The sequence below is a fragment of the Paenibacillus tianmuensis genome (assembly GCF_900100345.1).
Taxonomy (GTDB): domain Bacteria; phylum Bacillota; class Bacilli; order Paenibacillales; family NBRC-103111; genus Paenibacillus_G; species Paenibacillus_G tianmuensis.
This window is the reverse complement of the sequence record NZ_FMTT01000014.1, coordinates 1-113,937: the sequence shown is the minus strand read 5'-3', so window position 1 is coordinate 113,937 and position 113,937 is coordinate 1. Positions and strand designations below refer to the sequence as shown.

The 113,937-nt window shown below is 54.5% G+C and carries 111 protein-coding genes and 4 pseudogenes (1 of these 115 only partly in view); 35 read left to right on the top strand and 80 right to left on the bottom strand.

The annotated features are described in order from the left end of the window. From BLO51_RS11765 to pnpS, 4 genes are all read right to left on the bottom strand, one after another. Positions 1–464, bottom strand: the 5' portion of a protein-coding gene (locus BLO51_RS11765; protein WP_090671496.1) for a Gfo/Idh/MocA family protein. 619 nt of this gene lie to the left of the window's left edge; 464 of the gene's 1,083 nt are visible here — the first part of the coding sequence; it begins with the start codon at positions 462–464; the stop codon falls past the left edge of the window. A gap of 145 nt (positions 465–609) precedes the next feature. Continuing rightward, positions 610–1,602 (bottom strand): Gfo/Idh/MocA family protein, encoded by a 993-nt coding sequence (locus BLO51_RS11760; RefSeq protein ID WP_090671493.1) that lies wholly within the window; start codon positions 1,600–1,602, stop codon positions 610–612. A 238-nt stretch (positions 1,603–1,840) separates the two neighbouring features. Further along, positions 1,841–2,560, bottom strand: a complete 720-nt coding sequence (locus tag BLO51_RS11755) for a response regulator transcription factor (protein ID WP_090671489.1) — start codon at positions 2,558–2,560, stop codon at positions 1,841–1,843. 96 nt (positions 2,561–2,656) lie between these two features. Then, positions 2,657–4,456, bottom strand: coding sequence for a two-component system histidine kinase PnpS (pnpS, locus tag BLO51_RS11750; RefSeq protein WP_090671486.1), 1,800 nt, complete (start codon positions 4,454–4,456; stop codon positions 2,657–2,659). A 262-nt stretch (positions 4,457–4,718) separates the two neighbouring features. Between pnpS and BLO51_RS11745 the strand changes: the two are divergent. After that, positions 4,719–4,877 (top strand): annotated as a pseudogene (locus BLO51_RS11745) (IS200/IS605 family transposase); the annotation flags it as partial. Between the two features lie 4 nt (positions 4,878–4,881). Continuing rightward, positions 4,882–5,937, top strand: coding sequence for an RNA-guided endonuclease TnpB family protein (locus BLO51_RS11740; protein ID WP_090671484.1), 1,056 nt, complete (start codon positions 4,882–4,884; stop codon positions 5,935–5,937). A gap of 389 nt (positions 5,938–6,326) precedes the next feature. On the opposite strand, the gene BLO51_RS11730 is transcribed toward BLO51_RS11740, so the two are convergent. Next, a complete protein-coding gene (locus BLO51_RS11730; protein WP_090671477.1) occupies positions 6,327–7,862 on the bottom strand; it encodes a fumarate hydratase in 1,536 nt (511 codons plus the stop codon). Between the two features lie 48 nt (positions 7,863–7,910). Between BLO51_RS11730 and BLO51_RS11725 the strand changes: the two genes are divergently transcribed. After that, positions 7,911–8,159 (top strand): hypothetical protein, encoded by a 249-nt coding sequence (locus BLO51_RS11725; RefSeq protein WP_090671474.1) that lies wholly within the window; start codon positions 7,911–7,913, stop codon positions 8,157–8,159. 52 nt (positions 8,160–8,211) lie between these two features. After that, positions 8,212–8,793, top strand: a complete 582-nt coding sequence (yfbR, locus tag BLO51_RS11720) for a 5'-deoxynucleotidase (protein ID WP_090671471.1) — start codon at positions 8,212–8,214, stop codon at positions 8,791–8,793. A 136-nt stretch (positions 8,794–8,929) separates the two neighbouring features. Here the strand turns inward: yfbR and BLO51_RS11715 are convergent, their stop codons facing one another. Beyond that, the gene (locus BLO51_RS11715; protein ID WP_090671468.1) at positions 8,930–9,424 is read right to left on the bottom strand and encodes a manganese efflux pump; all 495 of its coding nucleotides are present in this window, start codon (positions 9,422–9,424) and stop codon (positions 8,930–8,932) included. 132 nt (positions 9,425–9,556) lie between these two features. Here BLO51_RS11715 and BLO51_RS11710 point away from each other — a divergent pair, with 132 nt between their 5' ends. Beyond that, positions 9,557–10,219: a DUF1232 domain-containing protein gene (locus BLO51_RS11710; protein ID WP_090671466.1), complete on the top strand. Its 663-nt coding sequence runs from the start codon at positions 9,557–9,559 to the stop codon at positions 10,217–10,219. A 150-nt stretch (positions 10,220–10,369) separates the two neighbouring features. Here BLO51_RS11710 and pepF read toward each other — a convergent pair whose 3' ends face one another. Beyond that, entirely contained in the window at positions 10,370–12,169 is a 1,800-nt protein-coding gene (gene pepF, locus BLO51_RS11705) for an oligoendopeptidase F (protein WP_090671465.1), read from the bottom strand. A gap of 87 nt (positions 12,170–12,256) precedes the next feature. Between pepF and BLO51_RS11700 the strand changes: the two genes are divergently transcribed. Further along, positions 12,257–12,559: a hypothetical protein gene (locus BLO51_RS11700; protein WP_090671462.1), complete on the top strand. Its 303-nt coding sequence runs from the start codon at positions 12,257–12,259 to the stop codon at positions 12,557–12,559. Here the strand turns inward: BLO51_RS11700 and BLO51_RS11695 are convergent. Together BLO51_RS11695 and BLO51_RS11690 are read right to left on the bottom strand one after the other, a co-directional pair. Then, positions 12,546–13,487, bottom strand: a complete 942-nt coding sequence (locus BLO51_RS11695) for an MsnO8 family LLM class oxidoreductase (RefSeq protein ID WP_090671459.1) — start codon at positions 13,485–13,487, stop codon at positions 12,546–12,548. The genes BLO51_RS11700 and BLO51_RS11695 overlap by 14 nt on opposite strands. Positions 13,488–13,578: 91 nt before the next feature. Beyond that, positions 13,579–14,358 carry an SDR family oxidoreductase gene (locus BLO51_RS11690; RefSeq protein ID WP_090671456.1) on the bottom strand — a complete coding sequence of 260 codons (780 nt, stop codon included), beginning with the start codon at positions 14,356–14,358 and terminating at the stop codon, positions 13,579–13,581. Positions 14,359–14,963: 605 nt separating this feature from the next. On the opposite strand from BLO51_RS11690, the gene serS reads away from it, so the two are divergent. Next, a complete protein-coding gene (serS, locus tag BLO51_RS11685) occupies positions 14,964–16,262 on the top strand; it encodes a serine--tRNA ligase (protein WP_090671453.1) in 1,299 nt (432 codons plus the stop codon). A gap of 56 nt (positions 16,263–16,318) precedes the next feature. Here the strand turns inward: serS and BLO51_RS11680 are convergent, their stop codons facing one another. The 6 genes from BLO51_RS11680 to citZ form a co-directional block, all read right to left on the bottom strand. Continuing rightward, complete coding sequence (locus tag BLO51_RS11680; RefSeq protein ID WP_090671452.1) at positions 16,319–16,738, bottom strand: hypothetical protein; 420 nt, start codon at positions 16,736–16,738, stop codon at positions 16,319–16,321. Between the two features lie 87 nt (positions 16,739–16,825). Further along, entirely contained in the window at positions 16,826–19,951 is a 3,126-nt protein-coding gene (locus BLO51_RS11675; RefSeq protein ID WP_090671449.1) for an efflux RND transporter permease subunit, read from the bottom strand. Further along, positions 19,948–20,559, bottom strand: coding sequence for a TetR/AcrR family transcriptional regulator (locus tag BLO51_RS11670; protein WP_245719634.1), 612 nt, complete (start codon positions 20,557–20,559; stop codon positions 19,948–19,950). Before BLO51_RS11670 ends, BLO51_RS11675 begins: the two co-directional genes overlap by 4 nt. A gap of 210 nt (positions 20,560–20,769) precedes the next feature. Next, positions 20,770–21,711, bottom strand: coding sequence for a malate dehydrogenase (gene mdh / locus BLO51_RS11665; RefSeq protein WP_090671442.1), 942 nt, complete (start codon positions 21,709–21,711; stop codon positions 20,770–20,772). A 385-nt stretch (positions 21,712–22,096) separates the two neighbouring features. Then, positions 22,097–23,392 (bottom strand): NADP-dependent isocitrate dehydrogenase, encoded by a 1,296-nt coding sequence (gene icd, locus BLO51_RS11660; RefSeq protein ID WP_090671438.1) that lies wholly within the window; start codon positions 23,390–23,392, stop codon positions 22,097–22,099. Positions 23,393–23,583: 191 nt separating this feature from the next. Then, positions 23,584–24,696 carry a citrate synthase gene (citZ, locus tag BLO51_RS11655; RefSeq protein WP_090671435.1) on the bottom strand — a complete coding sequence of 371 codons (1,113 nt, stop codon included), beginning with the start codon at positions 24,694–24,696 and terminating at the stop codon, positions 23,584–23,586. Positions 24,697–25,082: 386 nt separating this feature from the next. Here citZ and BLO51_RS11650 point away from each other — a divergent pair, with 386 nt between their 5' ends. Further along, the gene (locus tag BLO51_RS11650) at positions 25,083–26,624 is read left to right on the top strand and encodes a Ppx/GppA phosphatase family protein (RefSeq protein WP_090671431.1); all 1,542 of its coding nucleotides are present in this window, start codon (positions 25,083–25,085) and stop codon (positions 26,622–26,624) included. Here the strand turns inward: BLO51_RS11650 and ppk1 are convergent. From ppk1 to BLO51_RS11590, 12 genes are all read right to left on the bottom strand, one after another. After that, entirely contained in the window at positions 26,590–28,683 is a 2,094-nt protein-coding gene (gene ppk1, locus BLO51_RS11645) for a polyphosphate kinase 1 (RefSeq protein WP_090671427.1), read from the bottom strand. The genes BLO51_RS11650 and ppk1 overlap by 35 nt on opposite strands. Before the next feature lie 248 nt (positions 28,684–28,931). Further along, on the bottom strand, positions 28,932–29,840 hold the full coding sequence (gene prpB, locus BLO51_RS11640; protein WP_090671424.1) for a methylisocitrate lyase: 909 nt from the start codon (positions 29,838–29,840) through the stop codon (positions 28,932–28,934). A 45-nt stretch (positions 29,841–29,885) separates the two neighbouring features. Then, positions 29,886–31,346: a bifunctional 2-methylcitrate dehydratase/aconitate hydratase gene (locus BLO51_RS11635; protein WP_281180350.1), complete on the bottom strand. Its 1,461-nt coding sequence runs from the start codon at positions 31,344–31,346 to the stop codon at positions 29,886–29,888. A 24-nt stretch (positions 31,347–31,370) separates the two neighbouring features. Next, positions 31,371–32,501: a citrate synthase gene (gene mmgD / locus BLO51_RS11630; RefSeq protein WP_090671421.1), complete on the bottom strand. Its 1,131-nt coding sequence runs from the start codon at positions 32,499–32,501 to the stop codon at positions 31,371–31,373. Between the two features lie 129 nt (positions 32,502–32,630). Next, on the bottom strand, positions 32,631–33,506 hold the full coding sequence (locus BLO51_RS11625; protein ID WP_090671418.1) for a LysR substrate-binding domain-containing protein: 876 nt from the start codon (positions 33,504–33,506) through the stop codon (positions 32,631–32,633). Positions 33,507–33,665: 159 nt separating this feature from the next. Beyond that, the gene (locus tag BLO51_RS11620) at positions 33,666–34,067 is read right to left on the bottom strand and encodes an acyl-CoA thioesterase (RefSeq protein WP_090671415.1); all 402 of its coding nucleotides are present in this window, start codon (positions 34,065–34,067) and stop codon (positions 33,666–33,668) included. Positions 34,068–34,167: 100 nt separating this feature from the next. Continuing rightward, complete coding sequence (gene pyk / locus BLO51_RS11615; RefSeq protein ID WP_090671413.1) at positions 34,168–35,925, bottom strand: pyruvate kinase; 1,758 nt, start codon at positions 35,923–35,925, stop codon at positions 34,168–34,170. Further along, positions 35,918–36,892 carry an acetyl-CoA carboxylase carboxyltransferase subunit alpha gene (locus BLO51_RS11610; protein ID WP_090671410.1) on the bottom strand — a complete coding sequence of 325 codons (975 nt, stop codon included), beginning with the start codon at positions 36,890–36,892 and terminating at the stop codon, positions 35,918–35,920. Before BLO51_RS11610 ends, pyk begins: the two co-directional genes overlap by 8 nt. Then, entirely contained in the window at positions 36,885–37,805 is a 921-nt protein-coding gene (gene accD / locus BLO51_RS11605; RefSeq protein WP_090671408.1) for an acetyl-CoA carboxylase, carboxyltransferase subunit beta, read from the bottom strand. The genes BLO51_RS11610 and accD overlap by 8 nt, the downstream gene beginning before the upstream one ends. A 34-nt stretch (positions 37,806–37,839) precedes the next feature. Beyond that, complete coding sequence (locus tag BLO51_RS11600; RefSeq protein ID WP_010496159.1) at positions 37,840–38,031, bottom strand: hypothetical protein; 192 nt, start codon at positions 38,029–38,031, stop codon at positions 37,840–37,842. A gap of 130 nt (positions 38,032–38,161) precedes the next feature. Further along, positions 38,162–38,656 (bottom strand): phosphatidylglycerophosphatase A family protein, encoded by a 495-nt coding sequence (locus BLO51_RS11595; RefSeq protein WP_090671405.1) that lies wholly within the window; start codon positions 38,654–38,656, stop codon positions 38,162–38,164. A 110-nt stretch (positions 38,657–38,766) separates the two neighbouring features. After that, positions 38,767–42,417: a DNA polymerase III subunit alpha gene (locus BLO51_RS11590; protein ID WP_090671402.1), complete on the bottom strand. Its 3,651-nt coding sequence runs from the start codon at positions 42,415–42,417 to the stop codon at positions 38,767–38,769. A 145-nt stretch (positions 42,418–42,562) separates the two neighbouring features. On the opposite strand from BLO51_RS11590, the gene BLO51_RS11585 reads away from it, so the two are divergent. The 3 genes from BLO51_RS11585 to BLO51_RS11575 all read left to right on the top strand — a co-directional run bounded on the left by BLO51_RS11585 (position 42,563) and on the right by BLO51_RS11575 (position 43,769). Further along, positions 42,563–42,895 carry a YtrH family sporulation protein gene (locus tag BLO51_RS11585; RefSeq protein WP_090671399.1) on the top strand — a complete coding sequence of 111 codons (333 nt, stop codon included), beginning with the start codon at positions 42,563–42,565 and terminating at the stop codon, positions 42,893–42,895. Beyond that, positions 42,892–43,401: a sporulation membrane protein YtrI gene (locus BLO51_RS11580; RefSeq protein ID WP_090671397.1), complete on the top strand. Its 510-nt coding sequence runs from the start codon at positions 42,892–42,894 to the stop codon at positions 43,399–43,401. Before BLO51_RS11585 ends, BLO51_RS11580 begins: the two co-directional genes overlap by 4 nt. Positions 43,402–43,481: 80 nt before the next feature. After that, positions 43,482–43,769 (top strand): YtpI family protein, encoded by a 288-nt coding sequence (locus tag BLO51_RS11575; RefSeq protein WP_090671565.1) that lies wholly within the window; start codon positions 43,482–43,484, stop codon positions 43,767–43,769. A 120-nt stretch (positions 43,770–43,889) separates the two neighbouring features. Here BLO51_RS11575 and BLO51_RS11570 read toward each other — a convergent pair whose 3' ends face one another. Then, positions 43,890–45,236, bottom strand: a complete 1,347-nt coding sequence (locus tag BLO51_RS11570; protein ID WP_090671394.1) for a DRTGG domain-containing protein — start codon at positions 45,234–45,236, stop codon at positions 43,890–43,892. Between the two features lie 149 nt (positions 45,237–45,385). Here BLO51_RS11570 and BLO51_RS11565 point away from each other — a divergent pair, with 149 nt between their 5' ends. Then, positions 45,386–45,718 (top strand): hypothetical protein, encoded by a 333-nt coding sequence (locus tag BLO51_RS11565; protein WP_090671391.1) that lies wholly within the window; start codon positions 45,386–45,388, stop codon positions 45,716–45,718. A gap of 61 nt (positions 45,719–45,779) precedes the next feature. Here BLO51_RS11565 and BLO51_RS11560 read toward each other — a convergent pair whose 3' ends face one another. After that, entirely contained in the window at positions 45,780–46,058 is a 279-nt protein-coding gene (locus tag BLO51_RS11560; RefSeq protein ID WP_342672350.1) for a hypothetical protein, read from the bottom strand. Positions 46,059–46,133: 75 nt separating this feature from the next. Beyond that, the gene (locus tag BLO51_RS11555; RefSeq protein WP_245719633.1) at positions 46,134–47,240 is read right to left on the bottom strand and encodes an acyltransferase; all 1,107 of its coding nucleotides are present in this window, start codon (positions 47,238–47,240) and stop codon (positions 46,134–46,136) included. A gap of 460 nt (positions 47,241–47,700) precedes the next feature. On the opposite strand from BLO51_RS11555, the gene BLO51_RS11550 reads away from it, so the two are divergent. The 5 genes from BLO51_RS11550 to BLO51_RS11530 all read left to right on the top strand — a co-directional run bounded on the left by BLO51_RS11550 (position 47,701) and on the right by BLO51_RS11530 (position 54,177). Then, positions 47,701–49,071, top strand: coding sequence for a YheC/YheD family endospore coat-associated protein (locus BLO51_RS11550; protein WP_090671388.1), 1,371 nt, complete (start codon positions 47,701–47,703; stop codon positions 49,069–49,071). A gap of 124 nt (positions 49,072–49,195) precedes the next feature. Further along, positions 49,196–50,347 (top strand): YheC/YheD family endospore coat-associated protein, encoded by a 1,152-nt coding sequence (locus tag BLO51_RS11545; protein ID WP_090671554.1) that lies wholly within the window; start codon positions 49,196–49,198, stop codon positions 50,345–50,347. A gap of 74 nt (positions 50,348–50,421) precedes the next feature. Then, positions 50,422–51,789, top strand: a complete 1,368-nt coding sequence (locus BLO51_RS11540) for a YheC/YheD family endospore coat-associated protein (RefSeq protein WP_090671385.1) — start codon at positions 50,422–50,424, stop codon at positions 51,787–51,789. After that, positions 51,790–52,992, top strand: coding sequence for a YheC/YheD family endospore coat-associated protein (locus tag BLO51_RS11535; RefSeq protein WP_090671382.1), 1,203 nt, complete (start codon positions 51,790–51,792; stop codon positions 52,990–52,992). It begins immediately after the preceding gene. Positions 52,993–53,007: 15 nt separating this feature from the next. Continuing rightward, positions 53,008–54,177 (top strand): YheC/YheD family endospore coat-associated protein, encoded by a 1,170-nt coding sequence (locus BLO51_RS11530; RefSeq protein ID WP_090671380.1) that lies wholly within the window; start codon positions 53,008–53,010, stop codon positions 54,175–54,177. A 48-nt stretch (positions 54,178–54,225) separates the two neighbouring features. Here the strand turns inward: BLO51_RS11530 and BLO51_RS11525 are convergent, their stop codons facing one another. From BLO51_RS11525 to BLO51_RS11510, 4 genes are all read right to left on the bottom strand, one after another. Continuing rightward, positions 54,226–54,906, bottom strand: a complete 681-nt coding sequence (locus BLO51_RS11525; protein WP_245719632.1) for an HAD family hydrolase — start codon at positions 54,904–54,906, stop codon at positions 54,226–54,228. Positions 54,907–55,049: 143 nt separating this feature from the next. After that, positions 55,050–55,619: a manganese catalase family protein gene (locus BLO51_RS11520; RefSeq protein ID WP_090671377.1), complete on the bottom strand. Its 570-nt coding sequence runs from the start codon at positions 55,617–55,619 to the stop codon at positions 55,050–55,052. 33 nt (positions 55,620–55,652) lie between these two features. Beyond that, positions 55,653–55,916, bottom strand: a complete 264-nt coding sequence (locus tag BLO51_RS11515) for a spore coat protein CotJB (protein ID WP_090671374.1) — start codon at positions 55,914–55,916, stop codon at positions 55,653–55,655. Between the two features lie 20 nt (positions 55,917–55,936). Then, entirely contained in the window at positions 55,937–56,140 is a 204-nt protein-coding gene (locus BLO51_RS11510; protein ID WP_090671372.1) for a spore coat associated protein CotJA, read from the bottom strand. Positions 56,141–56,289: 149 nt separating this feature from the next. Here BLO51_RS11510 and BLO51_RS11505 point away from each other — a divergent pair, with 149 nt between their 5' ends. Continuing rightward, positions 56,290–56,598 (top strand): hypothetical protein, encoded by a 309-nt coding sequence (locus tag BLO51_RS11505; protein WP_217266729.1) that lies wholly within the window; start codon positions 56,290–56,292, stop codon positions 56,596–56,598. Between the two features lie 12 nt (positions 56,599–56,610). Here BLO51_RS11505 and BLO51_RS11500 read toward each other — a convergent pair whose 3' ends face one another. From BLO51_RS11500 to BLO51_RS11465, 8 genes are all read right to left on the bottom strand, one after another. After that, a complete protein-coding gene (locus tag BLO51_RS11500; RefSeq protein WP_090671366.1) occupies positions 56,611–57,495 on the bottom strand; it encodes a YitT family protein in 885 nt (294 codons plus the stop codon). A gap of 57 nt (positions 57,496–57,552) precedes the next feature. Next, positions 57,553–58,602, bottom strand: a complete 1,050-nt coding sequence (ytvI, locus tag BLO51_RS11495) for a sporulation integral membrane protein YtvI (RefSeq protein ID WP_090671363.1) — start codon at positions 58,600–58,602, stop codon at positions 57,553–57,555. A gap of 15 nt (positions 58,603–58,617) precedes the next feature. Beyond that, positions 58,618–59,985 (bottom strand): hemolysin family protein, encoded by a 1,368-nt coding sequence (locus tag BLO51_RS11490; RefSeq protein WP_090671358.1) that lies wholly within the window; start codon positions 59,983–59,985, stop codon positions 58,618–58,620. A gap of 46 nt (positions 59,986–60,031) precedes the next feature. Next, entirely contained in the window at positions 60,032–61,168 is a 1,137-nt protein-coding gene (gene yfkAB / locus BLO51_RS11485) for a radical SAM/CxCxxxxC motif protein YfkAB (RefSeq protein WP_090671355.1), read from the bottom strand. Positions 61,169–61,278: 110 nt separating this feature from the next. Continuing rightward, positions 61,279–61,635 (bottom strand): winged helix-turn-helix transcriptional regulator, encoded by a 357-nt coding sequence (locus BLO51_RS11480; protein WP_174551234.1) that lies wholly within the window; start codon positions 61,633–61,635, stop codon positions 61,279–61,281. 147 nt (positions 61,636–61,782) lie between these two features. Continuing rightward, positions 61,783–62,877 carry an HD-GYP domain-containing protein gene (locus BLO51_RS11475; RefSeq protein WP_090671352.1) on the bottom strand — a complete coding sequence of 365 codons (1,095 nt, stop codon included), beginning with the start codon at positions 62,875–62,877 and terminating at the stop codon, positions 61,783–61,785. 195 nt (positions 62,878–63,072) lie between these two features. Beyond that, positions 63,073–63,879 carry an undecaprenyl-diphosphate phosphatase gene (locus BLO51_RS11470; protein ID WP_090671350.1) on the bottom strand — a complete coding sequence of 269 codons (807 nt, stop codon included), beginning with the start codon at positions 63,877–63,879 and terminating at the stop codon, positions 63,073–63,075. A gap of 97 nt (positions 63,880–63,976) precedes the next feature. Next, positions 63,977–65,431 (bottom strand): bifunctional metallophosphatase/5'-nucleotidase, encoded by a 1,455-nt coding sequence (locus tag BLO51_RS11465; protein ID WP_090671348.1) that lies wholly within the window; start codon positions 65,429–65,431, stop codon positions 63,977–63,979. A gap of 338 nt (positions 65,432–65,769) precedes the next feature. On the opposite strand from BLO51_RS11465, the gene moaD reads away from it, so the two are divergent. From moaD to BLO51_RS11450, 3 genes are all read left to right on the top strand, one after another. Next, positions 65,770–66,486: a molybdopterin converting factor subunit 1 gene (gene moaD / locus BLO51_RS11460; protein ID WP_090671346.1), complete on the top strand. Its 717-nt coding sequence runs from the start codon at positions 65,770–65,772 to the stop codon at positions 66,484–66,486. Continuing rightward, complete coding sequence (locus BLO51_RS11455) at positions 66,483–67,559, top strand: ThiF family adenylyltransferase (RefSeq protein WP_174551233.1); 1,077 nt, start codon at positions 66,483–66,485, stop codon at positions 67,557–67,559. Before moaD ends, BLO51_RS11455 begins: the two co-directional genes overlap by 4 nt. 156 nt (positions 67,560–67,715) lie before the next feature. Further along, positions 67,716–68,783: an HD-GYP domain-containing protein gene (locus tag BLO51_RS11450; RefSeq protein ID WP_090671343.1), complete on the top strand. Its 1,068-nt coding sequence runs from the start codon at positions 67,716–67,718 to the stop codon at positions 68,781–68,783. Positions 68,784–68,844: 61 nt separating this feature from the next. On the opposite strand, the gene BLO51_RS11445 is transcribed toward BLO51_RS11450, so the two are convergent. Next, complete coding sequence (locus BLO51_RS11445) at positions 68,845–70,008, bottom strand: C40 family peptidase (protein WP_090671341.1); 1,164 nt, start codon at positions 70,006–70,008, stop codon at positions 68,845–68,847. Between the two features lie 368 nt (positions 70,009–70,376). On the opposite strand from BLO51_RS11445, the gene BLO51_RS11440 reads away from it, so the two are divergent. After that, the gene (locus BLO51_RS11440) at positions 70,377–70,751 is read left to right on the top strand and encodes a hypothetical protein (RefSeq protein ID WP_090671338.1); all 375 of its coding nucleotides are present in this window, start codon (positions 70,377–70,379) and stop codon (positions 70,749–70,751) included. A 176-nt stretch (positions 70,752–70,927) separates the two neighbouring features. On the opposite strand, the gene sufB is transcribed toward BLO51_RS11440, so the two are convergent. The 6 genes from sufB to BLO51_RS11410 all read right to left on the bottom strand — a co-directional run bounded on the left by sufB (position 70,928) and on the right by BLO51_RS11410 (position 76,859). After that, entirely contained in the window at positions 70,928–72,325 is a 1,398-nt protein-coding gene (gene sufB, locus BLO51_RS11435) for a Fe-S cluster assembly protein SufB (protein ID WP_090671333.1), read from the bottom strand. A gap of 15 nt (positions 72,326–72,340) precedes the next feature. Continuing rightward, on the bottom strand, positions 72,341–72,769 hold the full coding sequence (sufU, locus tag BLO51_RS11430) for a Fe-S cluster assembly sulfur transfer protein SufU (protein ID WP_090671329.1): 429 nt from the start codon (positions 72,767–72,769) through the stop codon (positions 72,341–72,343). Next, the gene (locus BLO51_RS11425; RefSeq protein ID WP_090671326.1) at positions 72,756–73,982 is read right to left on the bottom strand and encodes a cysteine desulfurase; all 1,227 of its coding nucleotides are present in this window, start codon (positions 73,980–73,982) and stop codon (positions 72,756–72,758) included. The genes sufU and BLO51_RS11425 overlap by 14 nt, the downstream gene beginning before the upstream one ends. Beyond that, positions 73,979–75,292, bottom strand: a complete 1,314-nt coding sequence (sufD, locus tag BLO51_RS11420) for a Fe-S cluster assembly protein SufD (RefSeq protein WP_090671323.1) — start codon at positions 75,290–75,292, stop codon at positions 73,979–73,981. The genes BLO51_RS11425 and sufD overlap by 4 nt, the downstream gene beginning before the upstream one ends. Before the next feature lie 29 nt (positions 75,293–75,321). Further along, positions 75,322–76,152 carry a Fe-S cluster assembly ATPase SufC gene (gene sufC / locus BLO51_RS11415; RefSeq protein WP_090671320.1) on the bottom strand — a complete coding sequence of 277 codons (831 nt, stop codon included), beginning with the start codon at positions 76,150–76,152 and terminating at the stop codon, positions 75,322–75,324. A gap of 131 nt (positions 76,153–76,283) precedes the next feature. After that, positions 76,284–76,859 (bottom strand): DUF1802 family protein, encoded by a 576-nt coding sequence (locus BLO51_RS11410; RefSeq protein ID WP_090671317.1) that lies wholly within the window; start codon positions 76,857–76,859, stop codon positions 76,284–76,286. Positions 76,860–77,019: 160 nt separating this feature from the next. Between BLO51_RS11410 and BLO51_RS11405 the strand changes: the two genes are divergently transcribed. Continuing rightward, positions 77,020–77,187: an asparagine synthase gene (locus BLO51_RS11405; RefSeq protein ID WP_090671314.1), complete on the top strand. Its 168-nt coding sequence runs from the start codon at positions 77,020–77,022 to the stop codon at positions 77,185–77,187. A 75-nt stretch (positions 77,188–77,262) separates the two neighbouring features. Here BLO51_RS11405 and BLO51_RS11400 read toward each other — a convergent pair whose 3' ends face one another. Further along, positions 77,263–77,442 (bottom strand): hypothetical protein, encoded by a 180-nt coding sequence (locus BLO51_RS11400; RefSeq protein WP_090671310.1) that lies wholly within the window; start codon positions 77,440–77,442, stop codon positions 77,263–77,265. 211 nt (positions 77,443–77,653) lie between these two features. Between BLO51_RS11400 and mtnK the strand changes: the two genes are divergently transcribed. The 5 genes from mtnK to nagA all read left to right on the top strand — a co-directional run bounded on the left by mtnK (position 77,654) and on the right by nagA (position 82,992). Next, the gene (mtnK, locus tag BLO51_RS11395; protein WP_090671307.1) at positions 77,654–78,859 is read left to right on the top strand and encodes an S-methyl-5-thioribose kinase; all 1,206 of its coding nucleotides are present in this window, start codon (positions 77,654–77,656) and stop codon (positions 78,857–78,859) included. A gap of 21 nt (positions 78,860–78,880) precedes the next feature. Then, positions 78,881–79,969 (top strand): S-methyl-5-thioribose-1-phosphate isomerase, encoded by a 1,089-nt coding sequence (gene mtnA / locus BLO51_RS11390; RefSeq protein ID WP_090671305.1) that lies wholly within the window; start codon positions 78,881–78,883, stop codon positions 79,967–79,969. Positions 79,970–80,218: 249 nt separating this feature from the next. Then, the gene (locus BLO51_RS11385) at positions 80,219–81,079 is read left to right on the top strand and encodes a MurR/RpiR family transcriptional regulator (protein WP_090671302.1); all 861 of its coding nucleotides are present in this window, start codon (positions 80,219–80,221) and stop codon (positions 81,077–81,079) included. 3 nt (positions 81,080–81,082) lie between these two features. Further along, a complete protein-coding gene (gene nagB / locus BLO51_RS11380; protein WP_090671299.1) occupies positions 81,083–81,811 on the top strand; it encodes a glucosamine-6-phosphate deaminase in 729 nt (242 codons plus the stop codon). After that, on the top strand, positions 81,808–82,992 hold the full coding sequence (gene nagA, locus BLO51_RS11375; RefSeq protein WP_090671296.1) for an N-acetylglucosamine-6-phosphate deacetylase: 1,185 nt from the start codon (positions 81,808–81,810) through the stop codon (positions 82,990–82,992). The genes nagB and nagA overlap by 4 nt, the downstream gene beginning before the upstream one ends. 73 nt (positions 82,993–83,065) lie before the next feature. Here nagA and BLO51_RS11370 read toward each other — a convergent pair whose 3' ends face one another. The 8 genes and pseudogenes from BLO51_RS11370 to BLO51_RS11335 form a co-directional block, all read right to left on the bottom strand. Beyond that, entirely contained in the window at positions 83,066–83,650 is a 585-nt protein-coding gene (locus BLO51_RS11370) for a hypothetical protein (protein ID WP_090671293.1), read from the bottom strand. Positions 83,651–83,894: 244 nt separating this feature from the next. Further along, positions 83,895–84,689 carry an SDR family NAD(P)-dependent oxidoreductase gene (locus tag BLO51_RS11365; protein ID WP_090671290.1) on the bottom strand — a complete coding sequence of 265 codons (795 nt, stop codon included), beginning with the start codon at positions 84,687–84,689 and terminating at the stop codon, positions 83,895–83,897. A 31-nt stretch (positions 84,690–84,720) separates the two neighbouring features. Further along, positions 84,721–85,881 carry a UxaA family hydrolase gene (locus BLO51_RS11360; protein ID WP_090671287.1) on the bottom strand — a complete coding sequence of 387 codons (1,161 nt, stop codon included), beginning with the start codon at positions 85,879–85,881 and terminating at the stop codon, positions 84,721–84,723. Between the two features lie 24 nt (positions 85,882–85,905). After that, positions 85,906–86,220 (bottom strand): UxaA family hydrolase, encoded by a 315-nt coding sequence (locus BLO51_RS11355; protein ID WP_090671284.1) that lies wholly within the window; start codon positions 86,218–86,220, stop codon positions 85,906–85,908. 28 nt (positions 86,221–86,248) lie between these two features. Next, positions 86,249–87,160, bottom strand: a complete 912-nt coding sequence (locus BLO51_RS11350) for a fumarylacetoacetate hydrolase family protein (RefSeq protein ID WP_090671282.1) — start codon at positions 87,158–87,160, stop codon at positions 86,249–86,251. Between the two features lie 53 nt (positions 87,161–87,213). Then, on the bottom strand, positions 87,214–87,987 hold the full coding sequence (locus BLO51_RS11345) for an SDR family NAD(P)-dependent oxidoreductase (RefSeq protein WP_090671278.1): 774 nt from the start codon (positions 87,985–87,987) through the stop codon (positions 87,214–87,216). An 18-nt stretch (positions 87,988–88,005) separates the two neighbouring features. Further along, positions 88,006–88,759: pseudogene (locus tag BLO51_RS11340) on the bottom strand (IclR family transcriptional regulator). Between the two features lie 251 nt (positions 88,760–89,010). Then, a complete protein-coding gene (locus BLO51_RS11335; RefSeq protein WP_217266728.1) occupies positions 89,011–90,564 on the bottom strand; it encodes a hypothetical protein in 1,554 nt (517 codons plus the stop codon). Positions 90,565–90,759: 195 nt separating this feature from the next. Between BLO51_RS11335 and BLO51_RS11330 the strand changes: the two genes are divergently transcribed. Together BLO51_RS11330 and BLO51_RS11325 are read left to right on the top strand one after the other, a co-directional pair. Continuing rightward, entirely contained in the window at positions 90,760–92,238 is a 1,479-nt protein-coding gene (locus tag BLO51_RS11330; protein WP_090671271.1) for an ABC transporter substrate-binding protein, read from the top strand. Positions 92,239–92,558: 320 nt separating this feature from the next. Beyond that, positions 92,559–94,028, top strand: a complete 1,470-nt coding sequence (locus BLO51_RS11325) for an ABC transporter substrate-binding protein (RefSeq protein ID WP_090671268.1) — start codon at positions 92,559–92,561, stop codon at positions 94,026–94,028. Here the strand turns inward: BLO51_RS11325 and BLO51_RS29595 are convergent. After that, positions 94,025–94,174: a hypothetical protein gene (locus BLO51_RS29595; protein WP_174551232.1), complete on the bottom strand. Its 150-nt coding sequence runs from the start codon at positions 94,172–94,174 to the stop codon at positions 94,025–94,027. The two genes, BLO51_RS11325 and BLO51_RS29595, sit on opposite strands and share 4 nt — an antisense overlap. Before the next feature lie 160 nt (positions 94,175–94,334). Here BLO51_RS29595 and BLO51_RS11320 point away from each other — a divergent pair, with 160 nt between their 5' ends. Further along, positions 94,335–95,825: an ABC transporter substrate-binding protein gene (locus BLO51_RS11320; RefSeq protein ID WP_090671266.1), complete on the top strand. Its 1,491-nt coding sequence runs from the start codon at positions 94,335–94,337 to the stop codon at positions 95,823–95,825. Positions 95,826–95,979: 154 nt separating this feature from the next. Here the strand turns inward: BLO51_RS11320 and pcp are convergent, their stop codons facing one another. From pcp to BLO51_RS11285, 7 genes and pseudogenes are all read right to left on the bottom strand, one after another. Then, entirely contained in the window at positions 95,980–96,630 is a 651-nt protein-coding gene (gene pcp / locus BLO51_RS11315; RefSeq protein WP_090671263.1) for a pyroglutamyl-peptidase I, read from the bottom strand. Positions 96,631–96,678: 48 nt separating this feature from the next. Next, complete coding sequence (locus tag BLO51_RS11310) at positions 96,679–97,452, bottom strand: LamB/YcsF family protein (RefSeq protein WP_090671261.1); 774 nt, start codon at positions 97,450–97,452, stop codon at positions 96,679–96,681. 54 nt (positions 97,453–97,506) lie between these two features. Further along, the gene (locus BLO51_RS11305; RefSeq protein ID WP_090671259.1) at positions 97,507–98,517 is read right to left on the bottom strand and encodes a 5-oxoprolinase subunit C family protein; all 1,011 of its coding nucleotides are present in this window, start codon (positions 98,515–98,517) and stop codon (positions 97,507–97,509) included. Beyond that, a pseudogene (gene pxpB / locus BLO51_RS11300) lies at positions 98,514–99,285 on the bottom strand (5-oxoprolinase subunit PxpB). The gene BLO51_RS11305 and the pseudogene pxpB overlap by 4 nt, the downstream one beginning before the upstream one ends. Positions 99,286–99,300: 15 nt before the next feature. Beyond that, positions 99,301–99,876: a GNAT family N-acetyltransferase gene (locus BLO51_RS11295; RefSeq protein ID WP_090671257.1), complete on the bottom strand. Its 576-nt coding sequence runs from the start codon at positions 99,874–99,876 to the stop codon at positions 99,301–99,303. A 37-nt stretch (positions 99,877–99,913) separates the two neighbouring features. Then, the gene (locus tag BLO51_RS30795; protein ID WP_281180347.1) at positions 99,914–100,048 is read right to left on the bottom strand and encodes a hypothetical protein; all 135 of its coding nucleotides are present in this window, start codon (positions 100,046–100,048) and stop codon (positions 99,914–99,916) included. A 455-nt stretch (positions 100,049–100,503) separates the two neighbouring features. Next, positions 100,504–101,082, bottom strand: a complete 579-nt coding sequence (locus BLO51_RS11285) for a hypothetical protein (RefSeq protein WP_090671253.1) — start codon at positions 101,080–101,082, stop codon at positions 100,504–100,506. A gap of 162 nt (positions 101,083–101,244) precedes the next feature. Between BLO51_RS11285 and BLO51_RS11280 the strand changes: the two genes are divergently transcribed. After that, on the top strand, positions 101,245–101,571 hold the full coding sequence (locus BLO51_RS11280; RefSeq protein WP_010492260.1) for an ArsR/SmtB family transcription factor: 327 nt from the start codon (positions 101,245–101,247) through the stop codon (positions 101,569–101,571). Between the two features lie 191 nt (positions 101,572–101,762). Beyond that, positions 101,763–103,490: a SulP family inorganic anion transporter gene (locus tag BLO51_RS11275; RefSeq protein ID WP_090671251.1), complete on the top strand. Its 1,728-nt coding sequence runs from the start codon at positions 101,763–101,765 to the stop codon at positions 103,488–103,490. Between the two features lie 53 nt (positions 103,491–103,543). Here the strand turns inward: BLO51_RS11275 and BLO51_RS11270 are convergent, their stop codons facing one another. The 8 genes from BLO51_RS11270 to BLO51_RS11235 all read right to left on the bottom strand — a co-directional run bounded on the left by BLO51_RS11270 (position 103,544) and on the right by BLO51_RS11235 (position 110,089). Next, positions 103,544–103,723 carry a small acid-soluble spore protein H gene (locus tag BLO51_RS11270; RefSeq protein WP_090671248.1) on the bottom strand — a complete coding sequence of 60 codons (180 nt, stop codon included), beginning with the start codon at positions 103,721–103,723 and terminating at the stop codon, positions 103,544–103,546. 97 nt (positions 103,724–103,820) lie between these two features. Then, on the bottom strand, positions 103,821–104,603 hold the full coding sequence (locus BLO51_RS11265; protein ID WP_090671244.1) for a LutC/YkgG family protein: 783 nt from the start codon (positions 104,601–104,603) through the stop codon (positions 103,821–103,823). Further along, positions 104,596–106,125 (bottom strand): LutB/LldF family L-lactate oxidation iron-sulfur protein, encoded by a 1,530-nt coding sequence (locus tag BLO51_RS11260; protein ID WP_167670182.1) that lies wholly within the window; start codon positions 106,123–106,125, stop codon positions 104,596–104,598. The genes BLO51_RS11265 and BLO51_RS11260 overlap by 8 nt, the downstream gene beginning before the upstream one ends. Next, positions 106,115–106,861, bottom strand: coding sequence for a (Fe-S)-binding protein (locus BLO51_RS11255; protein WP_090671238.1), 747 nt, complete (start codon positions 106,859–106,861; stop codon positions 106,115–106,117). Before BLO51_RS11255 ends, BLO51_RS11260 begins: the two co-directional genes overlap by 11 nt. Positions 106,862–107,018: 157 nt before the next feature. Next, positions 107,019–107,732: a FadR/GntR family transcriptional regulator gene (locus tag BLO51_RS11250; protein ID WP_090671542.1), complete on the bottom strand. Its 714-nt coding sequence runs from the start codon at positions 107,730–107,732 to the stop codon at positions 107,019–107,021. 135 nt (positions 107,733–107,867) lie between these two features. Then, on the bottom strand, positions 107,868–108,812 hold the full coding sequence (locus BLO51_RS11245; protein WP_090671235.1) for an alpha/beta hydrolase: 945 nt from the start codon (positions 108,810–108,812) through the stop codon (positions 107,868–107,870). 128 nt (positions 108,813–108,940) lie between these two features. Further along, on the bottom strand, positions 108,941–109,243 hold the full coding sequence (locus BLO51_RS11240; RefSeq protein ID WP_090671231.1) for a YunC family protein: 303 nt from the start codon (positions 109,241–109,243) through the stop codon (positions 108,941–108,943). A 135-nt stretch (positions 109,244–109,378) separates the two neighbouring features. After that, positions 109,379–110,089 (bottom strand): pentapeptide repeat-containing protein, encoded by a 711-nt coding sequence (locus tag BLO51_RS11235; protein WP_090671228.1) that lies wholly within the window; start codon positions 110,087–110,089, stop codon positions 109,379–109,381. Positions 110,090–110,419: 330 nt separating this feature from the next. Between BLO51_RS11235 and BLO51_RS11230 the strand changes: the two genes are divergently transcribed. Then, a complete protein-coding gene (locus BLO51_RS11230) occupies positions 110,420–110,767 on the top strand; it encodes a hypothetical protein (protein ID WP_090671223.1) in 348 nt (115 codons plus the stop codon). Between the two features lie 10 nt (positions 110,768–110,777). Further along, positions 110,778–111,155: a hypothetical protein gene (locus tag BLO51_RS11225; RefSeq protein WP_090671220.1), complete on the top strand. Its 378-nt coding sequence runs from the start codon at positions 110,778–110,780 to the stop codon at positions 111,153–111,155. A 30-nt stretch (positions 111,156–111,185) separates the two neighbouring features. Here the strand turns inward: BLO51_RS11225 and BLO51_RS30270 are convergent, their stop codons facing one another. The 6 genes and pseudogenes from BLO51_RS30270 to BLO51_RS11200 form a co-directional block, all read right to left on the bottom strand. Beyond that, positions 111,186–111,275, bottom strand: a complete 90-nt coding sequence (locus BLO51_RS30270; protein WP_245719631.1) for a putative holin-like toxin — start codon at positions 111,273–111,275, stop codon at positions 111,186–111,188. A 180-nt stretch (positions 111,276–111,455) separates the two neighbouring features. After that, entirely contained in the window at positions 111,456–111,866 is a 411-nt protein-coding gene (locus tag BLO51_RS11220; protein ID WP_090671217.1) for a DUF6678 family protein, read from the bottom strand. A gap of 375 nt (positions 111,867–112,241) precedes the next feature. Then, positions 112,242–112,619, bottom strand: a complete 378-nt coding sequence (locus BLO51_RS11215) for a LexA family transcriptional regulator (protein WP_342672349.1) — start codon at positions 112,617–112,619, stop codon at positions 112,242–112,244. 110 nt (positions 112,620–112,729) lie between these two features. Then, positions 112,730–112,870: a Spo0E family sporulation regulatory protein-aspartic acid phosphatase gene (locus BLO51_RS30265; RefSeq protein WP_281180351.1), complete on the bottom strand. Its 141-nt coding sequence runs from the start codon at positions 112,868–112,870 to the stop codon at positions 112,730–112,732. A gap of 270 nt (positions 112,871–113,140) precedes the next feature. Beyond that, on the bottom strand, positions 113,141–113,269 hold the full coding sequence (locus BLO51_RS30790) for a hypothetical protein (RefSeq protein ID WP_281180346.1): 129 nt from the start codon (positions 113,267–113,269) through the stop codon (positions 113,141–113,143). Positions 113,270–113,600: 331 nt separating this feature from the next. Then, positions 113,601–113,937 (bottom strand): annotated as a pseudogene (locus tag BLO51_RS11200) (IS4 family transposase); the annotation flags it as partial.

The window sequence follows — 113,937 nt, the reverse complement described above, 5'->3', positions numbered from 1 at the left end:
GCTTTAGCGTAATAAATGTCGCCGAGCTCGCCTTCCTGGCATACCTTTTTCAAATATTGGCTGTCTGCACGGAAACGGTTTTGATAGCCGATCGTCAGCTTTTTGCCGGTCCGCTTCGCCGCTTCCATCATACGTCTGGCGTCGGTTACGGTTTTAGCCATCGGCTTCTCGCACATCACGTGCTTGCCAGATTCCAGAGCGTCGACCGTAATGTCGGCGTGGGAATCGTTCGGCGTACAAATATGGACGATATCGAGCGTCGTATCGGCCAGCAGCTGCTTATAATCCGAGTACACTTTCGCTCCCGGCGCTCCGAATTTGCTTGCGGCCTCTTGCGCCCGCTCTTCGACAATATCGCAAAATGCGACCATTTCAGCGTTAGGTTGATTTTTCAGCGCAGGCATGTGCTTGCCATTGGCAATTCCCCCGCAGCCGATAATTCCAATCCGGTATACTTTAGACATGAAGACGGCGCCTCCTTCGTCAATCGCGGTTTGATTCGTAATCTCAAGCCTTAGTATAGACAAATTTCGGCCAAAAAGATATTTCGGAATTGGCGTTCGTTATATGCGATTGTGTCATCGCTGCATTCGTTAGGTATCGCGCTTCTCATTCGGTCGACGCCTGTACGCGCACTCTGCGCTCGGTACGGGCTGCCCCCAGCAGCGCATCCATGACCCGCGCTTGTCGGAGCGCTTCTTCGGCTCCGTCGCTGTCTTCTGAACGCCCCCGCTTCCGAAGCAGCACCGCATCCGCGAAGCTCTCCGCCTGCAAGCGAAACGGCGTGAGCCGGTCGGTGACCCATTCCTTCCGCCGATTGTCGAGCCAACAGCAAATCCGCAGCTCCTCCGCGGTCACGCCTAGCTCAACCTGCAGCTTCCCCTTTGTCCCCCATAGCTCGAAGCTGGCTCCATGAGGCAGATCCAGCGCCGCATCCAGTTGGGCCGTACGCCCCTCGGCAAAATAAAGCGTACCCGCGAACCGCCGATCTACGCCATGCAGGGGATGCAGCTCCAGAGCGGCATCCGCAGCTACCGGCTCCTCCCCGGTAAAGTACCGCGCCCAAGCGACCGGATAACAGCCGATATCGTACAGCGTGCCACCGCCCCAGTCTTTACGCCAGCGGCTGCTGGCTTCGTCGGCCACAGACGAAAAGCGCCCGTAAAAACGGGCCCATTGCCCAATCGCGCCTTCCCCGATCCAATCGCGCATCTGCTCGAAACCGGGGTAATACTTCCACACAAAAGCTTCCCGAACCAGCACATTATGCTTTTGGGCCGCATCGGCAATCGCTTTAGCCTCGCTCCCGTTCAAAGCAAACGGCTTTTCCAGCAGCACGTGCTTTCCAGCTTCGCATGCTTTCACCGCCCATTCTTTATGCAGATGATTGAGCAACGCGATGTACACCGCATCGATCTCGGGATCGCGCAATAAGGCCTCGTAGTTCTCATAAGAATGAGGCACACCGAAACGCTCAGCGGCAGAACGCCCGTTCTCTCCCGTCCTCCCGGCTACTCCGTGCCACATTCCGTTTGCCGCTTCTCCGGCTTTGCCTATAATCCATCCCGTCCCCAGAACTCCCCATTTGATTTGATCTGACATCGATTGCCCATCCTCTCGACCTATTTCCCGGGAAATGGATATCGATCGCCATTATTCGATCCAAGCGACCACTTGATTCCATTTCTCCACGTCCGCAGGGCTGATCTTCAGTGTCGAAGTTGTTTAGCGCCTTCTTTGGCCGAGCGAATTTCCTCCTGCTCTGGCAGCATCACAAACTCCGCTTATGCCAAAAGAAAAGGAGGCCGCAATGTCTGCTGCCTCCTCCTTGCTGCGTAAGCTATCCTTTTTTTCCTGTCGAAGCGACCAGCTTGTAGCCGACGCCGCGAATCGATTCAATCTGCACCGACTGCTGGTTCATTTCCAGCTTTTTGCGGAGGGAACTGACGTGCACATCCACCGTCCGCTGACCGCCGATATAGTCGAAGCCCCAGACGATGTTCATCAGATCGTCCCGCGTAACGACGACGCCCGGCCGCTGGACGAGATACAGCAGCACTTCGAACTCCTTCGGACGAAGCGGAATCGATTCGCCGCCGAGCAGTACCTCGTATTTTTCCGGATAAATATGCAGGTCGCCCGCGGTGATGACCTTTTCCCCGCTTCCGGGCTTATCCTGCAGGCCGTCATCAGCCGTCGTCCGCCGCAGCACGGCGGATACCCGGGCCAACAGCTCCGCCACGCCGAACGGCTTCGTAATATAGTCGTCGGCTCCGTACTTAAGCCCCTGCACCACTTCTTCCTCAGCATTGCGGGCGGTCAGAATGATCACCGGTGTTTTGTTTCCTTTTTGCCGGAGCTTGGATAAAATCTCAAAGCCGTTCATCCCGGGAAGCATAATATCCAGGACGATGAGATCGAACTGATGCTGCAGCGCTGCCTGCAATCCGTCGCTTCCGTGATCGACCACTTTGGTTTCGTAGCCTTCTTGCGTAAGATTATAAGACAACAGCCTCGCCAGCGTAGGCTCGTCCTCAATAACCAAAATTTTTTGTGGCATGTTACTCCCCCGGGCACTTATTCTATATCTAAAGCTTAACATAGCCTATATTTATTGACAAACGGCAAATGGGTTTTGGGCCCAATCGGCCTGCGGTTAATGAATCATCGGCATATCGATCTCAAACTTCGTCCCCACGCCGACTTCGCTTTCGACCCGGATCGTCCCCTTGTGAAGCTCCACCAGATGCTTGACGATCGATAGCCCGAGTCCCGTACCCCCGGAGATGCGTGAACGCGCCTTGTCCACCCGGTAAAACCGTTCGAAGATGCGCGGCAGGTCCTTCTTCGGAATGCCGATGCCGGTATCGACAATCGTGAACCGGACCTTGTCGTCCGCCGCCTCCGACGTTCCGCCGAGCAGTTGTTCGACCTTCACTTTCACTTTGCCGCCCTCCGGCGTATAGTTGATGCCGTTGGACAGCAGGTTGATCAAAATCTGCCGCAGCCGGTCCTCGTCCGCTTCCATATAAATGTCTTCGGGCACTTGCATATCCAACTCGATCGATTTCTTCGCCGCCTCCGTCCGCATCACATTGACGCAATGACCGACGAACGTTTCCAGATGCACCGGCGAGAACTGCAGCGGAATGCGCTTCGATTCGATTTTGGACAGCTCCAGAATGTCCCCGATCAGCCGGTTAAGCCGCTCGCTCTCGTCGAAAATGATCTGGAGAAACGACCGCGCCGTCTCTTTATCGTTCAGCGCCCCCGCCAGCAGCGTTTCGGCGAAGCCCTTAACCGCGGCAATCGGCGTTTTCAGCTCGTGGGACACGTTGGCGACGAACTCGCTGCGCATCCGCTCCAGCCGCCGGACGGCGGTGATATCGTGCAGTACGATGAGAAGCCCCGTCCATTCCTGGCTCGAATCCGAGACCGGACTCAGGTTAATCTCCAGAATCCGCTCGCTTGGATAGTAGAAAATCATTTCGTCCCGGATATGCTCGCGGACCTCGATACATTCCTGGATCAGTTGGGTGAACTCGAACTGCTGCTTGGCCTGATCGAATTTTTTCCCTAAGAGCTCTTGGGCGGAAAAGCCCAAGATGTCTTCAGCCGAACGGTTCAGAAGCACGATCTTGCCTTCCCGGTCGATCATCATAACTCCGCTGATCATGTTCTCCAGCACGCTCTTGAGCCGGTTCTCGTCCTCCAGAATGCGGTTCATCTGCAGCTGCAAACTGTCCGCCATCAGGTTAATGGCATGGCCGAGCTGCCCGATCTCGTCTTTTTTGTTGAGCCGGACGCGGTACTTGTAATTCATGTCCGTAATCTGCTGCGCGACGCTCGTGATCAGCTCGATCGGCCGCGTAATACCGTAGGCGACGCGGTAGCTGATCAGACCGGCCAGCAGGAACACGGCCAGCAGCCCGCCGAGCAAAACGTACCACACTTTGCGGATCGACTGCTCAACCTCCGCTAGGCTCATCGCGAGCCGCAGATAGCCTTCGGTCTTGTCCCCCATCTGTACAGGAATCGCAACGTAGAGCATGTTTTGACCGATCGTGCTGCTGTGGCGCTGCGCATAGCCGACTTTCCCCGAGCTTGCCGCAGCTTCGATTTCTTCGCGGCGCAGGTGATTCTCCATCTCTGCCGGATTGGAATCCGAATCCGCCATCACCTTGCCGTCTCCGCGGATATACGTGACCCGCGCGTCGGCAAACTGCTTCAGCCGGACGGCCCGCTCCGAGAACTCCTTCATCAGCTCCGGCTCCGATCCCCGGTGGCTCCAATCCATCGTCGCGAGGATGATTCGCAGCTCCCGCTCCATATTCGTTTTGAGCGAGTCGATATACGATTGCTGCAGCATTCGGGCCATAAACAAACCAGCCATCAGCACGGAAGCGCCGATCAAAGCGATAAAAATCAAGGTCAACCGGGCGCGGAACATCTTCATACGGTGCGTTTCCCTCCAAGCGAGCTTCGCGGGCGTCAAGGTCCCGACAAACGTTTTTACATATCTTAGCCGAGAAAGCCCTTGCCTTTAGGCATGGGATGAATCGGCTTAGGACAAGGGCTGTCTTTAGATAGCTTCATTGTCCTACATTGTTTCATGTTGTTGCGGTTTTTATGTTTAAACTGACGCAATCGGTGTATGGGATAACAATATAGAAGAACGACAACAACCGTACACTCATCAACTATCATTTTGTGTGGTAAAATTGAAAGGTACGACCTCGCGATGTTTGCGTCAAGAATTTAAGCACTTGAAGCAACTGCCAAGCCTTTGAACACGTTCCTATTTTGTCAGCACGGCAGGGAATGTTTCGAGCGAAACCATCCGGCGTTATGTTGAAGAACAAAAGACAAGGGGGTGAAGCCATGCAAACCATAACCGTTCAAATTCGAATTTTCCCAAACGATGTTTCCCTGCTGAAGGAGATGGGGGACGAATACATCAAAACGGTCAATCTCCTCACCGAACAAGCGGAAGCATCGGGCACCTTTCCGAAGCTCACCTCCAAGGATGTCGATGCCAAACTTCCATCCGCAGTAAAGAACCAAGCCATTCGAGATGCGCGAAGCATTCATAACAAGACGAAAAAGCAAGGAAAACGTCCGATTCTAAAGCGTAGAGCCTACTACGTCAATAACCAGAACTATTCACTTGGGGACCATAGCGTTGCATCTCCTGTGATATTGGATGGGAACGTACAGCGGCTCAAGATTTCGGCTCATGTAATGGAACGCGAACAACGGTTGCTCTCCAGCGGCAAGCTTGGCCTCTTAAAAATAGTTGAGAAGTCGGGCAAGTGGTACGTACAAATTTCTATTGAACGAAAGACAGAACAAGCAACCGGCGATGTCATAATGGGCATTGATTTGGGCATAAAAATCCCTGCCGTTGTCGTCACCTCAACAGGGAAGACGAAATTTGTTGGCAACGGCAGACAGAACAAGTACATACGCCGCAAATACAAAGAGCGCAGAAGAAAGATGGGCAAGTTAAAGAAGCTGTCTGCGATCCGTAAGCAAGAAAATAAAGAACATCGCTACATGAAAGACCAAAACCACAAAATCAGCCGTAAGATCGTGAACATGGCGATTGAAGAACAAGTATCGGTCATCAAGCTGGAGAAGCTGACGAACCTTCGCCAAACGACAAGAACAAGTCGTAAAAACGCAAAAAACTTGCATAACTGGACGTTCTATCAATTGCAAACGTTTATCGCATACAAAGCGGCATTGGCGGGGATTAGCATCATCGAAGTCAATCCAGCGTACACCTCCCAAACGTGCCCAAGCTGCGAGAAACGGAACAAGGCAAAGGGCCGAACGTATGAGTGTTCATGTGGGTATCGCGCGCACCGCGACAGAGTTGGAGCCATCAACATCATGCGCCAACCTGTGATAGATGGTAACAGTCTATCAGCCTAGATAGCTATACGCTCTGATCTAGGATGAGCTAATGAGCTAGCTCTTAACTTAGCAGTCGGCACAAAACAGAAATGGCCTGCGTGCGTTAACTAGCTAAGAATCCCTCGGCTTTAGCCGTGTTGGAGGCTCAATCCATATCGTACTTGTTCAGCCTATGGAGCGCCAGTTAATTTTGTGTAAAGGGACGAGCGCCAGCACAAACCCGAGTGAAATGATGCCATGACGAAGATCAAGTATGCGAACAGCAGCGGCACCGCCGCTGTCCAGCTATTCATATCATGAGACAAAAGAAACCCCAGTATCAACGATACCGGGACAATGACGGACAAATATTTTTGTATCCAGGCGTTCAGCCTGACACCGAATGAACCCATGCCCATGGCCGGGCCTTACACGAAGACCGGTTCTTTGAACTGGGCCAGCTTCTCGCGTGATTCTTGCTCGACGTCCGCATGCAGGCTGTTGCCGTGGGAATCCATAGTGACGATGGCCGCAAAGCCTTCGGTTTGGAGATGCCACATCGCTTCCGGAATGCCGAATTCCATGAAGTCGACGCCTTCCACTTTCTTAAAGCATTCCGCATAATATTGCGCCGCGCCGCCAATGGCGTTCATGTATACAGCGCCATGCTCCTGCAGCGCTTTGAGCGTTTTGGCGCCCATGCCGCCTTTGCCGATGACCGCGCGAATGCCGAACTTCTTAATAATGTCGCCTTGGTAAGGCTCCTCGCGGATGCTGGTCGTCGGGCCTGCCGCTTTCACGACCCAATTCCCTTCCGCATCCTTAGCCATAACCGGTCCACAGTGATAAATCACCGCGCCGTTCAGATCCACCGGAGAATCGTGATCCATCAAATATTTGTGCAGCGCGTCGCGGCCCGTATGCATCGGTCCGTTGATAATCACGACGTCGCCGACGCGGAGCTGGCGGATCTGCTCCTCGGAGATCGGCGTCTGCAGCACGACTTCGCGGCGCTCGTCCGACTCGGACGCGGCGGCCGGCTCGTCTTTCTGCATCGGCAGCTCTTCGCCCTTGCGGTATGCCCACTTCGTGATCGCGCCCGTTGCCGGATCAATCAGTACACCTTGTCTGCGGAACGCCCAGCAGTTGTACGCGACGGAGACGAAGAAGCTTGCCGGCAGCCGGTTCATGACGCCGACCTTGCAGCCGAGCAGCGTTACTTGACCGCCGAAGCCCATCGTTCCGATGCCGAGCCTGTTGGCGTTATCCAGAATATAGTCTTCCAGCTTGCGGAGCTCATCATTCGGATTGACGTCGTCGGCTGACCGGAACAGTTGGTGCTTCGCCAGCTCGTAGCCGGTCGTCCGGTCGCCGCCGATGCCTACGCCGATGAACCCGGCGCTACAGCCTTGGCCTTGCGCTTGATATACCGCATGCAGGATGCATTTGCGGATGCCGTCGAGGTCGCGGCCCGCTTTGCCAAGGCCTTCGAGTTCGGTCGGCAGGCTGTATTGAATGTTCTTATTTTCACAGCCGCCGCCCTTGAGGATCAGCTTCGCTTCGATTTCATTCCGTTCCCACTGCTCGAAGTGGATGACCGGGGTGCCCGGACCGATGTTGTCCCCGCTGTTCGCGCCGGTCAGCGAATCGACGGAGTTCGTCCGCAGCTTGCTGTCCTTCGTCGCTTGGGCAACAGCGGCGATAATCTGCTTCTTCATCTCGATCTGGTTCGCGCCGACCGGACAATGAACGATAAACGTCGGCATTCCCGTATCCTGACAGATTGGCGACACGTTGCACTCCGCCATCTGAATGTTGTTTGCAATCGTGGACAGCGAAAGCGCGGAGCGCGTACCCGCATCCTCCCGGGCACGGGCGGACTGAATCGCTTCCCGGACGTCGGCCGGAAGGTTCGTGGACGTTTCAACGATCAATTGATAAATGCTCTCTTGAAAATGCTGCATGATGGCACAAGACTCCTTTCGTTTTTCGCAAAAACGATACTTGATAACATGGAAACGCATAAATCTATAATAGCATATTCAGACGGGGACCAACACCGCGTTTTTGCGGCGGCAGGCAGCACGAAGCTAACCGCGCCGGACGGCCGGACGCTGACGCTTCACAAACCGCCGACATCGAAAAACAATAAAATCTTTATCACTCTGAAAGATTTAGAACAGGCAGTCGGGGGACAAATCGTGTATAATCCAAATGTACAAAGCTTCGCTTTGCGCCGAACGATCGATACGAAGGCGTGACCGGATGCACGCAGGAAACCGAAGCTGAATTCATAATCTAGGATGATGATGGATGGAAAGTAATTTTTTAGCTTATTTATACCGACTGCGGTATATCGAGCGCTGGAGCCTGATGCGAAACGTGCTGAAGGAAAACGTCGCCGAGCACTCTTTTCACGTCTCGATTCTGACTCATGTGCTTTGCACGATCGCCAACGAGGTGTACGGCAAGCAGGTGCCGACGGAGCGCGCCGTCAGCATGGCGTTGTTCCACGACGCGACGGAGGTTTTCACGGGAGACATTCCAACGCCGGTGAAGCACCATAATCCGAAGATACTTTCCAACTTCCGCGAGATCGAGCAGCTTGCCGCCGAGCGTCTGCTGGACATGGTTCCGGAGCCGCTGCGACACGTGTACGACCCGCTGATCGTTGCGAAGAAGGATGCCGATCCCGAGCTGAAACAATACGTCAAGGGCGCCGATCTTCTGGACGCCTATCTCAAATGCGTGTCCGAACTGTCCGCCGGCAACCGTGAATTCACCATGGCGAAGAAGCAGATCGAACAATCGATTGAAGCGATGAACATGCCCGAGCTGGACTATTTCCTGCAGCATTTGGCTCCGAGTCTGGAGAAGACGCTCGACGAACTATAGCCCTAAAGAAAAAGCAGTCCGACGCGAACCCGCGCCAGACTGCTTTTCTCCTATCTTTCGTTCCATTCCTGTCATAACAAGTACCCACTGCCCGTAGTATAGTAAAGACAAGTTGCTTGGGAAGGGGCAGCTTCCGTTAGCCAAACAGCGAGTTGCCTGCAATCACCAGAAGGATAACCCCGCTGATCAACGTGCCGAATTGTCCCAAGGTGAAGGCCCCGATGCGAACTCCCGCAACCTTCCTTCCTATAATAACGCCGAACCATACGGAAATGAAGCTTCCTTGCGCGGCTGTCAGCGAGATGGCCAGTGGCGACAAACCGAGCAGCCCTGCGCTCAGGCCGTTCGTGACGGCATTCGCCGAAAGCGCGATGCCCAGAACAACCGATTCGCCCAACCCGATGACCATCAGAATAAAAGCACTGACCAGAACCGGAAACATTCCCGGAAGAATGTTCGAAAGCCACTGTCCGAATAAAATCCCCGTCTCACTGAACAGAAAACAAATGATGGCGATGAGCAGATTCGACAACACGCCGACGCGGATTTTCCGGATCCCATAGGATATCCCCACACCCAAATTATCCAAACTCGACGAGACGGCAAAACCTACGATAAGCAACCATGTCATGATGTTTCACTCCTTTTCGCTTTATATTGGCATCATATTGAGGATTCGGTAAAAATGTGCCTATCCGTCTCAACACTTATTGAGAATTTTTCAATATGCGTACTCAACACAAGCAATCGGGAGGAATAACCGATGTCCGACAAGAAAAAAGAACCGGAGCTGGGCTCAACCTTAAAATCGCTGTTAAAAGGCCGTTCCTTATCCATGCGCAAGCTAAGCCTGCTTACCGGAATCGATACGGCGACAATTTCGCGTATCGCCAACGGCAAGCAGCAGGCAAAGCCCGACCACTTGCAGCAGTTCGCCGTCCATCTCGGCGTTCCGACGGAGCAGCTGTTTCAAGCGGCCGGATTCGACGTTGGTTCCCGCCAGTCGGAACAAAGCTCGGATATTTACGCCTCCGTCGAAAGCATCAAAGATGTTCTTCTCTCGTCCAACTTGTTCGATCAGCAGTTTACAACCGAGCTTGTAAGCAAGGAATTGAGCAAATACGAGCAATATGCCATGACCGAGGAAGGACAGCGAATCATCGTCGACGATTTCCGAACGAAGGTGGAAAGCGTCAACGGCGCCGGGCCTTTTATCGACGAGCTGAGGCAATTGCATGAGCTGTACTGCCGGGAGGATACGACGCCGGAGCGGCGCGCGATCGCCGGCAGCGCTCTGCTTTACTTTATTTTGTCGGCGGACATTATCCCCGACTACGTCTTTCCCTTAGGGTATCTAGACGACGCCATCGCCGTCCAGATTGTAACCGGCCGGCTTTCCCAAACGGCGGATAAAATCGAACCCTAAGAGGCATGGAAACCATGGGAGGGCCATAGCTGCGCGGCTCTTCCTCGTTGCGACATATGGACTTGTAGAAAATAACCGTCGAAATCGACTACTCCTGCTTATCCACGCCCAAGCCTCGTTCATGTTCCATTTTTTATCAGGCATCACTCGTCAAAACAGCTGCTCCAGCTCGTCGATCAAAGAACCGACATAGGCGACCGCGCTGCGAATCGGCTGCGGCTCGGATAAATCGACGCCGGCGAGCTTCATCAGCTCAAGCGGCCGCATCGTGCCTCCGGCCTTGAGCACGTCGAGCCAGCGATCCACGGCCGGCTGCCCTTCCTCGCGGATGAGCCCGGCTACGGCCGTCGAGGCCGTTAAGCCCGCGGCGTACGTATACGGATATAGCCCCAAATAATAATGCGGCTGGCGCATCCAGGTTAATTCCGCTCCCGCGTCGATGTCGACCACATCTCCCCAGAACTCCGACAGCACGCTCCCCTTCAGCTCGCGGAGCTTTTTCGCCGTCAGCGCCTTATCCGCTTCCGCCGCCTCATACACCCTGCTCTGCATGTCGCCTTCCAGCAGGTGCGTGACGAAATTATGATAGTAGGTATTCAGAAGTTGAAGAATCACCCAACGTTTCAGACGCGGATCGTCGGACTGCTCCATCAGATGCCGGGCGAGAAGCAGCTCGTTCATCGTCGACGGCGCTTCGATAAAATAGGTAGATGGCCTGAAGTTCGTATACCGCTGATTGCGCGCGGCCAGCATCAGATGGCCCGCATGCCCCAGCTCGTGCGCCAGCGTAAAGGCGCTGCGCATGTTGCCCGCCCACGTGATCAGAATGTAGGAATGCGTGCTGTACGGACTTGAGCAGAAGGCACCAGTCGACTTGCCGATATTGTCAGCGTAATCGATCCAGCGCCCGGTCAGCGCCTGCTCCATAAGCTCCGTATATTCGGGCCCCAGCACCCGCAGAGCGTCCAGAATCGTCCGCCCCGCCTCTTCGAACGTGACCGAAGGACTGAATTCCGGATCGAGCGGAGCTTTCAAGTCGCAGAACCGGATGTGGTCCAATCCGAGCACCCTCTGCTTCAGCCGGGCCAACCGCCGCATGTGCGGTGCCAACTCCGTGCGGATCATATCCAGGATGTTATGATACATCGGAATCGTGACCTGCTGCGGCTGGAGCAGCATATGCGTCACGGATTCGTAGCCGCGCAGCCGGGAAATGACCGTCTGCTTCTTCACTTCGGCGGCATAGACCGCGGCAAACGTATTCTGGTAAGACTCCAGCGTCCCGGTAAACGACTGGTAAGCATTCCGGCGCAACACGGTATCTGGCGACAACTCGTAGTCGGTTTCGTACAGCGCGAACGAAACTGGCCGCGTTACGCCCTCGCCGTCCTCTACGGAAGAGAAAGACATATCCGACAGCTTGCTTCGCTGATAGATCGTATAGGGGGCGCCCATCACTTCCCCGAGCGACGCCAGGGCCGCTTCCGTCTCCGCCTGCAGCCGGCGCGGCTTCGTTTCCAGTAATTCCGTCAAGCTTTTGCGGAACGGCTCCAATTTCGGTTCTTCGCCGATGTACCGCTCCAGCCATCCGTCCGCCAGCTCCAGCAGCTCCGAGCGAATGAACGAAAGCGCGGCCTCCGCTTGCGCAGCGACATCTCCGACCCGGGTGGAATTCGCTTGGTACGCCGGGTTCGTTCCGTCGCCGGATAGCTGCAAGCGGGCATACGTCGCGGCGCGCAAAAGCCGGATGTGCAGCGCCTCCTGCGCTTCCAGACACTCCAGAAGCCGACTACCCCCTTCGTGCAGCTTCCCTTGAAAGCGCCCCATGGACGGGAGAGATTCGACGATGCTGGTCATTTCGGCTTCCCAAGCTTCGTCTCCTGCATACAAATCGGCCAAATTCCAAGTGGATTGCGGCTCGACTTGGTCTCTTCTTTTTCTCTCTTTCATTTCCGCTTTCTCCTTTACATTTGAAGTAGACCGTTCCATCCGTCATAATAAAACAATAATGAACCCATCGATAAGGATGACCGGCTTATGGCATTCGGTATTAAAAGAAAAGAGCTCGTTCAGTGGAAAGAAGCGGTCACACGCGGGGAGATCGCTTTTTTAACCCATTTTTGGTTCGACCCGCGCTTCCCGCAGTTTCATTCGGTCACCAAGGTCGGATGCTCGGATATGAAGCGGCTCATCGCATGGTGCGAAGCCAACGGACTGAATCCCCGGTATATCCACGACCGCGAAAGCTTCCCGCACTACGACCTGATCGGACCGAAGCAGATCGAAATTTTGCAGAAGGAAGGGCTTGGGGAACACATCGAACGGTTCAAGCTGTATTGATGCCTCCCGCAGCTCCCCATACGGCATCCGCCAGCAGCTCGTACGAACGAAGGCGGCTTTCATAGTCGGGCCCCAACGTCACGATCATCAATTCGTCGAAGCCGCAATCCCTATGCAGCTGCTCCAATGCCGCCTTCACTTGTCCAGGCGTTCCGATCATCGGCTTGGGCCGGTCATCTCCGCTGCCGCCCTCCGGCTGCAGCAGCTTCTTCGCTTCGGACGCGAGCCTGTGCGCCTCCTCTTCCGTATCCGCGCAGAGGACGCTCACAGCCATTATCGCACGCGGGGCGGCTCCCAAGGACGTTGGCCGGAACTCCCGAACGTAGGCGGAAAGCACTTCCGCCCCGTCCCGGTCGCTCATGAATTGGCCGAAGACGAATCCGGCCCCGAACTCCGCGGCATACGAGGCACTCTTCTGATTCGTCCCGAGCAGCCACACCTCCGGATCGGCAGGAGGAACGGGCATCGCCCGGACCGGCACATCCTCCACGCGAAATTCGTCAACAAGCAAGGCGGACAAAGAACGAAGCGATTCGGGCAGCTGCCGGACGTTTTCCAAAAAGTTGCCGCTCAGCGCCATACTCATATGCGCCGAGCCTCCCGGGGCCCGACCGATTCCAAGATCGATCCGCCCGGGATACAACGCCGCGAGCAGCCGAAACGTTTCGGCCACCTTAATCGGTTTGTAATGCGGCAGCAGCAGCGCCCCGGAGCCGAGCCGTATCCGCTCCGTGTGCGCACCGATATGCGACAGCAGCACTTCCGGCGCAGGACAGGCCAGCCCCGGCAAATCGTGATGCTCCGCGGCCCAGTAGCGTGAATACCCCAGCTTCTCCGCCGTCTGGGCAAGTCTGCGCGCTTGCGCCAAAGCGGTCACGGCATCCGCCCCTTCAAGCAAAGGAACAAGATCCAACAGGCTTAGTTTCATGTGTGTTTATTGCTCCTCTCTCAGGGCTAATTCGATTCTCTTCTAAGTTTATCCAACCTCCGCAGCGGCGGCAACTTTGCGAACGAAAGCCTTAGCCCCAAAATCCGCCGTCCGAATGAATGATTTGTCCCGTCACCCACCGGGCGTCGTCGCCGGCCAGAAAACGGATCAGCCTTGCAGCATCTTCCGGTTGTCCGATGCGTCCCATCGGAAATTTGGGAAGCAGGGTCCGCTTCAGCGCTTCGTCCATCCATCCCGAATCGGTCGGTCCGGGATCGACCGCATTGACCGTGATCCGGTGCGGGGCCAGCTCCGCGGCGAGCGAGACAGTAAACGCCGAGATGGCCCCTTTGGTCGCGACATAGGCCAGATTTCCCGGCATCGGACCTTTGTCTTGTCCCGATACCAGATTAATGATCCGTCCGCCGCTCCCGCCTTTTAACCTGCGGGCAAATTCCACTGAAAGCATGCATGTGCCACGAACATTGACGGCGTGATGCGCATCGAGAATATCTGCATTCAGCGCCTCGAAGCCGACTTCCTCGCAATGCGTAGCGTTATTGATCAATATAAACGGGGTGCCAAGCCGGTGCTGCACTTCATCCAGCAGCCGAATCGCCGAGTCATTGTAAGATAAATCCAGCTCCATCGACGCGGTCTTTACCCCTAGCGCGATAAGCTCCTCGGCTATCTGCCTCGGCCAGTCCCGGTCGCTTCCGTAAGGCTGAGCTTCATCGTATTTGTGCCAATGGGTAAAAAACAAATCGGCGCCTTCTTCCGCCAGCGCGCGGGCAATGGCGCTACCGATACCGTTTCGGCGGCTCACTCCAGTCACAATAGCGACTTTGCCTTGCAATCTTTTCTCGTTCATCCAATCCCCTCCGTGTAGATGGAACGCAATAGTGTGAGCTACCGGAGATGCAACAATTCCCGGATTAACTAAAAAAAGCGAATACCACAAGGTATCCGCGTGCCGGGTGTCGAACTCGTTCCCAAAGCGTCCCTGTAATGGCGACAGACAGGCACACCTCTCCCGTAAAACTAATCGGGATCGTGCGCTATCCGGTTCGTCAACCATTACAAAGTGCCTGCCATTGGGTAAATTCCCCTCTCCTGCATCTCTAGCCTAATTGTACAAAAACAGCAGTGACCGGTCAATCCAAAGCGGGCCTGAACCCAGTCTGACGGTTTCTTTGCTGCTCTGCACTTGAATCCTTTACCCGAATAAGCTATACTACAACAAATTGAATGACTGACCATTTGCCTATGAAGAGTATCCAACTCGGAGGCGTTCTCGTTAAAGGGACCGATACCGTCCCTCAAGTGAACCGGGCCCGCCCGTTAACGCGGAACCAAAGCGGATCGGACCACCATGCTGTCCGGTCAAGTTGGGTGGCACCGCGAGACAAGCGCTCCTCGTCCCAAAAGGATAGAGGGCGCTTTTTGTCATTTTCCACAAAAAGGAGCGGTACCACAATGTTAGACATTCACTGGATTCGCCAAAATCACGAGAGGGTACAAACGGTCGCCGATCAAAAAGGAATCGCCGTTTCCGTCGCCGAGCTGCTCGCCTGGGACGAGAAGAAACGCAATCTGCTTCAAGAGACCGAGAAGCTGCGCCATGCCCGAAACAAGCTGTCGGAGGAGATCGGCACACTCGTCCGTTCGGGAGGCCATGAAGAAGCCGAGCCGTTGAAACGCAACGTGAAGGATCTGGGCAGCCGCTTGGCGGAGACGGAACCGGAGTTGGCCGAGGTGCAACGGCAGTTCGATCAGTTGATGCTGCGCATCCCGAACTTCGTTTCTCCCGACACGCCTGTCGGACGTTCGGATGCCGACAATATTGAAATTCGGCGTAACGGATCGCCGCCCGCGTTCGCTTTCGAGCCCAAAGACCACGTAGCCCTTGGCGAGCTTCACCGGATGATCGACATCCCGCGCGGCGTCAAGACGGCCGGAACCCGCAACTATTACCTGCGGGGCCCCGGAGCCCTGCTGCACCGCGCCGTACAGCAGCTTGCGGTGGATATGCTGCTAAGCCGGGGCTTTACGCTATTGGAAGTTCCACTGCTCGTACGCGCCGATGCCTTGACCCATACGGGCTACTTCCCCTTCGGCCAAGAGCAGGTGTACCGGATCGCGGACGAAGACAAGTGGCTGGTCGGCACCTCGGAAGTGCCGCTTGTTTCGTATTACAGCCATGAGGTAGTCGATGTGCGCGAGCCGCTCATGCTTGCCGCCGTCTCATCGTGTTTTCGAAGCGAAGTCGGCTCGGCAGGCAAAGACGTGTACGGCTTATACCGCGTGCATCAATTTTCCAAGGTGGAGCAGGTTATCGTGTGCGAAGCCGAGCTTGATCGTTCCGAACCGCTGCTGGAAGCCATCACGAGCAACGCGGAAGAGCTTTTGCAGCTTCTGGAGCTGCCCTACCGGGTCATGGCCGTCTGCACCGGCGATATGTCGCAAAAAACGTATAAGCAGTACGACATCGAAACTTGGATGCCGAGCCGCCAAGCCTACGGCGAAACCCATTCGTCGTCCCACCTGCTCGACTTCCAAGCGCGCCGTTCGAACATTCGGTATCGCGATTCGGGCGGCAAGCTGCGCTACTGCCATACGCTCAACAATACGGCCGTCGCTTCGCCGAGAATCCTAATCCCGCTGCTGGAAAATCATCAGGCCGAGGACGGCTCGATCCGGATTCCGTCGGCGCTGCGCCCGTACATGAATGGCATGGAGCGGCTGCACCCTCCGTCCGTCACTTCCAGCGAATAAAGATACGCAAAAAAGGCCGGGGTTGTTATCCCGGCCTTTTTATACTCTAACCTGAACTAAAAGGGGAACATCATCAGCGTAACGACAAGAAAGAAGATGATGCCGTTGATCACGCTAAGCGACTTGATAGAACCCATGTGAGCCTTGATATTGCCGCCCGCCGGATCTTGCAGCGCCTTGCGTATTTTGCTGCCGAGAATGCCTGTCAGCGCCCCGATCGCGAGGAACAGAACGACGGCCAGCACCATCCACAGCACCGAATATGGCGCCTTGCTGACCATATAACCGCCGGACAATAATGCGATCACGAGCGCCAACTGCCCCGCTCGGTTAGCGGCAAACAACACATTCAAAAAACCGAACTGCGCCGTTCCCGATTGCAGCGCCTCCACCCGCATTGCCAAAAACGGCAACAGGAGATAAAAGCCCATCATTATGGCGCCGAGCACATGTAAATACAAAAACACTTGATACATAATCCCGGAACCCTCCCTATTCAACCACGTTTTCTCTCTCCCCTAGTATACAAGAATACGAGCTTCCTAAGCAAATGCAAACCGGGCTTACGGATGAACCGCTTTACCCGCTTTCGCCGCGCGTTTGTCGCGCCACTTCTGCAAAATCACGAACAGCGACGGCACGACGATCAGCGTCAGTATGGTCGAATACAGCAGACCGGAAATAATCGTAATTCCCATCGGGCGCCATAAATTTCCGCCCATAATCGTCATCGGCAGCAAGCCGCCGATCGCCGTGGCCGTCGTCAGCAGAATCGGCCGGAGCCGCGCTTTCCCCGCTTCCGCTACCGCTTCGTACAGCGGCAGTCCGCGTTCGCGCGCCTGCTCGATAAATTCGATCAGAATGATCCCGTTCCGCACCACGATGCCCGCCAAGCTGACGAGCCCCATGAGCGCCATGAAGCCGATCGGCGAACCGGAAAGAAACAGACCGATGATCGCGCCGCCTGCCGCCAAATAGACGGTCGAAAGAATAAGCAACGGAATCGACAGTGAGTAAAACTGCATGACCATAATGATGTAAATCAGCAAAATAACGATAACCGATAGCTTTCCAATCGAGGCGAACGCTTCATTACGCTCCTCGTTTTCGCCACCGAACTGAATCGCATAGCCTGCAGGAACATTATAGCTTCCCAGCTTCGCTTGCAGATCCTTCACAATATCGTCCGCCAGCCGGTCCTGCGTATAGCTGCGCACGGTAATCGTCCGGGTCTGGTCGCGGTGATGAATCGACTTGATCATTTGGCTGGTGCGGATATCTCCCAGCTCGCGCATTTGAACCGTACCGCCTTTTTGCGTCGAAACGTACATTTTCTTCATCGTCTCCACCGGGTCGGCGGAACGCATCTTGGCGTACAGAGTCACGTCGATCAGGTCCTCACCTTTCTGCATCTCCGACACTTCCAGCCCTTCGGTTGCAATTCTGAGCGTCGTGGAAAGATCCTTTTCGTTCACGCCGAATAAACTCAGCTTCGCCGGGTCCGGCTCCACCTCGTAGGTGTTCATGGCCTCTCCGACATCGTCGGTTACGCTGATCGTACCCGGGATTTCTTTCAGCATCCCTTGAATGTCCGCCGCAATCTGGCGAAGCTCCGACAGCTCGCTGCCGCTAATGCGTAAGGCGATCGGCGCGCCGACAGGCGGTCCTTGCTCCAGCTTCCGCGGCGTAATTTCCACATCGGAGGGGAACATCGCCTTCAGTTGCTCCCGCCACTGCACGACGACCGCTTTCGTGTTCAACTGCTTCGTATCGACCTTAACGAACAGCTGTCCGATCAAAATGCCCGTCTGATCCGCTTCCGAGTAGTAAAAATGCGGGGCCGTTCTCCCGGCATAAGCCGAGACAAAACGCACGCCCGGCTGCCTTTCCATCCATGCCGCGGCTTTGCGGATCGTAAACTCCGTTTCCGCAAACTGACGGCCGGACGGAAGCTTGAAATCAATGAGCATCTCTTCCTTCTCCGCAGGCGGGAAATACTCTGCCCCAAGCAGCGGCAGCAATCCGAAGGCGGAGGTGCCCAGCAGCAGCGCAGCGAGCCCGGTCAGCAGCGGACGACGCAAGAAGCGGTGAATCTGCTTTCCGTAAAAGGCACTCAGCCTTGCGATCGGCTTGCCGAGCAGACCCGGAGTGTCCGTCCCTTCGCTTCCGGACGCCGCCACAGCACCTTTGGTTGGCTCGGTCTTGGAGCCTTTGCGGCGAAGCCGCCGTTCACCCACCCATTGGCGGAAAATCGGAACAATCGTCAGCGACATCGCCATGGAAGCCGCAAGCGATAGCGAAATGACGACAGGAAGCGGGCGAATGAAGCTGCCGATGTTGCCCTGCAGGAAAAACAGCGGCAAAAACGCAGCAGCCGTCGCAATCGTCGCCGTCAGGATTGAAATAGCAACATCGCGGCTTCCCTCCAGCGAGGCCGTAGCCGGATCATCGCCCAGCTGCAGGCGGCGCTGGATATTATCGTTCACGACGATGGCGTCGTCGACCAGAATGCCGAGCACGATAACAATCGCAACGATCGTAATCTGATTCAGATCGATTCCCATGGCCTCGACGGGAATAAAACCGACCGTAATTGACACCGGAATGGCCAAAGCCACGATCAGCGAAGTGCCGAACGTCAGCCCGAGGGAGCAGACGACGATAACCGAAAGAATCCCCATCAGCAGTTCTTTGCCCAGCTTGTTAAACAGATGGTCGAGACTTTCCTTTTGCGTAAACAGCGATTCGATCTTCACGTTGGCCGGCAGCTTCGGCTTCAGCTCCGCGACCTTCTTATCGATGCGATTCTGCAGCGACGGAACATCCGTGCCTTTCTCCGTATTGATGACCAGATCGACGGCAGGCTTTCCGTTATGTAAGATGGATACTTCTTTTTTCTTCGAGCTCAGCTTGACTTCGGCGACGTCTTTAATTTTCAGCGCTTTACCGGGAGGCAGTCCCAGAAGCTCCGTATTCGCGATATCCTCGGCGGATTTCCATTCTCCGCCCATATTGACGTAATACTGCTTTGCGTCCTTGTTCACCGTTCCGAGCGGCACCCGGTCATGCTTATTTTTCAGTGATTGCGCTACGATGCCCCATGGCAGCCTGAGCGTATCCAGCTTATCGGTATCGAGCGTAATCGCCACTTCCTGCTTTGGCAGTCCGACGACCTCGACGTTGCTCACGCCGGGGACGGTCGCAAGCTGCTTTTTCCAGTGGTCCATCGTCGTCCGCAGCGGCTCCAGCTCCTCCGGCGTCTCCACGACAAAATGCAAAATTTGCGCCGCAATTTTGCTTAAGTCGTCGTTCACTTCCGGCTGGCGCGCGCCTTCCGGCAAGTCTCCTTGTGCGGACTGCACCTTTTGACGCAGCGAGTCCCACGCCCTGCGGATATCCGTATCCGACTTCAGCTCGACTTGAATGACCGACAAGTTGGCGGCTGAAGTGGAGCTGATAACCTTGATTCCGCTGATTTCCTTAATTTTATTTTCCAGCGGACGGGTGACGAACTGCTCCACCTTTTCCGGCGAAGCCCCCGGATAGACGGTTTTCACTAACGCATACGTGATCTCGATCTCGGGATTCTCCCTCTGCTTCAAGGTGAAAATATTGAACACCCCGAGCACGACCGCTATCACGAAAAACAGCAGCGTCACCTTGCGGTACTTCAGCAGCTTCGCGATCATCCTCCGCTCACATCCATTTTCGGCAGGGCATTGACGTTGATCCCGACGAGCACCTCGGCAAGCGGGTCAATCTTTTCCAGACCGTATCCTTTTTCGATGAACCACTGGTAAGCGACCAGCTCCACCATCCCGATTTCCGCATACGCGGTCATATCCAACTGCTCCTCCGTATACCCGGGATAGACATTGAAATGCTTGAATATGCCCTTGACAACCTCGCAAACATTGCCGTAAAACTGCTTCGAGATGTCCGCTATTTCCGGAGAGGCGGCGCCATGCCGCTTCAAAATGTTAAGTATGGTCCGATTATGGTAATAAATCGTGAGTGTTTCCCGGATCAAACGATCGTGCATCTTGTCGTTGTGCAATTCGCAAGGATCCAACGATTTCGGTTCAAGCGCGACGACGATTTCTTTCAAGCACTCCTCCGCCACGCAGCGGAACAAATCTTCCTTGCCTTTAAAATAAAGATAAAACGTGCCCTGCGCCATGCCTGCATCCTTCACAATGTCTGACACTTTAGTGCTGTGATACCCTTTTTGCTCAAAAAGCTTCAGCGCCGACTCGACGATTTTATCTCTCTTCTCTACAGCCAATGGCGAATTCACCTCTCCTGGGACTCTCCTCACGGCAGATCCCGGCATTATGACTGATTCGTCAGTCATTTTGTATCGTACCATGGATTGCCAAGGCTTTCAATCCCTTTCGTCTGCCGCTCTGGCCGAGCGTAGTCCGATCTCGTTCCTTCTGAAAATAAAAAAAGACCAGCTTCGGCCTTTCGGCGAAAACAGGTCTTTCTTTGAACAGATACTATGCGATTAGCCCGTAACGACTTTGATGACGTTGCGTACGGATTCTGCGGATTTGTCGAGTGCCGCTTTCTCTTCCGGAAGCAGCTCCAGCTCGAACACTTTCTCGATGCCGTCGCCGCCAAGCAGCGTCGGTACGCCCATGAACAGGTTGTCATAGCCGTATTCGCCTTGGAGCAAAGCGATGGAAGGCAGAACGCGCTTCTTGTCTTTCAAGATCGCTTCCGTCATTTGCACGATGGAAGCAGCCGGTGCGTAGTAAGCGGAACCGTTGCCAAGCAGGTTCACGATCTCGCCGCCACCGGTACGCGTACGCTTCACAATTGCTTCGATGCGGTCAGCCGGAATGAGCTTCTCGATCGGAATCCCGCCAACATTGGAGTAACGAACGAGCGGAACCATGTCATCCCCATGGCCGCCGAGTACAAAGCCGCGCACGTCTTCTACGGAAACGTTCAGCTCTTGCGCGATGAACGTGCAGTAACGGGCCGTGTCCAGCACGCCGGATTGGCCGATAACGCGGTTTTTCGGGAAGCCGAGCGTTTGGTAAGCGACATACGTCATGGCGTCTACCGGGTTGCTCAGGATGATCACGATCGATTGCGGGCTCGTTCTCTTGATATTTTCACAAACGGATTTCACGATACCTGCGTTCGTGTTCACGAGGTCGTCGCGGCTCATGCCCGGTTTGCGGGCAATCCCTGCCGTGATAATCACGATGTCGGAACCGCTGGTCTCGTCATAGTTGGACGTGCCGACAATGTTCGCGTCGAACCCTTGCACCGGGGAAGCTTCGAGCATATCCAGCGCTTTCCCTTTGGTCGGGTTCTCCAGTTGAGGGATGTCCAGCAATACGACGTCACCGAGTTCTTTTTGCGCCAGCATCAGCGCTGTTGTCGCACCCGTGAAACCTGCGCCGACAACCGTAATTTTATTACGTTGGATTGCCATAATCAATTCCTCCCATTGGTTTGTGCTTTATCGCACATTAATTTTATGATTCAATTTTAGGAATTAGCATATGACTTTGGCTTAGTCTTTATCATTGACGTATGATCAGTGACGCATGGAAGCGCATGGAAGCGTGTCCTTGTGCAGCACGGCGCCAGCTCGTGCGCACGAGGACAAACGCGTTCCTACACCAACCTAACGCATAAACGCCCGTGCACGCATGAAAGCGTGTCTGCGGGCGCCTGGCTTCAGCCGGGCCGCCCGCAGACAAACGCGTTCCATTCTCAAACGCCCCATGGGTGCGCCTCTACCCTGCATGCCGACAACTTTCGTCGTCCAGGGGCCGAAACCCCTGGGGCCTCCCTTGTAAGGGAGGTTTGGAGGGTTAGAAACTCTTGATGATCTCGTCAGCAAACGCGGAGCATTTCACTTCGGTTGCGCCTTCCATCAGACGGGCGAAGTCGTAAGTTACCGTTTTGTTGTTGATTGCCGTTTCCATTCCTTTGTAGATCAGGTCAGCTGCTTCCAGCCAGCCCAGGTGCTCCAGCATCATAACGCCGGACAAAATAACGGAGCCCGGATTTACAACGTCGAGACCTGCGTATTTCGGAGCCGTACCGTGCGTTGCTTCGAAGATCGCATGACCGGTTACGTAGTTAATATTTGCACCCGGAGCGATACCAATACCGCCAACTTGAGCAGCCAGAGCGTCGGACAGGTAGTCGCCGTTCAGGTTGAGCGTAGCGATGACGTCGAAGTCCGTCGGACGAGTAAGCACTTGCTGCAGGGCGATGTCGGCAATCGCGTCTTTTACGATGATTTTGCCGGCGGCTTCCGCGTCTTTTTGCGCTTTGTTCGCCGCGTCAACGCCTTGCTCTTCTTTAATTTTGTCGTATTGAGCCCAAGTAAACGTTTTGTCGCCAAACTCTTGCTCGGCGAGCTCGTAGCCCCAGTTTTTGAACGCGCCCTCGGTAAACTTCATGATGTTCCCTTTATGTACCAGAGTCACGCTCTTGCGGTTATGCTCGATCGCATATTCGATCGCGGCGCGGATCAGACGCTTCGAGCCTTCGGAAGATACCGGCTTGATTCCGATACCGGACGTTTCCGGGAAGCGGATCTTCTTTACGCCCATTTCGTTTTGCATGAAAGCAAGCACTTTTTTCACTTCGTCGGAACCTGCAGCCCACTCGATGCCGGCATAGATGTCCTCGGTATTTTCACGGAAAATAACCATGTCCACCAGCTCCGGACGTTTTACCGGGGAAGGCACGCCTTTGAAGTAGCGAACCGGACGGGAGCACACATACAGATCCAGCTCTTGACGAAGCGCAACGTTCAGGGAACGGATACCGCCGCCGATTGGCGTCGTCAGAGGTCCTTTGATCGCTACGATATATTCGCGGATCGCCGTCAGCGTATCGCTCGGCAGCCAGTTATTGTATTTGTTGAAGGCTTTCTCGCCTGCAAATACTTCGTACCATGCGATTTTCTTCTCGCCTTTGTATGCTTTCTCTACCGCTGCATCCAATACGCGCTTGGAAGCCGCCCAAATGTCCGGACCTGTGCCGTCGCCTTCGATGAAAGGAATGATCGGATTGTTCGGAACGTTCAGTTTGCCGTTTGTGATGGTGATGCGTTCGCCTTCAGTCGGAAGTGCGTATTGTTCGAATTGTGCCATGAATAGGTAAGCCTCCTTGGAGTGGTTTGGAGCCGCTGCAACACGAGCTCCATGGAATAGGGATGATGATGTCAAAAAGATACGGGAGCAGCGGCGCCCGTCCCCTTCTTAGAAGACCGATAACGCCGCAGCCACCCGTAGGATAGCTGCTTTTTTATTTCTTCCCGCAGGTGCGGGCATCCCGTGCCGGATTAGCGCTGCTCAATCGGAACGAAGGCCTGATGTGAAGGTCCCGTATATTCGGCGCGTGGACGAATGAGGCGGTTATTGTCAAATTGCTCGAGAATGTGCGCCGTCCATCCGGACGTACGGCTGATCGCGAAGATCGGCGTAAACAAGTCGCGCGGAATCTCGAGCGTCGTGTAGACGGAAGCGGAATAGAAGTCTACGTTCGGCTTCAGCCCTTTTTGGCCCGTCACGATTTCTTCGATTTGAATGGACATGTCGTACCAGTTCATGTTGCCGGTAATTTTACCGAGCTCCTGGGACATTTTCTGGAGATGCTTCGCGCGCGGGTCGCCGTTTTTGTAGACGCGATGGCCGAAGCCCATAATTTTCTCCTTGTTGGCCAGCTTATCGTTGATATAGCTGGTCACATTGTCCGCCGTGCCGATTTCTTCGAGCATCGCCATAACCGCTTCGTTGGCGCCGCCGTGCAGCGGGCCTTTGAGCGCGCCGATCGCGGACGTCATGCCCGAATAAATATCGGACAGCGTCGCAACGGTTACGCGCGCGGCGAACGTCGAAGCGTTCAGCTCGTGGTCGGCATGAAGCACCAAAGCTTTGTCCAAAGCCTGGATGGCGATGGCTTCCGGTTGTTTGCCCGTGAGCATATACAAGAAGTTCTCGGCAACGGAAGTACAGGATTTCGGCGCGATCGGCTCTTGGCCTTGGCGGATGCGAGAGAATGCCGCTACGATCGTCGGCAGCTGCGCCTGCAGCTTGATCGCTTTGCGGAGGTTGGATTCCGGAGTCATATCGTTTGCCTCGGCATCGTACAACGCCAAGCTGGAAACGGCGGTACGAAGCGCGGCCATGGAATTGACGTCTTTCGGGTACAATTTGATTTGTTCGATCACTTCGGCAGGAACTGAAGCGTTGTCGCTCAGTTCTTTCGTTAATTGATCCAGCTCGGAGCGATTAGGAAGCTTGCCGTACCATAGCAAGTATACGACCTCTTCGAACGTGGCGTTCTCTGCAAGGTCGTCGATATTGATGCCGCGATAGGTGAGCACACCGTCGATAATGGAGCTGATGGAGGACGTTGTGGCTACAATTCCTTCCAAACCTTTGGTAGCAGTCAAGATAATCTCTCCTTTAGCGTTCGAATTCACATAAGTCTAATATAAAGTATTTAGATACTAAAGTGAACAAATTCAGACATAAAAGTTCATTATCAGCACCATAAACATATGCTATCTGTCGGCTGAATCCTATGTACTCAACCTGAATAAAGACCCGTCTGTAAAGGCTTCGCCCAGTTTCATTATACTCATATTAACTCATAATAAATCATAAGGAATCAATGTCTTTATGGGTAAGGAGCGGGAAAACGCGGCGAAGACCAATGGAGTAAGCAGTTCGTTCCTTTGCCCCTTAGGGGAGTTTATCGGGGGCGGCTCAGTGGACATTCCCTCCGCCGTAACGGTAAAATAAAACTAACTTTCACCCGTTAGCAGGAGGACCAGCCATGAACAACAGCCGGCGAATCGGCATCATTGATATCGGCTCCAACTCGATCCGGTTAGCCGTAAACGAACAGACGACAGGCGGAGCGTACCGCGTGATCGGCGAATTCAAGGAGTCCGCTCGCTTAAGCCAGCGGATCGGCGCCGACGGGACATTGGCTCAAGAGGATGTTCAAGTGATCGTACAGGTTTTGTCGCATTTTAAACGGATATGTCACGCTCACGAAGTGACCGAATACCGGGTAGCCGCCACGGCGGCCATTCGCAATGCGGCGAATTCGCAAGAGATTCTGAACACGCTGCGGCGCGAAAGCGGATTTCACGTCGAGCTGCTGTCCGGGGAGGACGAAGCCAGACTCGGCTTCTTGGGCATGATCCAAACGATGGATATAGCGGACGGCTTTCTTGTCGACATCGGCGGGGGAAGCACTGAAATTTCGCTCTTTCGCGACCGCACCTTGATCCGCAGCGTATCGTTTCCTTTCGGGGCGGTCAATACGACGCGCAAGTTTGCGCCAAACGGCGAATTCCACGAAGAACAGCTGCAGGGCATCTGCCAGATGGTCGAGGACGCGATTGCCTGCGAGCCCTGGATTCGACAGGCTCCCGGCCTGCCGCTCGTCGGGCTCGGAGGCGGCGTACGGACGCTATGCAAAATCAATCAGCGCAAGCGCAAATATTCCTTGCCGCTTACGCATAATTATACGATCTCCGCCGCCGAAGTGGACGAGCTCGCCGCCTGGCTCCCGCTCATGCCCGGAGAAAAACGCAAAAAAATCGACGGTCTGTCCAAAGACCGCTACGATATTATCATCCCGGGGCTGCTGATTCTTCAGACGATCTTCCAGGCAGCCGGCGCTTCGCACTATGTCGTCAGCGGCGCGGGCCTGCGGGATGGCCTGTTCTTTGAAAGCTTTTATCCTGTCGACACGGAGCTAAAGCATATGGCCGAGCGAAGTGCAGACAACCTGCTCGCCCTTCATTCGACGGCCCCTCGGGCGCATCTCTCGCAGGTGAGCTGGACGGCCTTGAAGCTGTTCGACGCCTTGACGGAGGCGGGAAAGCAGCGCTTCGATCCGCGCGCGCGTCTGTGTCTGATCGTAGCGGCCAAGCTGTACCGGATCGGGGCGTCGCTTAGCTATTACCAGTATCCGAAGCATTCCTTCCATATGATTGCGCACACGCGCATCGACGGTCTGACCCACCGAGAGATTCTGATCTGCGCCTTGACCGCTTCATACAAAACAAAAGCACGGACCCAACAGGCCGTGCAGCATCACAAAGATATTTTGAAAAAAACCGATACCGATCTGATCGCAAAGCTCGGCACTCTGCTCAAGCTCGCCGTCGCTCTCGATATTAGCGAGACGCAAGCGCTGGAAGTGACGACCGCGTTCTCGGAGAGCAAGGCGCTGCATTTGCGGTTGAAAGCAAAGCACGACCCCTCCGCCGAATACAGAGAGGTCCTCGGACTGCAAAAAGAATTTAAAAATACGTGGGGACAGCAGCTCAAAGTTCACGAGTCGTCGTTTTCCACGAACTGATGCGCATGGCAACAAATTGACTGCGAAGCTGCGGCCTGCCTCCTTCCGCGCGGACATGTTTATACATGCCGTTCGGTTGGAGCTGTCGCGCCTTCACGTTATCCTTCAAGTTGAGCCGCAATATATGGATCAGCGACTTCTGGATGCTTTTGTCAAATACGGGACACATCAGCTCGACGCGTCGCGTCAGGTTCCGGGTCATCCAATCCGCGCTGGCGATGTACACTTCCGGCTCCCCGCCGTTCTCGAAATAAAAAATGCGCGAGTGCTCCAAGAACCGGTCGACGATGCTGAGCACCGTTATCCGCTCGCTCAGTCCCGGAACACCGGGCCGCAGGCAGCATACGCCGCGCACGATCAGATCGATCTCGACCCCCGCCTGCGAAGCCGCATACAGCTCGTCGACCATCTGCTGGTTCGAGAGCGAGTTGAACTTGGCGATGATTCGCGCGGGCTTGCCTTCGGCAGCGTGCTTCGCTTCGCGGCGAATTTTCTCGAACAACTTATCCATCATGTCCGTAGGCGCCACGCCGAACGCCTTCCAATTGTGCGGCGCCGAATATCCGGTCACCTCGTTGAATAACGCAGAAGCGTCCTCTCCGATTTCCTTATGTGAAGTAAACAAGCCGACATCGGTGTACAATCTGGCCGTATTGTCATTGTAATTCCCTGTGCCCACGTGCACGTACCGCCTCAGCCCATCGGCTTCCTGCCGGACGACCAGCGTAATTTTGGCATGCGTCTTCAGCCCCACGAGCCCATAAACGACATGGCAGCCCGCCTGCTCCAGCTTGCGCGCCCAAGCGATGTTGCGCTCTTCTTCAAACCGCGCCTTCAGCTCCACCACAACCGTCACCTGCTTGCCGGACTCCGCTGCACGGGCAAGCCCTTGGATGAGCGGGGAATTGCCGCTGACCCGGTACAGCGTCATTTTGATGGCGAGCACTTGCGGATCGTAAGCCGCTTGAAGTACAAAATCGGTGACGGCATCGAACGACTCGTAAGGGTGATACACGAGCACATCCTGCTGCCGCAGCTTGGCGAACAGATCCTCGACATCGTCGAGCTCGGAAGGGTATACCGGTTGGATCGGGCTGTAGCGCAAATGATCGAAGCCTTGAAGCGCCGACGCCATTTTCATAAAATACGTCAGGTCGAGCGGGCCGTCGATTTCAAAAATGTTCTCAACAATCTCGAACTCCTCCGTCAGTTGCTCCAGCGCATACGGGTGAATGCCCCTCTGCACCTCCAGCCGGACCGGCGTCCCCCAGCGCCGCTTGCGGAGCTGGATTTCGATCTCCTCCAGCAAATCCTCGGCGCCTTCCTCGTTCAGCGTCAAGTCCGCGTTGCGTGTCAGCCGGAACGCATGGACCGAGATCGGAATATAGCCACTGAACAGCGTATATATGTGCTTTTCGATGAGCTCTTCCATGAGAATGAATTCGCGCTTCTTACTGTTGGTTCGTCCGGGCACCGCAAGGTAACGGCTTAAATTGGACGGTACCTGCAGGATAGCAAAATACGGTTCGTCCTCCGGGTCGTCCCCTTCCTTCATCAGCACGACCGCCAAATATAAAGCCTGAGTCCGCACCAGCGGAAACGGCCGCGCTTGGTCGACCGCCATCGGCGTCAGCACAGGGAAGACGATGGCGTGGTAATATTCGTCCATCGCTTTGCGTTGGGTCGCATTCAAATCGTCGTATTCGGTAAAAATAATGCCTTCTTTGCCGAGCTGCCGGATCACGTCCCGGTACGTCTTATACTGCTCCGTTACCATTTTGGACGAGCGCTTCATGACGCGTTTGAACAGTCCGGCAGGCGTGTAGCCGGTGAAATCTTTTTTCGTATGGCCCGCTTTGATCTGATCCTTGATCCCGGCTACGCGGACGCTCATAAACTCGTCTAAATTGGAAGAAACGATCGATAAAAATTTGACGCGTTCGAGCAGCGGCGTGTCGGGGTCCTGCGCCTCCTCCAGCACGCGCCAGTTAAACTCGATCCAGCTTAAATCGCGGTTCAGATAATGGTTGGCCATCTCACGCGCAGCAGTGTCCTTCATAAGGCAGTAAACCCTCCATAGTCATTCACCGTTTAGCTTCGTTTTGTTTACTTTCTATATCGTAATTCGACAATGTTAAGCGAGCGCGCTCTTTTTGTTAATTTTATGTAAACACAAGGGAAAATACACCTAATTTTTATCCAAGGCCGATTCAAAAAGAGCTTTATCATTATACAACGAAAAGAGCTCCCGAAAGAACTGGCCTCTTCAGGAACTCTTTACGTGATAATCGTTGGAAATCAAGGGATCTACTCGGTTGGCGGCAGAACGGTTTTAGCGATTTTTCCGTCCAAGGCTTCGTAATCGTAATAGCGGATCGTATCGTACAGCTCCTTGCGGGTTTGCATGTCTTGGAGCGATCCCGCTTGCGTCCCGGTTCGGCTAATTTCCGAAAATACGCGTTCATAGGCTTTGGCCGCTACCCGCAGCGAGGTTACCGGATAAATGACCATATTGAAGCCCCAAGCCTCAAACTGCTCTGCGGTAAAATACGGCGTTTTTCCGAACTCCGTCATGTTCGCCAGCAGTGGTGCATCGATAGCGGCGCGGAACCGCTTGAACTCTTCCTCGCTCTCCAGCGCCTCCGGAAAAATCCCGTCCGCTCCCGCCGCCAAATAATGCTTGGCCCGATCAACCGCCGCTTCGAAGCCTTCTACGCTTTTGGCATCCGTGCGGGCAATGACGACAAGCGTTGGGCTGATTTCCTTGATCGTCTTGATTTTTTGCATCATGTCTTCGGTGGAAACAAGCTTTTTGCCGTTCAAGTGGCCGCATTTCTTCGGCATTTCCTGATCCTCGATCTGGACGGCGGCCGCCTTGGCTTCGACCATTTCCTTGGCTGTCCGGGCCGCGTTCAAGATGCCGCCGAAGCCGGTATCGATATCCACCAGGAGCGGAAGCATGGAGGCGCGGACGAGCTCGCGGGCCCGGTCCGCGACTTCATTCGAATAAATCAGCCCGAGATCCGGCAGGCCCCGGCTGGCCGTATAGGCGGCACCGGACAAATAAAGCGCCTCGAAGCCGAACTGCCTCGCTATTCTGGCCGCCATTCCGTCGTGCGTACCCGGAATTTTGAGAATCGGGCCGGCTTCCATCCGTTTTCGAAAATCGGCCGCCAGCTCCCGTTGGTCCTTTTCCTGCTCCATCAACCAAGCCATCGTTACTCCTCCCGGGAAGTCTTATTCCGCAGCCGTACCGTTAAACTAAATGACGTACAGATTCATGTATTCGTTTACCGGCATCTGCTCCAACCGCTCCAAGTCAAGCGACAGTTCGAGGATTTGCGCCGCTTTTTGCTTAGGAAACCTGGTCAGCAGATTGGCTTCGAATTTGTCGATCACCTTCGGCAGCCCTTCAGCACGCCGTCTGCGGTGACCGATCGGGTATTCGCACTCCACGTTCGGTGTCTCCGTCCCGTCCGTGAAGCGGATTTGGATGGCATTGGCAATCGAGCGTTTGTCCGGATCGAGGTAATCCCGACTGTACTGCGGATTTTCCGTGACGACCATCTTCTCCCGAAGCGCATCGATTCGCGGATCGCTGGCCGCCTCATCCTCATAATGCTCTGCCGTCAACTCGCCATGCAGCAAGCCTACCGCTACCATGTATTGAAGGCAGTGGTCCCGGTCCGCCGGGTTATGCAGCGGGCCTTTCTTATCGATGATGCGGATGGCCGACTCGTGCGTCGTCATCGTAATCCGATCGATCTCGTCCAGCCGGTCCTTGATTTGCGGGTGCAGTGCAAAGGCGCATTCGACGGCGGTCTGGGCGTGGAATTCGGCCGGAAAGGAAATTTTAAACAGTACATTCTCCATCACGTAAGAGCCGAGCGGGCGTGCAAGCTTCAGCGGCTTACCTTGGAACAATACGTCCTGGAAGCCCCACGTTTTGGCCGAAAGCGCGGTGGCGTACCCCATTTCGCCGTTGACGGCCATGAGAGCGAGACGGACCGCGCGGCTGGTTGCGTCTCCGGCCGCCCACGATTTGCGCGATCCTGTATTCGGCGCGTGCCGGTACGTGCGCAAGCTGCCGCCGTCCAGCCAAGCGTTGGAAAGCGCGTTGACTACTTCGTCCCGGCTGCCGCCCAGCATCGCCGTAACGACGGCCGTCGAAGCGATCCTCACCAGCAGCACGTGATCCAGCCCCACCCGGTTGAAGCTGTTTTCGAGTGCGAGCACTCCTTGAATTTCATGCGCCTTCACGGCGGCGTCCAGCACGTCCCGCATAAGCAAAGGGGCTTTGCCTTCCGCGATGCGGACGCGGCTGAGATAGTCGGCTACCGCCAAAATGCCGCCCAGATTGTCCGAAGGGTGGCCCCATTCCGCGGCCAGCCACGTATCGTTGTAATCAAGCCAGCGGATCATGCACCCGATATTAAACGCCCCGTGTACGGGGTCCAGTTCATAGCGGGTTCCCGGCACCCGGCAGCCGTGAGGCACGGTGACGCCCGGTACGACAGGTCCAAGATGCTTCACGCATTCCGGAAAGCGCAGCGCCAAAATGGCGGTGCCGAGCGAATCCAATACGACGTGCTGTGCAATGCGCCGGGCTTCCGGACTTTGGACTTCGTATTCCAGCGCGTAATCCGCGATGTCCACTAACAGTTGATCCGCAGCGGACGCGGTTCGTCCTTGTTCATAAGCCATGGATGGGTTTGCTACCATATCGATGTCTCCTCCCACTACCAGTTAAGTGCCGATCGAGGCCGAATTGGGATGCAGATCGCGAGGTCCCTTGTACAGAACACGAGGCCGGAAAAGCCGGTTGTTCGCATGCTGCTCCATTACATGCGCGCAGACGCCAACGGTCCGGGCGGCAAGAAAGACCGGGGTGAACAAGTCGATCGGAATGCCCAGCAAATAATAAACTGGCGCGGCATAGTAATCGAGGTTCGGATACAAACCTTTTTCGCGGTTCATCACCTCTTCGCCGATGACGCACATGCGGTACAGATTCTCTTCGTTTTTGGCGGCCGCCAGCACAGCCAGCGCTTCTTTCATCAGCACCGCGCGCGGGTCCGGCTTCTTCATGTACACCCGGTGGCCGAAGCCCATGATGCGCTCCTTGCGGTTCAATTTGCCGAGGATCAGCGGCTCCATGCTGTCCTCATCTCCCGCTTCCAGCAGCATCTTCATGACGGCTTCGTTCGCTCCGCCATGCAGCGTGCCTTTCAGCGAAGCGACGGCGCCGGTCAGCGCCCCGTACAGATCGGCCTGCGTGGACGCAATGACGCGCGCGGCAAAGGTCGAGTTAGGCATTTCATGCTCGCTGTAGACGATCAGCGACTGATCGAACGTCTTCTCTTCCATTTCGGAAGGAACCTTTCCGGTAATCATGTACAAAAAGTTGGCGCTGTACGAGAGGTCTTGGCGGGGCTCCACCAGAGGCTGCCGCATGGACGCATGATAGCTGCTCGCCACGATCTGGGGTACCTTGGCCAACAGCCGGATCGATTTGCGGTAATTCGCTTCCCGCGACCGGTCCTCGATATCCTGGTCGTAGCCGGCAATGGCGGAAATTCCCGTTCTCAGGGCGTCCATCAGATGCGTTTGCTTCGGAAGCAGACGCAGGATCGACAGCGCATCCTCCGGCAGTCCGTACTCCGTCTTGAGGCTCAGCTCAAGAGCATTCCGCCACTCGGGCGTCGGCAGACTGCCGTCAAGCATTAACGAAACGGCGTCCAAATAAGTCACGGTTTTGGCCAATTCGATAAGATCGTAACCCCGCAGCACAATTTGTTCTTTTTCGACATCCAAATAAGAAATTTCAGTCTCGCTTGCGATAACGTTTTCAAGGCCGGGCTGGAATGATCCGCTCATCGTTCTTTCGCTCCTCCCGATGGTTTGACTTTGCCCCTTCAGTATATCGACCCTCTGGAAATCACGTCCAATATCCGTTAAGTCCTTCCTGATACGCAGAACATATCAAGCAGGCAAAAGAACACCCGTTCAATCGCCGAACGCTTGGCCGAGCTTCAAAAATTCAGGCAGCACCGGCGACGTCTCGTCTTTCCGCCAAATAAACGCTGTTTCCAGAACGGCGGCTTCCCGAATGTCCCGGTAAACGACCCCTTGATTTTGCTGGTGCCGAAATGACGCGGGAACCAAAGCAACCCCCATCCCTTCGGCTACAAAGGCAACAACGGTTAAAATTTCAGGCGCTTCCAGCGCAATGTTAGGCGAAAATCCGGCCTTATAGCACAAATGGATGACCGCATCGTGATAAGTAGAACCGTTTTGCCTGGGAGACAAAATAAACGGCTCGTCCTCCAGATCGCGGACGCTAAGCGCTTGCCGGCTGGCCAACGGATGCGCCTCGGGAAGCACCGCCATAAACGGCTCGCGCTTAAACAGCTCCGTATTCAAATATGGACTGTGAATCGAGGCGCGCACAATGCCGAGATGGAGACTTTTTTCGTGCAGCGCTTGCAGTTGGTTCCCGCTCTTCATTTGATGCAGCTTCAATTCCACCGAAGGAAAACGCAGCCGATACTGCTGCAGCAGCGGAACGATGTGGTAGGTCGCCGAACCGACAAAGCCAATCACCAGTCTGCCCGTTTGCCCGCGGCTCGCTTTCTCCGCCGTCTCGCGCGCTTGCTCCACACGCGCTAAAGCCGACCGCGACTCCTCCAGGAATACTTTCCCCGCATCCGTTAATTCAACGTGCTGCTTGCTTCGGGAAAATAACGAGAATCCGAGCTCTTCCTCCAGCTTGCGGATTTGCTGGCTTAACGGGGGCTGCGCCATATTGAGGCGTGCAGCCGCCCGGCCGAAATGCAGCTCCTCCGCAACGGTAACGAAGTATCGCAAATGACGCAGTTCCATAGTGCCTCTCCCCTTTGATCGCTCAATCCTTCCGCTTGTACTTCAATTATACAATAGCACGAATCATTTTGGAAAATATAGCATAAAAAGGAATAGGACCTGACCAAGAAAGGCCAAGTCCTTCATTATTTGTAGGTTAGCGGAATTTCGGGATGCGCTTTAGCTCATGACTTTGGCAAGGAGGGCATATAAATCCGGCACTTCTCTGTCGATCCGCACCGGCTTCCAATCCCGGTTCAACCAGACGTGCTGCGTTCTCCCGGTGACCAGCACTTCCTCGCCGCGCTTAATTTCGTAAGCGAACTGGATCCGAAGACTCCTCAATTCGACAACTTTGGTGTCAATCGTCACCAGATCATCGTAACGTGCGGGCGAGCGGAATTTCAGGTCCGCTTCGATCACCGGCAGCAGCAGGCCGCGGGCCTCCAGCGCCTGATAAGGCATACCCAACTCGCGGATCATCTCCGTTCGGCCGACTTCAAACCAATTCAAATAGTTGGCGTGATACATGACGCCCATCTGGTCCGTCTCCTGATAGCGGACACGTAAAGCATGCTGCATACGAACCTCCTGAATCCTAGAGTTGTAAAGCAAAGGAGCGAAACCGCTGTTCGATTTCGCTCCGATGGTTCTGTATCGTAAGGCTTCGACGATGTTCTATTTACAGCACGCGGGCGCGGCCGGAATAGATGACGCCGACTTCCGGATAGATGGATACTTCGTCGTTGTCTTTCAGGATGCCGATCGCGTTGTCCACACCGACGATGACAGGCTTGCCCAAGCTGATGCCGACAACCGCCGCATGGGACGTAATCCCGCCCGTCTCGGTAATAACCGCTGCCGCTTTCTCGAAGGCCGGCATATAGTCTTTATCGGTTGTAATAGTAACCAGAATGCAGCCCTCGGTCGTCTTCGCATTCGCTTCCTCGGCGGAGCGGGCCGTCACGACATGGCCTGTGGCGATTTGCGTGCCGATCCCTTGGCCTTTGGCGATCATTTCACCGATTTGATGAACCTTGATCAAGTTGGTCGTTCCGGAGCGGCCGACCGGCACGCCTGCGGTAATCACGACCAGATCGCCCAGGCTGACCAGGCCTGACTTCACGCTGGCATCTACGGCATGCTCGAACAATTGGTCGGTCGAAGTACACGTTTCGCCTTTCACCGGAATAACGCCCCATACGAGCGACAAACGGCGAAGCACGCGGTCGTTCGGCGTTACCGCGATAATCGGCGCCTTCGGACGGTATTTGGATACCATACGCGCCGTATAGCCGCTTTCCGTCGAAGTCAGAATCGCTTTGGCGTCCAGATCCAGCGCCGAGTTCGCTACCGCTTGGCTGATCGCCTCGGTTACCGTCGTCTGCTGCGCATTGCTTTGACGGATGAAAATTTCCCGGTACTCCAGCGCCGTTTCCGCACGCTCGGCGATGCGGGCCATCGTCTGCACCGACTCCACCGGGTATTTCCCTGCTGCCGTTTCGCCGGACAGCATCACGGCGTCCGTGCCGTCGAAGATCGCGTTCGCCACGTCACTCGCTTCCGCACGCGTCGGGCGCGGGTTGCGCTGCATGGAATCCAGCATCATCGTAGCCGTAATAACCGGTTTGCCGACTTGGTTACATTTTTTGATCATCGCTTTTTGCACGATCGGTACGTCTTCGGCCGGAATTTCCACACCGAGATCGCCGCGCGCTACCATGAGACCGTCGGATACCTCGAGAATTTCGTCGAGGTTTTCCACGCCTTCCTGGTTTTCGATTTTGGAAATGATTTGAATATGCGTTGCGTTATGGCGGTCCAGAATTTCGCGGATTTCAAGGACGTCGCTCGCTTTACGCACGAAAGAAGCAGCGATAAAATCCACTCCCTGCTGAATGCCGAAAATGATATCGTTCGCGTCTTTTTCCGTGATGCCCGGCAGGTTGATTTTCACCCCCGGCACGTTCACGCCTTTCTTACCTCCAAGCAATCCGCCGTTTTTAATCCGGCACACGACATCCGTTCCGCGGATATCCTCGACCGTCAGTCCGATCAAGCCGTCATCGATCAGAATGGTGGAACCGATCTTTACATCCCTGTAAAGGTCCCTGTATGTGATGGAAACGCGCTCGGCATCGCCGAGTACTTCTTCCGTCGTTAAGGTGATCAGATTGTCCTGAAGCAGCTCAACTTTTTGATCGTCCTTCAGCTTGCCGGTCCGGATTTCCGGTCCCTTGGTATCAAGCAGAATGGCTACGCTTTTGCCGAGCTCCTGACAAGCCTGACGCACGTTCTTGATTCTGTTGCCATGCTCTTCGAAATCGCCGTGGGAGAAGTTCAGCCTAGCAACGTTCATCCCTGCATCAATCAGCTTTTTGAACATGTCCAGCGATTCGCTGACCGGTCCGATGGTACACACAATTTTTGTTTTACGCATGATTTCCCTCCTGGATCTTGGTGAACCGACCGATTTGTCTAAATTTATTATAACGGTCTTCTATTAATTCATTCTCTGTCATCTTGAGCAATTCCTGCAAGTGGGTCCACAACATTTGCTTGATCGATTCCGCCTGCGCGGCAACATCCCGATGGGCGCCGCCCTTCGGTTCGGAAATGATCGCATCGATTACGCCGAGCTTCAAAATTTCGTCCGCCGTAATCTTCATCGCTTCGGCGGCTTCCATCGATTTTGAAGCGTCTTTATATAAAATCGAGGCTGCGCCTTCTGGACTGATAACCGAATAAATCGCATTCTCAAGCATAAATACGCGGTTGCCTACGCCAAGCGCCAAAGCGCCGCCGCTGCCGCCTTCGCCGATGACGACGCACAAGACAGGCACTCGCAAGGATGCCATCTCCATCAGATTCCGGGCGATCGCTTCCCCTTGCCCTCTCTCTTCCGCCGCATTGCCGGGGTAAGCACCTTTCGTATCGATGAACGTAATGATCGGACGCTTGAACTTGTCCGCCTGCTTCATAAAACGCAGCGCTTTGCGGAAGCCTTCCGGATGCGGGCTGCCGAAGTGACGCGCAATGTTGTCCTTCGTATCTTTCCCTTTCTGATGGCCGACCACGGTCACTGGAATGCCGTTAAAGCGTGCGATGCCCCCCACAATGGCCAGGTCGTCGCCAAATAAACGGTCCCCGTGCAGCTCGATGAAATCGGTGAACAAATGCTGAATGTAATCAAGTGACGTCGGGCGCTGCGGATGACGGGCGACCTGCATTTTTTGCCGGGTCGACATGCCGGCGTACAATTCCGTTTCGAGCTGCTCCAGCCGCTGCTCCAAGCGCTTGATCTCCTCGGAGAAATCGATCTGCTTGTCCGCTCCGAACTTGCGCAGCTCGTCGATTTTGGCGCGAAGCTCGACTAGCGGCTGCTCGAAAGGCATTTCACTAGCCATTAACGGTTTCCTCCTTTACCCCGTGCATGCTAAGAAGACGGGTCAGCGTACTGCGCATTTCTTTGCGGTGCGAGATCAGGTCCACTTGTCCATGCTTCAGGTTGAATTCCGCCGTCTGGAAGCCTGGCGGCAGCTTGATTCTCATCGTCTGTTCGATGACGCGTCCGCCGGTAAAGCCGAACGCCACGCCTGGCTCGGCAATAATGTAGTCTCCGAGCATCGCGAAGCTCGCGCTGACGCCGCCGAAGGTCGGGTCGGTAATGACGGAAACGTACAGGCCGCCCTGCTCGTTCAGCTTGGCGAGCGCCGCGCTCGTTTTCGCCATCTGCATCAGGCTGAGAATGCTTTCCTGCATCCGCGCGCCGCCCGATGTGGAGAAAATGATAAGCGGTCGGTTCGTCCGGGTCGCATGCTCGATCGCGTTCGTCACCTTTTCGCCAACAACCGATCCGAGCGTTCCGCCCATAAAGTCGAAGCTCATCACCGCTACGACAACCGGATACCCTCCGATCGTTCCTTCGCCGGTAATAACGGCGTCCTGCATGCCGGTAGACTCAACCGCTTTGTTGTACTTGGCTATGTAAGCGGGGAATTCGAGCGGGTCCTGGGATGCCATCTCACTGTCAAATTCCACAAAACGGCCTTCGTCCATCGTCATCTGGATCCGCTCTACGGCATTCAGCTTGTAATGGTACTCGCAAGCGGTACATACTTTTAAGTTTTTATCAAGCTCTTTGTTATACTGGATCGTCCCGCACTTGGGGCACTTGTTCATCAGGCCTTCCGGGATTTCGCGTTTCGGACGCTCTTCGGGAACGTCGATGGCTCCGTCCATCACCCGGTTCGGAGCCCTCCTGTCCACGGAAGGAACCGTGGCATATTTTCTTTTCTGAAACAAGTCTTTAAATTGCACAATTTTCACCTCGCTTGCGGTATTGGGGACTTGTTTAGGATCTATGCAAAATGGAATTCAGCACTTCCTGAACCTCTTCCAATTCGCCTTCGGGAACGACGATCTCAAATTGGTTTTTGGTCATGTTGATAGCACGGACTTGAACAAGGAAGCCTTCTTCCGTAAGTCTTTGCTTGATTCTTTCAGCGATTTTAGCGGTCGGAGCGATATAGATAACCGTCCACATGGAAAAGGACCTCCCGAACATAATGCAATAATGATATCATAAGTGCACTTTTTCCCGCAACCGAAGTTCGGTATGCCGGAGGGGAGGTCTTTATCGATAAAACGTGCGCCGTTTCGACAAATCCCGACAGTCAAGTTTGCGTCGAAAGGCCATCCGCCTCATCCTGATGCTTGTGCGCGATCCGGGCCGAAGCCGCGGCGGCCAGTCCCGCTACCAGGTCGTCCAAAAAAACGTGAATGCGTGTCGGGTGGTCGTTCAGCTCGCGAATGATGCCCGGCTTTCTCTTATCCAAATAGCCGAAGCTGGTCAGCCCGACCATGCCGTATACGTGAACAATGCCGAGCGCCAAAGTCTCGTCCACGCCGTACAAGGGCGCATCCGTCTCCATCAGTCCCTGCAGCGGCTCGGGCAGCTCCTTCCGTTCGGCCAGCTCGTCCAGCGCGATTCCGGTATAAAGCACGTATTGGACTTCACGCTTTCGGAGAACCGTCATCACGCTCTCGATGCACGCCTCCGCGGAAAGCGCGGGATTGTAGGGAAGCTGCAATTCGCGCACAATGTCCGCTATGCGTTCGACAGTAACGCCGCGTTTCTCCAAACATTCGACAATATGTTGGCAGGACATAGAAAAAATAACGCCTCCTCCGGTTCCATTTCGTAACGCGTGCAAACCGGCGAGTCTCGCGTCTCGCCGAAAGGGTGCAGGTTACTAAATGTATGCGGGGGAGGCGCGATTTATTTCACTTTCACGCTGTCTTTGCCAAGCAGCTCTTCAATACGAGCGAACAGCTCGGGGGACGGCTTCACCTTGTACTGGTCGCTTAAGCCGAGCGTTTTTTGGGTCCGCTCGTAGTACAGCACGACCGGCAGCGGACCGCCGTGCCCGGCGATCAGCCGCTTAAGCGATTCAAGCACCGCCGGCTGCTCGCGCTGCGGAGAAATGCGCATATAGACGCGCTGACCCGTCGTTGCGGCGCGGGAACCGCGGACGGCGGTTTCAGCGGCCTGCACGGGCCGGTCCGCAGCCTTGCGCTCCGCCCCGCCCGGCGAGGGGCTGGATGTTTGAGCCGCCGCCGGGGAAGCTGCCGCCGAAGCTGTGCCGCGGGGCGTGAAGCCGGAAGCGCGCCGCTGACCGCTTCGCGAGGAGCCTGCTGGGAGCGGCGCCGGCTTAACCGCCTTCTGCTCCAGATGCGGATCGGCCAGCGCAATAAGCTGATCGGCCAGCAGCTTGTAGTCTTCGTCCCCGAGCTGAAGCTTGGCGACGACCAGCACGGGCTTGCCCTTCTGCACCAGCGGGGCGTACTTTTTCCACGTTTCCGGGAACAGCACGACCTCCGCCTTGCCGACACGGTCTTCCAGCTCCATAAACGCCATCGGCTGGCCTTTTTTCGTGACGATCGTCTTGTTCGAGATGACCAGCCCGGCAACCATGACGTCGCTGCCGTCCGGGTACTCCTGAAGCCGGGACAGCAGGTCCGTCTCCAGCTTCTGCAGCACCGCATCGAAATCGTCGAGCGGGCTGCCGGAAATGTACAGGCCGAGCAGTTCCCGCTCCAGCTCCAGCTTTTGCGTCAGCGTGAACGGAGGAATCTGAGGGTATTCCACCTCCCAGTTGACCTCCTCCGTGAAGCCGTCGAGCACAAGCTGCAAATCTTCGCGGTCCTTGCGCCATTTGACCGCCGCATCGACAGCGTCTTCCAGCATCGCGAGCTGCTGGGACCGGTGGCCCGGCAGCGAATCGAGCGCGCCGCCTTGAATCAGCGACTCCATCACGCGCTTGTTGCAGACGCGCAGGTCGACGCGCCTGCAGAAATCGATCAAGCTGGCATAGACTCCCGTACGTCGCTCTGCGATGATCGATTCGATCGCGTGCGTCCCGACGTTCTTGATCGCCGCGAGGCCGAAGCGAATCGCGCCGGCGTTCTCAGCCGCAACCGGCGTAAACAGAAAGCCGCTTTCGTTCACGTCGGGCGGGAGCACGGCGATGCCCATGCGGCGGCATTCGTCGGCATATTCCGCAATTTTATGATGGCTGCCCGTCACTGCAGTCAGCATCGACGCCATGAACGGTACGGGGTAATGCGCCTTCAGATACGCCGTCTGGAACGCAAGCACACCGTAAGCCGTCGCATGTGCCCGCGGAAAGCCGTAGTCGGCGAAGCGGACGATCATGTCGTACACCCGGTTTGCCTCGGCTTCGCTGTAGCCTTGGCCGAGGCTCCCTTTCACGAAGTGGGCTCGCTCCTCGTCCAGCACTTCCCGCTTCTTTTTGCTCACTGCCCGGCGCAGCAAATCCGCTTCGCCGAGGCTGAATCCGGCCATCTTCGAAGCGATCTGCATAATCTGCTCCTGATAAACGATGATCCCGTACGTATCCCGCAGGATGGGCTCCAGCGCTTCATGCGGGTATTCCACCGGCTGCTGTCCATGCTTGCAGGCGATATACTTCGGGATAAACTCCATCGGGCCCGGCCTGTAGAGCGCGAGCACCGAGATGATGTCCTCGAAGTTCGACGGCCGCAGCTCTTTCAGCACGCGGCGCATGCCGGCCGACTCCAGCTGGAAAACACCCGTCGTATCGCCTCGGCTGAGCAGCGCATAAGTCGCCGAATCGTCGATCGGTACCTTCGTCCAGTCGAAGGGCGTCCCCGTCTGCTCGCAAATCCATTCCAGCGTGCGCTCAATGATGGACAGCGTCCGCAGTCCGAGAAAGTCCATCTTCAACAAGCCGATCGCTTCCAGATGCTCCATCGTATACTGCGTCAGCGCCGTCTGCTCGGTTCCTTCCTGCAGCGGCACGTACTGCGTCAGCGGCTCGCGCGAAATGACGACGCCGGCGGCGTGGGTGGAGGCGTGGCGCGGCATCCCTTCCACCTTCATCGCCAGCTCCAGCAGCTCCGCCGTCTTCGGCTGCTTCGCGGCGAGCGCCTTCAGGTCGGGGCTCGTGCGCAGCGCCTCCTCCAGCGTCATGCCGAGCTGATGCGGAATCAGCTTGGCCGCGCGGTCCACCTCACCGTAAGGCATGTTCAGCACCCGGCCGACGTCGCGCACCGCCCCTTTGGCGGCCATCGTTCCGAAGGTGATAATCTGTGCCACCCGGTCCCGGCCGTACTTGCGCACGACATAGTCGATCACCTCGTCGCGCCGGAGGTCGCTGAAGTCGATATCGATATCGGGCATCGACACCCGCTCGGGGTTCAGGAACCGTTCGAACAGCAGGCTGTAGCGGATCGGGTCCACATCGGTGATGCGCAGCACATAGGCGACGAGGCTCCCCGCCGACGACCCCCGTCCGGGTCCGGTAGCGATCCCCTGCTCGTGAGCGAAACGGATGAAGTCCCATACGATCAGAAAATAATCCGAATACCCCATCCGCTCGATGACGGACAGCTCGTAATGCAGCCGTTCTTCCACCTTGCTCCGCCACTCCGCGTCGTTCCATTCCTCGGCCGCGCCGTACCGCTGCTCAAGGCCATACCGGCAAAGCTGGGCGAGATACGCCCCGGCCGTCATACCGTCCGGAATCGGAGCGAATTCCGGCAAAATCGACTGCCCGAACTCAAGCTCAAGGTCGCATCGCCAGGCTACCTCCAGCGTATTGGCGAGCGCCTCCGGCGCATGGGCGAACAGCTCTGCCATCTCGTCCGGGCTTTTCAAATAAAGCTGCGATGTATGAAACTTAAGCCGCGCTTCGTCGTCGATCGTTTTGCCCGTACCTATGCAAATGAGGATGTCCTGCATCGCATGGTCCGGCTCGCGAACGTAATGCGCGTCGTTGGTCGCGACCAGCGGAATGCCGGTGTCGCGGGCAAGCCGGAGCATGTCCTGCATCACTTTCTTTTGTTCCGTCAAGCCGTGGTCCTGCAGCTCCAGAAAGAAATCGTCTCCGAAGATCGCACGGTAACGCAGCGCCGCCGCCTTCGCCTCGTCGTAGCGTCCGTGCAGCAGATGCTGCGACACCTCGCTGCCAAGGCACGAGCTGGTGCAGATCAGCCCTTCCGCATAGCGCTCCAGATGCTCCAGATCGATCCGCGGCTTATAGTGATAGCCTTCCAAATGTCCAATGGAGCACAGCTTCATCAGATTTTGATATCCGGTTTTATTTTTGGCGAGCAGAATCAGGTGATAGATCGGCTGCTCTTGACGGCTGCCTTTTTGCCGGATGGAGCCCGAGGTGAAATAAACCTCGCACCCGATAATCGGCTTGATCCCCCGCTGCTTGCACGCTTTATAAAAAGGAATGGCGCCGTACATCACACCGTGATCCGTCAGCGCCAGCGCCTTCATGCCGAGCTCGGCCGCACGGCCGACCAAATCGTCGATGCGCGCGGCGCCGTCGAGCAGACTGTATTCGCTGTGCACATGCAAATGTACGAAATCGCCCATCCGGGCCGCCTCCCCGCGTTTGAAATATTTATCCATAGTTTAGCATAATGCGAACAAGTGTGCCATATATATTAGTAAGGCGAAGTCGGCCAAGCCCCGAACGGCTGGGAACGGCTGCTCAACAGTCCGGAAAGGATGAGGAACGATGTCTCCATTTGTATCCAGATGCTTTCTTGATTTTTTCGTGGCGTTCGGAGTCGTGCTCGGGGGGACGATGCTGGCCGGCATTAGCGCCGTATTGACGCTCGAACCTCCGGTGTACCGGATGACGAGCGTCGCGGAGCAAATCAAAATTTGGGCGATCGTCGCCGCCATCGGCGGAACGATCGATCCGATCCGCGCGATTGAGACGCATTTTATCGAAGGACATATCTCCCCGGCGATCAAACAAATCATGTACATCGTCTGCGCCTTCGTCGGCGCGCATATGGGCTCGACCCTGATCCAGTGGATCTGCAAAGGAGGGAGCGAGGGGTGAAGACGCCCGCTTCCGCTTCGTCCGGCGGTTTTTTGCATGCAGCAGGCCTCCTTGTCGCCGGGATGGTCATCGGCGCCGCCCTGTTTCTGAGCGCATACAATCAACGCTTGAATATGATGATCGAGCAGAACCGGGAGCTGCTCTCCGCCAAGGTGGATCTGGAAGCCAAGATCGCCGATTTGACCAAAACGAAAAATCAGCAGACGACGATCAATCTCCTGAACATTTATATCGAGCCCGGAGAGCACACGACGCTCGACAAGGTGACGGAAAGCGAGCTGAAGCGCCGCATTCACGGCGACTTGAAAAAAATCGTTGTCGGCCGCAAAATATCCGATTTTGCCGCGATGCCTGACGTCTACGAGCAAATTTTGACGGAGAAGCCTTACGTCGGCGTGCTGGATAAGGATTATGTCGTACAGGCCGTCAAATGGATCGTGCTGACCCAAACAGAGCTTAAGGTATGGGTCACGGTCAAAGAGTGGAAGCGAATCCCGCTCTCGTAATCTTCCACAGCCGGTTGATTTCCCGCGCGGAAATCGCTAAAGTGGAAGCAGAACCCGTACATAAGGATGTGCCGCTCAAGATGCAAACCATGCAATGGACGCTCAGCGTGCTGATCGTCATCTTCCTCGTATTTTCGCTCTATTTCAGTGTGCGTTACCGCCGGGAACAGGAGCCGAAACGGCGCGGCCTGTATTCGGCCCGGATGAACATCTTCATGGGGCTTATGCTTGTCGTGATCGCCGTATCCCAGCTGTTCTTCTTCGAAGATTCCGCAACCCGCCGCATCTTCGGAACCGTCTGCCTGCTGCTCGGCTTGTTCAATCTGTTTGCGGGCATCCGCAATCACAATCTGTTCAGCCGGAAATAAACCGCCAACGCATAAATCTCGGGACGGCACCGGAGGACGATGTCCTTCCGGCCGCCCGCCAAGCCCGTGAAGCCATTTGCGGGCTTGAACGGCTTCGCAGCCCCCTTTTTCCGCTCTCCTCTAAGGCTCGAATACTTGCGCCGTCAGCATCGCCTTAGCCACCAAAGCGCCGTCCAGATGCATCTCGACATCGATTTTGCCGAATTTGCGGCTTACCTCGATAATGCGGGGACGAATTTCCACCGCGCTGTCGATCTGCACCGGCTTGATAAAATACGAAGCCATGTTGTCCAGCACAAGATCGCCCTTCTTGACATCCTGCACCGCGTGATAAGCAGCCTGCGTCATCAGCACCGTCAGCACGCCTTCGGAGACGGTGCCGAGCCGGTTCGTCATTTGCGGGGTAATCGTCCCGCGGAACACGGGATGCCCGTCCCGGTCCTTCTCTTCGCAGAAGCCCGACCAGATTAAATCCTCGAACGTCTCCCCGTGCTGCGGCTGGCGCTGAATATGCTGCATCGCCTTCAGCACGTCCTTGCGGCTGATAACGCCGGTCAGCTTGCGGCTCATGTCGATGATCGGCAGCAGCTCGATGCCCTCCCATACCATCAGATGGGCCGCCGCCGCCACCGACGTGTTGGTGTTTGCCGTCACTGGTCCCCGGGTCATCCGCTTGTCGATCGTCTGGTCCGGCTCGGCGCCGATCAAATCCTTCGACGTAATCATGCCGATAACGCGGTTCCACTCGTCCACTACCGGAAAACGGCTATTCCCGGTTTCCTCGTGCAGCCGCTGCCAGTCTTTCAGCGTATGGTGCGCCTTCAGCGCGTACACCTGCATCGATTGGGGGACGATGTCCTCGATCAGCAAAATTTTCTTCTTGATCAGCCGGTCGTAAATCGCCCGGTTGATCAAGGATGCGACTGTGAACGTATCGTAGCTGCTGGAAATGATGGGAAGCTCCAGCCGGTTGGCGAGCTCCTTGACCTCCTCACTCGTCCCGAAGCCGCCTGTAATCAGCACGCCCGCCCCTTGCTCCAGCGCGCCCAGATGCGCCGTGCTCCGGTTTCCGACGATCAGCAGGCTGCCCGGATCGATATAGCGCATCATCGCATCCTGCTCCATCGCGCCGATGACGAACTTGTTCAAGGTTTTGTCCAGGCCCGCTAGGCCTCCGAGCACTTCGCCGTCGACCATATTCACGACTTCCGCGAACGTCAGCTTATCCATCTGGTCGCGCAGCTTTTTCTCGACGCGGACCGTGCCTACCCGCTCCTTCGTCGCCACCAGTCCGATCGCATCCGCCTCCTTGATCGCGCGGTAAGCCGTCCCTTCGCTGACCCCCAGTATCTCGGCGATTTTGCGGACGGAGATTTTGCTGCCGATGTTCAAGCTCTCGATATATTTCAAGATTTGTTCGTGCTTGGTTGCGGCTTCCTGCACGTTGGTCGTTTCGTTTTCACTCATCTGTCTCACCAATCCATTCTAATTCTGTATCACTCTGTACTATATCTTATCATTTTTTTTGCACAAAAAAAACTGCGCTCAGGACTAGAAAAGCAGCCCGTCAGCATACAATGGATTAGGCGAAACCCCATAGGAGGTGTGGAATCCATATGCCAGACAACCCATTCGCAGGCGAGACGCGGACCGTCTACGAGCTTGATACGCGCGACGCGGAAGCATTCAACCGGTGCAAGAACCGCATTCACAGCATATGCACCGAATATTTGCAGAGGCCCGTACGCGTCTATACGGTCCACGGGCACAGCTACGAAGGCACGATCGTAAATATCGACGATCATTACGCGTATTTGCAAATGTCTCCGGAGCACGGCCGCGCCCTGCTTCCCGGCCCTTATGCTGATTCGTTCTACAATCCCTTCTACAGCAATGTGATCTTACCGCTCGTCCTGTTCGATCTGTTAGCGATCTCGCTCATTGTGTAGCCGAGGGGCAGAAAAAAAGTCCGTTTCCCACCGCTTAAGGGGTGAAAACGGACTTTTTTCGCTATCTTTTGATCTGCAAAAGGCTGCGCCTTCCCTGCAGCGATTGCTCCAGCCGCCATTTTTTCATTCGTTTGATCTTGAGCAGCTCCCGCTTCGTCTCCTCCTCCACGCCAAGCAGCTCGTGCAAATGTGCGGCAATGACGAGCAGCGCAAAAGCGATCCATCCCGCGCCGAAAACGGAAGCCAGCGTCCAGCCCCCGCTGAAATCGAGCCTTGGTACGGCGTAAAGCATCATGCCCAGCGCCAGGGCCAACCCCATGATATGACGGGTCCCCTTCAAAATTCCAGCCTCCCCTCGTACAACTTGTACGATACATTGTATGAGGGTCCCGGCCAAAATAGCACCTTAACTTCGCTAAGCGCTCCCGCCGGGGCTTAGCTTTGGCTTCTTGCGCCGGAACGACCGCATGGCTTGACCATACAAGAACGTTGCGATCCACGGAATCGTCAGACAAAGCGCGAACACCTCAAATATATAGGCATGATAAGCCGACATGGCGCTGCTGAACGGGAGGACATGCATTTTGTAATAGGTCATCAACGCCGGATGCGCCAAATAAATGCCGAACGAGGCGGCTCCAAGCGTCATGAGCACGCGCGCCGCCGCTTTGGCCCGCTCCAGCAGCAACTGGCCCAATCGGATAAAGCTCATGGCGGCAAAAGCCGCATAAGCGTAATACAAGACGTGATTCCAGGGGTGGGCCAGATCGACTTTCAGCCGCACTTCCATCTGGGACAAGCCCATGAAGCCGAAGCCGAGCACCGCCGTCAGCGGCAGCACCCAGACGAAGTGCTTGCGAATCCAAGCCGCGAATGCTTCGTAATGGAGACCGATCCATCCGCCTAGCGTAAACATGCTGAAATAGTTAATAGCGAGCGCAGGCATGTGGCCGATCGGCTTCACCCAGATGTGATACGCATAAAACCCGGTCTGAATGAACAGGCCGATCCAGATCAAGCCGCTGCGGAAACAGGGAAATGTCCGGCACAGCCACATCAGCAGCGGAAACAGCAAATAAAACTGGATGATAATGATCATAAAGTATAAGTGATACGAAGCTTCCCCCCACTTTAGCAAACCCAAAAATTCTCTCGTTTTCCAGTGCAGGTTTTGCCCGACAAAAATCCACTGGTTGTACAAGTAATAAAAGAGCGACCACACCAAATACGGGTACAGCACCTGCTTGACACGCTTCAAATAAAACTGCAGCGCCTGCTTGCCGCCGAAGTCGTCCTGATAGCGGTAAAACAATACCAGACCGCTGATCAGGATAAATACCGGCACGGCAAAACTGGAAAGCTTGTTGAGCGTCAGATACACCGCATGGGGGCCGCTGCCCGGCGGCAGCTCGACCGTGGGGTCGGCCGTCGAATGAATGAGCACGACCGCGAGAATGGCGATGGCCCGGACGATGTCCAGCTCCAACAGCTTCGGTTTCGATATCCGTTTCGTTTCTGTCACGTGCGTTTCTCTTCCCTTCTTACAGAAGTTCATAGGCATTTATACTATGTTCGATCCTTAGAATTTCCATGCTGAACCCTCCAACCGTTTGTCGATGGGTTTAATATATCTGCCCGAAGTAACTTTACAGTGACTTGAATGTGACAGTCTAGTCACTTAGCCCTGGTTAGATGATTTGCTTGTAGAGTAAGCGTCAAATAGCCCCCAACGCGGCTAGCTTAGCTAGGCTCGCTGGGGGCTATTTGACGTTCACCTTGTAGAAGGCTCAAAAGGATCTTGCTCCGACATGAAGTATTTCAGTCATGGCAGGAGTCGACGGGCTTGCAGGCACTTGCCCGATATAGGTAGTTTCTTTCACCAAGGGTTAGACGCCCTCATATGATGAAGTAGTTCGCTTCTCAATGTTCAAAGCATGTTGCGGCATGTCTTGCGGCAAGCCGGTGCTGGGAAGGAGTTCCGCATGAAAAGAACAAAGGTGACGATCCAGATCCAAAGCGCCGGCACTTCCTCGGACGGTTCCGTTCTGACGCTCAGCGAATCTGTAGTGAAAAGATGGAAGATTCCGCTGCAGCAGCCTCTCCAGCTCCGTTTCGGCTCTAGCCGGGAGGAGGTTTCGGTCAACTCTTCGTCCAAGGCCGGCGTGCTGCGCTTGAGCGGTTCGTTAGCTTCCCGATGGGGGCTTGCCCACGGGGATGAACTCTGTCTTCAATACAAAACCGGAACCCGTACGATTCATCTTGGCCCGCTGATCGGTGTCATGGTCAGCCGCGTTTACGCCAATTCCGCCGACAAGCTGTTCGGGGCGAATACCGCCTTTAGCCGCGAGCTCTCCGAGGCGTGCAGGCTGTATGGCGCATCGGTGTATTTCAGCACGCCTGAAGATTTGCGCGGACAGAGCGACGAGGTTCGGGGGTGGCGCGTCAAGGCAACCGGCGACTGGGAAAAAACGACGTTTCCGGTGCCGCACGTGCTGTATAACCGTCTGACCTCGCGCAAGCTGGAAAACCGGGCCAATGTGCAGCATTTTGTGACGCAAGCCAAGAGTCGCCATAATGCGGTGCTCTTCAATGAAAAGTATTTGAACAAGACGGAAGTATTCGATGCCCTCCACAAGGAAGCGGGTCTGCAGAAGTACTTGCCGGAGTCGTATTTGCTGCGGAACCTCCAGCTTCTCAAATCGATGTGCGCCAAGCATCCGACCGTGTTTCTCAAACCGATTACCGGCAGCCTCGGGAAAGGCATCATTCGGATTAAAAAACAACCGGACGGATACATTTGTCATTTTACGAATCTGGGCGGCGCCCGTAAGCAGTCCTTTGCGACCCTTGGCAAGCTGTTCAGCACCATCTCGGGCAAATTGAAAAGCCGACGCTATCAAATTCAGCAAGGGCTCGACTTGCTGACCGTGAACGGCCGGCCCGTCGATTTTCGGGCCTTGGTGCAGCGCGGGGAAACCGGACAATGGGGCATTACGTCCATCGTAGCCCGCATAGCCGGCACGCATCACTTCGTCTCCAATCTGGCTCGGGGGGGTACGCTGACAACGGTCAAGGACGCTTTGGGACGCTCCGGGGCTGCCGCGGCGGCCGGCGGCGTAGGCAAGCTGAGGCGGGCGGCCATCCAAATTGCCAAGGGCATCGAAACGCAGATCCAAGGCCATTATGCCGAGCTCGGAATCGATCTGGCGATCGATACGAATGGCCGGGTATGGCTGATTGAAGTCAACTCGAAGCCGTCGAAGGAGGACAATACGCCGCTGGCGGCCGGGCGCAAGATCCGTCCCTCCGTCAAGAAGCTGGTGCAATACGCCCGCTTCACGGCGAAGTTTTGACCGTTCGCCAAGCTTCCGAATCGGCGAACCGGAAAGCAGATCTCCCCCGATAAACTGCCCCCCGTATATGGGATATTTCGGGGTCCTGCGACGAACGCAGCTCCAACGGATCGAGGTAAAGCGCATGATGAAACCAGACCGCCCGAACGAAAGTACCGTCGGCATCATGACGACGCAAACCGATGAACATCCGCCTTTTGCCAACCGCGATTTCTACCGCCGTTTATGCACCCACGGGAGCCGCAGCGGCTTGACGGTATTCGTATTTTCTCCGCAGGGCATCGACTGGTCCCGGCCGCAAGTGACCGGGTATGTCTATGATCCGGCACTCAAGGAATGGGTCAGCCGGACCTTCGACCTGCCGGCTGTCGTATATGACCGCTGCTTTTTCACCGCCCGAAGGCAGTACGCCGATTATCGGAGCGCATTGCACGGTCTTAAGCAGCAGTCCTCCGTCCGGCTGCTCGGCCACGGCTTGAAGGGCAAGTGGGACGTTCAGCAAGCGCTTCGGCGGGATGGCCGGTTTGACCGCCATCTGCCGGAGACGCAGCCGCTGCGCAGCATGCGCACGCTCGCGGATTGGCTCCGGCGGTGCGGCGAAGCGATTCTGAAGCCGCGTGGCGGCTCCCAGGGACGCGGCGTGCTGCTCGTGCGCCGCGAAAGCGCGGCCCCTGCGTTCACCGTCCGCGGGCGTGATCCGCGCAACCGCGCCGTCGCGTGCGGCTTCGCCGACGCCGGGGCGCTGCTTCGCTGGCTGCGCCGCTTCGTCGCGCAGCGCAGCTATTTGCTGCAGCAGTATTTGCCGCTGCAGTCGCAAAACGGCGACGCCTACGATGTGCGCGCGCTCGTGCAGAAAGACGGCGACGGCCGCTGGAAGCTGACCGGCATGGCCGTCCGCCGGGGGCAGAACGGCAGCCTGACCTCCAATCTGCACGGCGGGGGCACGGTGGAACCCATCGGACCGTTCTTCGCCCGCGAGTTCGGGCCGGCACGCGCCGAGAAGCTCCTTCACGAGCTGAAGCAGCTCGCTATGGGGCTTCCGGAAGCGCTGGAATCTTGTCACGGGCGGCTCGCCGAGCTCGGCATTGATTTCGGTGTCGACACGGACGGCAATAGTTGGATTCTTGAGGTGAATTCCAAACCCGGCCGCTCCATCTTTACTTATTTACAAGACGACCAAGCCAAACTGGACGCACTGGCCAACCCGCTGCGCTACGCGCGGTATTTGCTGCGGCAGCCGCGTGCGCAGGCAATCGTCAGGCGAAAGCAGCCTTGACGAATGCCCGGCAAAACTTAGCCTACGCTTTCGGAGAAAGTTTTGCCTGCGGCAAAACTCTTAGGAGGTTCAACATGAGCTTGACAACTTGCACGATTCATGTCACCCAGCGTCAGGAGCGGGTCGTCTACCTCTCCGGCGAATTGGCGCGGGCGCTTAAAGTATCCAAGACACGAAACATACATCTGCACCTCGGCGGCAAAAGCGTATCCGCAGGTTTGAAGCTGTTGAAAAAGAGCGGAAACCATCTGTATTTGCCGTCATTTCTTTACACGCAGCTTCGCATTCCCCGGGCCGGCACCAGCATGATCACGTGCAGCAACGGCAAAGACATCCGCATCGGCCCGCTGATCGGGGTCTTGACCAGCGTCACGGGAGGGGACAGCGCTCCGTTCGGCAATCGGACGGAGTTTATCCGGCAATTTATGCGCGTCGGCTCCGACAATGCATTCTACTTCGGCTTTTCCCCCCAAAGCGTCAATTGGTCTCAAGCGACCGTCACAGCCATTCTCCCGCGCGGCGAAGGCGGTTGGGTACGCAAGACGATGCCGCTGCCGGATGTCGTCTACAACCGGCTGCCCAGTCGGAAGACGGAGCGGCTCGAGTCGATGAACGCTTTCAAACAGCGGTTTATTCGCAGAGGGATTCCGCTGTTCAACTGGACTTTTTTTGACAAATGGGATGTCTACAATTTGCTGGAAGGCACCGAAGCTTCCCGCTTCGTTCCCGAGTCCCGGATCAACCCCACCTCTTCGCAAATTAAGGAAATGCTGGAGAAGCATAAATTCATCTATTTGAAACCGACGGGCGGCAGCCTCGGCATCGGCATTTTCCGCCTGACGTACAATCCGAAGCGCGGCTACTTTGTCCGTTTCCGGCGCGGGGGACGCAATGTGCTGCTGCGGTTCAGCCGGTTCGAGGCCCTCATGTCGCTGCTTAACCGGCAGAGCGGAAGGCTGAACAACTACGTTGCCCAGCAGGGGATTCGGCTGATCGAACTTGATAACTGTCCGATCGACTTCCGCTTCCATATGACCAAGAACAGCAATAACCAATGGGTCGTTGCCGCCATCGGGGCCAAGAAAGCAGGCAAAGGCAGCGTCACGACCCATGTGCGCACCGGCGGGCAGCTGATGACTCCCGACCAGGTGCTCCGGCAAATTTTCGGCAACCGGGCGGACGCGGTGCTGGCGAACGCCAAAGAAACCGCCGTCAAGCTGGCGGAGGACATCGAAAAGAATTACCGTCATACCTTGGGCGAGCTCGGCTTCGATATCGGGATCGACCAGAACGAACACCTCTGGATGTTCGAGGCGAACTCCAAGCCGGGGCGGTCCATTTTCAAGCATCCGGCGCTGAAGGAACAAGGAAGAGCCTCGCTGCAAAACATTCACGACTACTGCCTCTACTTGAGCCAATTTCGGTCAAGGAGGGATTCCTGAGTGGATACCAACACCAACGCACCGTCCAAGCGCGAACATCCGACGCTGGCCATTCTTACTCACTCGGATGAAACGCGAATTTTTCGCGGGAATCAAGAAAATTTTATCGACCTGATCCAAATCGGTGCAGAGTGCGGCGTTCTCGTCTACGTCATGACGACGACCGATTTCAAGCTGTCCGGACGCAAAGCTGTCGGATACACCTACAATGCGGCCGACAAAACGTGGAGAAGAGGGGTGTTCCCTGCCCCCCACGTCATTTATAACCGGATTCCTTACCGCAAATTCGAGCTGCTCCCCGAGGTGCAGCAGGTGATTCAAACCTGCATGCGGCAGAGACGGATCCGTTTTTTCAATCCGTCCTTCTTTAATAAATGGACTTTGTTCGAATGGCTCAACCACGCCAAGAATACGCGGAGCTACATTCCCGTCACGAAACGTCTCTCCTCCGGCGAGGAGCTCGATAAGCTGCTTGCCGAGTACCCGTTTCTATATCTTAAGCCGATTCGCGGTAAAGCCGGCAAGGGCATCATGAAAGTAAGCCGAAGCCTTCTCGATACGAAGTCCAAAATTTTTGAGCTAAGCATTCAGGAAAAAACGAAAAGCCATATCTCCCGTTACCCGAGCGTCTCCCGGCTGTGGTCGGAAGTACAGGGGCTGATCGGGAGCAAGGACTACATCATTCAACAAGGAATTCCCCTCTCCAGCTATAAGCAGCGTCCGTTCGATCTCCGGGTGCTCGTGCAAAAGAACGGCAAAGGCCTATGGAGCGTCGCAGGGATCGGCGCCAGACTGGCCGGAAAGCTCAGCATCACGACCCACGTTCCACGGGGCGGTTCGATTGACGATCCCGCCAAGCTGCTTACGTACTCCTTCGGCGGGCCCGGAAGCAGACGCATCATTACCCGTGCCAAACAAGCCGCGCTCACCATCGCGAAGCAGATCGAGAAGTCCAGCGGCCATATGTTAGGCGAAATGTCTATGGACCTCGGCGTCGATCAAGAAGGGCACATTTGGTTTTTCGAGGCGAACTCCAAACCGATGAAATTCGACGAGCCGCCGATCCGCAAAAAATCGCTCGAAAATCTGATCCTGTACTCCATCTATTTGTCTAAACACAAACCGAAACGCCCTCTCAAAAAAACGGCTGCCTTTTCCCTTCTAACTCAAACAAACGCCGAGCGAGATAACTTGGAAAGATAGGCAGGTGAGCGGCATTTGGGTATCCAACTTGGCGTGCTGGCTATGTATATGCCGGGAAAGAAGCTGGAAGAGCTTTCGTTTTATCGCAAACTGAGCGTTTGCGGACAAAAACTCGGGGTCGATGTGTTCGTGTTTACTCCGGACGATGTGGATGACAACCCATCGCGAATCCACGCGCTCGCCTATAACCAAGCAACCCGCTCATGGACCCGCAGGTGGGTCGGCTTTCCGCCTATCGTCTATGACCGGTGCCGGTATCACGGGGCGGACAATTACCGCAAGATCACACGCTTCCGGCAAAAGTATACCAAGCTCCGCTACCTGAGCCGGCCGCTTGCCAACAAATGGACCATTCACCGCCTGCTCTCGGAAAATGAAAACATCACTCCGCACTTGCCTTCCACCATTCATTACAGAAATCGGAAACAGCTGGAGCAGTTTCTGAAGAAGCACCCGATCGTGTATATGAAACCGAAAAGCGGCACTGGGGGTCGCGGTATTGTCCGCTTGCAGCGGCTGCCAGGAGGCCGCAGTTATCTCATGCAGGGGAGGGATGCGGAGCGCCGCATTTTGCCGGCGAACAAGGTAACTGCAGCGCAGATTCCGGCGCGGCTTGCCGGCTGGGGATTGCAGAGCAAATACATCGTGCAGCAGGGCATTCCGCTCGAGCTGAAGGACGGCCGGGTGCACGACTTTCGGATGCTGGTGCAAAAAGACGGTCAAGGGAAATGGCAGGTAACCGGATGCGCCGGCCGCATCGGACCGCCGTTTTCCGTCACTTCCAATCTGCACGGGGGCGGGACGGCGATCTCGATGGAATCGCTGCTCAAAAGCCGTTTCGGGACGGAAGAGAAAGTAAAGAGCATCCAGGAAACCGCCTATACCCTCGGGCTCCATATCGCGCAGCATCTCGAAGCCAAGTTCGGCACGTTTTGCGAAGCCGGCATCGATCTGGCGGTCGATCCGTCGGGGCATGTTTGGCTGCTGGAGGTCAATCCGAAGCCTTCGCGCGACGTGTTCCGACGAACCGGAGATTTGCAGACGTACCGCAGGGCGATTCGCCGGCCCATCGAATTTGCTCTCCATCTGCTCCAACAAAGAGCGGCGACTAAAGCCAATACCAAACCTTTTGAACTTGTTCCGCAATCCCAACAAAGCGAATCTCACCAAGACCAGTCTGTTTAAAGCAGCGGTCTTTTCTTTTTTGCCGGATTTCTGGTCTTGTCCGCTCCTTTACGCATCGAGCAATGTCGGAAGGTCGCGGAAATCCGCGATGCGGACATCGGCCTGATCCAGCTCTCCCTCTTTGCGGAACCCCGCATAGTCGCAGCCGACTACGTAGAGCCCGTTCGCATGTCCCGCCTCTACGTCCGAGGAACGGTCACCGACCATCCAAGCGTTTGCGATACCGTGCTTGTCCAGCAGCTGCCGCACCAGATCCACCTTGGAGCGGGTCGCAAATTCCCCTGCGCTATATAAACCGCCGACTTCAAAAAGCGGCTCCAGCTCTTGGTGACGGATGACGCCTTTGACGTAAGCCTCCAGACCGTTGCTGGCAATGAACAGCCGCACGCCCCTCCGGCGCAGCTCCCGCAGCGTGTCGGCAACGCCGTCATACAGCTTGCCTTCCCCACGCGCCATTCCCTCTACTTGCAGCTTCAGCAATAGCTCGTCCGCGCGACGGTGAACCGTCACATCGACATCCGGCATCACCAGCTGCCATATATGCTCCAGCAGCATTCCAAGCCCGCTCAATATGTGTTTCTCATCTGGCGTTTCCCCTTGAAACAGCCCTTCCGCACGCAGCTGTTCGAATGTAGCGTGGTAAGCCGGCAACAGCAGCGTTTCCGTCTGAAACAGCGTCCCGTCCAAATCGAATATCATCGCTTCCGGTGTTCTCATGTTCGTCGACATTCCCTTTTTCCTCCTGACATCCGCATAAACATATCACGTCTTATAGAACCATGATTGCCACAGATTGTCAAACGGATGAATCACTCGGGCACTCCATCAAAGCATACCAACAGGGCACGCCAAGACAGGCTGCCCTGTTCGCTTTAAAACACCTTTTTCGCCCCCTGCTCCGCTTTCAAAAGCTCCACCGCCTCGCGGAAGCGGAGCGAATGAATAACTTCGCGTTCGCGCAAAAACTTCAGACTATCCTGCAAATCCGTGTCGTCCGTCATGTCGATCAGCCATTGATAAGTGGCGCGAGCTTTTTCCTCCGCGGCGATGTCTTCGTACAAGTCGGCGATCGGATCGCCTTTTGCCTGAATATAAGTAGCCGTCCACGGTATACCCGCCGCGTTGCTGTAATACAAAGCTCGATCGTGATTCACGTAATGCTCGTCTAGTCCTGCGGCCTTCAGCTGTTCCGTCGTGGCGTCTTTGGTCAGCTTGTAGACCATGGTGGCAATCATTTCCAAATGGGCGAATTCCTCCGTCCCGATGTCCGTCAGAAGCCCGATCACTTTATCTGGTATCGTGTAACGCTGATTCAAATACCGCAGCGCCGCCGCCAGCTCCCCGTCCGCGCCGCCGTACTGCTCGATCAGCAGCTTTGCCATGCGCGGGTCGCACTTGCTGACCCTGACCGGGTACTGCAGCTTTTTCTCATAGATCCACATCGCTCAAGTCTCCTCTCCTCGTTTGGCCTTGAATCAGACCTGCCACGGCCACGGCGGCTCCCACCATTGCCATGGATATCCCGAATAGCTGTGACCATACTGCAGCAGCGGACCGAATTCGGACTCGTACCGTTGGGCCAGAAGCTGGCGCTGCTGCGCACATTGATTAAACTGCTCCAACGCCTGGGCGTCTTCAGGGTGCGTATCCAAGTAGAGTGTCAGCTCCACCAGCACGAAATCGATCGCTTGCAGCTCTTCCAGCAGCGTGTAGTAATGAGGGGGCAGCGGTTGTTTCATGCCGTTCACCTCCTGTCCTTTCAGTAATGTTTGGATTCGTATGGACTATACAGCACAGGCCAGAGCGTACCGCACCGGAGCGCCTGAAGCGGGGGATATTGAGGAAGCCCCGGCGGTTGAAACTGAATATACAGATTTGGCGGAATAACATAGGTCTTAACCGTAATCGGCGGACAAGGGTCGAAGGGGCTGACATACGGATACCATTCTTTCTCAAGATCCATGGCCGGAAATGCCTCCTTTAGCAATCTACCAATATTTATACATTGCCGCTCGTCCATTATGCGTATAAAATGACAACAACTTCATCTGCCCCCTGCAGAAGGAAAAAAGGAGTTGAAGCTTTTTGTTTAAGAAAGCGCTCTCAAAAAGAGTGCTGCTAACGGTCGCCGCCTCTTGCCTGATCGCAGTCCCCTCCGCTTTCCCGGATTCGACTTACGCGGCTGCCGAACAAACCACAGCCGTCCTGTCCCAAGGCGTAGAGCCCGGCGTCGTCACCCACGTCGGCATCTATATGGGCAACGGCGTCCGCTACCCGCTCTGCCGGAATCGCCGTACAAAAGCTGGACAGCAGCTACTGGGGGCCCAAATACCTCGGCGCCCGCCGCTACTATTGATTGCTGGCGGTCCTCCTTTTTTACATGACAAAAAAACCGTCCGCAGCCTTATTAAATGGCCGTGACGGTTTTTCTCCTTAGTGAATATCCTTTTTCTTAAAACGTCCGCCCTGCACGTCGTGGATATTGCCGACTGCGAGAAACGCGGCTTCATCAGTCTCCTCGACGATCGACTTCAGCTTCGCTTCTTCCAGCCGGTTGATGACGCAGAAGATGACCAGCTTGTTGCCGCCGGTAAAGCCGCCTTCGCCTTGCAAATACGTGACGCCGCGGCCCAAACGGTTCATAATGGCGTCTCCGAGCTCGCGGCTGTTCTCGCTGATGATCCAGACGGATTTGGATTCGTCAAAGCCTTCGATCGTAATGTCGATCAGCTTGAAGGCGATGTAATACGCGATCAGCGAATACATCGCGTGATCCCATCCGAACACGAAGCCGGCGCTGCTCAGGATGAACAGGTTAAAAAACATGACCACTTCGCCGACCGAGAACGGCATCTTCTTGCTGAATACAATGGCCAAAATTTCCGTGCCGTCGAGCGAGCCGCCCGAACGGATGACCATGCCGACGCCGATGCCGACAATAATCCCCCCAAACACCGCCGCAAGCAACGGATCGTTTGTTAACGGAGGAACCGGATGAAGCAGCCATGTGCCCAAGGACATAAGGGCAACCGCAAATAAGGTAGATAACGCGAACGTTTTACCGATTTGCTTATAGCCGATAAACAGAAACGGAAGGTTGAGTAATAAGAGAAATACGCCGATCGGAATACCTGATAAATGGGAGCTAATAATCGAGATGCCTACGATTCCCCCGTCAATGATTTTATTGGGCACCAAAAAGTTTTCCAGTCCAACCGAGACGAGCGCCGCCCCCAATACAATAAAGAAGGCGCGCATTACCAGTTTGGGCAACTTTAATTTGGAATGCTGCTTTGCATTTTTAAGACTCGCCTGCATTGCTTCTCCCCCTTAGATTGCCGTAAAACCGTATGAACGACAAAATTTTAGTTATAGTTAATGTTCCAACTTGATGTTGATTTTAAGCAAGCCTACCCGGCGAAGCGCCTGGTACACAATAATTAACACGGGGCCCAGAATCAGACCGATCACCCCGGCCAGTTGGAAGCCCACATACATGCTGACTAACGCCGCCAAAGCATTGATCCCGACGGCTTCGCCGATAATTTTCGGTTCAATCAGACGGCGGAACAGCATGATGACAAGCAGCAGGATAATCAGTCCGGTTCCGAGCCGCATATCTCCCGCGAGCATGCTGTATCCCGCCCAAGGAACGAGCACGACGCTTGTGCCAAGCACCGGCAAAATATCCACAAACACGATAAGCAACGCAACGGCAAGCGGATAATTGACATTCAAAACAAGCAACCCGACCAAAGTCACCACATACGTTAGCAGACTGATCAGCACCTGCGCGAACAGGAAGCCCAGAATAGCACGGCGCAGATCGTTCAGCACCGCAGCCACCTTCGGTCTCGACTGCGTCTCGAACAGATTCAGAAACGACTGACGCAGCTTCGGCAAGCTGAACGAAATCAAGTAAAGACCGATCACGAACACGACAGAAAACACGAACAAATTCGGAATCGCTTTGGCCACGTCGAGAAAATAACCGGAGATGGCGGCAACGATACTTTTCAAATTTTCCGTAAGCATCCCAGCTCCCGCTTCCACGTAGCGCTGCACCTGCTCGGCAACGTCGTACGGCAGCAGCTTATAGAACAATTTGTTTCTTACCGACGAGTCCTCAATAAACAGCTTGGCGTCGCTTAAATAAACGGAAGCGTTCTTCCAGAATTGAATGGACTCCGTGACGATTTTGAAGCCGATCAGATAGACGAAACCAAGCAGCGAGCCGGTAAAAAGAGTACAGACCACAGCGGAAACCGTCACACGCCTGCCGCGGAACATTCGTGTCAGCAGCAGAACAATCGGTTCGAGCAACAGGGCAATCAACATGGCGAGCAAAAACGGGAAGCCGATGGTGAATAGTCCGTACAAAAGTACGGCGCCAAGTACGCAAAATACGATCGTTCTAAGCGACATCGAACGGCTACACCCCTATTCGTCAGAATGGTTTTGAGCAGCAAGCGGACCCAAAACGGGCTGTTTCTGAACAGGTTGAATTTTTACACGCAAAATACGCAATCGCTCGACCTCCGTAATTTCGAACAAGAAGCCGTTCTGCTCCAGCCTTCGGCCTTTGGAGACGGAGCCCTCCAACTGCTTGAACAGCCAGCCTCCGATCGAATCCACCTCATCATCCTCGATCCCGAGGGCAAGCCGGTCGTCAAGATCCTCCAGCAGCACGCGCCCGTCAACGGAGTAAGCATCTCCGATCTTCTCCACCTCGGGCCGCTCCGTTTCGTCGAATTCGTCGTGAATCTCGCCGACGATTTCTTCGAGAATGTCTTCGGTGGTAATCAGCCCGGCCGTTCCGCCGTATTCGTCGATCACGACGGCGAGCTGGGAACGCTTCTTCTGCATAAGCCGCAGCACGTGGCTGATTTCCATCGATTCGGGCACCATAAGCACCGGACGCAAGAAATCTTTGAGATCGTGTTTCTTGTCCGGATCGCAAGTGAGCACGTCCGACATATGGACAAATCCGATGATTTCATCTTTATCGTTCGTGGCCACTGGATAGCGCGTATGCTTCGTTTCGTAAACGATTTTCAAGTTATCCTCAAAGCTGAGCTCGGTAAACAAACAATCCATATCGGTCCGCGGCAGCATAACTTCTCTCGCGACCCGATCGGAAAACTCAAATATATTATCGAATAGCGCCAGTTCATCCTTGTCGATATGACCGCTTCGGGCGCTCTGGTCCATCAAAATCCGAATTTCTTCTTCGGTATGGGCTTCTTGCTCGATAGCAGGCCGAAACCCGGCCAGCTTCAAGAGCTTGTTCGCAGCGCCGTTCAGCAGCCAGATCACCGGATAAAAGAGTTTGTAAAACAGCATTAAAGGAGCCGACAGCCATAGAGAGGTTGTTTCCGATTTCTGAATAGCCATGGATTTGGGTGCTAGCTCGCCGAGCACGATATGCATGAAGGTGATCACGGCGAATCCGATCGCAAACGACAAGGCATTGGCATACCAGGCTTCTTCGAGTCCGAACGCTGCCAAAGCCGGTTGGACGATCAGATGCGAGATGGCCGGTTCTCCTACCCAGCCCAAGCCAAGCGACGCCAGCGTAATGCCGAGCTGCGTGGAGGACAGGTATGCATCCAGCTTTTGGGTTACAGCGAGCGCATACTTGGCTTTCGGGTTTCCCTCGCTCTCCAACTGCTGCAGGCGCGTAGTCCGGACTTTCACCAATGCAAACTCCGCTGCGACAAAAAAACCGTTCAGCAGCACCAAAAACAAGACCAGTAGAAGATTAAGCGAAATTAATCCGAAATCGAACCCCGTACTGTGACTTTCCAAGAAGGATCAGTCCCCTTTTCAAAAGTAAAATGAAATAATAGCTGAATTACACAAGTGCTTTCCGCTTACCGAAATCGACGTCTTTATAATACGTATCGACGACGAGAAGATTCGGTCCGCAGCAGTTGGCCGCCGGACAATGGCAGCTCACGATCTTGTTCAGGCGATGTCCTTTCCAGCGCTCGAATACTTGATCGAGCCGGTCCGCATGAATGTTGCCAAGCGCCGGCACATCCGCAAAATCGGTGACGAAAATATCGCCGGTGAACAAGTTCACGTTGAGGCGGTTGCGGCCGTCCGGGTCGTTGCGCACGGTCACGTTCGGCTCGTGGCGAAGACGGGTTACCAACTCCCGGTCCTCCTCCAGCGGGCTGCAAGCATAAAAGGGCAGCGTGCCGAACAGCATCCATAAATCACGGTTGCGGTCGTCGAGCAGCCGATGAATCGCAGCCCGCGTCTGATCCAGTGTCAGCACCGGCAAATTGGAGGCGAAAGCGCTTGGATACATCGGGTGCACCTCGTGGCGACGGCATCCTATCTCTTGAATCAGCCGATGGATTCCGCTTAGCTTCCCGTGCGTCCGGTAGTTGATCATCGATTCCGCCGAAACGAACATCCCGCCGCTAGCGAGCGCTTTCGCATTCTCGACCATCCGTTCATATAGCTTAGCCGCCGTCGTGGCGGATACTCTTCGGTCTGTCCGGACGAACCCGACTTCGTAGAAATCGTCGGCGTTCAAATAGTTGAACGAAATATGCATCACGTCGAGATAAGGAGCCATCGCTTCGTACCGTGAAAGGTCCAGCGTTACGTTGGAATTGATCTGCGAACGGACTCCCCGCTCCCTGGCGTAACGCAGCAGGGGGACGATATAGTCGCGCACCGTCTGCTCGTGATAGCTCGGCTCCCCGCCGGTGATGCTGATCGTCTCCAATCCCTCGACTTCGTCCAGCCGCTTCAAGATGACATTCAGCGGGATGCGCGGTCCTTCCGATACCATGAGCGATTCGCCAACGGCGCAATGCTCGCAGCGCATGTTGCATAAATTCGTCACGGTCAGCTCGACGCTCGTCAACCGGTGTTCGCCATGCGTTTGCAACAGGCGCAGCGGGTCCCACGGATCGTATTCGGGCGTTATCTGGGGCAATACGGGCAAATCGTTGACGATTAAACGGTTAGACATGTTGTTTTTTCACACCTGACTTGTTTAAAAAGTAAAATCTAACAATAATATATTACCCATTGTATCGTAATACGATTGAAAATAAAACCGCCGTCCTGCCGCATCGCACCTTACTCCCGCTGTTCGGAAAGGTCGCTGCCACGCGGCTTTCCCCATTTTCTTGCCCAATTTCCCATTTCCACAAGTATGGTTTGAAAGTCTTTGCCTTTATCCGTTAAGGAATATTCGACGGTTACCGGTACCGTAGGAAACACTTGACGACGGATAATCTCATGCTCCTCCAGATGACGCAAAATATCGGTCAATGATTTGGTGCTGATATGGTCCAAACTTCGGCGCAATTGATTGAATCGCTGCGGACCTTTAAACAGTTGACGGAGGACAAGGAAAGACCATTTTCCTCCGAAAATTTGGAGTGCCTCCTCCACAGAAGCCATGCATTCCTCTTCGTTTGAAATTGGGTCCACTCGATCACCTCCTTACGAAAGAGAAGTTAGTTTATTATTTAACATTATACTAAAAAATCAGCTATGCTTCAAATTAAAATCTAAGCGCCTGACAACATCAAAAAAAAAAAGACAGCTTCCGGGAAGCTGCCTCTGCACACGCTGAAACTATATAGGTTTATAATTGACGCCGGTGATCATGACCGACAGCATTTTGGACAAATCGATTTCGGGCGTATCCTTCAGCTCCTGTCCCTCCGCATCCAGCAGCAGCCGCACGACCGGGCGCTGCGGCACGTTCGCATTCAGATCGACAACCACTCCCGTTTCACCCGTGTTTAAAGTAACGGTGATGCCAATCGGATAGATGGCGATTTTATCTCGGAACAGCTCGATCTGCTGGGTTTCGTACAAGGTGCCCGAGCCGGTAAACAAAATTTCCATCGCCTGATGCGGAAGCATGGCGCTGCGGTACACGCGGTGGGTTGTCATGGCGTCGTAAGAATCGACCAGCCCGATCCAGCGCGCGAATTCGTGAATTTCCGAGCCTTTCAGTCCGCGCGGGTACCCGCTGCCGTCCAGTCTTTCGTGATGCTGAAAGGCACAGTGCGCAGCAAGCAGCGGAATGTTGGGCTCGTCCTTCAGAAATTGAAAGCCGAATACCGTATGGTGCTTGATCCGCTCATATTCGCTGTCCGACAGCTTTCCTTTTTTGCGCAGCAGCTCAAGCGGAATTTGGGTTTTGCCCACGTCGTGGAGCAGCGCCCCCAGGCCGAGTGTCATCAGCTCTTCCCGCTCGTACCCGTGCGCCATGCCGAGCATCGTCGCATAGATGCACACATTAAGCGAATGCTGGAACAAATATTCGTCCATGAGGCTGATATTGGTCAGCATAATCATGGCATCCTTGTGCTGGCTCAAATCGTCCAAAATCATGCTCATCATCCCGCGAAACGCTTTGCCGACCTGCAGCTGACCCACCAATTTGCGCTTGACCTGATCCTCCATCATTTTACGGAAGGAGGTCCGGATCTGGGTAATCGCATGGAGCCGCGTCTCTTCGCTAAGGACATCGTGGACAATCAGATCCCGGGTTCGGGGATCGTCGATATATACAAAGTCCACACCATGCTCGCCCAAGCGGGTAATAAGCGCCTGCGTCAATTCCACCCGCTCGCCAAGCAGCGTCAGCCCATCCGAGTTGTATATTTTTTTTCCAAGGCGCATGCCGGGTTTGACCATGCTTAGCGGAAGCAAACGCATTAACGAACCACGTCTTCTTTCTAAAAGAAAAATTTAGAAAATTATCGATATGATTAAGCGTATCGAATTCGAATAAAAAGAGCAATATATTTTTTCGCGTTTTGACAAAATTTATATGATCAGCTGACGAAAAAAGCCGGAAATAAGGGAATACCCTCAATTTCCGGCAAAATATTGTCGAATTCCGAACAATGCCTACCGCAGCACGAAGATCCAGAACAGCGCAGCGGCGACAAAGCGATAATACGCAAAATACGACATACTGAACTTTTGAACGAATTTGATGAACGTGACGACCGCGAGCAGCGCTACGATGAATGAAACGATAAAGCCGATGGCAAAAAATCCGAGATCTCCGGAAGAGAACGTATCGAGGTTTTTTAGCAGCTCATATCCGGTAGCCGCTACCATGACGGGGATGGCGATAATAAACGTAAAGTCGGCGGCGGCCCTGCGGCTCGCCCCGGCCAGCATCCCTCCGGCAATCGTCGATCCCGAACGGGAGAAGCCCGGCCAAATCGAAATGATCTGCCATAGACCGATGAAGAACGCCTGCTTGTACGTCAGCTCGTCGACATCGCGCGCCGTTACCTCTGGCTGGAATTTCTCCCCGACGATGAGCAGCACACCGCCAAGGATCAGGCCGATAAGCACGGTGGGCGGCGAGAAGAGGTGGGCTTTAATAAAGTCTTTTGTCAAATACGCGATCGCCAGCGTCGGCACAATCGCCAGCATAATATGCAGCAAGTTCATCCCTTTGCCCGCTTTGGGCTTTTCCTTGCTTAGGCCGAAGAGCCGCAAAATTCGTTTCCAATACACGACGACCCCGGCCAGTATGGCGCCGAGCTGAATGACGATCTCGAACGTTTTGATCAATTCATCCGTATCCGGAATCCCCAGCAGTCTGCTTGTCAAAATCATGTGGCCCGTGGACGAAACGGGCAAAAACTCTGTCAAGCCTTCCACGATGCCGATAATCACCGCTACCCACCAATCGTGCATACGCTCCTCCTACTCTCTCCCACGAATTGATCCAGTTCGTATCATGTATCGCTTTTTACATTCTAGCTTGTTTGCTGCGGTTTGTACACACCGGGAATTAAGTCTCGTGCGGCGATTCTCCGACCGCGCGCCACCGCCGGGAAAAGCTGCGCTGAAGCGACGCTTCGTCGCGAAGCTCCCGGAGCAGCACATCGCGCAAAAATTCCGGCAGGAAGAATTGAGGCTCCGTCCCTTCTCCGAGAGACGTGAAGCCGACCCGGAACGTAAACATGTCGATGGAGCCGACCAAATACTGCCGCTCCGCCTCCAGCGGCTGCCCGCCGACGTCCACGGCGCGAATTTTCGCATAATCGGCCCCTTCCGGGTCGTAATGTACCGTAAGTCCGTCAATGCACAGCGTCCCGAGCACTTTGCCGCGAAAGCCGTAGCCATACAGCGGTTTGTCCATGAACTCGGGAAGCAGCGATTCCTCCAGCGCGCGAAGCAGCCGCGTTCCGGTCAGCTTCATCCGGCACGGGTTGATCGGCGACGGGCATAACTGAAGCAGCATATCGGCCGATACCGGGCCTTGCGGCAACCCGCCGAGCAGCTGTCCGGCATTGACCAGGCCGATCTCGGCTCCCGTCCACCGGCGCAATCCCCCGGCCAGCAAATTCCCGAGCGGCGATTCGACATACCAATCGAACGGCATCTCGATAGGCAGGCGGGCGACCTCACGGTCCAGTTCGGCGGCGGCACGAAGGCCATACTGCCCGATCAGGCTGCGGATCTCCTCATCCTCCGGCTCGCTAGCCACCGCTTGCACGGAAGCCTCCGCACGCGCCAGCTTCTGTTCCGCGGGGTCCCATTCCAAATCGACAACTCCGACGTATTGTCCGTATTTGCCCGCGGCACAGACGAGCGTCCCGCCGATGCGCAGCGGTTCTTCGAGCAGATGATGCGTGTGTCCGCCTAAGATCAAATCAATGCCCGGCACTTCGGCCGCCATGCGTTCGTCGTTGCGCAGCCCAAGGTGGGACATGACGATGAGCACGTCCACTTCGGGACGAAGCTGCCGGACAAGGGGCGGCACGACGTCGAACGGTTCCCGCACGTCCCATCCAAGCAGGTTGTAAAACTCCGGAAAGCAGGCGGTGACTCCGATCAGCCCGACGCGCAAGCCCGCTTTTTGGACGATATGATACGGCAGCGCCCATGGCGGCAGCGCTCCCGTTGCCGATGCCGGCAGGTTGCAGATGACGGTGGCGAAGCTCGCCTGTCGGCCATACAGCTCGGAAAGCACGTCCTCTGTGTAGGACAATCCTTCGTTGTTGCCGAGCGTGACCGCTTCATACCCGGATGCATTCAGCACCCCGATGTTCGTCCGGCCGTTCGTCCCTTCGGTTTCCGGACGCATCCGGTCGATATGATCCCCGATATCGAGCGTAAGCGTCTTCTCTTCTCCGGCTTCCGCGCGAAGCCTTCGCAGGACAGAGGCGATGCGGGGCATTTGTTCAAAGTGGCTGTGAATATCGTTCGTATGAAGGACGCGCAGCCTCTTTCGTTCGATCACAAAGGCACCTTCCTTCAAGTAGCGAGTAGATGAACGGAGCTGTGAGCCGTCAAGTACAGGGCTTGAGCGGCTGCTCCGTTGTTATCGTATTTTTGAACCGGACGCGGCCGACGTACTCATCTGCGATTTCTATCGTCATGCTACGCCTCCATCTCCCTTGAAACATCACCAACCATTATATCATTTTTCGCTAAAAATATGGTATGCTGAAACTTAAAAGAACAGCCCGCAAAGCCGGTGAATTGCGAGCTTGGCGGCGGCCGGAGCAACCATCTGCCGCACAGAGGCCCCATTCGCCGGACTTCGAAAGGCCGCTTGAACGAAGGAGTAGAGCAACCATGAAGCTGAAGCTGCTGCTTTTCGCCGGATTAACCGAGCAATTCGGTTCTCCGGTACTGGAGCTGGACATAGAACAAGACGGGCTGACGCCGCAGGAGCTCAAAGCGCTGCTGGCCGCCCGCTACCCCGCGGCATCGGACGTGCTTAAGCAAGCGTTTGTCGCGGTGAATCAGCAATATGCGGACGACGCGGTCCGCATCACCGGGCAGGACGAAGTCGCGCTCATCCCGCCGGTTTCCGGCGGCGAGCCGGAGCCCTACGCCATCACCCGCGATCCAATCCGTACCGATGAGGTGACGGCTAAAGTGCTGCATCCGGACCACGGCGCGACGCTGGCGTTTGTCGGCACCACCCGGGAATTTACCCACGGCAAAAGGACCACGATGCTGGAATACGAAGCCTACGAGCCGATGGCGCTGAAAACGATGCGCCAAATCGGCGACGAACTGTCTTCGCGCTGGCCGGGTACGCGGCTCGCGATTACGCACCGTCTCGGCACGGTGCCGGCAGGCGAGACGAGCGTCGTCATCGCCGTATCCTCCCCGCACCGCGACTCCGCCTATGAAGCGAGCCGGTATGCCATCGAGCGACTGAAGCAAATCGTGCCGATCTGGAAGAAGGAAATATGGGAGGACGGCTCGGAGTGGAAGGGGCATCAGCAAGGTCCCTGGAATCCGGCAGCCGGTCTTCCGCAGGAAGGAGAGACGCGGGCATGAACGTACCTGACAGCATGACGGAGCAGGAGAACGTACAAGTTGCGGACCGGGAACGGTATTCGCGGCAGATGCTGTTCGCCCCCATCGGCGAAACCGGCCAAGCCAAGCTGCTACAAGCCCGCGTCGCCATCGTGGGCATGGGCGCGCTCGGAACGGTGCTCGCCAATCATATGGTGCGCGCCGGTATCGGCTTCGTGCGCCTGATCGACCGCGACTTCGTCGAGCGAAGCAATCTGCAGCGGCAGATGCTTTACGACGAAGCGGATGCGGCCAGCTCCGCGCCCAAAGCGGAAGCGGCGGCGGCCCGGCTTGGCGCGGCGAACTCCGGCGTTGTCATCGAACCGGTTGTAGCCGACTTGAACTTCGCCAATGCCGAGCAATGGCTGGCCGACGTCCAGCTTATTCTGGACGGCACGGATAATTTTGCGGTGCGCTTTTTAATTAACGATGTCAGCGTCAAGCACGGAATTCCGTGGATTTACGGCGGCGCCGTAAGCTCCCGCGGCGTCTCGCATACCGTCATCCCCGGCGAAACGCCTTGTCTGCGGTGCATGTTCGACCAACCGCCCGCGCGAGGCACGACGGAAACATGCGATACGGCAGGCGTGATCGGATCGATCATTCATACGGTCGCCTCCCACCAAGCGGCCGAAGCGCTCAAGCTGCTTGTGGGGGCCCATCAGCAGCTAAGCCGCAAGATGGTCCATTGGGACCTCTGGTATAACCAATACGCCGCGATCGACGTGTCAAAAGCGCGCAAAGCGGATTGCCCTTGCTGCGCGAAACGTCAATTCGAATACCTGGATGCTTCGCTGGAGGAAGATACGATCCAGACGCTGTGCGGCCGGAATTCCGTCCAAATCCAGCCCGTTGCGCCTGCCGCGCTATCTTTGGAAGAATGGGCGGAACGGCTTCAGCCGCTTGGACCGGTCGAGAAAAATCCGTTTCTCCTCAAGCTTCATTTGGATGAATCGTTGACATTGGTGCTTTTCCCGGACGGACGGATGATCGTACAGGGCACCGAAGACCCTACTCTGGCCAAAAGCTTGTACAGCCGCTATATCGGAATGTAATTCGTTTACAATTACAAAATGGATTAAAATATTAATTAATTTTTACTTCATTCGACAAAATTCGAGTGCTTTGGGTTCATTTTCCTGTTATCATGAGACAAAAGGGACTTTTACTCCGATGAAGTCCCGTGACCCCAGGACAGAGGTGAACCCGTTGTGCTCATATCGATCCATCAAGTCAAAGTTGGCGATCGACTCGGCTCTGATACGTTTAACGGGTACGGACTGCTGGTCCTATCCGCACATACCGAGCTTTCCGTCGATGACATCGAGAAGCTGAAGCTGCACAAAATCGACGAAGTGGACATCGCTTTTCCGGATGACCCAGAGCCCGACGCAGCAAGCGACGAATCTCCACCCGCGCGGACGGAGCACGCTGCTTCAGCTGCTGCAGTAGCAGCCTACCATGAAGCAGTGGACGGCATGAAAAACATTTTTGAGCAAGCGATCCAAAAAGGCATCGTGTACAAGGACCAGATTGATAACGGCTTTAACCCGCTTGTCCAGCAAGTTCATCAGGTGAGGGACGTCGTTTCGCTCCTGCTCGTATTAAACAGTTCGGATGATTATACGTATCAACACAGCGTGCAAGTAGGCATGATCTCCTATTATATCGGCAAGTGGCTCGGGCAATCGGAGCCGGATGCTATACTTACCGGCAAAGCGGGATATTTACATGACATCGGCAAAAGTCTCATCGATCCGGCCATTCTTCGGAAGCCCGGAAAATTGACGGCGGAAGAATATGAACGCATGAAAAAGCATTCGATCTACGGATACGAGCTGCTTCAGCGTTCGGGGCTGCCCGCAGAAGTATGCTTGGCTGCTTTACAGCATCATGAACGGCTCGATGGGTCCGGCTATCCATACGGTTTGCGCGGAGAAGAAATTCATCCGCTGTCCAAGATCGTCGCTGTTGCGGACATTTACAGCGCCATGATCTCAAGCCGGGTATACCAGAAAAAACGCGATCTGCTGTTCGTCCTGCGCGAGCTTCACCGGTGCAGCTTTGGACAAATTGATCCTCATATCACGCAATTGTTTATCCAGCACATGGTCCCGAATTTTATCGGCAAAAAAATTCAGCTTGCCTCTGGCGAAACGGGCACCATCGTACTCACCCATCCGACCGATGTTTTCCGGCCGCTCGTTAATCTTGACGGCACGTTCATCGATTTATCGGAACGGACGGATTTGGAAGTCGAGCATATTTTCGCGGATTAATAAACGAATGCCTTACATAAGAAGAACAGCCCTGACGGATAACCGACTGGGCTGTTTTTTCTTATGAGGATACCCGCTTGGCAGCCAAAAACGTCTGCTTCCAATACAGATTGTTGATATGGGTAATCTGCACGCCGTCTTTTGGCTCCGGAGCAGCGTGAATCATTCTCTGGTTCCCTACATAGATGCCGACATGGCCGACCGTCTTCTGGCTGCGAAACTTACCGGGAACGTAAAAGAACAATAGATCGCCTTTCCGCAATTGCTTTCGGTCGACTGCGTTGCCTTGCTTGGCTTGAGCCCGAGCTGTCCGGTTAAGCGTAATACCGGATTTGGCAAACACATATTGCGTAAACGTGGAGCAGTCGAACTTGCCCGAGGTCGCATAAGGCGCGGCGCCGAACTCATAGTTCACGCCGACGTATCGCTGCGCCCGCGTCAACAAAGCGTTCATATCGACCTGCCTCAGAACGGGGACCGCCATGTCATCCTTCCCGGAAAAACCTTCCAGCCCCTTCATGGCCTCCACAGCATCGGAAGCCTCCAGCAGCGGGTCGCGCTCCAGTCTCATCGCCGAAGCCCCTCCCGTTCCTTGAAACGAGTCCTTCGGATCGTCGCCGAAGTCAAGCTCCGCTCCCGTACTCGCCTCCAGCGGGCCGTTGATCGCCCCGCTAACCGCCCAGTCGGTGGCTTGGGCGACCGCCGCCTGATCCTTGATTTCGAATGAAAAATCTTTCCCAAACACCGGGTTTAACGCCGACACGGGGATATGTATCTGGGAATTAAAAAGAATAGGCGCTTCCTTAAGCGCCACCGTCTCATCATCTCTTAGCGCTGACGTTTGGCCCGGCTTCAGCTCGTAAGAGGCATCGTGCTCTCCCAACTGAAATACTCCCCTAGCCTGATCCCAATTGGACAGGAATCCGACAATTTTGGCAAAATCGGTACCGACCACATAAGAGGTCCCGCCTATCGTCACGGTGGGAATCGTCATTTCCACCCGGCCCTGCGGCAGCATGCGAATAAATCCGCCGTTCAGGCCGATCGTTGTCGTTTTTCCGTTGATTTCTTCGCTTTTTAAACGGTTTGCGGCTTGACCCTGATTGCTCGGAATACCCTGTTGATTCGAAAGCCGCTGTTCCTTGGATAATTGAGGCCCGCAACCTGCCGCCAGCAAGCACACAATCAACGAGGCCGTCACCGGACGCCGCCATGATCCGATCATCGCACCATGCTCCTCTCATTCGTGAATTCGCCGGAATTCGTCCCTTTATAGGATGAAGCATGAGTCAGGGGACTATGCATCCGGTTGGCTGGAAACAAATAAGCACAGTCCTCCTGCATAAATTGCAAGAATAGTTTTCATTAAAAGCTTCAAATAAAATTAAGGTAAAATTCATAGACATCGGTATAAGTGGTAATGTATGTTTATAACAACAGCCCAGAATACCCCAATGACTCTTCTATTAGGAGGTGTTCGATTACACGGCGACATTCAAATTGAAAGCGGATTCAAATCGTAGAAGACTGTCCGTCTGGTACAAAGAAAGTACTTGTCGAGTTCATTCTATGAGAAAAGGAGCTTGAAATGGTATGAAAAGAAAAATCGCGTCCATCGCTTTTGTGCTTGTCCTGTTGTTTAGTTTTGCTTCCACAGGTTTGGCAGCCTCAAGCGGACCAGGTACAGGCAACGATACTTGGGCGCCAGTCCAAGCCCATGGCGATATTTATATCGAAGGCAATTTCATAAACGTCGGTCGGATCAGCCTCGGGGTCAACTTTAACCTGTACCGGGTGACACTGAACGGAGATGTGCTGGTGGGCAGCAACTCGACGGGAACCATTATGGCCGGTCAATCTAAGCGTTTAAAAATTCCATTGGCTTCGAATCAACCCGACGGGCAGTATCGACTTGTTTTAAACTCACCGGGTGATTTCACCGTCGTTGCCTATTTGGGATATAAATAAATGTTAAAACCTCCACAGCCACTTTACTCCTTAAGGTGGCGATGGAGGTTTTTCATCTTCAGCTTAACGCCGTTGTTGCTTCGATTTTTTCACCCTATAAAAAAATACGTATCCGGGCGCCTAAGCGTAAACGTCACCTCGGATACGTATTTGCATGTTTCTCCGTAAATTAAAACTTAACCAATACTGCCTTCCATCTCAAATTTGATGAGACGGTTCATCTCGACCGCGTACTCCATCGGCAGTTCTTTCGTGAACGGCTCGATAAAGCCCATAACGATCATTTGCGTCGCTTCCGCTTCCGTCAATCCGCGGCTCATCAGGTAGAACAGCTGATCCTCGGATACTTTCGAGACGGTCGCTTCGTGCTCCAGCGTAATGTTGTCGTTCATGATTTCATTATATGGAATCGTATCAGACGTCGATTCGTTATCCATAATGAGCGTATCGCACTTGATGTTCGCTTTGGAGCCTTCCGAGTTGCGTCCGAACGAAGCCAAGCCGCGGTACGTGACTTTGCCGCCATGCTTGCTGATCGACTTGGATACGATCGTGGATGTCGTGTCCGGCGCCAAGTGCGTCATTTTCGCACCGGCATCCTGATGCTGGCCTTTGCCCGCAACGGCGATGGAAAGCACCATGCCTTTCGCGCCGCGGCCTTTCAGCACAACCGCAGGATATTTCATCGTCAGCTTGGAGCCAATGTTGCCGTCAACCCATTCCATTGTCGCGTTTTCTTCCGCAACCGCACGCTTTGTAACCAGGTTGTAAATGTTCGGCGCCCAGTTTTGAATCGTGGTGTAGCGAACGCGGGAATCTTTGAGGCAGATGATCTCAACGACGGCGCTGTGCAGCGAGTTCGTGCTGTAGACCGGAGCCGTACAACCTTCGACGTAATGCACGAAGCTGCCTTCGTCGGCGATGATGAGCGTACGCTCAAATTGCCCCATGTTTTCCGAGTTGATCCGGAAATAAGCTTGCAGCGGAATTTCCACCTTCACACCTTTCGGCACGTAGATGAAGCTGCCGCCGGACCATACCGCGCTGTTGAGCGCTGCGAATTTATTGTCACTCGGCGGAATAATCGTCCCGAAATATTTTTTGAAAATTTCCGGGTGCTCTTTAAGCGCCGTATCCGTGTCCATAAACAGCACGCCTTGCTCTTCCAGATCCTTCTGCATGCTGTGGTATACGACTTCGGACTCGTACTGAGCGGATACGCCTGCCAAGAACTTCTGCTCCGCCTCCGGGATACCGAGCTTGTCGAACGTTTCCTTGATTTCCGTCGGCACTTCTTCCCACGTTTTCCCCTGCTTTTCAGAAGGCTTCACATAGTATCGAATGTCGTCGAAATCCAGATCGTCCATATTACCGCCCCAACGCGGCATCGGCATTTTCAAAAACTGCTCCAGCGACTTCAGGCGGAACTCCAGCATCCATTCCGGTTCGCCCTTCATTCTGGAAATCTCGGTCACGATTTCACGGGTCAAGCCTTTTCCGCTCTGGAACACGTTTTTGTGCTCGTCGCGAAACCCATATTTATATTCTTCCATCTCGGGCATTTTCTTTGCCATGGGTATCGTACCTCCTTATTTGTTAGTTTTTACTTGGTCGATTCCTTTGCGCAGCGCGTTCCAAGCGAGTGTCGCGCACTTGATCCGGGCAGGGAATTTGTTCACGCCGGACAAAGCTTCCAATTCCTCGTATTCGAATTCCACAGGCTCGCCTTTCATCAGCCCGGAAAACTTCTCGGCCATTTCCAGTGCCTCTTCCAGCGTCTTACCTTTTACGGCCTCCGTCATCATCGAAGCGGAAGAAAGGCTGATCGAACAGCCTTCGCCTACGAATTTGGCCGCTTTGACCTTGCCATCCTCGACCTGCATTTGAAGCTGGATTTTATCGCCACAGGTCGGGTTGTTCAGATCGATACTGACGGACTGATTCTCGAAAGTGCCGCGGTTGCGGGGGTTTTTGTAATGATCCATAATGACTCTGCGGTATAAATCATCCAATTGCATAGCCGAAGTACTCCTTTGTTTTAATAAGGGAAGCGACCAACCGGTCTACATCGGCTTCGGTATTATACAGATAGAAGCTCGCACGGGCGGTTGCCGTGACATTCAGCCAGCGCATCAGCGGCTGGCAGCAATGGTGGCCGGCACGTACCGCGATCCCGTCGGCGTCGAGCACGGTGGCCACGTCATGCGGATGCACGTCATCCAAGTTGAACGTGATTAGCCCCGCACGATTTTGCTGCGGACCGTAAACCGTTAAGCCATCGATTTGCAGCATCCGTTCCATCGCGTAAGCCGTCAACTGCTTCTCATGCTGCTCAATGGCTTCCAAGCCGATGCTTTCGAGGAAATCGATTGCCGCTCCCAGCCCGACGGCGCCTGCGATAATCGGCGTGCCGCCTTCGAATTTCCAAGGCAGGTCTTTCCATGTGGAGTCGTACAAGCCGACATGGTCGATCATCTCGCCGCCGAATTCGATCGGCTCCATTTCCAGCAACAGCTCTTTCCTGCCGTAAAGAGCGCCGATGCCGGTAGGAGCGCACATCTTGTGGCCGGATAACGTATAAAAATCGCAGCCCAGCGCCTGCACGTCCACCTTGAGATGCGGCGTGCTTTGTGCGCCGTCCACCATCACTTTAGCGCCGTGGCGATGGGCGATTTCCGCGATTTCCTTCACCGGGTTAACAACGCCGAGCACGTTAGATACGTATACGACCGATACGATTTTGGTGCGCTCGGTAATCGTTTTTTCCACATCCTCCAGACGAATCGTACCGTCTGGCTGTAGTGGAATATATTTCAAGACAGCGCCGGTCGCTTTCGCGACCTGCTGCCATGGAATGAGATTGCTGTGGTGCTCCATCGGCGTAATGACGATTTCGTCCCCTTCGCCGCATACGGCCCGCGCGTAGCTCGAGGCGACCAGATTGATCGCCGTCGTCGTTCCGCGGGTGAAGATGATTTCCTCCGTAGACGAAGCGTTGATAAAGCGGCGCACCTTCTCGCGCGCGCCCTCATAAGCGTCCGTCGCGCGGGAGCCGAGTGTGTGAACGCCGCGGTGCACGTTCGCATTGTCAAGCTCGTAATAACGTTTGACGGTTTCGATAACCGACACCGGCTTTTGCGATGTGGCTGCCGAGTCCAGGTAAACGAGCGGATGTCCGTTCACATCCTGATGAAGAATGGGAAATTGACTGCGTATGTCCGCCGTATTCATTGTCCCAGCTTCCTTTCCACAAGAAGCTGCAGCTGTGACGCGATCTGCTCCAGTGGAATTTGAGACACCACCGGTGCCAGGAAGCCGTAAATGATCAGCCGTTCGGCTTCTTCACGCGAAACGCCGCGCGACATCATATAGTATACCTGTTCTTGATTCACTTGACCCACGCTGGCGGCATGGCCCGCCGTAACGTCGTCCTCGTCGATCAGCAAAATCGGGTTGGCGTCGCCGCGCGCTTTCGGGCTGAGCATCAGCACTTTTTCCGTTTGCTCGCCGTTTGCTTTGGTCGCGCCCTTCTCGATTTTGGTAATGCCGTTGATGATGGCCGTTGCCCCGTCGCGCATGACTGCGCGGGTAATCATCTGGCTGTCGGAGCTTTTGCCGAAGTGAACCGCCCGGGTGGACACGTTCAGCTTCTGCTCGCCGGTACCGACGCAGATCACCTTCGCATCGGAGGTGGAGCCGTTGCCTTCCAAAATCGAAGTCGTATCCGACATCGCGTTGCCGTAATGCATCTCGCCGACGATCCACTCGATACTTCCGTCGTTCTCCACAAGCGCGCGGCGGTACATCAGGTCGGTGACCGATTCATTCAAATTATGCACTGAGGCAAAGGTTACCTTCGCTCCCGGCTTAACGACGACTTCCACAACGCCGTTTTGCACCAAGCCGTTCAAGCTGCCTTCGGAAACGAAGTTGTCGACGTAAGTTACCGACGCATGCTGCTCGGCAACGATCAAGACGTGCGGCGAAAAGCTCGCTTCGGCGTCGTCCGTCACGAACAGCGCTTGGACGGGTACTTCCACCTGCACGTTTTTCGGAACGTACAGGAACACGCCGCCGCTCCAAAGCGCCGTATGCAGCGCCGTCAGGCGATTTTCATCCTTGCCTACGACAGACATAAAATATTTCTGCACCAGCTCGCCGTGCGTTTGGAGCGCTTCTTCGAGGCTCGTAAATACGACGCCCTGTTGCTTCAACGTCTCGGAGACGCTGCTGTATACTATACCCGAGTTTTTCTGTACGATCAGATTGTCCGGGTGTCCTTGCCCGTCGTTCTGCATCAGGCTCTTGGCCGAGGCTGGCAGCTCTTCGAGCGATGCGAGCTTGGCGCCCGCTTTATAGGTTCCGAAGGAAGCGAGGTTCCAACGGTCGATTCTTGTTTTCTCCAATGTCGGCAATTCGAGCGTTCCGGCAAGCTCCAGCGCTTGCCCGCGCAGAGCCGTCATCCACTCCGGCTCTTGTCTCGCTTTGGACAGCTCTACCAAGCTTGCGCGATCGATCGGAAGAACGGTTTGTGTACTCATGATTAATCCTCCTGTCCCCTTTCGATAGCTTAGTATTTCGGAGCCGTCGTATTCATCGGAATCTTGAATTCCTCTTCGTCCTGGCCTACCCGCTCGTCCACGATTCCAAGCTCTTCTTTCACCCAGTCATATCCTTCGTTCTCCAGACGCTGAGCCAGCTCCGGTCCGCCGGATTTCACGATGCGTCCTTGCATCATCACGTGTACGTAGTCCGGGGTGATGTAGTTCAGCAGACGTTGGTAGTGGGTGATGATCAGGAAACCGCGGTCTTCGGAACGCATCGCGTTCACGCCCGCCGCCACGATGCGCAACGCGTCGATATCGAGGCCGGAGTCGATCTCGTCAAGAATAACGATGCTTGGGTCCAGCATCACCATTTGCAGGATTTCGTTACGCTTCTTCTCGCCGCCGGAGAAGCCTTCGTTCAAATAGCGGTGCATGAACTCGGGGTTGATCTCCAGCTCCTTCATTTTCGCTTCCATCTGGCGGATGAACTTGATCAGCGAAATTTCGCTGCCTTCCTCGCGGCGGGCGTTAATCGCGCTGCGCAGGAAGTCCGCATTCGTCACGCCTGCAATTTCGCTCGGATACTGCATCGCAAGAAACAGGCCCGCACGCGCTCTTTCGTCCGTCGCCATCTCAAGCACGTCCTCGCCGTTCAGCGTCACGGTGCCTTCCGTCACTTCGTATTTCGGGTGGCCCATGAGAGCGGACGCCAGCGTACTTTTGCCCGTTCCGTTCGGTCCCATGATCGCATGCACTTCGCCGCCCTTAATCGTCAAGTTGAGACCTTTCAAAATCTCTTTGCCTTCGACAGTCGCTTTCAAACCGTCTATAGTAAAATGTGGTACGTTTGCCATAGTTTCGTGCCTCCGAGTTTTAATTATTATTTAATGATAATCATTACAAATTGATTATCAATGATTCTCAATAATAATATTATATCTCAATATGCAAAATCAAGGAAGTCCCGTCCGCGGATTTCCCGGAACTATTTTTGCGCAAGCGCCTCTCGAATCTGATTGGCCTCCATCCCAAAAGCTTCGTCCGTCAGCACCGGCCGGCGCGGAGCCCCATGCAGCGATTCGGGAAGCCCGATCCACGATTTGCACCCGTTATATTCGTCCAGCACCGGGATTCGCACAGGCTCGTCCAGCGCATACACCCTAAGCAGCATGACATGCAGCGGCTTCGTCCGCTTCCACTTCAGCCGTTCTTCGGCCAGCCGGTCCGACCAAATGTGAAACGGCTTCAGCTTCGCGAGCTGTTCCTCGGTCTCGATCAGTATATCCTCGGCAAGCTCGGCGTAGCATCCGATTTCCGCTTGTCCGCCGCTCCATTCGGGCGCCCGGTCACCCACCCGCTCCGCGTACTCCGGCTTGATCAGCTCTTTGCGCTGGTGCTCGTAGGTCGGGTACAAATAAAAGCTGTCGGATTCCACTTGAAAATCCCGGGTTTCCTCGCGGATGCCGCCTTTGCGCATAATCAGGATCTGCTTCCCCTGCTTCAAAGCCTCGACGGCCACGGCCCATTCCTTCAGTCCGACCGCCTGTCCTCTCCGTATCATCTCTTGCGTTTTCCTCCCTTAGTTAGTTTAGCCCATTCGTTTACGCTATTATAGATTTCCAGCCAAAACATTGCAATTCCGAAAGAGCATAAAAACGATCGCAAAAATCGATGCTAAAAACGCTACATCATTCAATCCGCTGCGAGGAGGGTGAAGAGCAATGCGCGAAGGTCTGATTCCAACCGTTCTCGGTACAGCTGTCGCAGCATCCGGCGCGGCTATGCGAAACAAATTCCCGATGGCGGCCGCCGCGGTCGTCGGTTTTGGGCTCGCACACGTCGTGCTGGGAGCCATTGACTTGGTGGAGCATCGCGGAAGAACGAAGTAGCCCCGGACTTTGCTCCGGCAAACAAAAAGGGAAGGCCCTATGCCTCCCCTTTTTCTTATGCAATCGTTTGTCCGATCAGTTTCCGTTCCGTACATAATAATTGAAAGCCGAGATTCGTTGGTCCTGCTCGTGACTCGCTTTTAGAGGATTGGCATGCAGGGCTACGGACGGATTTTCCGTCGAGGTCCACCCGAGCACGCACAGGATGGCGAAGCACCCCGCGGCCAATAGCAATCTACCGAGTAGTTTCTCCATATCAAAGACCTCCAGCTCCGCGTATTTACTTTTATTGTATCTCCCAGCGTTAAGCGCGTATTATCGGGGTATGAACCTTTTGTAAAAGACACGGCCAAGACCGGACAAAATGCAGTTCAGGAAAACGAAGTTCCTCTATTCCAACGCAAACCAAATTGCTTTATACTAGAGGAATGGCAGTTTTCATATGGAAAAAGGAGGAATTCATCCCATGTCCGCATATCATCCGCTGACGGAATCGGAAGCTATCGCATATGCAAGAAAATTACCCGACCTGTTTCAGCCCGATTCCGAGCTCACGAGCCGAGAAATCGGGGACGGCAACTTGAATCTGGTGTTCCATATTTCGGAGCCTTCCACCGGGAAAAGCATCATTTTAAAGCAAGCGCTCCCCTATGCCAAAGTCGTAGGCGAATCGTGGCCGCTGACTTTGGACCGCGCCCGGATCGAGAGCGAAGCGTTGATGATTCAGGAATCGCTGTGCCCCGACCTTGTCCCGCACGTATACACCTATGAGCCGGACTTGGCGCTCACGGTCATGCAGGATTTGAGCGACCATATCATTATGCGCAAAGGCTTGATCGAGCGGAACAAATACCCGCTGTTCGCCGGGCATATCGGAACGTTTTTGGCCCGTACTCTTTTTTACACGTCCGATCTCGGCATGAACCAGCAGGAGAAAAAAGAACGGGTCAAGCGGTTCATCAACCCGGAGCTGTGCAAAATTACCGAGGATCTGATTTTTGACGATCCGTATACAGATTCGCCGAACAATAACGTTCGGCCAGCCATTCGCGACGCGGTTGCCGCCATCTGGCAGGATACCGGGCTTCATCTGGAAGTGGCGATTCTGCGCGAGAAATTTTTGACCCATACCCAGGCGCTGCTGCACGGCGATCTGCATACCGGCAGCATCTTCATCAAGCCGGATTCGACTAAGGTCATCGATCCGGAGTTCGCGTATTACGGTCCGATGGGCTTCGATATCGGCGCGGTGTTCGCCAATCTGCTGCTGAACTTCGCCGCGCAGGAAGGCTGGGGCGAAGATGAGGCTTCGCGCCAAGATTTCCGCGACTACTTGACCGGCACGATCCGCGACGTATGGGAGACATTCGAGCGCGAGTTCCGGGAGCTGTGGAACCAGCACGGTACCGATCGGATCGCCACAACGCCGGGCTACCAGGACTGGTACATGAAAGAAGTGCTGCGGGACACGTTCGGCTTCACCGGCAGCAAGATGGTGCGCCGTGTGCACGGCCTGGCGCAGGTGGCCGATATCAATCAAATTCAAGACGAAGCGGCTAAAGAGCGCGCTCAACGGCTGGCGCTCGCCATCGGCACGGCGCTCATTCAATTTAACCGTCAGGCGTCTTCCATCGGAGAAATGATTGACATCGCCGAGAAGGCCGTGAAATAGATAAAGGAGTGTGCTGACACCTTGACTACAGAACAAACCAAACAAGCGGACTGGCTGCAATCGGTCCGCTGGAATTCGCTGGAGGACCGATTGGATCTTCTCGATCAGCGGCTCCTGCCAGACGAAATCGTCTATTTGGAGCTGACGACCTCCAAGCAAGTCTGGGATGCGATCAAGCAGCTCGCCGTCCGCGGAGCGCCGGCCATCGGCATTGCGGCAGCGTTCGGGGTGTATCTCGGCGTGCGGAGCTTCTCCGGAAGCCGGGATGCGCTGCTGACGGAAGTCAGCCGCCAATGCGATTACCTCGCAACGTCGCGCCCGACGGCGGTGAATTTATTCTGGGCGCTGGACCGGATGCGGGCGCGGGCCGAGGCGCTGCTTGGCACAGCCGCACCGGAGGAAACGACGGTGGAGAGCGCTCAGCAGGCGCTGCTGGACGAGGCCCGGGCGATCCAAGCCGAGGACGAGGAAACGTGCCGCTTGATCGGCGAGCACGCGCTGTCTTTGTTCGAGGACGGCATGGGCGTCCTCACGCACTGCAATGCGGGCGGCCTTGCGACCGCAAGGTACGGGACGGCGCTGGCGCCGATGTATCTGGCGCTGGAGAAAGGCATCACGCTTAAAGTGTTCGCGGACGAAACCCGTCCGGTGCTGCAGGGAGCGCGCCTGACGGCGTTCGAGCTGCAGCAGGCGGGTGTCGACGTGACGCTGATCTGCGACAACATGGCCGGCGTCGTCATGGCGAAGGGCTGGGTACAGGCGGTCATCGTCGGTACCGACCGCGTAGCCGCCAACGGCGACGTTGCCAACAAGATCGGCACCTACAGCGTCGCCGTGCTGGCCAAGGCTCACGGCATTCCGTTCTACGTCGCATGCCCGATGTCGACGATCGACTTGAACACGCCGACCGGAGCCGATATTCCGATCGAGGAACGGCACGAGGACGAGATTACGCAAGGGTTCGGCAAGCGTACTGCGCCGCAGGGCGTCAAGGTGTTCAACCCGGCGTTCGACGTGACGCCGAACGAGTACGTGACGGCCATTATTACGGAAAAAGGTATCGTTCGGGCACCGTACGGGGACAATTTGCGGAAGCTGTTTACGGAATAACCGCGGCGTTTTAGCAACGATAAAAACGGCCGTTTCTCGTGCATCTATGCATGGGAAACGGCCGTTTTATTTTAGAAACCGGTTCCTCCATCCGCAAGGTTCCGCAAGTCTTAAGACGCTGCCGGGTTTAGGCCGAAAACAGTTGCGAAAACCAGCGACATTGGCTATGATGAGGAAGAAAATAATTTTCACCATTTTTATCGGTATGAAGAAAATGATTTACAAAATCTTTGCAAAACAGGTGATCTGATGTCCGGTATACTGCAAGCCTTACGGGAACAGCAGCACCACATGAATCCGAAGGAACAAATTCTCGCGCAGTTCATTTTGGAGCATGCCCACGAGGCCGTTCATTTGAGTATTACGGAGCTGGCCGGACGTTCGGGAACGAGCGCTGCGACGGTATCCCGCTTTTGCCGCAGCCTGCTGTTCAAGGGCTACGGGGATTTTCGCATGAAGCTGGCCGCCGAGCTCGTCCAGCCTGTTCCGGCGAAGCCGTCCTACCAGGACATTGTCGCGGGCAACACGCTTCACAGCATCGCCCAGGCGATCGAAACGAACCATCTGCGTTCGATCTCGGATACGACGCGGCAGCTCGACCTCACGGAGGTCCAGCGGGCGGTAGACGCGCTGCACGATGCCCGGCGCATCGATCTGTACGGGATGGCGACCTCGGGGATGGTCGCGTACGATTGCCAACAAAAGCTCGTACGCATCGGCAAAATGGCGCAGCACTGGGCCGATTCCCACATGCAGATTACGTCGGCAACGAGCCTCGGCGAGGGTGACGTGGCGTTTGCATTCTCCTACTCCGGCGAAACCCCCGAAACGCTCGACGCCCTCTTGTGCGCCAAGGAACGGGGAGCCACAACGATTTCGCTCACCAAGTTCGGGGCCAATCGGATTTCGCAGCTCGCGGACATCCGGCTGTACGCCTCCTCGCTCGAGGAAGGGATGCGCCGCGGCGATATGGCTTCGCGGATCGCTCAGCTGCACGTGGTGGACATCTTGTTTACCGCGCTGCTCAGCTTGCACTTTGACGATTATGTTCCGCTTCTGGAGCAATCGTTTCAAGAAGTGAAAAAATACCGCAAAGAAAAAGGGAGATAAGCCATGAACATTTTAACTTTCCGCACGCAAGAAGAATTGAACAAAGCCGGCGCTGGCATCATTACCGGACTGCTGCAAACGAATCCGAGAGCCGTGCTCGGGCTTGCGACAGGCAGCACGCCGATCGGTATTTACCAGGAGCTTGTCGAGTCGCACCGGCAAGCGCTGGTCAGCTTCGCCAAAGCAACAGCATTCAATCTTGACGAATACGTTGGTCTCGAGCCGGGGCATCCGGCCAGCTATTATACGTTCATGCAGGAGCACCTGCTCGGTCTCGTCGACATTCCCCCGCAGCAATGCCATATTCCGAGCGGCACCGCGACGGATTTGCAAGCGGAATGCGCCAGCTATGACAGCCTGCTGGAAGAGTACGGACAGATTGACCTGCAGCTGCTCGGTCTCGGCCATAACGGGCACATCGGCTTCAACGAGCCGGACGCTACGCTTGAGGGCGGCACGCATCTCGTGGAGTTGAAAGAATCGACCCGCACGGCGAACGCGCGGTTTTTCGATAAGCCGGAGCAGGTGCCGACGCATGCCCTGACGATGGGGGTCGGCACGATTTTGAAAGCGAAAATGATTCTGCTCGTCGTCCGCGGCGCGGATAAAGCGGAAATCGTACAGCGGGCGCTGCAAGGCCCGATCACGACGGATTGCCCGGCCTCGCTGCTGCAGACGCATCCGCACGTCGTCGTCTTGTTGGATTCCGAAGCGGGAGGCCTGTTAAAATGAGCCGCGAAGCATGGGATACCCTGATCGTTAACGCCAAAGTCGTCACGCCGGATGCGGTAATTCCCGCCGGATACGCCGCGGTCAAGGACGGAAGGATCGAAGCGCTAGGCTCGATGGCCGAGCTGAACGAATCGCAGGCTGAAGCGGCCGGCACGAAAATCGACGCCCGCGGAAGCTGGCTGCTGCCCGGATTCATCGACGTGCATGTGCACGGCGGCTACGGCAGCGACTTCATGGACGGAACCGTCGAATCGCTTGAGAATATTACCCGGTTTCACTCCAGCCACGGGACGACCACGATGCTGGCGACCACGGTAACTGCTTCCCCCGAAGCGATCGGCCAAGTGCTGGAGAGCGTTAAGGCATACCGGGAAAAAGGGATGCCGTACGCGCAATTGGCTGGCGTGCATCTGGAAGGACCGTTCATCAGTCCGAAATGGCCCGGCGCGCAAAATCCGAACTTTATCGTCACGCCGAAGCTCGAATGGATGAAGGAATGGACCAGCCGCTATCCGGGCTTGATTCGCCTCGTTACGCTTGCTCCGGAAACGGAAGGAGCTTTGCCGGTCATTGCCTTTCTCGCCGGACAAGGCATCGTGGCCGCCAGCGGGCATACGGATTCGACCTATGCGCAAATCGGTGAAGCGGTCAAGCATGGGCTGAGCCATGCCGTGCATACGTTCAACGCCATGAAAGGGCTGCACCACCGCGAGCCCGGCGTCGTCGGCGCTGTGCTGACCGAGGACAAAATCTGCGCGGAGGTTATCGCCGACGGACACCACGTCCATCCGGCCTGCATCCGGCTGCTGACCCAAACGAAGCGCAGCGACAATCTGCTGCTCATCACCGACGCCATGTCCGCCGCGGGACTCGGGGACGGCGATTTTGAACTCGGCGGGCTCGCCGTCGTGGTGAAGGACGGCGTCGCAAGGCTCCGCGACGGCGACAGCCTCGCAGGCAGCACGCTGACGATGATCGGCGCCTTCCGCTATGTGGTCAACACGGTCGGAGTCAGCGTCGAGGAAGCCAGCCGGATGGCCAGCTGGAACCCGGCGAAGCAGCTCGGGCTGCTGGAGGAAACCGGCAGCATCGAAACCGGCAAGCAGGCCGATCTGCTGCTCGTCACGCCGGAGCTCGACCTTGAGCACGTCTGGGTTCAAGGAAGAGAATTGCATAAATAATCGCGTCACAACAAACCGGCTGCTTCCGTCTTACCGAACGGAACAGCCGGATTGTTTTTTTAGGAATATAGCTTTATTGCGCCATAAACTGCTGCGTCACGATGTAGAAGCGGAGCTTGTTCAAGTCTTTGGCCGAGATACTGTAAATTTCGGCGCCGTAGCTGATCGTTTTTTCTTGAATATGGGCGTAGCGGACCACAACCTTTGGATGAATCGTTTCTTCGTCGCACATGATCATCGTGTCGTAGACATGGTTCATTTTGACGGAGAAATCGTTAATTTCAAATCCGAACCCAAGACGGCTGATCCGGCAAAAACGAACCGCCATCGTACGAAAATCGTCGATCAACGTGCCGTACGTGTTCAGCTTGAAGCTGGGAAACACCAAGTTTTCGTCGCGGTACATATCGTCCAGTATGGCATCGGGTCTCGCTTCTATATTGAAAATTTCCGAATCCGCCGGAACTAAAATCAGCTTGGATTTGGAAACCTGCAGCACGCGCATTTGCACTCTTTTCTGAAAATCAAAGCAGATGACGGATTCCCCGCCCGTAAAGGAGGACGGCTCCGTGAAGGAAACCTCCATTAAATCCGAACCTTCGTAGGACACTTGCCCCTTGTAAACTTTCCCCTGATGTAGCAGCTTCATGTCTTTCATACCCATCACCTCCGCTTGATATCTCTACTATAATTCCGAATAATTATGAAAGTTTCAGTTAAATATTAGGAGATTATTAGATTTGATGTCGCTTGGTGTCGTTTCGTGAAATATTTAAACATGGTTAGGAAATGCGGAGAGTCGTTGGCTGGCTGTGCTACTCATGGGGAGGGAAATCCGATGGTGCGGACACGGTGTGCCAAAAAGCCCCCCGGCTTGCGAAGGGCTCGATTTTTGCTGCTAATTAATGCTCCATTTGATCTTCCGGCTGGGCCGCTTTGACGGTCAGACCGCCGTCGACCATCAGCAGATGGCCGTTGACCTGCATCGCTTCCTCGGAGGCCAGGAACACGACGGCATCTCCGATCTGGCGGGCGGTGCCGAGACGCTTCATCGGGTTCGCTTCGATTTCTTTGGACCGGATGGCATCGTCGGCCAAATAGTCCGTGCACATATCGGTATCGACCGTGCTCGGGCCTACCGCATTGACGTTGATGTTGTATTTGCCAAGCTCGATCGCCATCCCCTTCGTCAGCATATTCGCCGCCGCTTTGGACGATTGGTAATGCGGAATGACTGGGCTCGTGACGACGAGGCTGGCGGTCGACAAGACGTTGACGATTTTGCCGTAGCGCTTTTCGATCATGGACTTCGCCGCCAACTGCGAACAGAGGAAAATCGATTTGACGTTCGTATTATACGTTCGGTCCCACGTCTCTTCCGTACATTTCAGGAACGGTTCGAACGGCGCAATCCCGGCGTTGTTGACGAGAATTTCCACATCGCCCAGCTGCTCCTGCACCTGCCGGAACATGTCTTCCACCTGCTGCTTGCTGCCTACGTCGGCTTGAACCACCATCGCTTTGACTCCGTGCGCTTCCGCCTGCTTCTTCACGTTCTCCGCCAACGGGCGCGAACGCTCAGAAGTGAAGTTAATGGCAACATGCGCGCCTTCCTCCGCCAAACGAATGGCAATCGCTTCTCCAATGCCCCGGCTCGCCCCTGTAACGAGCGCAACCCGTCCTGCCAATCTTCCCATGAATCCGTGCCTCCCTCGTTGTGCAGTAAGCTTATAAGCTCGGTCCGATCCGGTTGATACTGAATTCGGTATGGCCCAAAATTTCCGCCTTCGTCAGTTTTCCGTTCGCGACCGCTTGAATTTCCTCCCAGACGACCTGACCTGCCGCCTCCAGGCTGAGCGTGCCTTCCAACATATCGCTGACGTCGACGTCCATGTTGTCCGACATTTTCTCGAACATCCGTTTGTTGCCGGTAATTTTGATGACCGGAATGACGGCGGCTCCGGTAGGCGTCCCCCGCCCCGTCGTAAAGCAGACCAGATGCGCGCCGCCCGCCGCCATCCCGGAGACGCATTCGATGTCGTTGCCCGGCGAATCCATAAAATAGAGCCCGTGCTTCGGAATGTCCTCGGCATACTCGATGACGCCTTTGATCGGTGCGCTGCCGCACTTGCTGATGCAGCCGAGCGACTTTTCTTCGATCGTTGTCAATCCCCCGGCAATATTGCCCGGACTCGGATTGCCACCGCGCATGTCGGCGCCCATCCGCTCGACTTCCTTCTCGAAGCGGTCGACGATATGATACAGCTTCTCCGAAATGTCCGGCGTGGCGCAGCGCGAAGCGAGCACATGCTCGGCGCCGATGATTTCCGTCGTTTCTCCGATCACGACGCCGCCTCCCTGCTGAATGAGCGAATCGGCAGCCGCACCGAGCGCCGGATTGGAAGCGAGCCCGGAGGTGGCGTCCGAGCCGCCGCATTTGACCCCGATGATCAGCTCGGTGAAAGGCACCGGCTCAGGCTTCATGTCATCGAGCTGGGCACGCATTTTCCGCGCGATTTCCACCCCGTACTGGATCGCTTTCACGGAACCGCCGACCGATTGAATATCGACCACTTCGACCGGCTTGCCCGTGGGACGGATTGCATCGGCCAGCGCATGCGGGTCGACGACTTCGCAGCCAAGGCTGATGATGATCACGCCGCCGACGTTCGGATTGCGGCCGGTTCCCGCCAACACGTCGAAGGTGCGGTCTTTGTCCGCGCCGATCTGGCTGCAGCCGTGTTGATGGGGGATCGATACCGTGTCCGGAACCATCTGGTTGATCCGGGTGCACACTTGGTTGGCGCAAATGACGGTCGGGATAATAAGCAAATGATTGCGGATGCCCACGTCGCCGTTTGGTCTTCTATATCCCATCATGTGATTCATGAGTATTCGTTCTCCCTTCGCTTCTCACGCTTTCGCCTGATCCCCGCGACCGCGAATTCCTTCGACGTTATGCACGTGAACATGCTGCCCTGCAAGGATCGGGACCGACGTCCGTCCGATCACTTCGCCGTACTTGCGGATATCCGTCCCGGCCGGGATGTCTTGGATCGCCATTTTATGCCCGAACGGAACGTCGTCCAGCAACGCTATTTCCTGGACGTGCTCCTGCACCCGGAAGGTGATCCGCTGACCCTGCTTCAAATCTTTGATCGCCGTCGCCACATGATCGCGCGGGTCCATCACGAGCGCGTCCGCTCCTGCGATAATCGGTCCTGCCATCCGCCGTTCCTCCTTTTGTCCGCTGCCGTTACGCCTGCTCGTTAACCATGCGGTTCGTCAGCGAACCCAGCTTCTCGATCTCGATCGTGACGACGTCGCCGTCTTTCAGGTAAACCTGCTTCTCCTCCGGATATCCGAGCACAACGCCCTGCGGTGTACCGGTCAAAATGACGTCGCCCGGCACCAGCGTCATATGCTGCGAAATGTAGCTGACGATTTCGTCGCAATGGAAGATCATATCCGACGTGTTAGAGTTCTGGCGCACTTCGCCGTTCACGATGCACCGGATAGAAAGGTTGTTCGGATCTCCGACTTCATCGGCCGTCACCAGGTAAGGTCCAAGCGGGCTGAAGCCGTCGCACGACTTGCCGAGCAGCCATTGCTGGGTGCGCATCTGCAGGTCGCGGGCGGACAAATCGTTCACGTTGCAGTAGCCGAATACGTGATCCAGCGCCGCTTCTTTGGATACGTACTTCGCTTTCTTGCCGATCACGATGCCCAGCTCCGCCTCGTAATCCACCTTGCTCGTCACGCTGACCGGCAGCGGCACGTCCTGTCCGTGACCCGTCAGCGTATTGTTGAATTTGTTGAACAGGATCGGATACTTCGGAATCGGCGCGTTCGTTTCTTCCGCATGCTTACGGTAATTCAGCCCGACGCAGATGATTTTGTTCGGATGCGGAACGCACGGGGCGTAAGTCAGTCTGGCCTCGTCCAGGATATAAGCGTCGCTGCCGCCGGCCGCCAGCGCTTGATCCACGTAAGCTTGCAGAGCCGTAGCCGCAAAAGGTCCGCCTTCGATGACTTCATGCACCGTCTGCGGCACGTCTGCGTTTCCAGCAGGGATCGCTGCAAGCGCTTTAGCAACATGTACGATGCCGCGGTCGGTCTTGACGCCGAGTTGTTCCTGTCCGTCTTCGATAAAAGTAAGCAGTTTCATATTTGAATATGCCTCCTTGGCTTATTGTAGGTTTAGTCTAACAAATCGATGCGCTACGCGTTCTTGCCGAAAACGGCGCCCCCGTCGATATATAGCGGGGAGCCCATCATAAATTTCGATTCGTCCGAAGCGAGGAACAGCGCAGCATTGGCCACGTCGTCCGGGCGTCCCAGGTCGCCGCTCAGCTGGCGTTTTTTAAGCGATTCGTAAGCTTCCTCCGGATTGTCGTAGGAAGTCCGCAAATAATTTTCCACGAACGGCGTCAGGATCGTCCCCGGCAGCAGCGCATTTACGCGGATGTTATAGGGAGCGTAATCGACCTGCATCGATTTGGTCAGCGCCAGCACGGCTCCTTTGGTTGCGGAGTACGATGCCCTGCGCGCCAGCCCGATTTCGGCGATGCAGGAAGACATGTTAATGATCGAGCCTTCTTTGCGCTGCATCATATGCGGCACGACGTACTTGCACGGCAGGAACGTACCGCGGATATTAACCGTTATGACGCGGTCCCACGCCTCGGGTTCCACTTCGTGGATCGCCCCCACGCCGCTGATGCCGGCATTGTTAAACAGCACATCAATCCGGCCGTACTTGGAGATGACGGTGTCCACCAGCGCTTGAACGGATTCGGGATTCGTCACGTCCGCTTGCACGAACATCGCGTTCCCTCCGGCTTGGCGTATTTCCTCGACCGTCTCCAGCCCTTTATCCTCCGCCAAATCGTTGACGATGACCGTCGCGCCTTCGCGGGCGAACAGCTGCGCCGTGCTTTTCCCGATGCCCGAGCCGGACCCGGTAATGAGCGTTACCTTATTGTGCAATCTCACGGGGCTCACATCCTTCGGTTAAGTGGTGGTTTGATACTGCGACAGCCTCTCGGCGAGCGCGCATATTTCATGCCGGGCCAGCTCCTGCTTCGCCTCCCATTCGTGCTGGAACATGGAGCAGCTGATCGCCGCGACGACCTTCCCGTTGCCGGAACGAACCGGAGCAGCCACACAGCAGAAGCCCATGACCGCTTCCTGCAAGTCGTACGCGTAACCGCTCGTCCTCAAGCTGGCGAATCAGGTCGGAGCGCTGCTGCAGCGTGTGCGGCGTTAAGCACGGATCGAGCGTTTCCGAAGCGTACAGCGCCCCGAGCTCGGGCTCGGCGACCCATGCCAGCATCGCCTTGCCGAGCGCCGTCGCGTGAGCGGGATATTTGATCCCGGGCTCCGACGATAAGCGCACCGGGGAAGGCATCTCCTCCTTCGCCAAATAAAGCACCTCGTTCCGTTCCAGCTTCGCCAGCTGAATCGTCTCTTTGATGACGTGCTTGGTGACGGAGGCTTCCTTGCGGAACCGGTCGATCAAGCTGAATTGCTTGAAAAAAGCGTTTCCAATGTAGCCCAGCTTGGACCCTAGCGAATACGTCGCGTCCTCCTCCCGTACGACCCAGTCCAGCGCTTCCATTGTGGCAAGCAGGGAAAACATCGAGCTCTTGTTGATTCCGAGCCGCTTCGACAGATCGATCAATTTCAGGCTGGAGGGCTGCTCCGAGATCGCTTGGAGCACAAGGTTGGATTTTTCGAGGGCAGGTACCCAATATTTCTTGTCCATGCTTCCTCCAAAACGAAGTTGGTTTTGTATATCAAACCAAGGTTTTGTATTTTGTCACTTTCATAGTACCACCGCGCTTTCAAAGGTGTCAATCGGAATTTGGCCCTACGGGCGGCGTGAACGGTCGGCTGCATCAAGCCCGGTTCAGATCCTGGACTGTGAACGATGAAGAACCGTCCACTCCAGAGCGAGGACGGTTCGTGTCGTTATTTAAAGTAATTGAACGCCGTGGCTTCGGCGCTCTAGATTGACTAAGGTTTCGTTAGATGCTTGCCGGAAATGAGGTAAATCCACTTTCCGTCGGGACTGCTTCCCGCCACCGAGGTACCGCTCCAAACACCAGAGACGATCTTACGCTCCGCACGTTTGTCTGCGTCGAACACGACGAGGTCTTGATTATAAACCGAATCCTTGGGTGCACCCGGGCTCTCTTGCGTTCTGAGGAGCAGGTGAGTTCCGGTAATCCATGCGTCTCCCCCCGGTATCCTATCCTTCGAGATTTTGACAGCGCCTTTATAAATTCCGGCGTTGTAATAAAACTGATACACTCCGTCCGTCGTCTGGATAAAGCCTCCCCAAAGATTGTCGGACAGCGGCAGGTGCAAGGGCTCCAGCTTCCCGGTCTTCCAGGTGTAGACGTACCGCTTTTCATGACCGGTGTCCACATCCATATTAACGTAAACGCGCTCCCCGTCGTCCTCGAAACCGACAGGCCATCTGCCCGAATGCGTCTGACTGAAAGGCACACTGCCAACCAAGGCCTTGGACATCCGCTGCTCCTTACCGGACTTCAGATCGAAAACAAGCAGGTCGAGATCCCGCTCCTGCTCTCTTGTCCCCACAGCCATAATCAGCCGGGTCCGGTCTTTGCTGAAGCCCGCTCCATGCACGTAATCGTTCAATCGGACCGCAACGGCCGTATCGCTCGCTGGAATCTCCGTCCCCTGCTCCGGCTGCTCGTAAAAGAAGCCCCGGCGGTCGGCGACGAATGCCCCGCTTCCCATATAACGGGTCATTAATTTATTGGGGTACGGGATAAGCTTTTTCTCTTTCACATCGTACACGGTGTAAATGCCTTCAAAAGGAGCGTCGCATCGACAATAATGAGTCGTACGGCTGAGCAGCAGAAACTTTCCCGAATCGTCCAGCATTTCGATTCCGTAAGGCGGATCGAACGAAGTGAGCGGCTCCGAACTTTTGCTGTCTACGGACATTTTCCACAATTGATTCGGCCGCTCTACCACTCCCTTGAACGTAGGAGTTTCGCCAAGCATCCTCCCGCTCTTCGTTTTCGCTCCCGAAACGCTTAGCTGATAAGAATGAAACGTTGGCTCAGGCAATGAAATTTCCCCAACTGTCAAGTCCAGCTCCCGATCGTTGACCCATCGGTAATCGAAGGAAGGAACGATCCCATCCCCGAAGGCTTCTTCCTTCTCCGTGTACTGCTTGGCTTGCTCCAGCAAGGCGGCTTCCACCGAAGCCTGATCCATCGCTTCGCGAAAATCCAGCGTAAACTGCTGCTTCGTCGGAGCAACATTCGTCGCGACGGGGGCTTGCAGCCGAGGCTCATCCTTCAGCCGAATCCGTACGTCATCCGTGGTTTGGTCACCTAACGACGGCGGATCGTTCAATGCAGGGGAAAGCGTCTTCGTCGAGGCGGTCGGACCTCCTTGTATGGCGGACGGTTGCTCAGCGGGGCTTATTTCCGCGCACCCGGCTATCGAGAGAGTGACGGCAAATGCCGCGGCGGACGACAACGTCAGGAAATACGTTTTCAGCAAAATAACCCCCTTTGAAGATCGCATCTAAACGATATTGACGTTTCGTTCTGCCAAATGTTGCATGTTGCCTAGCTTTCGGTAAAGCAATTTTAAAGAAAAATTCAGAAAAAAAATGAACTCTTTTCGCCTTTCATTCGTATATAATGCGAGGGTATGAAATAATTGGAAAAGGCGGCACTGTAAGGTAATCTGCTGTCTTTCGGAAAAGGTGGAGAAGCAATGAAACGAAGTCGTATTGGGCTCACGGCCGGGCTGGCTGTAGCCGTGCTGATCGCGGGATGTAATTCCAATTCCGGGGGAGGAGCCAAACCGTCCAAGACGCTTAAGGAGCTTGGCAAAGACGAGAAAGCAAGCATCAAGGTCGTATTCTGGGATAAAAATTCCTTTTTCCAGCAGTACGGCAACTTGTTCTCGGCGAAATTTCCGAATATTGACGTACAAGTTGTTTCTACACAAGGGATCTCCCTCGGCAACGGCAAGGATATGAACGAGGAATTCCAGAAGCTTGTCGACGACGAGAAGCCGGACGTGCTGATGTTTCAAACGCCGGATATGTTCGAAAAATGGGCCAATGACGGCAAGCTGTACCAGCTCGACGACGTTATCCGGCAGGACAAGTTCGATATCGAAAATATTTTGCCAAGCCTCGTAGAGCAAATCAAAGCGAAAGGCAACGGTAATATATACGGGTTGACCCCTTCCTTCTACAGTCAAGCGTTATTTTATAATAAGGATTTATTCGAGAAGCACGGCGTTCCGCTGCCGAAAAACAAGATGAGCTGGAACGAAGTGCTGGACCTCGCCAAGCGGTTTCCGAAGGACGGGCAAGGCGATAACCGGATCTATGGCTTTGCCCAGAACTCATCTTATGCTTTCGGAGATAAGAAGCAGTTTGCTTATCAATATATGAACAACATCGGATTGACCAGCGGATTATCGGTCGTCGATCCGGACAAAGGGACGGTCACGGTCCAATCGGATGGCTGGAAAAATGCGCTTCTGGCAACTGTTGAAGCGTTGAAATCGGGTGCGGTATTTCCTGGCAACGACGAAAAATTCGATCCGAATAAATTGCAGTCCATGGAAGACTATATGAGGAAAGATTTGTTCGCCACCGGAAGAGTCGCGATGTCGCTGGAATACTCCTTTACCATGAGCAGCCTTCAACGCGCCAAGGAATTGCTGAAGGATGTGACGCCGGTTAATTGGGATATCGTCACCGTACCAGTCGATCCCAAAAATCCGGATGTCTCAAACTCCGTAGCCCTTTCCGGTCTGTTTGCCGTCAACGCTAACACGTCCAATCCTAGAGCCGCTTGGGAGCTCGTCAAGTACATTAACAGCGAGGAAATGGCGAAGTTGCAAGCCAAATCCGAAGACGGCGCTCTCCTTTCGCGAACGGCTTACGTTAAGGAACGCGACGGACGCAGTATGGAGCCGTTCTATATGCTGAAAATGAGCGAGAACGACTTTTACAAAAACTTTAGCAAAATACCGATGGGATTTGATAAACCGTTCAGCGAGTTGGCCGGAACCGAAATCATGTCCGTGGTCGAAGGCAAGAAATCGGTGGACGACGCGCTCAAGAAGATGCAGGAAAAAGGGCAGGAAGCTTATATTAAAGCCAAGCAAGAGCAGGATGCCAAAAATGCGAAGGAAGGCAAAGATCAGAAGCCTGCCGAGCCGGCGAAAAACTAAAGCTTGAACAACGCAGCGGCGTCTGGGGAATGGCAAAGCCCCGGACGCCGCTGTGCTCTCTTGTCCCTTGACGTTTCGTTCTGCCAAATGTTGCATGTTGCTAGGCACGAGCAGGGCATCAACCGTTCGCCTAATCCCCACGTAGCTTTCGGCTTCTATAACAGATTGTAAAGCAATTCTAAAGAAAAATTTAGAAAGAAAAATGAATTCTTTTCTGCCTTTCATCCGTCTTTTTAGTGTGGGATGAAGAAATAATTAGAAAAGACGGCGCAGTAAGGTAATAAATATAGCTGTCTTTCGGAAAAGGTGGAGAAAAAGAGATGAAACGAAGTCGTATTGGGCTCACGGCCGGACTGGCTGTAGCTGTGCTGATTGCAGGATGTAATTCCAATTCCGGGGGAGAAGCCAAACCGTCCAAGACGCTTAAGGAGCTTGGCAAAGACGAGAAAGCAAGCATCAAGGTCCTATTCTGGGACAAAAACTACTTCTTCCAGCAGTACGGCAATATGTTCTCGGCGAAATTTCCGAATATTGACGTGCAAGTCGTTTCTACGCAAAACATCTACGGCGGCGACAAGAACCCGAACGAGGCATTCCAGAAGCTTGTCGAAGAAGAAAAACCGGATGTGCTGTTGCTCGATTCGTCGGAAATGTTTGAGAAGTGGGCCAATGACGGCAAGCTGTACCAGCTCGACGACGTCATCCGGCAGGACAAGTTTGACATCGAAAATATTTTGCCGAGCGTCGTGGAGCAAATCAAAGCGAAAGGCAACGGCAATATTTACGGGTTGACCCCTTCCTTTGACAGTCAGGCGTTATTTTATAATAAGGATTTATTCGAGAAGCACGGCGTCCCGCTGCCGAAAAATAAGATGACCTGGAACGAAGTGCTGGACCTCGCCAAGCGATTCCCGAAGGACGGGAAAGGCGATAACCGTATCTACGGCTTTGCGGATAACGCCTCTTATTTCTCGGATAAGAAGCAGGTTGCTTATCAAATGATGAAAACTATGGGAAAAACCAGCGGATTATCCGAAGTCGACCCGGACAAAGGAGCGGTCACGATCCAATCGGACGGCTGGAAAGAAGCGCTTCTAGCGACAGTGGAAGCTTTAAAATCGGGGGCGGTATTTGCCGGCAGCGATGAAAAATTCGATCCGAGTAAGCCGATGACGGAAGACCCTATGAAGAAAGATTTGTTCGCCACCGGAAGACTCGCCATGACGGTGGAAAGAACTTATATGATTAACAGCCTTCAACGCACCAAGGAAATGCTGAAAGACGTAACGCCTGTCAATTGGGATGTCGTTACCGTACCGGTAGATCCGAAAAACCCGGAAGTTTCGAACTCCGTCTCCCTTTCCGCGCTGTTCGCCGTCAATGCCAACTCGTCCAATCCGAGAGCGGCTTGGGAGCTCGTCAAGTTTATCAACAGCGAGGACATGGCCAAATTGCTAACCAAGTCCGAAGACGGGACGCTGCTTTCCCGAACGGCTTATGTCAAAGAACGCGAGGGCCGCAGTATGGAACCGTTCTATATGCTGAAAATGAGCGAGCACAGCCTTTACAAAAACTTCAACAAAATCCCGATGGGATTTCATCAACCGTTCTACGAGTTGGCCGAAAACGAAGTCATGTCCGTGGTCGAAGGCAAGAAATCGGCGGACGACGCGCTCAAGACGTTGCAGGAAAAAGGGCAGGAATTTTATATTAAAGCCAAGCAAGAGCAGGATGTCAAGAATGCGAAGGAAGGCAAAGATCAGAAGCCTGCCGAACCGGCTAAAAACTAAAGCTTAAACAACGCAGCGGCGTCTGGGGATACAAAGCCCCGTACGCCGCTGTTTTTTCCTTTTTTTACAAATCGAACGAACAGTTTTTGCAACCCCTCGTATCTCGCACGCAGCCACTGGATACCCAGCACTTGTTTCTTCCCCACGTTGCTTTCGCTCCCGAGAACAGATTGTAAAGCAATTCTAAAAGAAGAATGAATTTTTTCTGCCTTTCATCCGTCTTATTAGTGTGGGATAAAGAAATCATTGGAAAAGACAACGCGGTAAGGTAATATGCTGTCTTTCGGAAAAGGTGGAGAAAAAGAGATGAAACGAAGTCGTATTGGGCTTACGGCCGGACTGGCTGTAGCCGTGCTGATTGCGGGATGTAATTCCGGGGGAGGAGACAAACCGTCTAAGACGCTTAAGGAGCTTGGCAAAGACGAGAAAGCAAGCATCAAAGTCCTATTCTGGGACAAAAATTACTTCTTCCAGCAGTACGGAAATTTATTCTCGGCGAAATTTCCGAATATTGACGTGCAAGTCGTTTCTATGCAAAACATCCTCATGAGCGACAAGGACCCGAGCGAGGCATTCCAGAAGCTTGTTGACGAAGAAAAACCGGATGTGCTGTTGTTCGACTCGACGGATACGTTCGAGAAGTTTGCCAATGACGGCAAGCTGTACCAGCTCGACGACGTCATTCGTCAGGACAAGTTCGACATCGAAAATATTTTGCCAAACGTCGTGGATCTGATCAAAGCGAAAGGCAACGGCAATATTTACGGGTTGACCCCTTCCTTTGGCAGTCAGGCGTTGTTTTATAATAAGGATTTATTCGAGAAGCACGGCGTCCCGCTGCCAAAAAATAAGATGACCTGGAACGAAGCGCTGGACCTCGCCAAGCGGTTCCCGAAGGACGGCCAAGGCAATAACCGGATCTATGGCTTTGCGGAGTACGCATCGTATGCTTTCATAGGAATGAATGATAAGAAGCAGATTGCTTATGAAATGATGAAAGGTATCGGAGCGACCAGCGGATTATCCCTCATCGACCCGGACAAAGGAGCGGTCACGATCCAATCGGACGGCTGGAAAGAGGCGCTTCTAGCGACAGTGGAAGCTTTAAAATCAGGGGCGGTGTTTGACGGCGGCAACGAAAAATCCGATCCGAATAAGCCGATGTCGATGGAAGAACATATGAAGAAAGATTTGTTCGCCACCGGAAGACTCGCCATGACGGTTGGAGGGCCTTATATGATCAGCAGCCTTCAACGCACCAAGGATACGCTGAAAGACGTAACGCCTGTCAACTGGGATATCGTTACCGTACCGGTCGATCCGAAAAACCCGGAAGTTTCGAATTCCGTCTACCTTTCCGGGATGTTCGCCGTCAATGCCAACTCATCCAATCCGAGAGCGGCTTGGGAACTCGTCAAATATATCAACAGCGAGGACATGGCCAAATTGCTAACCAAGTCCGAAGACGGGTCGCTGCTTTCCCGAACGGCTTACGCCAAAGAACGCGAGGGTCGCAGTATGGAGCCGTTCTATATGCTGAAAATGAGCGAGCACAGCCTTAACAAAAACTTCAACAAAGTCTCGTACGAGTTTTTTTATACACCGTTCAACGAGTTGGCCTTAAACGAAATTCAGTCCGTCATGGAAGGCAAGAAATCGGCGGACGACGCGCTCAAGACGATGCAGGAAAAAGGGCAGGAATTTTATATTAAAGCCAAGCAAGAGCAGGATGCCAAGAATGCGAAGAATGCGAAGGAAGGCAAAGATCAGAAGCCTGCCGAACCGGCTAAAAACTAAAGCTTAAACAACGCAGCGGCGTCTGTGGTACAAAGCCCCGGACGCCGCTGTTCTTTTCCTTATTTTACAGAACGAACAGTTTTTACAACCCCTCGTATCTCGCACGCAGCCATTAAAACGGCAGCGCCAAGGAAAATCCACGACGAAAAGACAGTTAGCAAATCTGCCCTGTTGAAACGACGATATCCTCTTGATAACGGATCGCTGCACCGATCCCTGCCGCCAGTCCTTTGACGACAGCGTCCAGACTCATGCTCGGTTGTCCTGTATGCTGCACGGCTTGTTCCGGCAAAAACGGAATATGAATAAATCCTCCGCGAACCGCCGCGCTGCCCGTCGCTGCCAGATGATGCATCAAGCCATAAAACAGATGATTGCAAACGAATGTGCCGGCCGTATGCGAGACGGAAGCCGGAATGCCGTGATCGTTCATCTCCTTCACCATAGCTTTAATCGGAAGCGTGGACCAGTAGGCGGTAGGGCCTCCGGGAACAACCGGCGTATCGACCGGCTGCTGCCCGTCGTTGTCGGCAATCCTGGCGTCATTGATATTAATCGCGATCCGTTCGACCTTAATATCCGGACGGCCGCCGGCTTGACCGACACAAATGACGAGCTTCGGCTTGATTTCCGACACAGCCGCAAGCAGCCGCTCAATCGATTTATCGAATACCGTCGGGATCTCGCGGGTTTCCACCCGATGGCCTTCCACCGTTATTCCCTGCAGCCTTCGGACGGCTTCCAAAGCGGGGTTCACCCGTTGCCCCCCGAAAGGATCAAACCCGGTAACAAGAACGTTTTCCACTATCCCATCCCCCTCACCAGCAGCGTCAACATCATTGTATTCCCCCTTTTAGATGTTATGGTTATCGTGAGCTTGCACCAGAGCAATCCCTTCGGCCTGGAGTATGTCCCGTATCCTGCGGGCGAACTCCACGGCATGCTTCCCATCGCCATGGATACAGATCGTCTCGGCTAGGATCGGAACATCCGTCCCCTGCTGCGATTTTACCGTTCCTTCCTTCACCATGTTCGTAATTTGGTTAACCGTCACCGACAGGTCGCTGATCAAGGCGTCCGGTTGGCTGCGCGGAGTCAGACTGCCGTCCGATTGATAGGTGCGGTCGGCAAACACCTCGCTTGCCGTCAGCAGGCCGAGCTTGGTTCCCGCGCGAATCAGCTCGCTTCCGGACAGGCCGTACAAGATCAGCCTCGGATTGACTTTATAAACCGCCTCAGCAATCGCCTCGGCCAGCTTGGTGCTGCGGGCCGCCATATTGTATAGTGCCCCGTGCGGCTTGACGTGACGCATCACGCCCCCTTCCGCCTGAACGAAGCCGTTCAGCGCCCCGATTTGGTAGACAACCATATCGAACGCTTCCTGCGGCGAGATATCCATATTCCTCCGGCCGAAGCCGATTAAGTCCGGAAGCCCCGGGTGGGCGCCGATAGCCACCTTTTTATCGAGCGCGGACTTGACGGTTTGGCGCATCGTGCTGGGATCTCCGGCGTGGAAGCCGCAAGCGATGTTAACCGAAGTAACCAACGACAGCATTTCCTCGTCGTTCCCCTGTTTATAGGCCCCGAAGCTTTCCCCAAGATCGCAATTCAAATCCACAACATACATGGACTTCCGCCTCCTCTCAACTTTCAGTGAATTACAGACCGCTACGCATGTGATTTACCGGGTTTTCAAATAAAGCTTTATCGCCTTGGTCAATCGTTCGAATTCCTGCTCCTTCCGGATATAAAGCTTTTCTGCCTCCTGCAAAGAAACCTCGGCGAAACGGATGTTGTCTCCGGGTTTGGCTTGAGCCAAAACGGGAAGATCCGCTGTGATGACCTGCGCGATTCTTGGATAGCCTCCGATGGTTTGCCGGTCCGCCATCAGCACAATCGGATTCCCTTCGGGCGGCACCTGCACGGTACCGAATGAAACCGCTTCAGATAGTGTCTCCAGCGATTTCTTCAAAGCCAACGTTTCCCCCAGCAGCCGGTATCCCATCCGGTCGGACTGCGGCGTAATCCGGAAGGGCCGGGTGACAAACTCGGTTTGGCTTACTTCCGTAAAAGAATCGTATTCCCGGCCTCGGATCACCCGGATCACGGGATCTTTGGCATAGCCGGGCAGTGCCTCGTTCCCCATAAACCATTCCGCTGCCAGCCACCTTTTCGCAAGGAGAGCGGCCTGTCGGGCTTTCAAGTACCCCGCTGCCGGTTCGGAAGGAAGACCGCAGCCAAGCCGGTCGCCAGCCTTCAAGGCTCTCCCCTCGTGCCCTCCGATTCCCGCCCGCAGATACGTGCTGCGGCTGTGCATCCTAAGCGGAACATCGATTCCGCCCGCTATGGCCAAGTAAGCACGGGCGCCCGACCGGCACGGCCCGAATTCGAGCATGGAGCCTTCCCTGATCAAGAGGGGCCTCCATAAAGGAACCGGCTCTCTTTCAATCGCAGGCGAAAGATTTCCCCCGCAGATGGAAATGAGCGAATCGGCTTCAAATCGGATGATCGTTCCCATTAACGTGACTTCCAAAGCGGCTGCGTTGTCCTCGTTGCCGACCAGCGCATTCGCCGCACGGAGCGCGAACGAATCCATGGCCCCGCTTACGATAACCCCCTGTCGTTGAAATCCGAATCTCCCTTTGTCCTGTACGGTGGTCAGAAGTCCCGGATTTAGGATGTGCATGCTCATGCGTCGTTCTCTCTCCACTCTTCGAATTGTTTAAACCCGATCGGCTGGAAACGAACAAGATCTCCCGCCTTTAACAAACTCGGCGAAGGGTGGTCGGGGCGAAATAACGGCAGCGGCGTTCTTCCGATAAGCTGCCAGCCTCCCGGCGTGGAAATCGGATAGATGCCGGTCTGGTTTCCTCCGATGCCCACCGTTCCCGTCTCAATATGCAGCCGTGGAGTGCTTCGCCGCGGAGTGGCAATGCGTTCGGACAGCCCGCCCAAGTAAGGAAAGCCTGGAGCAAACCCGATCATATAGACCAAATAATCTTGAGACGAATGGATTTCGATGACTTCCTCGGGAGGTCAGCCCGTGGTATTCGGCCACGCTGCTCAAATCCGGCCCCAGCTCGCCTCCGTAGCATACAGGAATATGCACAATAGTCGAAGCGCTTTCAAAGGTGTTATCCGCGTTAGCAATCGCCCGCTTGACGATGCCTCGGATCATCTCATACGGGGAGCGGAATCCTCTGCCGTCTCGACCTCTGCAGGTTTCCCTTGTCACCGGGTCGCGCAGCCTCAGGGGATCGTAAAACACGGTAACCGTCACAAAGGCCGGAACGAGTTCGATCAGCCCCGGAAACGGATACCGCTCAAGATATGCAGCCAGAGCTTGAACTCGGCGATGCGTCTTCGGATCGATGCCGTCCCCCCATTGGACGGAAACCGCAGCATCGCCGAGCGGAAAGATCTCCGGCTCCATCCGCTCTTCGCGCTGTATGTCAGGCATACTGCCTACCTCTTTTCATCGAAGCGTTAGCACAGGAACGACCCGTTTCACCATATGATCGTACAAATGACCGCTGACCTCCAATTGACCGTCCGCTTCGTAGCCCTTGGCCTCGTACAATCGTCTCGCCTTGTCGTTGCTTTCCTCGACGATCAGCGAAACCTTGTCGTATCCCCGCCGTGCGGCTTCCGCTTCGAACGCCTCCATCAAAGCCTTGGCAATGCCCTGCCCTTGATAGGCCGGATCGACGGCAAGCGAATCCAAATAAAACTCGTCGTCCCGCGCTTCCTTCGTAAATTCGACGTCGGGTTGACCGATCCCGGCAAGCCTCTCAGTGAGCGGCCGGTCCAATTCGGCCGTACGGCTGCCATGGTAAAACAAAATAAAGCCGACCGGCAGTCCGTCACGCTCTGCGACGAGCGTATTCTCATAGCTGAGCCGGTTGCCCCGGCGCTCGTAAAATTCTTGCAAAATCCGCTGCGCCTGCTCGGGATCGGTGGCGCCCGTCAAAGTAAACGCAATATCGCCGATGGCGGAATAAATGAGCGGTACGACGCAAGCAGCGTCTCCCGGTTGAGCTTGTCTTATCATAAGAAAGAATCCTCCTTAGGCTTAGGCCGCGCAGGTCTTACACGGACTGCAGCCAAACATTTTTAAATTCGATCCAGCCGAGTGAATTAATCGCTACCCCGCGCAAGGACGGGTCGTGCACCGTCTGCAGCCCTTTGAACAAGAGGAACAGCACTACGTGCTCTTGGTTCATGCATATTACAGCCGTTGTGCAGCAGCTCTATGCGTTCCCAGTGATGCCGCACCGGATAGGTTACACCGTCATGATTACACAGCATCTTTTCGGAATCGCTAACTTGAAAGCTGTGCAATTTTTCCGGAGGCACGAATACCACCTCGACCCGGTCCAAGTGCGCCCGGGATCAAGGGTCTGAATGGACCGGAACACCGGGAAACGGAGCGTATCGACCGGATTGCTATCGGCCGCCTCCTTCTTGTAGCCGAAATAATCAGACTTCCGGCCACGCATCCCCAGGTGTATGGAAGGTACAGTGCAGCTCAAAGTATTGGATTTCCAGCATGATCGTTTCAGCCGCTTTCGTTAAGGTTAAGCTTATTGTACTTCTTTTTGGGCGCGGGGTGAACCGGGGGATGTTTTCGGGATGCCAGAAACGGCGCTTGTTTCGCTATCCAGAACAGATGTACGGGTTAGTTGAGCTGGGCCTTGGCCTGATGAAACCGCTGGAAATCGCTAGTCAGACGGTACAGCTTGGCTTCCGTTCTTTTCACGAATTTCGGATTGTTGCTGTCCAATATTTCGTCGATATACCAGTCCAGCTTCCCTTTTAACTCCACAAGCCAGAAAGCGGGACGATCCCGCCGGAGCCGCTGCAAATCATCAGCGAAAGCTTCGGATAAAAAACGGAGCTTTGGCGGCTCCAGCCAGCCGCGGACGGCGAAGTCGCGCGGGGTCGTATCGTACCGGAACTGCTGCCCCGGTACTTCATCCCAGAAGTCTTTCCATTCCCGAATCAAGCCGGCTTCGTAATAGATATACTTCAAGAAACCGCACAGCCAGGACGTACAGCTCGTATTACGCTGTCCGCAGCCGACGCCGTCGTTCAGAAACGGGCAGCTTAAGCAGCAGGAACCGCCGCTCGGAATACAAACTTTACAGATCAGATCCGCTCCCACGCCTTCGAGGTAAGTCAAACCCGCTTCGATCACTTCTTGTTTGGTCGTCGGGCGCACAAGCTCTTTTTGTTCCCCAGTCCGAAAGCCGGACATACGCAATCGCCTCTTTCTGAAAAATAACCGCTCAAACTTTTTAAATTCTTTGATTATTTGAATGTAATATTATACGGTCACGGTTTGTTTTACAACCCGCTTCTTATCTGTGGTATGATATTCATATATTCAGACGTTCAACGTTTTAAGGGGCTTAGATCGATGAATCGTGAAATCCAGCAGTTTAAAGCAGAGTTTTTCAAGGCGTTGGCGCATCCGATGCGAATCCGGATTCTTGAGGTGCTGTGCGAAGGGGACAAAAACGTCAACGAGCTTCAGGCTATTCTGGGAAGCGAAGGCTCCGCCGTATCGCAGCAGTTGGCTGTGCTCCGCAGCAAAAATGTAGTCAGCGGAACCAAAGAGGGAACTTCCGTCATTTATTCATTACGCGATCCTCTGATTAAAGACCTCCTCGGGGTAGCCAGACAAATCTTCGATAATCATTTGGTGGACGCCATCTCGCTGCTTGAAAACATACGCAACGAATAATCGTGCAGACGTAATGAAAGGCAAATGGCAAAAACCGGCTCTTGTTGTTAGCAACAAGGAGGCCGGTTTTTTGGTTGTTATCCGTTGATGCGGCGAAAATCGGCGCTTGTCCGCCCATTGACAGAACGGATTCCCGGGTGTATATTCCCCATATATTCAAATAATCAAATATATGAAAAGAAGGTCTTGTCATGAAGCGGTCGGGAAGATTTGACGGGTACAGCGCAAATGATTTTCGCCAGGATCTGATCTCAGGCTCGATTGTCGGGGTTATAGCCATTCCTTTAGGGATGGCTTTTGCCATTGCGGCCGGAGTCAAGCCTCAGTACGGCATTTATACGACGGTGATTGCCGGATTTCTCATCTCACTGCTCGGCGGGTCCAAATTCCAGATCGGCGGGCCGACGGGCGCGTTCGTTCCGATTTTGTTCGCCATTGTGATGCAGTACGGGTATGAAAATTTGTTGATCGCCGGGGGGCTGGCGGGAATCATCCTTGTCTTGATGGGGGTATTCAAGCTCGGAGCGCTGATTCAATTTATTCCCCGTCCGGTAACGATCGGCTTTACCGCCGGAATCGCCGTCATCATTTTCACCGGCCAAATCGCCAGTTTTCTGGGGCTGAGCGGCATCCGCAAGCATGAGGATTTTATATCCAACATGAAAGAGATCGGGCTGCACCTGTCGACGGTAAACCCATACAGCGTCATTACAGCTGTCGTTTGTCTCGCTTTGTTATTGGTGACCCCGAAACTGCTGCCCAAAGTGCCCGGATCGCTCGTCGGCCTGCTCGTATCCAGTGTGCTGTCGGTTGCGCTGTTCGAGGGCCGGGTCGATACGATCGGGTCGACGTACGGCGCCATTCCCGGGACGCTTCCCCAGTTTCATGTGCCGGAGGTGACGCTTGAGAAAATCATCCCGCTTCTTGGCCCGGCCTGCGTCATCGCGGCGCTCGGAGGAATCGAGTCGCTCTTGTCGGCGGTCGTAGCCGACGGCATGACAGGAAGCCGCCATCACAGCAACCGTGAGCTGATCGGACAAGGGATTGCGAACATCGTCACCCCTTTGTTCGGCGGCATTCCAGCGACGGGCGCGATTGCCAGAACTGCGGCGAATATTAAGAACGGAGCGGCAAGTCCCGTGTCGGGGATGGTGCACAGCGTATTCGTCCTGCTCGTGCTGATTATGCTCGCCCCCTTGGCTTCCGCGATTCCGCTGGCCAGCATGGCGCCGATCCTGATGATCGTAGCCTGGAATATGAGCGAGCGTAGACAATTTATTCATATTGTGAAAACAAGAACAGCCGATTCCGTTGTCCTGATCATTACTTTCCTGCTTACCGTGCTGACCGATCTGACGACGGCCGTGCTCGCCGGATTGATTCTTGCGGTCGTCCTGTTCGTCCGGCGGATGAGCGGCATGCTCACGGTGGCCAAGGTTTTGCCTGACCCGGCCTCGCACCGCGGGAAAGTAGCCTCCCATATCGTCAACGAAAGCCACGACTGTCCGCAGATTGCGATTATTTCGGTGGAGGGAGCGCTGTTTTTCGGAGCGGGAACGCTGTTTGAAAAGTCGATTTCGGGGACGCTCGACGAACGGCCGAAAACGGTGATTCTGCGCCTCGGAAAAGTGCTGTTCATGGACACGACGGGGGAGTCGTATTTGGCCGGTGTGGTCCGGGATATCATCCGGCAAGGCGGCGTCGTTCTGATCTCGGGCCTGCAGCCTCAGCCCCGGGACGTGTTGAAACGAACCGGACTTGACGAGTTGATCGGAAAAGAGCACTTTTTTACGCATACGGGCGATGCGATTGATTACGCTTTGACCCGGCTGGAGCATCAGAAGTGTCTGGGCTGCCGGCACTTTGCCTTTCGGGAGTGTGCCGCCTTATCTCAACCGGATACCGCAAATGAGCGTTAAAAAAGCAGCCCCGGTCAAGTCGAGCTTGCGGGGCTGCCGCGTTATTGAAATGGTTAACCTTCCACTAAGCTGTTCAGTGGGACCTCTTGCTCCTGCTCGGGCTGACCGAGCGGATAAATTCTGGCGCTCTCCCGTTCTTCGTCCACATGCTGGATATAAATCGAAACCCCTTCGTACGTCACGTTCGCCATCACCGGCGAAGCGGCGATTTCTTGGGCGCGCTGCTTATTCATGGCTATGACCTCCTTGGATTAGATAACCGTCATAGTATGCGCACAAGCGGCTGGAATATGCTTCCGACCCCGACTACGACTTCGATTTAAGCTCGGCTTACCGGATAATGACCGCGTACACCTTGCCCGGACCGTGGATGCCGATCGTCAGATCGTTCTCGATGTCGGCGCTGCGGCTCGGTCCGGTAATCAGGTTAAGCGACGAAGCATACTGCCCCGGCAGTTGCTTGCCGCGGGTAATCTGCTCGAACGCCTCGCCCATCCGGTACACAAGCTGATCGGCCCGGAAGACGGCGAACAAAATTTCCGTCAGCAAGCTCACCGAACGGCCGCGCTGCGGGGAGCATTGCAGCACCAAGGTGCTCGTATTCGCTACGGCGAAGTCAGGCCAGACGATCCCGAGCTGGCAGCGCTCGGTTCGCTTCAACAGCTCGCTCCGCTGTGCCCAGTTCGCGCCCCCCGCCGCCTTCGGCCATACGTCGCTGTCGCCCGCTTCCGCGTCCGTCTCCACCGGCCGCCATGGCGCGACGGCGATGCCCGAGGCAGCCAGCGCCTCGTCCAAGCCAAGCGCCTTCAGACCCTCATGCTCCCAGCGGGACACATGCGTAACGCCAAGCTCGGCGGCGATGTCCCGCAGCCACGCACTGACTTTGTCCGCTGCCTCGGCTTCATCCACCACCAGCACCTTGCCGGTCAAAGCCTGCCAGTTCCAGGCGAACAGCTCGATCTTTTCCTCCGTGGTGAGCTTGATCTGCTTATAAAACTCCGGCGCTCCGCGAAACGGATGCGCCGGAGCCGCCGCTGCGACCTCCCGACGTCCGAGCCTCGACGACAAATTCGCGATAAACGCTTCACGGCCGCGGATCGTTTCGTTACTCATGGCGCCCGCCTCCTTTCCCGGAGCCATCTGCCTCGTCTCGGCCTCGCGCATCTTGCCCGCGGGCTGCTCCGGCTTCGCTCCGGCCGCCCCGCTGCTTTAGCTCCTGTTGGAGCGCCTCCCAGCGGTCGCGGAACGACAGCTTCGGCTTCATCGGGAAATGGCGGGACTGCGTCCAGCCCGCTGCCGGACCCGGCGCCTTCTTGATCACGCCTTTGCTCACGAAAGGCTTCATCATATAATAGGCGGACTTCGTCGCCATCTTGTACAGCGTAACGTTCCCGAACGTCGTCCGGAACGTCTTGAAGGCGGCGCGCTCCGCCAGCGGCGTCAGCCCGAGGCGCACCTTGCGCGCCCGAAGCTGCACCAGCATGTCGTGCAGCGGAATTTTGACCGGGCATGCCTCATAGCAGGCCCCGCACAGACTGGAGGCGTAAGCGAGCTGCCCCGCTTCCTTCATGTCCTTCTGGAGCAGCGGCGTCAGCACCGCTCCGATCGGACCGCTGTACACGCCGCCGTAGGTGTGGCCGCCCACGTGACGGTACACGGGGCACACGTTCAGACAGGCCGCACAGCGGATGCAGTGCAGCACCTCCTGGAACACCGGATCGCCGAGCTGCGCCGACCGGCCGTTGTCCAGCACGATCAGATGAAGCTCCTCCGGCCCGTCGAGCTCGCCTTCACGTCGCGGCCCGGTGATCATCGACGTGTAAGTCGTCAGCTTCTGCCCGGTAGCGCTGCGGGCAAGCAGGTTTAGGACGACCTCCAGGTCGTCATAGGTCGGCACGAGCCGCTCCATGCCCATGACGACGACGTGGCACTTCGGTAGCGTCGTCACCATCCGCCCGTTGCCTTCGTTGGATACAAGCGTGATCGCCCCCGATTCGGCAACGCCGAAATTGCAGCCGGTCAGCCCGATATCCGCTTCTAGGAAATAATTGCGCAGCCGCTGCTTGGCATACTTCGCCAGCACCTTCGTCTCCGGCGCAAACGTCTCGCCCGCTTCCTCCGAGAAAATATCCGCGATCTGCTGCTTGTTTTTGTGAATTGCCGGAATGATCAGATGCGACGGCGTTTCCTTCGCCAGCTGCAGGATGTACTCGCCGAGATCCGTCTCGATCGCCTCGATCCCGCGTTCCTCCAAATGACGGTTCAGATGAATTTCTTCCGATACCATCGATTTTCCTTTTGCCACCAGCTTCGCCCGGCGTTTCTCGGCAATTTCCATAAACGTCTTGACCGCCTCGTCCCCCGTCTGGCAGAAATAGACGTGGCCTCCGGCTTTGGAAACGTTATCGGTAAACTGCGTCAAATAATAGTCGAGATGTTCCACGACATGCTTGCGGATCTGTCTCCCCCGCTCCCGCCAATCCTCCCAATGGCCAAAATCATCCGTCACCTGAAGCTTGGCCGTCTTCAGCTTGTGGGTTGTAAGCGCAACCGCCTTGCGGAGAAAATCGTTCGCCAGCGCTTCTTCCGTCCGCTTTTTTAAGCCCGTGCCGATCAATTCCTTCTCACTTGCCATGCCGCTCACCGCGTTTCACTCCTTCCTCCAGCAGCTGGGCCAGATGCATGACGCGCACCGGCTTGTTTTCTTTATTCAAACGGCCCCCGATGTTCATCAGACAGCCCATGTCGGTCCCGATCAAAAGGTCGACATTCGTCACGCAGACGTTGGCGGCTTTCTCGCAGACCATCGCTTCCGACATGTCGGCCATCTTGACGGCAAACGTGCCGCCGAAGCCGCAGCAATCTTCCTTGCGGGGCAGCTCGACCAGTTCCAGCCCCTTGATATGCGCCAGCAGCTCGCCCGGCTCCTCGCGCACCCCGAGCAAACGCATCGCATGGCAGGACGGATGATACGTCGCTTTGCTCTCGTGCACCGCGCCGAGGTCTTTAACGCCCAATACATGGACCAAAAACTGAGAAAACTCGTACGTTTTCCCGATCAGCTTCTCCGCTTTGGCTTTCCACTCCGGCTCGTTCTCGAACAGCTGCGGGTAATAATGATGGACCATTCCGGTACAGGAGCCGGAAGGCGAGACGACATAATCGCTGTGCTCGAACGCGCGGATCAGGTTGCGTGCCACCTCGCGGGCTTCATCCTGGTAGCCGCTGTTGTACGCGGGCTGTCCGCAGCAGGTCTGCATCTGAGGAAAATCAACCTCGCAGCCATACCGATGCAGGAGCCGGACGACGCTTTCGCCGACTTCCGGGTAGAGCTGGTCGGCCAAACACGTGATGAATAAAGAAACTCGCATACGGGTCCCCATCCTTCGGTTTATGGTTTCTCGTTCTTACTTGTCAGGTTATCAGATAAGTTGTTTTTTGAAAAGAGCCTTCGGCTTTCCGAGAGACCAGGACGGATAGGCCGCTCCGCTCAGCAACGGCCGGACCCTTCCCGGGACCTCTCTCATCCTACTTTTTCAAATAACGGATCAGCACCTGCTCGACATGAAACAAATGCCGCCGCATCTCGTCTTGGGCAGCCGCCGTATCCTGCCGCCGGATTGCCTCGAACACGGCTTGATGCTCCTGCAGCAGCTGCCGGGACACCGTGCGGTTCGCATACATTTGCAGCCTGCGCGTTTCGCGGATCGCCGTCTGCATCTGTGTCGAGATCGAGTCGATCATCCGCGCCATGATCGAATTGTGCGTCGCTTGAGCAAGCACGAGATGAAACTCGATATCCGCCCGCTCGCCTTCCTCTTCGTCGCCCAGATGCTCCTCCATCCGCTTCAGCACCGCCTCGAAGCGCCGCAGGTCGTCCTCCGTCCGCTTCTCCGCTGCAAGCGCCGCATTGGAAACCTCCAGCGCCTGGCGCGCCTCGATCAGTTCCATCACCGTGTCCCGGCTCATCAGCAGCGAGTTGAATTCCGGCAAATCCACGTCCTGCGACTCGATGCTGCGCACATAGCTGCCTTCCCCTTGGTAACTTTCCACAAGGCCCATCGCTTTGAGCGCGCTGAGCGCCTCCCGGATCGTGGACCGCCCCACTTGGTAGCTCTCCGACAGCTCCTTCGTGGAAGGAAGCTTATCGCCCGGCTTGAGCGAACCGCTGACGATCTGCTCCTTGATTTGCTCGGCGATGGCTTCGGAAATTTTGCGCGGCGTAATTTTTTGAATATCCACCTTCCCGTCCCCCCGTTCGTCTTGATGCGTCAGTTCCATTATACTCGCTTTTGCAAGGAGCACAACCGGACGCAGCCGCCGCTTGAACGCGGCAGCAGCCTGCCCGGGAAGCACAGGAACGGCGCGCCCTCCGGATCATGAACCGTTGTTTTGACGGGCCGTCTGCTCGTCCAGCCAATGGAGAACGTCCTGCATCACTTCATCGCGGTTGATCTCGTTCAGCATCTCATGACGGCTTTGCGGATACAGCTTGCACGTCACATGCCGCAAGCCCAGCTTCCGGTACATCCCTTCCAATTCGAGAACCCCTTTTCCTCTACGGCCGACCGGATCAAGCTCGCCGGAAAATAAATAGACCGGCAAATCGACCGGAATCTGACGCATATTCCGCTCATCATGAATTTCTTGAAGCCCGCCTAAGAAATCGATCCAGAAGCCCGTCGTCATCGAAAAACCGCACTCCGGGTCCGCAGCAAAGAGATCGACTTCGCGTTCGTCGCGGCTGATCCAATCGAACGACGTCCGATTCGGCCGAAACTGGCGGTTATAGCTGCCGAGCGTAAGCCTCATCAGCAGCTCGCTGCGATACTGTTCCCCTTTGCGTGCCGCCAGTCTCCGCGCAAGCGCGCTGCCGATTCCGAGCAGCTTCTGCGGCCCATTCGTTCCGGACAAGACGATGCCGTCCACTTTCCCGGGAAATAAGTACATATATTTCTGGGTCAAAAATGATCCCATGCTGTGGCCGAATACGTAAAAAGGAACGTCCGAAGACCGTTCGCGAATCAGGTCCGTCAGCTGCCCCATCGCTTCCGCCATGCGTTGAAAACCGTTCTCGCCGATGACGCCGAGCCGCTCCGGGCTGCCGGCCGTCCGGCCGTGCCCTCTGTGGTCATTGGCGTACACCGCATAGCCCGCCTCCGTCAGTACCCCGGCGAATCGCTCGTAACGAGCGGCCGTTTCGGCCATCCCGTGCGCGATTTGTACCACGCCCTTCACCGCTACGTCCTCTTCCGGAAGCCATTCATAGACGAATATCGCTTCTCCGTCAGCGTCTGGAAATGTAAATTGTCTGTCTCTCATCGGACTCCTCCGTTCTCCCGAATATCCTACCGTCTTATTATAGGACGAACTGCTCCTTCGGGGAAAGATGTCTCCGTCCATGAAAAAACGCCCGATTTTTTCAGGCGCTTTACCTCAAGTGATTTCGGTCAAAACATCCGTGCAACCGCATCTCGGCCCTTCATTCCCGGCACCACGCCAAGCGACTCGGCCCCGTAGGTGACCGACTCCAGCGGTGCTTCCAAAAGCTCCTCGATCGTCCGTACGCCCGTCGCCCGGGCGGCGATAATGCCCCGTTCCTTCAGACGTTCATTCAGCAATCCCACATCAAGCGCACCGCACATAATGTACCCTTTGTCGGTCGTCACGGCGAGCAGCGTCGTCTTCGGCAGCTTCACCTCGATCGCCAGCGCCGTGCGCCCTTCCAGCTCAACCGGTTCCATGCGCATCATTGACCCAAGCATCCCCTTTAGCACCCGTATGCCTATACTATATGCCCTTGGGCTTTCATCCGTGCGCGGGGTCGGGGAATCGTGTAATACTCCCAATGTCAAGACACGATTTTTTGAAAAATAAGAGATAAAACACTAAACTCCGTAAATTATATCTTTTGTCAATTCAATAAATTCTTTTGTTTCATTGCGATTTACTTTAGAAATATCAAATGGCTCCCCGTTTATGACCATATTTTCTATATTACTGCTATCTAATTGCTCGATTTGAGGAGCTTCTCCAATAAAAGTACAATGAATCAGGGTGCTCATAAAAAATTGGGTTCCAATAAATGTACAGTTTTCAAAACGGCAATATCTAAGATCAACTCTCTTTAGGTTGGTAGAATTGAAATTGCAGTTAATAAAAACAAGATCGCTTCCCAAAAGTTTATTTAAATTTGCCTTGTAAAAAGATGTATTTTGTATTGGTTCACCATCGTTGTTTAAGACAGTTTTGTGCAAATTTGCATATTCGAATGAGCAATCAATTAATATGGAGCTGATTCCAGATTTTATATTTGTATAATCAAGAGTTACATTTTTTAATATACTTCTTGTAATCGATGTCATAGTTGAACATGATAAATCTATATCCTGTAAGTTTTGATGAGAAAAACATTTCAAGTCCAAACCTCTAAAGTCTCGTTTTGACGATATCTCGCCAAAAGGAGAATTATGAAAATTAACATTTGCATCTTGACGATTACGCCAATCTTTTTTCCATAAAACTTTGTTTAATTGAGCGACATAATCTTCGTCCCATCTGTTTTTCAATGCTTCTATTTCTTTCTTTTTGAGTGCCAAATTAACTCATTCCTTTTCATAATCTCCCTGTCTACCGCAAATTGATAATACCATAATATAGCATTTTTCGACAGTACGCAGATCATGTTTCCTACAATAAGTCTCTATCTTCTTTTTGTCCAACTCTTTGAAAACATGCAACGACTCCGAATTTTTGGTAAAATGGTGTTTGTCCAAACAACATCAGTCAAAGAAAGGAGAAGACTTACTCAAGAACGGATTCTCCATTAATCATATCGCCACAAGCAATTTTAAAGCTAGTGAACTGGACTTCGGTACGCATGGAGTGCCTTTGAATCCATATATACCAGATCTTCTAAGAGGTGAAACATGGCTATTGCATTAATCATTAGAAATTTCGGTGATAATAAAACAAGATTAGTTTCTGCTGTTCGTAAATGTGTAAATATAAGTCTGAATTCAATCTTAACAAAAGTTGGAACAAATACTCCAGTCTTTGTTAAAGAATTATTTGATGATATACATGATCCTGAATTTCCTGAAAAATTGATAGTTATGATGCAAGAATTTACCCAACTGAATGTCGATTATTCTATTTATGAATTAATAGGTGATAAGCCATACATCAGCGAGGGTAAGTATTACGAAATTACTTTGGATAGACTCAAAAATATGATATCCACAAGGAAGCGTACTATGAGTCAGCGTTGGGATTAAGGAGAAAAACATGAAAATGGACGTGTCACTAACAATAGCAGTTAAGGATAGAAAGTTGGGTAAATCTTTCAGACGAATTTATTCTGACATAGAGTTACTGACATCTTCGTTGTCATCATGTGAATTAAGTCACCCCATTGGTCAACGAATTTTAATAATAGCAACAGATACAGAAGGCCCTGAGTTTTTCAAAGATAATAGTAAACATGGTGAGTTCACGTATTTTGTAGGGATAGAACCCTTATCTGATGATGTTTTATTAAAAAGAAGGCTGTTTGAGATTATGAAAGAAGTTTTTGAGAACATACCCTTTACGATTCCTGACCATGAAAAATACAGAGAGGTTTTTGCACATTGGGAGCCAAGTTTTGTTAAAGCTGATATTTGAAGTTATGAGGAACAAGTGTCGAAAAGTTACCTATTTCTTTTTAAGGTAAGTAAGCAGCGCCAAAATGAACATGTCGAGCATGAACATGAGCGTCAAAGCGTCCTTAACCTCCATTGGCATCACCTCTTTTCCGAGAGGTTAGCCGACCGCCCATAAAGCCATTCTATTGTTATTGGGTTATTTTACCATATAATGTATGAATAGAATCTAATTATCAGATAGAAATAATATGCATATTTTTTTAATTTTACCTTAATAAACTGATTTTTTGCTCTGCTAAATTTTAATGTTGAAAACGGATCAATTGAATATTTCTGTACTTTTTACATAGCCATAAATGCAAATTGTACTATCTTCTTTAACAAACGGAATTTTTAGTTTTTGTAATATCTCTATGAATTCACCAGTAATATCAATTATTTCAGGTTCAATAAGTCTACCCCTATTTTTTACATATATTGGTCTGACCCGCAACCATTCAACGGAATAAAACGGACGTATCCCTTGCTCCCAATCGCCCCAATACCATACGTCTTCTTCAAAATTTTCTGGATAAGGAGCATCTTCTAATACATACTTAACTTGGTATGCAGGCGTAAATGGCAATGTGTCAATAACAGATTTTTGAAACTGCTCCCATTTCGTATTGTTCATAATCGAAGCTAATTGTTTCTTATTCACAACTGCTTGAACCTTTTGCTTTTCGTCCATATTCGCCTCCCTAAATACCTCTGTAAGACTTCCCAACCCGCAGGGAAACTTTTTAACTTTCTCATGATGGTCGGATAAGTATCCCCTCATCATAATTTAAAGGTGTGACCCAAAGGACACAAATAATTTTTCACAATTACATTTTCCGCGATTTCGCGGTAAACTCCGAGCTTCCAACTATCAGCAATTTACGGATCGTTAAAGTCAATCGATCTGAACGATACAAATACAATTGTTCTCCCGCTTCAATGTAAATGAATGGGAGCTAATGTATAATAAGTTGATCTTCATATTCAAATTCAAAAAGGAGGATGAAAATTCGTCCCCCCTAATTATAACGAACGGACTTTTCCGTTGGTTAAAGAGCTGGCATATTTATGAATCTACGTGATTCCTATTCAACTTACTGACCCATGCTTGTGAAAATCCTAAAATTTCGGCTAGTTCCTTTTGCGATGCCTTAGGGTTCTCCTTCATCGCTTGATGCAGACGATCCAATGACTTTTCCCTTCTTGGGGTGATTTTTTTCTTAATTGTCTCATTAGCTCGTTTACGTTCTATTCCTTTGATGAAGACCTGAAGCACCGGAAGGCTTTGAATACATGGTGAACAAACATAAAATCGTTTGAAGTAAACGAGTTGTTGCTTACCTGAACAAAACAAACATTCTTCTTCTGGATATTTATAAACCATGATCGTCTTTTTCTCCTCGTCACTGAAACACTCTGTCATGACATTGGGATCAAGATTCAAAACACGCCTAACCTCCGTGGGGATCACAATTCTTCCGAACTCGTCTACCCCCTGACAATTCCCGTTCTTCTATCATCTTGCATCAATCACACCTTAAACAAAAACGATTTCTAGTTTTCACATCGCATTTTCCTAATTTGAGCAATTAAAACGTAGGTATCTAATTGTTGGCTCAATTGGACCATATATTCGCTCGTTAAACTCTCGCCTTGCTGTACCGCCTCTTCCATTTGGTTCTGAATGTTTTTCATTGCGTTCCGCAATGTTTCATCGCTGAAATGACTGATATCGTATTGGGTATAATCCTCCTTTCTGGATACTGACATGGCTATATGACACTCTCCTCTTTCAACTATTTTAGTTTTGTATTTTTACAAATTAACTTTATCATACATCTCACAAAAACCTTATAATCCCATTTTGTGCAACGAATGTTTGAGAAATAAACAAAAAAAGAACAGGTTTATAATCACCTGTTCATTGATAAGCATTCAAATATGTTTTTCCGAATGACAAAATAATTAATGCCCTCCATCAACATCACTATATAAAATCATTAAGCCCGGGCTTCTGTTTTCATCCGGCGATACAACAAACACCGTTCCAACCACAGCTAAAGATAGAGCCATTAACAAGACGAATTTCTTCACAATCCCCACCTCCAATAAATGGTTTATTTCACATTACTATTCATACGCCTCCTTCAACTTCATTATATGTTTAAGCTCCAAGGATTTCGACAGTTTTACGAGATATGATAATAACTCCTGCAAACAGTCATCTTTCTCTTTCAAAGCGCTGACGCTCCCGAACGCTTTTAAACTCTTAACACTGCTTTCTATTCCATCATCGAACAAGCCAATTCTAAGCTGGTATAAGCCTTTATACTTATGGAATCTCCCAATAGCTATGTATTTCTGTGGTGTTTGTGGCTGCTTGGGCAATATCTCATCTTCCTTTTCCAATATTTCTGTAATTGACTCAAACTTCGCAGCTTGAAAAAGGCAGGTAAGCCTTGAGATAACTGGGCAAACCTGCGATCCATTGTTGGAGTTGACTTTTAATCATTTGGGAGAGTTTTTTGTTTGCCCTCGTTGCCACCTCATGAATCAAATCGATGAGTTGTTGCAAGGCTACGACCCAGTCCAAGGTGCTAACCTCATCGCATAACAAATAAAACAAACCGCCAAGTGTGCGCTGATCGGTGCTTTGCCGATGCTGCCATGCAAGCAGAATGTATCTGGAAAATACAATCGTCGTATGACTAACGAGTAAGTCATACGAGAGCCCTTGAAACTCCTTTTGCAAACGTAACAAG

Excerpts from the sequence above, each read along its gene's own strand:
- BLO51_RS11760 (WP_090671493.1), bottom strand. The coding sequence starts at position 1,602 with ATGTCAGATCAAATCAAATGGGGAGTTCTGGGGACGGGATGGATTATA.
- BLO51_RS11755 (WP_090671489.1), bottom strand. The coding sequence starts at position 2,560 with ATGCCACAAAAAATTTTGGTTATTGAGGACGAGCCTACGCTGGCGAGG.
- pnpS (WP_090671486.1), bottom strand. The coding sequence starts at position 4,456 with ATGAAGATGTTCCGCGCCCGGTTGACCTTGATTTTTATCGCTTTGATC.
- BLO51_RS11740 (WP_090671484.1), top strand. The coding sequence starts at position 4,882 with ATGCAAACCATAACCGTTCAAATTCGAATTTTCCCAAACGATGTTTCC.
- BLO51_RS11730 (WP_090671477.1), bottom strand. The coding sequence starts at position 7,862 with ATGCAGCATTTTCAAGAGAGCATTTATCAATTGATCGTTGAAACGTCC.
- BLO51_RS11725 (WP_090671474.1), top strand. The coding sequence starts at position 7,911 with ATGGAAACGCATAAATCTATAATAGCATATTCAGACGGGGACCAACAC.
- yfbR (WP_090671471.1), top strand. The coding sequence starts at position 8,212 with ATGGAAAGTAATTTTTTAGCTTATTTATACCGACTGCGGTATATCGAG.
- BLO51_RS11715 (WP_090671468.1), bottom strand. The coding sequence starts at position 9,424 with ATGACATGGTTGCTTATCGTAGGTTTTGCCGTCTCGTCGAGTTTGGAT.
- BLO51_RS11710 (WP_090671466.1), top strand. The coding sequence starts at position 9,557 with ATGTCCGACAAGAAAAAAGAACCGGAGCTGGGCTCAACCTTAAAATCG.
- pepF (WP_090671465.1), bottom strand. The coding sequence starts at position 12,169 with ATGAAAGAGAGAAAAAGAAGAGACCAAGTCGAGCCGCAATCCACTTGG.
- BLO51_RS11700 (WP_090671462.1), top strand. The coding sequence starts at position 12,257 with ATGGCATTCGGTATTAAAAGAAAAGAGCTCGTTCAGTGGAAAGAAGCG.
- BLO51_RS11695 (WP_090671459.1), bottom strand. The coding sequence starts at position 13,487 with ATGAAACTAAGCCTGTTGGATCTTGTTCCTTTGCTTGAAGGGGCGGAT.
- BLO51_RS11690 (WP_090671456.1), bottom strand. The coding sequence starts at position 14,358 with ATGAACGAGAAAAGATTGCAAGGCAAAGTCGCTATTGTGACTGGAGTG.
- serS (WP_090671453.1), top strand. The coding sequence starts at position 14,964 with ATGTTAGACATTCACTGGATTCGCCAAAATCACGAGAGGGTACAAACG.
- BLO51_RS11680 (WP_090671452.1), bottom strand. The coding sequence starts at position 16,738 with ATGTATCAAGTGTTTTTGTATTTACATGTGCTCGGCGCCATAATGATG.
- BLO51_RS11675 (WP_090671449.1), bottom strand. The coding sequence starts at position 19,951 with ATGATCGCGAAGCTGCTGAAGTACCGCAAGGTGACGCTGCTGTTTTTC.
- mdh (WP_090671442.1), bottom strand. The coding sequence starts at position 21,711 with ATGGCAATCCAACGTAATAAAATTACGGTTGTCGGCGCAGGTTTCACG.
- icd (WP_090671438.1), bottom strand. The coding sequence starts at position 23,392 with ATGGCACAATTCGAACAATACGCACTTCCGACTGAAGGCGAACGCATC.
- BLO51_RS11650 (WP_090671431.1), top strand. The coding sequence starts at position 25,083 with ATGAACAACAGCCGGCGAATCGGCATCATTGATATCGGCTCCAACTCG.
- ppk1 (WP_090671427.1), bottom strand. The coding sequence starts at position 28,683 with ATGAAGGACACTGCTGCGCGTGAGATGGCCAACCATTATCTGAACCGC.
- prpB (WP_090671424.1), bottom strand. The coding sequence starts at position 29,840 with ATGGCTTGGTTGATGGAGCAGGAAAAGGACCAACGGGAGCTGGCGGCC.
- BLO51_RS11635 (WP_281180350.1), bottom strand. The coding sequence starts at position 31,346 with ATGGTAGCAAACCCATCCATGGCTTATGAACAAGGACGAACCGCGTCC.
- mmgD (WP_090671421.1), bottom strand. The coding sequence starts at position 32,501 with ATGAGCGGATCATTCCAGCCCGGCCTTGAAAACGTTATCGCAAGCGAG.
- BLO51_RS11625 (WP_090671418.1), bottom strand. The coding sequence starts at position 33,506 with ATGGAACTGCGTCATTTGCGATACTTCGTTACCGTTGCGGAGGAGCTG.
- BLO51_RS11620 (WP_090671415.1), bottom strand. The coding sequence starts at position 34,067 with ATGCAGCATGCTTTACGTGTCCGCTATCAGGAGACGGACCAGATGGGC.
- pyk (WP_090671413.1), bottom strand. The coding sequence starts at position 35,925 with ATGCGTAAAACAAAAATTGTGTGTACCATCGGACCGGTCAGCGAATCG.
- BLO51_RS11610 (WP_090671410.1), bottom strand. The coding sequence starts at position 36,892 with ATGGCTAGTGAAATGCCTTTCGAGCAGCCGCTAGTCGAGCTTCGCGCC.
- BLO51_RS11600 (WP_010496159.1), bottom strand. The coding sequence starts at position 38,031 with ATGTGGACGGTTATCTATATCGCTCCGACCGCTAAAATCGCTGAAAGA.
- BLO51_RS11595 (WP_090671405.1), bottom strand. The coding sequence starts at position 38,656 with ATGTCCTGCCAACATATTGTCGAATGTTTGGAGAAACGCGGCGTTACT.
- BLO51_RS11590 (WP_090671402.1), bottom strand. The coding sequence starts at position 42,417 with ATGGGCGATTTCGTACATTTGCATGTGCACAGCGAATACAGTCTGCTC.
- BLO51_RS11585 (WP_090671399.1), top strand. The coding sequence starts at position 42,563 with ATGTCTCCATTTGTATCCAGATGCTTTCTTGATTTTTTCGTGGCGTTC.
- BLO51_RS11575 (WP_090671565.1), top strand. The coding sequence starts at position 43,482 with ATGCAAACCATGCAATGGACGCTCAGCGTGCTGATCGTCATCTTCCTC.
- BLO51_RS11570 (WP_090671394.1), bottom strand. The coding sequence starts at position 45,236 with ATGAGTGAAAACGAAACGACCAACGTGCAGGAAGCCGCAACCAAGCAC.
- BLO51_RS11565 (WP_090671391.1), top strand. The coding sequence starts at position 45,386 with ATGCCAGACAACCCATTCGCAGGCGAGACGCGGACCGTCTACGAGCTT.
- BLO51_RS11550 (WP_090671388.1), top strand. The coding sequence starts at position 47,701 with ATGAAAAGAACAAAGGTGACGATCCAGATCCAAAGCGCCGGCACTTCC.
- BLO51_RS11545 (WP_090671554.1), top strand. The coding sequence starts at position 49,196 with ATGATGAAACCAGACCGCCCGAACGAAAGTACCGTCGGCATCATGACG.
- BLO51_RS11540 (WP_090671385.1), top strand. The coding sequence starts at position 50,422 with ATGAGCTTGACAACTTGCACGATTCATGTCACCCAGCGTCAGGAGCGG.
- BLO51_RS11525 (WP_245719632.1), bottom strand. The coding sequence starts at position 54,906 with ATGTCGACGAACATGAGAACACCGGAAGCGATGATATTCGATTTGGAC.
- BLO51_RS11520 (WP_090671377.1), bottom strand. The coding sequence starts at position 55,619 with ATGTGGATCTATGAGAAAAAGCTGCAGTACCCGGTCAGGGTCAGCAAG.
- BLO51_RS11515 (WP_090671374.1), bottom strand. The coding sequence starts at position 55,916 with ATGAAACAACCGCTGCCCCCTCATTACTACACGCTGCTGGAAGAGCTG.
- BLO51_RS11510 (WP_090671372.1), bottom strand. The coding sequence starts at position 56,140 with ATGGATCTTGAGAAAGAATGGTATCCGTATGTCAGCCCCTTCGACCCT.
- BLO51_RS11500 (WP_090671366.1), bottom strand. The coding sequence starts at position 57,495 with ATGCAGGCGAGTCTTAAAAATGCAAAGCAGCATTCCAAATTAAAGTTG.
- ytvI (WP_090671363.1), bottom strand. The coding sequence starts at position 58,602 with ATGTCGCTTAGAACGATCGTATTTTGCGTACTTGGCGCCGTACTTTTG.
- yfkAB (WP_090671355.1), bottom strand. The coding sequence starts at position 61,168 with ATGTCTAACCGTTTAATCGTCAACGATTTGCCCGTATTGCCCCAGATA.
- BLO51_RS11475 (WP_090671352.1), bottom strand. The coding sequence starts at position 62,877 with ATGCGTTTGCTTCCGCTAAGCATGGTCAAACCCGGCATGCGCCTTGGA.
- BLO51_RS11470 (WP_090671350.1), bottom strand. The coding sequence starts at position 63,879 with ATGCACGATTGGTGGGTAGCGGTGATTATCGGCATCGTGGAAGGCTTG.
- moaD (WP_090671346.1), top strand. The coding sequence starts at position 65,770 with ATGAAGCTGAAGCTGCTGCTTTTCGCCGGATTAACCGAGCAATTCGGT.
- BLO51_RS11455 (WP_174551233.1), top strand. The coding sequence starts at position 66,483 with ATGAACGTACCTGACAGCATGACGGAGCAGGAGAACGTACAAGTTGCG.
- BLO51_RS11445 (WP_090671341.1), bottom strand. The coding sequence starts at position 70,008 with ATGATCGGATCATGGCGGCGTCCGGTGACGGCCTCGTTGATTGTGTGC.
- BLO51_RS11440 (WP_090671338.1), top strand. The coding sequence starts at position 70,377 with ATGAAAAGAAAAATCGCGTCCATCGCTTTTGTGCTTGTCCTGTTGTTT.
- sufB (WP_090671333.1), bottom strand. The coding sequence starts at position 72,325 with ATGGCAAAGAAAATGCCCGAGATGGAAGAATATAAATATGGGTTTCGC.
- sufU (WP_090671329.1), bottom strand. The coding sequence starts at position 72,769 with ATGCAATTGGATGATTTATACCGCAGAGTCATTATGGATCATTACAAA.
- BLO51_RS11425 (WP_090671326.1), bottom strand. The coding sequence starts at position 73,982 with ATGAATACGGCGGACATACGCAGTCAATTTCCCATTCTTCATCAGGAT.
- sufD (WP_090671323.1), bottom strand. The coding sequence starts at position 75,292 with ATGAGTACACAAACCGTTCTTCCGATCGATCGCGCAAGCTTGGTAGAG.
- sufC (WP_090671320.1), bottom strand. The coding sequence starts at position 76,152 with ATGGCAAACGTACCACATTTTACTATAGACGGTTTGAAAGCGACTGTC.
- BLO51_RS11410 (WP_090671317.1), bottom strand. The coding sequence starts at position 76,859 with ATGATACGGAGAGGACAGGCGGTCGGACTGAAGGAATGGGCCGTGGCC.
- BLO51_RS11405 (WP_090671314.1), top strand. The coding sequence starts at position 77,020 with ATGCGCGAAGGTCTGATTCCAACCGTTCTCGGTACAGCTGTCGCAGCA.
- BLO51_RS11400 (WP_090671310.1), bottom strand. The coding sequence starts at position 77,442 with ATGGAGAAACTACTCGGTAGATTGCTATTGGCCGCGGGGTGCTTCGCC.
- mtnK (WP_090671307.1), top strand. The coding sequence starts at position 77,654 with ATGTCCGCATATCATCCGCTGACGGAATCGGAAGCTATCGCATATGCA.
- BLO51_RS11385 (WP_090671302.1), top strand. The coding sequence starts at position 80,219 with ATGTCCGGTATACTGCAAGCCTTACGGGAACAGCAGCACCACATGAAT.
- nagB (WP_090671299.1), top strand. The coding sequence starts at position 81,083 with ATGAACATTTTAACTTTCCGCACGCAAGAAGAATTGAACAAAGCCGGC.
- nagA (WP_090671296.1), top strand. The coding sequence starts at position 81,808 with ATGAGCCGCGAAGCATGGGATACCCTGATCGTTAACGCCAAAGTCGTC.
- BLO51_RS11370 (WP_090671293.1), bottom strand. The coding sequence starts at position 83,650 with ATGAAAGACATGAAGCTGCTACATCAGGGGAAAGTTTACAAGGGGCAA.
- BLO51_RS11365 (WP_090671290.1), bottom strand. The coding sequence starts at position 84,689 with ATGGGAAGATTGGCAGGACGGGTTGCGCTCGTTACAGGGGCGAGCCGG.
- BLO51_RS11360 (WP_090671287.1), bottom strand. The coding sequence starts at position 85,881 with ATGAATCACATGATGGGATATAGAAGACCAAACGGCGACGTGGGCATC.
- BLO51_RS11355 (WP_090671284.1), bottom strand. The coding sequence starts at position 86,220 with ATGGCAGGACCGATTATCGCAGGAGCGGACGCGCTCGTGATGGACCCG.
- BLO51_RS11350 (WP_090671282.1), bottom strand. The coding sequence starts at position 87,160 with ATGAAACTGCTTACTTTTATCGAAGACGGACAGGAACAACTCGGCGTC.
- BLO51_RS11335 (WP_217266728.1), bottom strand. The coding sequence starts at position 90,564 with ATGCGATCTTCAAAGGGGGTTATTTTGCTGAAAACGTATTTCCTGACG.
- BLO51_RS11330 (WP_090671271.1), top strand. The coding sequence starts at position 90,760 with ATGAAACGAAGTCGTATTGGGCTCACGGCCGGGCTGGCTGTAGCCGTG.
- BLO51_RS11325 (WP_090671268.1), top strand. The coding sequence starts at position 92,559 with ATGAAACGAAGTCGTATTGGGCTCACGGCCGGACTGGCTGTAGCTGTG.
- BLO51_RS11320 (WP_090671266.1), top strand. The coding sequence starts at position 94,335 with ATGAAACGAAGTCGTATTGGGCTTACGGCCGGACTGGCTGTAGCCGTG.
- BLO51_RS11310 (WP_090671261.1), bottom strand. The coding sequence starts at position 97,452 with ATGTATGTTGTGGATTTGAATTGCGATCTTGGGGAAAGCTTCGGGGCC.
- BLO51_RS11305 (WP_090671259.1), bottom strand. The coding sequence starts at position 98,517 with ATGAGCATGCACATCCTAAATCCGGGACTTCTGACCACCGTACAGGAC.
- BLO51_RS11295 (WP_090671257.1), bottom strand. The coding sequence starts at position 99,876 with ATGATAAGACAAGCTCAACCGGGAGACGCTGCTTGCGTCGTACCGCTC.
- BLO51_RS30795 (WP_281180347.1), bottom strand. The coding sequence starts at position 100,048 with ATGAACCAAGAGCACGTAGTGCTGTTCCTCTTGTTCAAAGGGCTGCAG.
- BLO51_RS11285 (WP_090671253.1), bottom strand. The coding sequence starts at position 101,082 with ATGTCCGGCTTTCGGACTGGGGAACAAAAAGAGCTTGTGCGCCCGACG.
- BLO51_RS11280 (WP_010492260.1), top strand. The coding sequence starts at position 101,245 with ATGAATCGTGAAATCCAGCAGTTTAAAGCAGAGTTTTTCAAGGCGTTG.
- BLO51_RS11275 (WP_090671251.1), top strand. The coding sequence starts at position 101,763 with ATGAAGCGGTCGGGAAGATTTGACGGGTACAGCGCAAATGATTTTCGC.
- BLO51_RS11270 (WP_090671248.1), bottom strand. The coding sequence starts at position 103,723 with ATGAATAAGCAGCGCGCCCAAGAAATCGCCGCTTCGCCGGTGATGGCG.
- BLO51_RS11265 (WP_090671244.1), bottom strand. The coding sequence starts at position 104,603 with ATGAGTAACGAAACGATCCGCGGCCGTGAAGCGTTTATCGCGAATTTG.
- BLO51_RS11260 (WP_167670182.1), bottom strand. The coding sequence starts at position 106,125 with ATGGCAAGTGAGAAGGAATTGATCGGCACGGGCTTAAAAAAGCGGACG.
- BLO51_RS11255 (WP_090671238.1), bottom strand. The coding sequence starts at position 106,861 with ATGCGAGTTTCTTTATTCATCACGTGTTTGGCCGACCAGCTCTACCCG.
- BLO51_RS11245 (WP_090671235.1), bottom strand. The coding sequence starts at position 108,812 with ATGAGAGACAGACAATTTACATTTCCAGACGCTGACGGAGAAGCGATA.
- BLO51_RS11240 (WP_090671231.1), bottom strand. The coding sequence starts at position 109,243 with ATGATGCGCATGGAACCGGTTGAGCTGGAAGGGCGCACGGCGCTGGCG.
- BLO51_RS11230 (WP_090671223.1), top strand. The coding sequence starts at position 110,420 with ATGGCTATTGCATTAATCATTAGAAATTTCGGTGATAATAAAACAAGA.
- BLO51_RS11225 (WP_090671220.1), top strand. The coding sequence starts at position 110,778 with ATGAAAATGGACGTGTCACTAACAATAGCAGTTAAGGATAGAAAGTTG.
- BLO51_RS30270 (WP_245719631.1), bottom strand. The coding sequence starts at position 111,275 with ATGCCAATGGAGGTTAAGGACGCTTTGACGCTCATGTTCATGCTCGAC.
- BLO51_RS11220 (WP_090671217.1), bottom strand. The coding sequence starts at position 111,866 with ATGGACGAAAAGCAAAAGGTTCAAGCAGTTGTGAATAAGAAACAATTA.
- BLO51_RS30265 (WP_281180351.1), bottom strand. The coding sequence starts at position 112,870 with ATGAAAAACATTCAGAACCAAATGGAAGAGGCGGTACAGCAAGGCGAG.